This window comes from Brevundimonas diminuta (genome assembly GCF_022654015.1).
In the GTDB taxonomy this organism is placed as follows: domain Bacteria; phylum Pseudomonadota; class Alphaproteobacteria; order Caulobacterales; family Caulobacteraceae; genus Brevundimonas; species Brevundimonas diminuta_C.
This window is the reverse complement of the sequence record NZ_CP073063.1, coordinates 57672-166486: the sequence shown is the minus strand read 5'-3', so window position 1 is coordinate 166486 and position 108815 is coordinate 57672. Positions and strand designations below refer to the sequence as shown.

112 protein-coding genes and 1 other RNA gene (2 of these 113 cut by a window edge) are annotated in these 108815 nt (G+C 67.6%); 53 read left to right on the top strand and 60 right to left on the bottom strand.

What is annotated here, in order from left to right; all coding sequences use genetic code 11:
* Together KAK88_RS00810 and recQ are read left to right on the top strand one after the other, a co-directional pair.
* A protein-coding gene (locus KAK88_RS00810; protein WP_242077494.1) for a complex I NDUFA9 subunit family protein crosses the window boundary here: on the top strand, positions 1-496 show its 3' portion. 482 nt of this gene lie to the left of the window's left edge; 496 of the gene's 978 nt are visible here — the last part of the coding sequence; its start codon lies off the left edge, out of view; its stop codon occupies positions 494-496.
* 85 nt (positions 497-581) lie between these two features.
* Entirely contained in the window at positions 582-2459 is a 1878-nt protein-coding gene (gene recQ, locus KAK88_RS00805) for a DNA helicase RecQ (RefSeq protein ID WP_242077493.1), read from the top strand.
* Between the two features lie 6 nt (positions 2460-2465).
* On the opposite strand, the gene KAK88_RS00800 is transcribed toward recQ, so the two are convergent.
* Positions 2466-2906, bottom strand: coding sequence for a hypothetical protein (locus tag KAK88_RS00800; RefSeq protein ID WP_242077492.1), 441 nt, complete (start codon positions 2904-2906; stop codon positions 2466-2468).
* A gap of 135 nt (positions 2907-3041) precedes the next feature.
* Between KAK88_RS00800 and pgi the strand changes: the two genes are divergently transcribed.
* Positions 3042-4661, top strand: a complete 1620-nt coding sequence (pgi, locus tag KAK88_RS00795; protein ID WP_242077491.1) for a glucose-6-phosphate isomerase — start codon at positions 3042-3044, stop codon at positions 4659-4661.
* 58 nt (positions 4662-4719) lie between these two features.
* Here the strand turns inward: pgi and KAK88_RS00790 are convergent, their stop codons facing one another.
* Positions 4720-5142 carry a hypothetical protein gene (locus tag KAK88_RS00790; protein ID WP_165114280.1) on the bottom strand — a complete coding sequence of 141 codons (423 nt, stop codon included), beginning with the start codon at positions 5140-5142 and terminating at the stop codon, positions 4720-4722.
* 299 nt (positions 5143-5441) lie between these two features.
* Between KAK88_RS00790 and groES the strand changes: the two genes are divergently transcribed.
* A complete protein-coding gene (gene groES, locus KAK88_RS00785) occupies positions 5442-5729 on the top strand; it encodes a co-chaperone GroES (protein WP_017505470.1) in 288 nt (95 codons plus the stop codon).
* A 53-nt stretch (positions 5730-5782) separates the two neighbouring features.
* A complete protein-coding gene (gene groL, locus KAK88_RS00780; protein ID WP_017505471.1) occupies positions 5783-7429 on the top strand; it encodes a chaperonin GroEL in 1647 nt (548 codons plus the stop codon).
* A 271-nt stretch (positions 7430-7700) separates the two neighbouring features.
* On the opposite strand, the gene KAK88_RS00775 is transcribed toward groL, so the two are convergent.
* Complete coding sequence (locus KAK88_RS00775; RefSeq protein ID WP_039245802.1) at positions 7701-8429, bottom strand: glycosyltransferase family 2 protein; 729 nt, start codon at positions 8427-8429, stop codon at positions 7701-7703.
* 76 nt (positions 8430-8505) lie between these two features.
* Here KAK88_RS00775 and KAK88_RS00770 point away from each other — a divergent pair, with 76 nt between their 5' ends.
* From KAK88_RS00770 to KAK88_RS00760, 3 genes are all read left to right on the top strand, one after another.
* A complete protein-coding gene (locus KAK88_RS00770) occupies positions 8506-10206 on the top strand; it encodes an ArnT family glycosyltransferase (RefSeq protein ID WP_242077490.1) in 1701 nt (566 codons plus the stop codon).
* A complete protein-coding gene (locus KAK88_RS00765; protein WP_242077489.1) occupies positions 10206-11120 on the top strand; it encodes a hydroxymethylglutaryl-CoA lyase in 915 nt (304 codons plus the stop codon). The genes KAK88_RS00770 and KAK88_RS00765 overlap by 1 nt, the downstream gene beginning before the upstream one ends.
* Positions 11121-11203: 83 nt before the next feature.
* Complete coding sequence (locus KAK88_RS00760) at positions 11204-11629, top strand: hypothetical protein (protein WP_242077488.1); 426 nt, start codon at positions 11204-11206, stop codon at positions 11627-11629.
* 224 nt (positions 11630-11853) lie between these two features.
* On the opposite strand, the gene KAK88_RS00755 is transcribed toward KAK88_RS00760, so the two are convergent.
* From KAK88_RS00755 to trhA, 3 genes are all read right to left on the bottom strand, one after another.
* On the bottom strand, positions 11854-12207 hold the full coding sequence (locus KAK88_RS00755) for a hypothetical protein (RefSeq protein ID WP_039245805.1): 354 nt from the start codon (positions 12205-12207) through the stop codon (positions 11854-11856).
* Entirely contained in the window at positions 12204-12833 is a 630-nt protein-coding gene (gene phaR / locus KAK88_RS00750) for a polyhydroxyalkanoate synthesis repressor PhaR (protein WP_055754578.1), read from the bottom strand. The genes KAK88_RS00755 and phaR overlap by 4 nt, the downstream gene beginning before the upstream one ends.
* Before the next feature lie 103 nt (positions 12834-12936).
* The gene (gene trhA, locus KAK88_RS00745; protein ID WP_242077487.1) at positions 12937-13650 is read right to left on the bottom strand and encodes a PAQR family membrane homeostasis protein TrhA; all 714 of its coding nucleotides are present in this window, start codon (positions 13648-13650) and stop codon (positions 12937-12939) included.
* Positions 13651-13810: 160 nt separating this feature from the next.
* On the opposite strand from trhA, the gene KAK88_RS00740 reads away from it, so the two are divergent.
* Positions 13811-14986 carry an acetyl-CoA C-acetyltransferase gene (locus tag KAK88_RS00740; RefSeq protein ID WP_242077486.1) on the top strand — a complete coding sequence of 392 codons (1176 nt, stop codon included), beginning with the start codon at positions 13811-13813 and terminating at the stop codon, positions 14984-14986.
* A gap of 43 nt (positions 14987-15029) precedes the next feature.
* On the opposite strand, the gene KAK88_RS00735 is transcribed toward KAK88_RS00740, so the two are convergent.
* Together KAK88_RS00735 and htpX are read right to left on the bottom strand one after the other, a co-directional pair.
* Positions 15030-16637, bottom strand: coding sequence for a M20/M25/M40 family metallo-hydrolase (locus KAK88_RS00735; protein WP_242077485.1), 1608 nt, complete (start codon positions 16635-16637; stop codon positions 15030-15032).
* 96 nt (positions 16638-16733) lie between these two features.
* Positions 16734-17699 carry a zinc metalloprotease HtpX gene (gene htpX / locus KAK88_RS00730; protein WP_242077484.1) on the bottom strand — a complete coding sequence of 322 codons (966 nt, stop codon included), beginning with the start codon at positions 17697-17699 and terminating at the stop codon, positions 16734-16736.
* Between the two features lie 86 nt (positions 17700-17785).
* On the opposite strand from htpX, the gene KAK88_RS00725 reads away from it, so the two are divergent.
* A complete protein-coding gene (locus KAK88_RS00725; protein ID WP_242077483.1) occupies positions 17786-18043 on the top strand; it encodes a DUF1674 domain-containing protein in 258 nt (85 codons plus the stop codon).
* A gap of 98 nt (positions 18044-18141) precedes the next feature.
* Positions 18142-19302: a hypothetical protein gene (locus tag KAK88_RS00720; protein ID WP_242078624.1), complete on the top strand. Its 1161-nt coding sequence runs from the start codon at positions 18142-18144 to the stop codon at positions 19300-19302.
* Positions 19303-19350: 48 nt separating this feature from the next.
* Here KAK88_RS00720 and pyrF read toward each other — a convergent pair whose 3' ends face one another.
* Positions 19351-20079 carry an orotidine-5'-phosphate decarboxylase gene (gene pyrF, locus KAK88_RS00715; protein ID WP_242077482.1) on the bottom strand — a complete coding sequence of 243 codons (729 nt, stop codon included), beginning with the start codon at positions 20077-20079 and terminating at the stop codon, positions 19351-19353.
* 83 nt (positions 20080-20162) lie between these two features.
* Here pyrF and KAK88_RS00710 point away from each other — a divergent pair, with 83 nt between their 5' ends.
* On the top strand, positions 20163-20858 hold the full coding sequence (locus KAK88_RS00710) for a MarC family protein (RefSeq protein ID WP_017505485.1): 696 nt from the start codon (positions 20163-20165) through the stop codon (positions 20856-20858).
* A 4-nt stretch (positions 20859-20862) separates the two neighbouring features.
* Here KAK88_RS00710 and KAK88_RS00705 read toward each other — a convergent pair whose 3' ends face one another.
* Positions 20863-21261: a metallopeptidase family protein gene (locus tag KAK88_RS00705; RefSeq protein WP_242077481.1), complete on the bottom strand. Its 399-nt coding sequence runs from the start codon at positions 21259-21261 to the stop codon at positions 20863-20865.
* A 130-nt stretch (positions 21262-21391) separates the two neighbouring features.
* Here KAK88_RS00705 and KAK88_RS00700 point away from each other — a divergent pair, with 130 nt between their 5' ends.
* Complete coding sequence (locus KAK88_RS00700; RefSeq protein WP_242077480.1) at positions 21392-23713, top strand: sensor histidine kinase; 2322 nt, start codon at positions 21392-21394, stop codon at positions 23711-23713.
* Here KAK88_RS00700 and KAK88_RS00695 read toward each other — a convergent pair.
* Positions 23710-25356: a M28 family metallopeptidase gene (locus KAK88_RS00695; RefSeq protein WP_242077479.1), complete on the bottom strand. Its 1647-nt coding sequence runs from the start codon at positions 25354-25356 to the stop codon at positions 23710-23712. The genes KAK88_RS00700 and KAK88_RS00695 overlap by 4 nt on opposite strands.
* 37 nt (positions 25357-25393) lie before the next feature.
* Positions 25394-26608, bottom strand: coding sequence for a TIGR03862 family flavoprotein (locus KAK88_RS00690; protein WP_242077478.1), 1215 nt, complete (start codon positions 26606-26608; stop codon positions 25394-25396).
* Positions 26609-26672: 64 nt separating this feature from the next.
* On the opposite strand from KAK88_RS00690, the gene greA reads away from it, so the two are divergent.
* The gene (gene greA, locus KAK88_RS00685) at positions 26673-27152 is read left to right on the top strand and encodes a transcription elongation factor GreA (protein WP_242077477.1); all 480 of its coding nucleotides are present in this window, start codon (positions 26673-26675) and stop codon (positions 27150-27152) included.
* Positions 27153-27155: 3 nt separating this feature from the next.
* On the opposite strand, the gene KAK88_RS00680 is transcribed toward greA, so the two are convergent.
* From KAK88_RS00680 to KAK88_RS00635, 10 genes are read right to left on the bottom strand one after another with little or no spacing between them, the layout of a single operon-like run.
* Positions 27156-27563 (bottom strand): helix-turn-helix domain-containing protein, encoded by a 408-nt coding sequence (locus KAK88_RS00680; RefSeq protein ID WP_242077476.1) that lies wholly within the window; start codon positions 27561-27563, stop codon positions 27156-27158.
* 16 nt (positions 27564-27579) lie between these two features.
* Positions 27580-29217: an apolipoprotein N-acyltransferase gene (gene lnt, locus KAK88_RS00675; RefSeq protein WP_242077475.1), complete on the bottom strand. Its 1638-nt coding sequence runs from the start codon at positions 29215-29217 to the stop codon at positions 27580-27582.
* Between the two features lie 4 nt (positions 29218-29221).
* Positions 29222-29668, bottom strand: a complete 447-nt coding sequence (gene ybeY, locus KAK88_RS00670; protein ID WP_242077474.1) for an rRNA maturation RNase YbeY — start codon at positions 29666-29668, stop codon at positions 29222-29224.
* On the bottom strand, positions 29665-30651 hold the full coding sequence (locus KAK88_RS00665; protein ID WP_242077473.1) for a PhoH family protein: 987 nt from the start codon (positions 30649-30651) through the stop codon (positions 29665-29667). Before KAK88_RS00665 ends, ybeY begins: the two co-directional genes overlap by 4 nt.
* Complete coding sequence (gene miaB, locus KAK88_RS00660; protein ID WP_242077472.1) at positions 30651-32087, bottom strand: tRNA (N6-isopentenyl adenosine(37)-C2)-methylthiotransferase MiaB; 1437 nt, start codon at positions 32085-32087, stop codon at positions 30651-30653. The genes KAK88_RS00665 and miaB overlap by 1 nt, the downstream gene beginning before the upstream one ends.
* Positions 32088-32130: 43 nt before the next feature.
* Positions 32131-32616 (bottom strand): Fur family transcriptional regulator, encoded by a 486-nt coding sequence (locus tag KAK88_RS00655; protein WP_017505496.1) that lies wholly within the window; start codon positions 32614-32616, stop codon positions 32131-32133.
* Between the two features lie 27 nt (positions 32617-32643).
* Positions 32644-33087, bottom strand: coding sequence for a GNAT family N-acetyltransferase (locus tag KAK88_RS00650; protein WP_242077471.1), 444 nt, complete (start codon positions 33085-33087; stop codon positions 32644-32646).
* Positions 33084-33764: a tRNA (adenosine(37)-N6)-threonylcarbamoyltransferase complex dimerization subunit type 1 TsaB gene (gene tsaB, locus KAK88_RS00645; RefSeq protein ID WP_242077470.1), complete on the bottom strand. Its 681-nt coding sequence runs from the start codon at positions 33762-33764 to the stop codon at positions 33084-33086. Before tsaB ends, KAK88_RS00650 begins: the two co-directional genes overlap by 4 nt.
* A gap of 46 nt (positions 33765-33810) precedes the next feature.
* Positions 33811-34371: a NifU family protein gene (locus KAK88_RS00640; protein ID WP_242077469.1), complete on the bottom strand. Its 561-nt coding sequence runs from the start codon at positions 34369-34371 to the stop codon at positions 33811-33813.
* Between the two features lie 49 nt (positions 34372-34420).
* Positions 34421-35995, bottom strand: coding sequence for a helicase HerA-like domain-containing protein (locus tag KAK88_RS00635; RefSeq protein WP_242077468.1), 1575 nt, complete (start codon positions 35993-35995; stop codon positions 34421-34423).
* Between the two features lie 98 nt (positions 35996-36093).
* Here KAK88_RS00635 and KAK88_RS00630 point away from each other — a divergent pair, with 98 nt between their 5' ends.
* On the top strand, positions 36094-37227 hold the full coding sequence (locus KAK88_RS00630) for an AI-2E family transporter (RefSeq protein WP_242077467.1): 1134 nt from the start codon (positions 36094-36096) through the stop codon (positions 37225-37227).
* Here the strand turns inward: KAK88_RS00630 and obgE are convergent, their stop codons facing one another.
* The 6 genes from obgE to KAK88_RS00600 form a co-directional block, all read right to left on the bottom strand.
* The gene (gene obgE, locus KAK88_RS00625; RefSeq protein WP_055754561.1) at positions 37228-38274 is read right to left on the bottom strand and encodes a GTPase ObgE; all 1047 of its coding nucleotides are present in this window, start codon (positions 38272-38274) and stop codon (positions 37228-37230) included. It lies immediately after the preceding gene.
* Between the two features lie 52 nt (positions 38275-38326).
* The gene (locus KAK88_RS00620; protein ID WP_242077466.1) at positions 38327-39781 is read right to left on the bottom strand and encodes an NAD-dependent succinate-semialdehyde dehydrogenase; all 1455 of its coding nucleotides are present in this window, start codon (positions 39779-39781) and stop codon (positions 38327-38329) included.
* A gap of 92 nt (positions 39782-39873) precedes the next feature.
* On the bottom strand, positions 39874-40011 hold the full coding sequence (locus tag KAK88_RS00615; protein ID WP_017505506.1) for an entericidin A/B family lipoprotein: 138 nt from the start codon (positions 40009-40011) through the stop codon (positions 39874-39876).
* Between the two features lie 50 nt (positions 40012-40061).
* Positions 40062-41756, bottom strand: a complete 1695-nt coding sequence (locus tag KAK88_RS00610) for a sensor histidine kinase (protein WP_242077465.1) — start codon at positions 41754-41756, stop codon at positions 40062-40064.
* Positions 41757-41858: 102 nt separating this feature from the next.
* Positions 41859-42470: a sigma-70 family RNA polymerase sigma factor gene (locus KAK88_RS00605; RefSeq protein ID WP_055754558.1), complete on the bottom strand. Its 612-nt coding sequence runs from the start codon at positions 42468-42470 to the stop codon at positions 41859-41861.
* Positions 42467-42667, bottom strand: a complete 201-nt coding sequence (locus KAK88_RS00600) for a NepR family anti-sigma factor (RefSeq protein WP_112862830.1) — start codon at positions 42665-42667, stop codon at positions 42467-42469. Before KAK88_RS00600 ends, KAK88_RS00605 begins: the two co-directional genes overlap by 4 nt.
* A gap of 201 nt (positions 42668-42868) precedes the next feature.
* On the opposite strand from KAK88_RS00600, the gene KAK88_RS00595 reads away from it, so the two are divergent.
* The 3 genes from KAK88_RS00595 to KAK88_RS00585 all read left to right on the top strand — a co-directional run bounded on the left by KAK88_RS00595 (position 42869) and on the right by KAK88_RS00585 (position 45455).
* Positions 42869-43663, top strand: a complete 795-nt coding sequence (locus tag KAK88_RS00595; RefSeq protein ID WP_026108480.1) for a response regulator — start codon at positions 42869-42871, stop codon at positions 43661-43663.
* Positions 43664-44000: 337 nt separating this feature from the next.
* The gene (locus KAK88_RS00590; RefSeq protein WP_242077464.1) at positions 44001-45032 is read left to right on the top strand and encodes an NADP-dependent oxidoreductase; all 1032 of its coding nucleotides are present in this window, start codon (positions 44001-44003) and stop codon (positions 45030-45032) included.
* 15 nt (positions 45033-45047) lie between these two features.
* Entirely contained in the window at positions 45048-45455 is a 408-nt protein-coding gene (locus KAK88_RS00585; RefSeq protein ID WP_242077463.1) for an acyl dehydratase, read from the top strand.
* Positions 45456-45516: 61 nt separating this feature from the next.
* Here the strand turns inward: KAK88_RS00585 and KAK88_RS00580 are convergent, their stop codons facing one another.
* Positions 45517-46299, bottom strand: coding sequence for a SapC family protein (locus tag KAK88_RS00580; RefSeq protein WP_055754556.1), 783 nt, complete (start codon positions 46297-46299; stop codon positions 45517-45519).
* 117 nt (positions 46300-46416) lie between these two features.
* Between KAK88_RS00580 and KAK88_RS00575 the strand changes: the two genes are divergently transcribed.
* The 7 genes from KAK88_RS00575 (at position 46417) to KAK88_RS00545 (ending at position 52188) form a co-directional block, all read left to right on the top strand.
* Positions 46417-46905 carry a Fur family transcriptional regulator gene (locus KAK88_RS00575; protein WP_017505514.1) on the top strand — a complete coding sequence of 163 codons (489 nt, stop codon included), beginning with the start codon at positions 46417-46419 and terminating at the stop codon, positions 46903-46905.
* Positions 46906-46907: 2 nt separating this feature from the next.
* The gene (locus KAK88_RS00570; RefSeq protein WP_242078532.1) at positions 46908-47798 is read left to right on the top strand and encodes an alpha/beta fold hydrolase; all 891 of its coding nucleotides are present in this window, start codon (positions 46908-46910) and stop codon (positions 47796-47798) included.
* 22 nt (positions 47799-47820) lie between these two features.
* Entirely contained in the window at positions 47821-48543 is a 723-nt protein-coding gene (locus KAK88_RS00565; protein WP_242077462.1) for a nicotinate-nucleotide adenylyltransferase, read from the top strand.
* 144 nt (positions 48544-48687) lie between these two features.
* The gene (gene rsfS, locus KAK88_RS00560) at positions 48688-49122 is read left to right on the top strand and encodes a ribosome silencing factor (protein WP_242077461.1); all 435 of its coding nucleotides are present in this window, start codon (positions 48688-48690) and stop codon (positions 49120-49122) included.
* Positions 49123-49126: 4 nt separating this feature from the next.
* Positions 49127-49591 carry a 23S rRNA (pseudouridine(1915)-N(3))-methyltransferase RlmH gene (gene rlmH / locus KAK88_RS00555; RefSeq protein WP_242077460.1) on the top strand — a complete coding sequence of 155 codons (465 nt, stop codon included), beginning with the start codon at positions 49127-49129 and terminating at the stop codon, positions 49589-49591.
* 1 nt (position 49592) lies between these two features.
* Positions 49593-50672, top strand: coding sequence for a murein hydrolase activator EnvC family protein (locus KAK88_RS00550; RefSeq protein ID WP_242077459.1), 1080 nt, complete (start codon positions 49593-49595; stop codon positions 50670-50672).
* Positions 50673-50811: 139 nt separating this feature from the next.
* The gene (locus KAK88_RS00545; protein WP_242077458.1) at positions 50812-52188 is read left to right on the top strand and encodes a S41 family peptidase; all 1377 of its coding nucleotides are present in this window, start codon (positions 50812-50814) and stop codon (positions 52186-52188) included.
* 39 nt (positions 52189-52227) lie between these two features.
* Here the strand turns inward: KAK88_RS00545 and KAK88_RS00540 are convergent, their stop codons facing one another.
* Positions 52228-53400 (bottom strand): carboxynorspermidine decarboxylase, encoded by a 1173-nt coding sequence (locus KAK88_RS00540; protein WP_242077457.1) that lies wholly within the window; start codon positions 53398-53400, stop codon positions 52228-52230.
* Between the two features lie 13 nt (positions 53401-53413).
* Positions 53414-54619, bottom strand: coding sequence for a saccharopine dehydrogenase family protein (locus tag KAK88_RS00535; RefSeq protein WP_137720283.1), 1206 nt, complete (start codon positions 54617-54619; stop codon positions 53414-53416).
* Positions 54620-54937: 318 nt separating this feature from the next.
* Here KAK88_RS00535 and ffh point away from each other — a divergent pair, with 318 nt between their 5' ends.
* The 3 genes from ffh to rimM all read left to right on the top strand — a co-directional run bounded on the left by ffh (position 54938) and on the right by rimM (position 57646).
* A complete protein-coding gene (gene ffh / locus KAK88_RS00530; RefSeq protein WP_242077456.1) occupies positions 54938-56473 on the top strand; it encodes a signal recognition particle protein in 1536 nt (511 codons plus the stop codon).
* A gap of 24 nt (positions 56474-56497) precedes the next feature.
* The gene (rpsP, locus tag KAK88_RS00525; RefSeq protein ID WP_055754551.1) at positions 56498-57049 is read left to right on the top strand and encodes a 30S ribosomal protein S16; all 552 of its coding nucleotides are present in this window, start codon (positions 56498-56500) and stop codon (positions 57047-57049) included.
* A gap of 69 nt (positions 57050-57118) precedes the next feature.
* Positions 57119-57646 (top strand): ribosome maturation factor RimM, encoded by a 528-nt coding sequence (gene rimM, locus KAK88_RS00520; protein WP_242077455.1) that lies wholly within the window; start codon positions 57119-57121, stop codon positions 57644-57646.
* Positions 57647-57652: 6 nt separating this feature from the next.
* On the opposite strand, the gene KAK88_RS00515 is transcribed toward rimM, so the two are convergent.
* Entirely contained in the window at positions 57653-57826 is a 174-nt protein-coding gene (locus KAK88_RS00515; RefSeq protein WP_112862816.1) for a YegP family protein, read from the bottom strand.
* 159 nt (positions 57827-57985) lie between these two features.
* On the opposite strand from KAK88_RS00515, the gene KAK88_RS00510 reads away from it, so the two are divergent.
* Both KAK88_RS00510 and KAK88_RS00505 read left to right on the top strand, forming a co-directional pair.
* Entirely contained in the window at positions 57986-58702 is a 717-nt protein-coding gene (locus tag KAK88_RS00510) for a glutathione S-transferase N-terminal domain-containing protein (RefSeq protein WP_242077454.1), read from the top strand.
* Between the two features lie 56 nt (positions 58703-58758).
* Complete coding sequence (locus KAK88_RS00505) at positions 58759-59154, top strand: DUF3597 family protein (RefSeq protein ID WP_039245841.1); 396 nt, start codon at positions 58759-58761, stop codon at positions 59152-59154.
* 15 nt (positions 59155-59169) lie between these two features.
* Here the strand turns inward: KAK88_RS00505 and KAK88_RS00500 are convergent, their stop codons facing one another.
* From KAK88_RS00500 to KAK88_RS00465, 8 genes are all read right to left on the bottom strand, one after another.
* Complete coding sequence (locus tag KAK88_RS00500; protein WP_242077453.1) at positions 59170-60354, bottom strand: benzoate/H(+) symporter BenE family transporter; 1185 nt, start codon at positions 60352-60354, stop codon at positions 59170-59172.
* Positions 60355-60411: 57 nt separating this feature from the next.
* The gene (locus KAK88_RS00495; protein ID WP_169802112.1) at positions 60412-61209 is read right to left on the bottom strand and encodes an enoyl-ACP reductase FabI; all 798 of its coding nucleotides are present in this window, start codon (positions 61207-61209) and stop codon (positions 60412-60414) included.
* Positions 61210-61310: 101 nt separating this feature from the next.
* Entirely contained in the window at positions 61311-62189 is an 879-nt protein-coding gene (gene galU / locus KAK88_RS00490) for a UTP--glucose-1-phosphate uridylyltransferase GalU (protein ID WP_242077452.1), read from the bottom strand.
* Between the two features lie 120 nt (positions 62190-62309).
* Positions 62310-63377 (bottom strand): substrate-binding domain-containing protein, encoded by a 1068-nt coding sequence (locus tag KAK88_RS00485; RefSeq protein WP_242077451.1) that lies wholly within the window; start codon positions 63375-63377, stop codon positions 62310-62312.
* Positions 63378-63456: 79 nt separating this feature from the next.
* The gene (gene phnE, locus KAK88_RS00480) at positions 63457-64326 is read right to left on the bottom strand and encodes a phosphonate ABC transporter, permease protein PhnE (RefSeq protein WP_242077450.1); all 870 of its coding nucleotides are present in this window, start codon (positions 64324-64326) and stop codon (positions 63457-63459) included.
* A gap of 17 nt (positions 64327-64343) precedes the next feature.
* Positions 64344-65360 (bottom strand): phosphate/phosphite/phosphonate ABC transporter substrate-binding protein, encoded by a 1017-nt coding sequence (gene phnD, locus KAK88_RS00475; RefSeq protein ID WP_242077449.1) that lies wholly within the window; start codon positions 65358-65360, stop codon positions 64344-64346.
* On the bottom strand, positions 65357-66166 hold the full coding sequence (gene phnC / locus KAK88_RS00470) for a phosphonate ABC transporter ATP-binding protein (RefSeq protein WP_017506638.1): 810 nt from the start codon (positions 66164-66166) through the stop codon (positions 65357-65359). Before phnC ends, phnD begins: the two co-directional genes overlap by 4 nt.
* Before the next feature lie 106 nt (positions 66167-66272).
* The gene (locus tag KAK88_RS00465) at positions 66273-67502 is read right to left on the bottom strand and encodes a DUF2254 domain-containing protein (protein ID WP_242077448.1); all 1230 of its coding nucleotides are present in this window, start codon (positions 67500-67502) and stop codon (positions 66273-66275) included.
* A 229-nt stretch (positions 67503-67731) separates the two neighbouring features.
* Between KAK88_RS00465 and KAK88_RS00460 the strand changes: the two genes are divergently transcribed.
* Together KAK88_RS00460 and KAK88_RS00455 are read left to right on the top strand one after the other, a co-directional pair.
* Positions 67732-68997, top strand: a complete 1266-nt coding sequence (locus tag KAK88_RS00460; protein ID WP_242077447.1) for a type III PLP-dependent enzyme — start codon at positions 67732-67734, stop codon at positions 68995-68997.
* Positions 68998-69210: 213 nt separating this feature from the next.
* A complete protein-coding gene (locus tag KAK88_RS00455; RefSeq protein WP_242077446.1) occupies positions 69211-70266 on the top strand; it encodes a 1,9-bis(guanidino)-5-aza-nonane synthase in 1056 nt (351 codons plus the stop codon).
* Between the two features lie 61 nt (positions 70267-70327).
* Here KAK88_RS00455 and KAK88_RS00450 read toward each other — a convergent pair whose 3' ends face one another.
* Genes KAK88_RS00450 through KAK88_RS00440 form a run of 3 tightly spaced genes read right to left on the bottom strand, consistent with a single transcriptional unit; the run spans position 70328 to position 73827 of the window.
* A complete protein-coding gene (locus KAK88_RS00450) occupies positions 70328-71458 on the bottom strand; it encodes a CobW family GTP-binding protein (protein WP_242077445.1) in 1131 nt (376 codons plus the stop codon).
* A gap of 41 nt (positions 71459-71499) precedes the next feature.
* Entirely contained in the window at positions 71500-71724 is a 225-nt protein-coding gene (locus KAK88_RS00445; RefSeq protein ID WP_242077444.1) for an alkylphosphonate utilization protein, read from the bottom strand.
* 60 nt (positions 71725-71784) lie between these two features.
* Positions 71785-73827, bottom strand: a complete 2043-nt coding sequence (locus KAK88_RS00440) for an NAD(+) synthase (RefSeq protein ID WP_242078531.1) — start codon at positions 73825-73827, stop codon at positions 71785-71787.
* A gap of 599 nt (positions 73828-74426) precedes the next feature.
* On the opposite strand from KAK88_RS00440, the gene ftsY reads away from it, so the two are divergent.
* The 3 genes from ftsY (at position 74427) to KAK88_RS00425 (ending at position 76697) form a co-directional block, all read left to right on the top strand.
* Positions 74427-75362 carry a signal recognition particle-docking protein FtsY gene (ftsY, locus tag KAK88_RS00435; protein ID WP_242077443.1) on the top strand — a complete coding sequence of 312 codons (936 nt, stop codon included), beginning with the start codon at positions 74427-74429 and terminating at the stop codon, positions 75360-75362.
* Between the two features lies 1 nt (position 75363).
* Entirely contained in the window at positions 75364-75984 is a 621-nt protein-coding gene (locus tag KAK88_RS00430; protein ID WP_242077442.1) for an inner membrane-spanning protein YciB, read from the top strand.
* Between the two features lie 98 nt (positions 75985-76082).
* Positions 76083-76697, top strand: coding sequence for a MarR family winged helix-turn-helix transcriptional regulator (locus KAK88_RS00425; protein ID WP_242077441.1), 615 nt, complete (start codon positions 76083-76085; stop codon positions 76695-76697).
* Here KAK88_RS00425 and KAK88_RS00420 read toward each other — a convergent pair.
* From KAK88_RS00420 to KAK88_RS00400, 5 genes are all read right to left on the bottom strand, one after another.
* The gene (locus KAK88_RS00420; protein ID WP_242077440.1) at positions 76694-77068 is read right to left on the bottom strand and encodes a phasin family protein; all 375 of its coding nucleotides are present in this window, start codon (positions 77066-77068) and stop codon (positions 76694-76696) included. The two genes, KAK88_RS00425 and KAK88_RS00420, sit on opposite strands and share 4 nt — an antisense overlap.
* Positions 77069-77160: 92 nt before the next feature.
* The gene (locus tag KAK88_RS00415) at positions 77161-77979 is read right to left on the bottom strand and encodes a creatininase family protein (protein WP_242077439.1); all 819 of its coding nucleotides are present in this window, start codon (positions 77977-77979) and stop codon (positions 77161-77163) included.
* Between the two features lie 46 nt (positions 77980-78025).
* Entirely contained in the window at positions 78026-78643 is a 618-nt protein-coding gene (locus KAK88_RS00410; protein WP_242077438.1) for a TetR/AcrR family transcriptional regulator, read from the bottom strand.
* Entirely contained in the window at positions 78643-80253 is a 1611-nt protein-coding gene (locus tag KAK88_RS00405) for a DHA2 family efflux MFS transporter permease subunit (protein ID WP_431307198.1), read from the bottom strand. Before KAK88_RS00405 ends, KAK88_RS00410 begins: the two co-directional genes overlap by 1 nt.
* Positions 80250-81335: an HlyD family secretion protein gene (locus KAK88_RS00400; RefSeq protein WP_242077437.1), complete on the bottom strand. Its 1086-nt coding sequence runs from the start codon at positions 81333-81335 to the stop codon at positions 80250-80252. The genes KAK88_RS00405 and KAK88_RS00400 overlap by 4 nt, the downstream gene beginning before the upstream one ends.
* A 120-nt stretch (positions 81336-81455) precedes the next feature.
* Here KAK88_RS00400 and KAK88_RS00395 point away from each other — a divergent pair, with 120 nt between their 5' ends.
* Both KAK88_RS00395 and nth read left to right on the top strand, forming a co-directional pair.
* Positions 81456-82772 (top strand): flavin monoamine oxidase family protein, encoded by a 1317-nt coding sequence (locus tag KAK88_RS00395; protein ID WP_242077436.1) that lies wholly within the window; start codon positions 81456-81458, stop codon positions 82770-82772.
* A complete protein-coding gene (gene nth / locus KAK88_RS00390) occupies positions 82769-83515 on the top strand; it encodes an endonuclease III (RefSeq protein ID WP_242077435.1) in 747 nt (248 codons plus the stop codon). Before KAK88_RS00395 ends, nth begins: the two co-directional genes overlap by 4 nt.
* On the opposite strand, the gene KAK88_RS00385 is transcribed toward nth, so the two are convergent.
* Positions 83512-84000, bottom strand: a complete 489-nt coding sequence (locus tag KAK88_RS00385) for a MarR family winged helix-turn-helix transcriptional regulator (RefSeq protein WP_242077434.1) — start codon at positions 83998-84000, stop codon at positions 83512-83514. The two genes, nth and KAK88_RS00385, sit on opposite strands and share 4 nt — an antisense overlap.
* Positions 84001-84225: 225 nt before the next feature.
* Here KAK88_RS00385 and KAK88_RS00380 point away from each other — a divergent pair, with 225 nt between their 5' ends.
* A complete protein-coding gene (locus KAK88_RS00380; protein WP_242077433.1) occupies positions 84226-85689 on the top strand; it encodes a methyl-accepting chemotaxis protein in 1464 nt (487 codons plus the stop codon).
* Positions 85690-85729: 40 nt separating this feature from the next.
* On the opposite strand, the gene KAK88_RS00375 is transcribed toward KAK88_RS00380, so the two are convergent.
* Positions 85730-86602 carry an ATP-grasp domain-containing protein gene (locus tag KAK88_RS00375; RefSeq protein ID WP_242077432.1) on the bottom strand — a complete coding sequence of 291 codons (873 nt, stop codon included), beginning with the start codon at positions 86600-86602 and terminating at the stop codon, positions 85730-85732.
* Positions 86603-86694: 92 nt separating this feature from the next.
* Between KAK88_RS00375 and KAK88_RS00370 the strand changes: the two genes are divergently transcribed.
* The gene (locus KAK88_RS00370) at positions 86695-87711 is read left to right on the top strand and encodes an adenosine kinase (protein ID WP_242077431.1); all 1017 of its coding nucleotides are present in this window, start codon (positions 86695-86697) and stop codon (positions 87709-87711) included.
* A gap of 33 nt (positions 87712-87744) precedes the next feature.
* Here KAK88_RS00370 and KAK88_RS00365 read toward each other — a convergent pair whose 3' ends face one another.
* A complete protein-coding gene (locus tag KAK88_RS00365; protein ID WP_242077430.1) occupies positions 87745-88875 on the bottom strand; it encodes an aromatic ring-hydroxylating oxygenase subunit alpha in 1131 nt (376 codons plus the stop codon).
* 108 nt (positions 88876-88983) lie between these two features.
* Between KAK88_RS00365 and KAK88_RS00360 the strand changes: the two genes are divergently transcribed.
* The 3 genes from KAK88_RS00360 (at position 88984) to KAK88_RS00350 (ending at position 92796) form a co-directional block, all read left to right on the top strand.
* Positions 88984-89967 (top strand): alpha/beta fold hydrolase, encoded by a 984-nt coding sequence (locus KAK88_RS00360; protein ID WP_242077429.1) that lies wholly within the window; start codon positions 88984-88986, stop codon positions 89965-89967.
* A 5-nt stretch (positions 89968-89972) separates the two neighbouring features.
* Positions 89973-90596, top strand: a complete 624-nt coding sequence (locus KAK88_RS00355) for a class I SAM-dependent methyltransferase (RefSeq protein ID WP_242077428.1) — start codon at positions 89973-89975, stop codon at positions 90594-90596.
* 106 nt (positions 90597-90702) lie between these two features.
* The gene (locus tag KAK88_RS00350) at positions 90703-92796 is read left to right on the top strand and encodes a transglycosylase domain-containing protein (protein ID WP_242077427.1); all 2094 of its coding nucleotides are present in this window, start codon (positions 90703-90705) and stop codon (positions 92794-92796) included.
* Between the two features lie 69 nt (positions 92797-92865).
* Here the strand turns inward: KAK88_RS00350 and KAK88_RS00345 are convergent, their stop codons facing one another.
* The 4 genes from KAK88_RS00345 to KAK88_RS00330 all read right to left on the bottom strand — a co-directional run bounded on the left by KAK88_RS00345 (position 92866) and on the right by KAK88_RS00330 (position 95974).
* Complete coding sequence (locus KAK88_RS00345) at positions 92866-93243, bottom strand: lysozyme inhibitor LprI family protein (protein ID WP_242077426.1); 378 nt, start codon at positions 93241-93243, stop codon at positions 92866-92868.
* Between the two features lie 58 nt (positions 93244-93301).
* Complete coding sequence (locus KAK88_RS00340) at positions 93302-94024, bottom strand: M48 family metallopeptidase (protein WP_242077425.1); 723 nt, start codon at positions 94022-94024, stop codon at positions 93302-93304.
* A complete protein-coding gene (locus KAK88_RS00335; protein WP_242077424.1) occupies positions 93990-95270 on the bottom strand; it encodes a polyhydroxyalkanoate depolymerase in 1281 nt (426 codons plus the stop codon). The genes KAK88_RS00340 and KAK88_RS00335 overlap by 35 nt, the downstream gene beginning before the upstream one ends.
* A gap of 80 nt (positions 95271-95350) precedes the next feature.
* Positions 95351-95974, bottom strand: coding sequence for an SCO family protein (locus KAK88_RS00330; protein ID WP_088582654.1), 624 nt, complete (start codon positions 95972-95974; stop codon positions 95351-95353).
* A 44-nt stretch (positions 95975-96018) separates the two neighbouring features.
* Here KAK88_RS00330 and KAK88_RS00325 point away from each other — a divergent pair, with 44 nt between their 5' ends.
* Both KAK88_RS00325 and KAK88_RS00320 read left to right on the top strand, forming a co-directional pair.
* Positions 96019-97485, top strand: a complete 1467-nt coding sequence (locus KAK88_RS00325) for an ActS/PrrB/RegB family redox-sensitive histidine kinase (protein ID WP_242077423.1) — start codon at positions 96019-96021, stop codon at positions 97483-97485.
* Positions 97486-97574: 89 nt separating this feature from the next.
* The gene (locus KAK88_RS00320) at positions 97575-98129 is read left to right on the top strand and encodes an ActR/PrrA/RegA family redox response regulator transcription factor (RefSeq protein ID WP_242077422.1); all 555 of its coding nucleotides are present in this window, start codon (positions 97575-97577) and stop codon (positions 98127-98129) included.
* A 9-nt stretch (positions 98130-98138) separates the two neighbouring features.
* Here the strand turns inward: KAK88_RS00320 and KAK88_RS00315 are convergent, their stop codons facing one another.
* Positions 98139-99974: a DNA polymerase III subunit gamma/tau gene (locus KAK88_RS00315; protein WP_242077421.1), complete on the bottom strand. Its 1836-nt coding sequence runs from the start codon at positions 99972-99974 to the stop codon at positions 98139-98141.
* Between the two features lie 262 nt (positions 99975-100236).
* An RNA gene (ffs, locus tag KAK88_RS00310) (signal recognition particle sRNA small type) lies at positions 100237-100332 on the bottom strand.
* Between the two features lie 47 nt (positions 100333-100379).
* Between ffs and nudC the strand changes: the two genes are divergently transcribed.
* On the top strand, positions 100380-101300 hold the full coding sequence (nudC, locus tag KAK88_RS00305; RefSeq protein ID WP_242077420.1) for an NAD(+) diphosphatase: 921 nt from the start codon (positions 100380-100382) through the stop codon (positions 101298-101300).
* A gap of 291 nt (positions 101301-101591) precedes the next feature.
* On the opposite strand, the gene KAK88_RS00300 is transcribed toward nudC, so the two are convergent.
* On the bottom strand, positions 101592-102314 hold the full coding sequence (locus KAK88_RS00300; protein WP_242077419.1) for a 3-deoxy-manno-octulosonate cytidylyltransferase: 723 nt from the start codon (positions 102312-102314) through the stop codon (positions 101592-101594).
* Positions 102315-102456: 142 nt separating this feature from the next.
* Here KAK88_RS00300 and KAK88_RS00295 point away from each other — a divergent pair, with 142 nt between their 5' ends.
* Positions 102457-103191 (top strand): c-type cytochrome, encoded by a 735-nt coding sequence (locus KAK88_RS00295; RefSeq protein WP_242077418.1) that lies wholly within the window; start codon positions 102457-102459, stop codon positions 103189-103191.
* A 72-nt stretch (positions 103192-103263) separates the two neighbouring features.
* Here KAK88_RS00295 and KAK88_RS00290 read toward each other — a convergent pair whose 3' ends face one another.
* Positions 103264-103878, bottom strand: coding sequence for a malonic semialdehyde reductase (locus tag KAK88_RS00290; RefSeq protein ID WP_242077417.1), 615 nt, complete (start codon positions 103876-103878; stop codon positions 103264-103266).
* Positions 103879-104034: 156 nt separating this feature from the next.
* Between KAK88_RS00290 and KAK88_RS00285 the strand changes: the two genes are divergently transcribed.
* Positions 104035-104364, top strand: coding sequence for a YbaB/EbfC family nucleoid-associated protein (locus KAK88_RS00285; RefSeq protein ID WP_242077416.1), 330 nt, complete (start codon positions 104035-104037; stop codon positions 104362-104364).
* Positions 104364-104966 carry a recombination mediator RecR gene (gene recR, locus KAK88_RS00280; RefSeq protein ID WP_039244053.1) on the top strand — a complete coding sequence of 201 codons (603 nt, stop codon included), beginning with the start codon at positions 104364-104366 and terminating at the stop codon, positions 104964-104966. Before KAK88_RS00285 ends, recR begins: the two co-directional genes overlap by 1 nt.
* Before the next feature lie 5 nt (positions 104967-104971).
* Here recR and KAK88_RS00275 read toward each other — a convergent pair whose 3' ends face one another.
* Positions 104972-105334, bottom strand: coding sequence for a hypothetical protein (locus tag KAK88_RS00275; protein ID WP_242077415.1), 363 nt, complete (start codon positions 105332-105334; stop codon positions 104972-104974).
* Between the two features lie 120 nt (positions 105335-105454).
* Between KAK88_RS00275 and KAK88_RS00270 the strand changes: the two genes are divergently transcribed.
* The 5 genes from KAK88_RS00270 to KAK88_RS00250 all read left to right on the top strand — a co-directional run.
* Positions 105455-106672, top strand: coding sequence for a DNA recombination protein RmuC (locus KAK88_RS00270; protein WP_242077414.1), 1218 nt, complete (start codon positions 105455-105457; stop codon positions 106670-106672).
* 85 nt (positions 106673-106757) lie between these two features.
* Entirely contained in the window at positions 106758-107216 is a 459-nt protein-coding gene (locus tag KAK88_RS00265) for a hypothetical protein (protein ID WP_242077413.1), read from the top strand.
* Between the two features lie 3 nt (positions 107217-107219).
* Positions 107220-107426 (top strand): helix-turn-helix transcriptional regulator, encoded by a 207-nt coding sequence (locus KAK88_RS00260; protein ID WP_039244055.1) that lies wholly within the window; start codon positions 107220-107222, stop codon positions 107424-107426.
* On the top strand, positions 107423-108073 hold the full coding sequence (locus tag KAK88_RS00255; protein WP_242077412.1) for a hypothetical protein: 651 nt from the start codon (positions 107423-107425) through the stop codon (positions 108071-108073). Before KAK88_RS00260 ends, KAK88_RS00255 begins: the two co-directional genes overlap by 4 nt.
* Positions 108074-108117: 44 nt before the next feature.
* Positions 108118-108815 carry the 5' portion of a TraB/GumN family protein gene (locus tag KAK88_RS00250; RefSeq protein WP_242077411.1) on the top strand. 265 nt of this gene lie beyond the right edge of the window, so only the first 698 of its 963 coding nucleotides appear in the window; the start codon lies at positions 108118-108120; its stop codon lies beyond the right edge, outside the window.

The following is a 108815-nucleotide window of genomic DNA, read 5'->3' as shown; positions in this document are numbered from 1 at the left end:
CGCGGGCGACGGCTTCCTCAATCGCTTCGCCGCCATGGCGACGATGGCGCCGGCCCTGCCGCTGATCGGCGGCGGCGAAACCCGTTTCCAGCCGGTCTATGTCGGCGATGTCGCCGAGGCCATTGCGCGCGGCGTGACCCGCGCGGACGCCGCAGGCCGCACCTACGAACTGGGCGGGCCGAACCTGTACACCTTCCGTGAGGTGCTGGAGCTGGTGCGTCGTGAGACGGGCCGTGACCGGATGCTGGTTTCTGTGCCCTTTATCGTCGCCAAGCCCCTGGGTTCGCTGCTGCAACTGAGCCGGTTCGTCGGCCTCACCCCGCCGCTGACGCGCGACCAGGTGCTGATGCTGGAAAAGGACAATGTGGTCGCCGCCGATGCGCTCGGCCTCAGCGATCTGGGCATCGACCATCCGGCCGGCATGGCGGCGATCGCCCCGTCCTATCTGTGGCGCTACCGCGTCGGCGGCCAGTTCGCCGAAGCGCCCGCCCACTAAAACCCTTTCCCGATGACGCCGCCGCCGGTCGCCTTCGCGGCCGGCGGCGTAATCTGTTCGGGAACAAAGAGTGCACAGCTTAAGGATGCCGGCCACGCGCCCCCAGTTCTCCACCACCGATACGCCTGACCTGAACGACGCGCGGGCGTTGCTGGCGCGCGTCTGGGGGCACGCCGACTTTCGGGGGCTGCAGGGGCGAGTGGTCGAGCAGATCCTGTCGGGCGGCGATGTGCTGGCGGTCCTGCCGACCGGCGGCGGCAAGAGCGTCTGCTATCAGATCCCGGCCATCCTGCGCCCCGGACTGGGGCTGGTGGTGTCGCCGCTGATCGCCCTGATGACCGATCAGGTCGAAGCGTTGAAGCAGCAGGGCGTCGCGGCGGCGCGGCTGGATTCCGGCGTGTCGCTGGACGAGCGTTCGGCCATCTGGGCGGCGGCGCGGTCGGGGGAGCTGGACCTGCTGTACGTCTCGCCGGAAGGCCTGGCGGCGGGCGCCATGATGGACCGGCTGGCGGAACTGCCGCTCAGCCTGATCGCCATCGACGAGGCGCACTGCGTCTCGCAATGGGGCCACGACTTCCGCCCCGACTATCGCAACCTGGGTCTGCTGGCCGAGAGGTTCCCCGACGTGCCGCGCATCGCCGTCACCGCCACCGCCGACGCCCGCACCCGCGACGACATCCTGCGTTCGCTGCGGCTGGAAGAGGCGACGGTCTTCGTTGACAGTTTCGCGCGTCCGAACCTGCAACTGTCGGCCGAGCGCAAGGAGAGCGCGTCTCGGGCCAAGACCGACGCGCGGGTCATCGAACTGGTGCGCGAGCGGAGGGGCAAGTCGGGCGTCGTCTATTGCGGCAGCCGCGACGGTTGCGACCGTGTGGCCCAGGCGCTGCGCGACGCCGGGACCAACGCCATCGCCTATCACGCCGGCATGGACACGAAGGAGCGCGACCGCCGGCTGGAACGCTTCCTGGCCGAGGAGGGCGCCGTCATGGTCGCGACCATCGCCTTCGGCATGGGCGTCGACAAGGCCGATGTGCGCTTCGTCATCCACGCCGATCCGCCAGGCAGTCTGGAGGCCTACTGGCAGGAGATCGGCCGGGGCGGGCGCGACGGCGAGCCGGCCGAGGGCATCACCCTGTATGGGCCGTCCGACATCGCCTGGTCCCTGCGTCGGCTGGACAGCCGTCCGATGGCGGAGGACGTCAAACAGGTTCAGGTCAGGAAGACCCGTCAGCTCTTCGCCATGCTGGACGGGGCCGTCTGTCGGGCCCAGGCCGTGCGGCGATATTTCGGCGAGCATGACGCCCAGCCTTGCGGCGTCTGCGACATCTGCGGCGACCCGCCCCAGCTTTATGACGCGACGGTCCCGGCCCAGAAAGCGCTGGCGGCGGTGCAGCGCTTGGGCGGCCGGTTCGGGCGCAATCGCGTCGTCGATCACCTGACCGCCCGCACCAAGGACGTGCAGCCGTGGGAGCAGTCGCTGTCCACCTGGGGCATTGGGCGCGAGATTTCGCTGAACAGCTGGCGCGAGATCGTCGATCACCTGCTGTTCGAAGGCCTGCTGGCCGAGGATCCCAACGATGGCAAGCCACTGGTCGGGCTGGGCGATCCCGAGGCGGTGCGAGCCGTCTATCGCGGCGAGCGCCAGATCGAGGTGCGTCGCGCGCCGCTGAGGGCGGATACGGCGCCGCGTCGTCGTGACCGATCGGGCGAAGGGCGCAATGCGGCGCTGGAGACGATGGACGCGGACGTCCGCGCCCGGTTCGAGGCCTTGCGCGCCTGGCGCCGCGACCGCGCCTCGGAACAGCACGTCCCGCCCTATGTCATCTTCCAGGACCGGACGCTGCTGGAGATCGCCCACGCCGAGCCGGGCGACCTGAACAGTCTGGGCGCCATTTCCGGCGTCGGCCAGTCCAAGCTGGATCGCTACGGCAAGGGCGTGCTGGAGGCGCTGGCCGCCCTCTAGAAGCCGTCAGACCTCCGGCTTGGGCGGGGCGGTGATGACTTCGACGTTGTCGTTCAGCAGATAGGACAGTTCCGACAGGGCTGTGGCGCGTTCGGCCGGGTTGGCGGCGGCCTGAACGGCCTGAACCTTCTTGGGCATGTCCTCGGAAATCCCGCGCAGGATGCATTTCAGATCGCCGTCGGTGCCGCGTTCCTTCAGGATCAGGTGGCCCTGCATGTCCAGGGCGGCCAACTGTTCGGCCTGGGCCTTGAAGCCGGTGAAGGCCTGGCTGGTGAAGAAGGCGGCGTCGTCGGCGGCCTTGGCGGCGGCCCAACCGTCGACCACGGCCTTCAGGCTGGCCGAGCGCGAGATGATGTCGGCGAACAGCGGCTCACCCGCCACCGAGACCGGCGCGCCGGGCGCGGCAGCCGGCTGTTCGGCGGCGAGGGCCACCGAGGGATTGGACATCGCCAGGGCGATCGTGAGAGCAAGGCCGCAGGACATGGAGGTGACTTCCTGTTTCAGCGTCCGCTGGGACGTTGAACCTGAATACGCCCCAGCCGTAAACGAGTGTTTACCCTGTCATTCCCGATGGAGACGACCATGACACGCGACGCCGCCTGGACCGCCTTCGACCAAGCCGCCGCCGAGGCCGCCTCCGCCCGGATCGTGGATCAGTTCGCCGCCGATCCCGACCGGCTGGCGCGGATGTCGGTCGAGGCGGCGGGGCTCTATCTGGACCTGTCGAAACAGAGCTGGACCCGCGCGGCCTTTGACGCCTGTCTGGATCTGGCGCGCGCCAGCGACGTGGAGGGACGTCGCGCGGCCCTGTTCGCCGGCGAAGCTGTCAATCTGACCGAGGGACGGGCGGTGCTACACCCGGCCCTGCGCGCCGCGCCGGGCGCCGACTTCAAGGCCCTGGGCGAGCCGGTCTCGGCCGAGGTGGACGCCGTGCGGGCCGACATGAAGGCCTATGCCGACGCCGTGCGGTCGGGCGCCGAGGCGGGCGCGACGGGCAAGACGTTCGAGGCCATCGTCCATGTCGGCATCGGCGGGTCGGACCTGGGGCCGCGCGTGGTCTGGGACGCGCTGCGCCCGCTGGACCCGGCCATCGACCTGCGCTTCGTCGCCAACATCGATCCGCGCGACATGGCCGAGGCGCTGACCGGCCTCGATCCCGAAACCACCCTGGTGGTGGTCGTGTCCAAGACCTTCACGACCCAGGAAACCCTGGCCAACGCCGAGGCGGCGAAGGCCTGGCTGGCGGCGTCGCTGCCGGCCGAGGGGATGACGAAACACTTCATCGCGGTGACGGCGGCGCCGGACAAGGCGGCGGCCTTCGGCTGCGGCCGGACCTTCGCCTTCCGGGACTGGGTCGGCGGGCGGTATTCCCTGTGGTCGGCGGTCAGCCTGTCGTGCGGCATCGCCCTGGGCTGGGACGTGTTCGAACGGATGCTGGCGGGCGCCGCAGAAATGGACGCCCATTTCGTCTCGGCCCCGCTGGAACGAAACGCGCCGATCCTGCTGGCCCTGGCCCAGGTGTTCAACGTCGATGGTCTGGGCCGGCCTGCTCGCACCGTCGCGCCCTACGCCCACGCCCTGCGTCGCCTGCCGTCCTTCCTGCAACAGCTGGAGATGGAGTCGAACGGCAAGCGGGTGCATCGCGACGGCGCGCCGGTGACGCGCCAGACCTGCCCCGTCGTTTTCGGCGAGCCCGGCACCAACGGCCAGCACGCCTTCTTCCAGCAGATTCATCAAGGGCCGGAAGTCGTGCCGGCCGAGTTCGTCATCGTGGCCAAGACTCATGGGGACGCGCCGGAGTCGCCCCCAGAAGCGCCTTTGTGGTCCAACGCCCTGGCCCAGGGGCAGGCCCTGATGCTGGGCAAGACGACCGAGGCCGCCAAGGCCGAGGGCTTGGCTCAGGGGTTGTCGGAAGAGGAGGCTACGCGCCTGGCGTCCCACCGCACCTTCACCGGCAACCGGCCCTCGACCGCCATCGTCATGGAGCGGCTGACGCCCGAGACCCTGGGCGCGCTGCTGGCCCTCTATGAGCACAAGACCTTTGTCGAGGGCGTGATCTGGGACATCAACAGCTTCGACCAATGGGGCGTCGAACTGGGCAAGGTCCTCGCCAAAGCGATCCTGAAGGACGTGGACGCGGGCGGCCCCTCGGCGGACCTGGATCCGTCCACGTCGGCCCTGATGACGCGGTTGATCAGCTGACGCGAAAAGGGCCCGTCCCTGCCGGACGGGCCCTGCCGATCATCTAGACTGTCAACGCTCACCAGCGGCGATCGTAACGGTAGTCGCGATCGTTGCGGTAGTCGCGGCGGTCATAGCGCGAGTCGTAACGGCGGCCGTCGTAGCGGTAGTCGTAGCCGGAGCGGCTGCGGTCGATGCCGTGCTCGCGCTCCCAATGGCCCTGGTTACGGTAGCACTGGCCGCCGCGATAATATTCGCAGCCCGAGCCGCGGTTGGAGGCCACCGCGCCCAGCGCCGCGCCGGCAAGCGCGCCACCCGCGATATAGCTGCCGTCCCCGTTGCCATAGATGGCGCCGGCCAGACCGCCCACGGCGGCGCCGATCAGGGCGTTACGGCCGGTGTTGTCGCGATCGCGCGATTGGGCGGAAGCCGGAGCGGCCATCAGGCTCAGGGCCACGACAGGGGCGGCGGCGACCGCAGTGATCTTCAGCAGCTTGGACATCTTGGTCTCCTTGTTTCGTTGCCGAACTGCATTCCAAAAGCGGGGAAGGCATCCAGCGTTGAGGCTGTTCTATCGCTCCCAGTTTGAACGACCCCGGAGGTCGGCATTCATTTTCGGTTCATTTGTCACAGAGAATTCGCGCGGCGATCTATCGCCGCCGCTTGACGATGCCAGCGCCTCTGCCTAACTCCCGCCCGCGTTAGCACTCTCGCTGGTCGGCTGCCAAAACGGCGATCGCGAGAGCGCCGCACACCGTTTCAAAAACGCCCCGATCCGGGGGTTTTACAGGGAGAAGTCCGATGGCGTTCCGTCCGCTCGGCGACCGCGTGCTGGTCAAGCGCGTTGAAGAAGAATCCAAGACCAAGGGTGGTATCATCATCCCCGACACCGCCAAGGAAAAGCCGCAGGAAGGCGAAGTCGTCTCCGTCGGCCCTGGCGCCCGTGACGACCAAGGCAAGGTCAATGCTCTGGAGCTGAAGGCCGGCGACCGCATCCTGTTCGGCAAGTGGTCGGGCACGGAAGTGAAGATCGACGGCGAAGACCTGATCATCATGAAGGAATCCGACGTCCTGGGCGTGCTGTCCTAAGCATCCGACGTCCGACGTTCTTCAATCAATCCATATAGATAGGAGCTGCCCGCATGGCCGCTAAAATCGTACAGTTCAACACCGACGCGCGCGACAAGATGCTGCGCGGCGTCAACGTCCTCGCCAACGCCGTCAAGGTGACCTTGGGTCCCAAGGGCCGCAACGTCGTGATCCAGAAGTCCTTCGGCGCCCCGCGCTCGACCAAGGACGGCGTCTCGGTCGCCAAAGAGATCGAGCTGGAAGACGCCTTCGAGAACATGGGCGCCCAGATGATCCGCGAAGTCGCTTCGAAGACGAACGACAAGGCGGGCGACGGCACCACCACAGCAACCGTTCTGGCTCAAGCCATCGTGCAAGAGGGCCTGAAGGCCGTCGCCGCCGGCATGAACCCGATGGATCTGAAGCGCGGCATCGACAAGGCCGTCGGCCTGGTGCTGGAAGAAATCAAGACCAACTCCAAGCCGGTTTCTAACAACTCGGAAATCGCCCAGGTCGGCACCATCTCGGCCAATGGCGATAGCGAAATCGGTGAGCTGATCGCCCAGGCGATGGCCAAGGTCGGCAACGAAGGCGTCATCACCGTCGAGGAAGCCAAGACCGCCGACACCACCGTCGACGTCGTCGAGGGCATGCAGTTCGACCGCGGCTACCTGTCGCCCTACTTCATCACCAACGCCGACAAGATGGAGGCCCAACTCGAAGAGCCGCTCATCCTGCTGTTCGAGAAGAAGCTGACCTCGCTGCAAGCCATGCTGCCGATCCTGGAAGCCGTGGTGCAGTCGGGCCGTCCGCTGCTGATCATCGCCGAGGATATCGAAGGCGAAGCCCTGGCGACCCTGGTCGTCAACAAGCTGCGCGGCGGCCTGCGCGTCGCCGCCGTCAAGGCTCCGGGCTTCGGCGACCGCCGCAAGGCCATGCTGGAAGACATCGCCATCCTGACGGGCGGCCAGGTCATCTCGGAAGACCTGGGCATCAAGCTTGAGAGCGTCACGCTCGACATGCTCGGCAAGGCCAAGAAGGTCTCGATCACCAAGGACGACACCACCATCGTCGAAGGCGTCGGCGGTAAGGACGAGATCGAAGCCCGCGTGGCCCAGATCAAGCGCCAGATCGAAGACACGACCTCGGACTACGACAAGGAAAAGCTGCAGGAACGTTTGGCCAAGCTGGCCGGCGGCGTTGCAGTCCTGCGCGTCGGCGGTTCGACCGAAGTCGAAGTGAAGGAAAAGAAGGACCGCGTCGACGACGCCCTGAACGCCACGCGCGCCGCGGCTGACGAAGGCATCGTTCCGGGCGGCGGCATCGCCCTGCTGAAGGCCTCCAAGATCCTGGCCGACGTCAAGGGTGACAACGCCGACCAGAACGCCGGCATCGCCATCATCCGTCGCGCCCTGCAGGCTCCGATCCGTCAGATCTCGGAAAACGCAGGCGTCGAAGGTTCGATCGTCGTCGGCAAGGTGCTGGAAAACGACCAGTCCTCGTTCGGCTTCAACGCCCAGACCGAAGAGTACGGCGATCTGGTGCAGATGGGCGTCATCGACCCGGCCAAGGTCGTCCGCACGGCTCTGCAAGACGCCGCTTCGGTCGCCGGCATCCTGATCACGACGGAAGCCGCCGTCGCCGACGCCCCCAAGAAGTCGGGCGGCGCTGCGGCTCCCGACATGGGCGGCATGGGCGGCATGGGCGGAATGGACTTCTAAGCGGAAGGGCGGCCTTCGGGCCGCCCGGACGCCCCGGCGAAGGCCGGGGTCCAAGCCATCTCAGGCTGAAATGCAGAAGGGCGGGGTCGCAAGGTCGCGCCCTTTTTCTTGTATCCCTCTCCCGTTGGGAGAGGGCTTGAGCGCCCGAGAGCGCAGCGATCGGTCCATGCGCGAAAGGGTGAGGGGCGGTTGTGCGAACTGGCCCACCGGCCGACCCTCATCCGGCTCTTCGAGCCACCTTCTCCCAATGGGAGAAGGAAGCGTCAGTGTTTCAGAACTCCGAAATCGCGCCCGGCTTGCGGGACCGCGTCTTCAGCCACATCACGCCCAGCAGGTCAGAAACCGACGCCCGCAGGCGGCCCCAGTTGGTGTATTTCGAGCGGCCGACCTCGCGGTGGCGGTGGTCCACGTCGAGATACTGGTTCTTGAACCCCTCACGGATCATCAGGGCCGGCAAATAGCGGTGGATGTGATCGAAGTAGGGCAGGCGCAGAAAGACGTCGCGGCGGAAGGCCTTCAGCCCGCAGCCGGTGTCGTCGGCGTCGTCACCCAGCAGTTTGCGGCGGATGCGGTTGGCCCAGATCGAGGCCTGGCGCTTGGCCTCGGTGTCCTGGCGTTTGGCGCGACGGCCGCCGACCAGGCCCACGTCGCCGGGGGCGGCCAGAAGCGCATCGACCAGGCGAGGCGCATCGGCAGGCGGGTTCTGGCCGTCGCCGTCCATCGTCACCACGACCGGCGCGCGCGCGGCGAGGACGCCGGTGCGAACCGCCCGGCTCTGGCCCGCGTTAGTGCCGTGGGCCAGGACGCGCAGCGCCGGCAGTTCGGCCATGGCGGCCTTCAGCTCGGCCAAGGTCGCGTCCCTGGACGCATCGTCCACGAAGATCATCTCGTACGAACGGCCGGCGAAGGCGGCGGCGATCTCGCGCGCCAGGGGCACGGCGGCGCCCGCCTCGTCATGGACGGGAACGACGACAGAGATTTCGGGCGTTTCGGGGGTCATCGGCGCTCCATAGAGGATAACGAGAGCTTAGGGGAGACGGCTGACGCAGGCGTGGTCGCCGTGTAAGGAGTCTGGAATGAAGACTTTCGATCTGGATGGCCGCATCGCCGGCTGGCGCGGGCCGGTTCTCGCGGCCCTGCTGACGCTGATCGCCGGGCTGCCGGGCCTGCTGCTGCTGCCGCCGCTGGATCGAGACGAGAGCCGGTTCGCCCAGGCCACGTCCCAGATGCTGGAAAGCGGCGACTATGTCGATATCCGCTATCAGGACGAGCCGCGCTGGAAGAAGCCGGTCGGCATCTACTGGATGCAGGCGATCGCCGTGGGCCTGACCTCGGATGTCGAGGACCGCGAAATCGCGCCCTATCGCATCCCGTCCCTGCTGGGCGCCATGCTGGCGGCTTGGGCTGTGGCCTGGGCGGGCTCGGCCATGCTGGGCAGTCGGGTCGGCTTCTTCGGCGGGGCCATCATGGGGGCGACCTTCCTGCTGTCGACCGAGGCGGGGATCGCCAAGACTGACGCCATGCTGTGCGGGGCGACGACCCTGGCCATGGCGGCGCTGGCGCGCATCTATATGGCGACGAAGGCGGGCGAACGCCCGATACGGCCGCACAAGCTGCTGTTCTGGATCGGGATCGGTCTGTCGATCCTGATCAAGGGACCGATCGGGTTTTTGGTCGTGGCCCTGGCCATCATCGCCCTGTCGATCTGGGATCGAAACATCAAATGGCTGTATCGCCTCGGCTGGGGGTGGGGTCTGCCCTTGGTCGCCCTGATGGTCGGGCCGTGGGCCATCGCCATCACCATCGCCACCGACGGCGGCTTCTGGCGCGAGGCCATCGGCGGGGACCTGGCGCCCAAGATCGCCGGCGCGCACGAAAGCCATTCGGGCTTCCCCGGCATGTATCTGCTGCTGGCGCCCCTGCTGTTCTTCCCTTCGACCCTGCTGTTGCCCGCCGCCGTCTCGACGGGTTGGAGCCGACGCGCCGAGCCGGCGATCCGGTTCCTGGTCTGCTGGCTGGTCCCGGGCTGGCTGATGTTCGAACTGGCGCCGACCAAGCTGTGGCATTACACCCTGCCGACCTTCGGGGCGCTGGCCCTGCTGGCCGCCGCCGCCCTGGCCCAGCCCATCGGTAAGGTCTCGCGCATCACCGGCGCCGTGCTGGGCGCGTTCGCGGCCCTGCTGATCATCGGCATCACCGTCTATGGGTTGACCGTATACGGCACCTCGACGGCCCAGACCTGGGCGGCGCTGACGGTGGTCATGGCGCTGGCGGCGGGGGCGATGGGGGGCTTCCTGCTGCTGAACCGTGCGCCGGTCGCAGCGCTGGTCGCCTCGCTGGCGTTCGGGATCGTGGCGCACGCGGCCCTGTCGGGCACGATCCGCCAGCTGCGGCCCCTGGCCATCGCGCCCCAGCTGGAAAAGGCGCTGGAGGCGGCGGACCTGCATCCGCGCCAGGGTCGCACGCCGGGGCCGGTGGCGATCACCGGCTTCCATGAACCCAGCTTCGTCTTCCTGACCGGGCGCGACACCGACCTGACCGACGCCCAGGGCGCGGCAGAAGCCTTGGCCGAGGGGCGGCCCGCCATCGTCGAGGGACGTGACGCCGACGCCTTCCGTGCGGCCGCCGCGCGTCTGGGCGTGTCCGGTCGCGCGGTCGGAACGGTCAACGGCTACAACTATTCGGCCGGCGATCCGGTCAGCCTGACCGTCTATGCGCCGCCGCCCCGAAACGGGAATGGTAACGGGAATGGCGCCGCCGCTGCGGGAGCCGAGTGATGGGCCGCTTCATCCAGATCGTCGAAGTCGGGCCGCGCGATGGCCTGCAGAACGAAAAGGCGGTGCTTGAGCCCGCCGTCCGCGCCGATCTGGTGCGACGGCTCGAGCAGGCGGGCGCGAAACGGATCGAGGCCGTCTCCTTCGTCCATCCCAAATATGTGCCGCAGATGGCGGGCGCCGAAGAGGTCATGGCCGCCCTGCCGCACGAGGCGGGCCGCAGCCGCATCGGCCTGGTGTTGAACGGCAAGGGCTATGACCGGGCGCTGGCGACCGGAGTGGACGAGGTCAATGTCTCGGTTGCCGCCACCGACGGCTTCGGCCTGAAGAACCAGGGGCTGGCGGTAAAGGATCAACTGGCCATGCTGGGCGAGATCGTCGCCCGCCGCCACAACGCCGAGGCCAGCGAGGGCGCGCCGTCGCTGTCGGCCATGATCTCCTGCGTCTGGGGCTGTCCGTTCGACGGCGAGGTTTCCGTCGATCAGGTCGCGGACATGGTCGGGGCCATCGCCGAGATGGGCGTCGGCGAAATCGGTCTGGCCGACACCATCGGCGCGGGCGATCCCTGGGCGGTGACGAGAAAGGTCGAGGCGGCCAGGGCGGCCGCGCCCGACGCGACCCTGCGTCTACATTTCCACGACACCCGCAACACCGGCCTGGCCAACGCCTATGCCGGCGTCGAGGCCGGGATCGATGTGCTGGACGCCTCGGTCGGCGGGATCGGCGGCTGTCCGTTCGCGCCGGGCGCCACGGGAAACATCGCCACCGAGGACCTGGTCTATATGCTGGCGCGGGGCGGGTTCGAGACCGGCTATGACCTGGACGCCCTGATCGCGACGGCGCGCTGGATCGGCGAGGCCATCGGCCGGCCGGCGCCGTCGGCGCTCAGCCGGGCACGCGGATTTCCCAAGGCTTGAACCTTTGTGGCGGCGTTTCGCAAACGGCGCTAAATCAGGGTGAACAGGCGTAGCCGTTGGACCGGCTGCGAAGAGGACCGTCCATGCTGCTCGCCATTCCGCTGCTGCTGATCCCGGTGGTGCTCTATAATATCGTGGTGCTGTTCGGCGCGCCGAGCGGGGCGGGGATGGTGCAGGCGGACGTGCTGCTGCGCGATCCGCTGTTTTCGATCACCATGACCTCGGGCGCGCAGTGGACGATCGGGTCGGGCGATCTGATCCTGTTTCTCGGCCTGATCCTGCTGTTCTTCGAGCTGCTGAAGTCCACCTCCAGCCAGCGGATCGCCATCATCAATCATGCCCTGTCGATGATCCTGTTCATCGGCGTGCTGGTGGAGTTCCTGCTGCTGCCGGGGTTCGCGACCTCGACCTTCTTCCTGATCGTGATCATGATCCTGCTGGACGTCCTGGCCGGGTTCATCGTGACCATCATCGCGTCGCGCAAGGACTTCGATTTCGGCGGAGCGTAAGTCGAGCGGCCTCAAGTCGCGCAAAGCGCGGTAGGCCCTAAGAAGTACGGGCTCAAGCAGCGCGAAGCGCGGTAGCGCTTACGAAAATGCCGTGAAGATCAGGGCGACGACGGCAACGTCGAAAGCTTTGGCGGCGAGGGTGAAGACGGCGGGCATGGGCAGGTCCGGCTGAGAGCGTTCTGCCTTGACCCCAGCAAACCCCGTGCCGCCGGAGCGGCGTCAGCTCAGATGTCGGTCTTGGCGGTCTTGCCTGTTTTCGGACGACGCTCGGCCGCACCCGAATATTCGGCTCCGAGGTAGGCGGAGCGGGCCGCGTCCAGCACCGGCGGGCCGCCGCGCAGGCCGCGTTTCTGCCCGCTCTGGCCCATCTGCTGGGCGACGAAGGCGGCGGCGCCGGGCTCGGGCGTCGGCAGGACGGCAGCTCTTGCCGGGGCCGGTTGGGGCTCGACCATCTCCGGCGCATCGACGGGGACCAGGGCGCGCGAGGCGGATCGGGCGCGTCGCTCGCGCTCGCGGCGTTCGCCTTCGCGGCGATCCACCCGGTCCGGTCCGCCGACGGCCTGTATCCGGTCGGTCATTTGCTCTTGCCGCCCGCCAGTTTCTCGATCTGACGGCGCATCTCGTCCATCTGGCGACGCATCTCGTCCAAGGCGTCGGGCGCCTCGGGCGGCGGCGCGGGTTCAGCCTTGTCGTCAGACGCGGCCGGGGTCGGCTCGGCGCGGGGATAGGTGAAGGCCGGGAACATCTGCATGGCGCGCTCGAACATCGCCATATTGGCGCGCGCGGCGTCCTCCATCAGGGTCGCGCCGGCGCCGGTTCCGAAGGCGCGGCCCATCTGACTGGCGAACTGCTCCTGCTGGCGACCGAAGTTGGCCAACGACATCTCCAGATAGGAGGGCAGGACGCCCTGCATCTGGCCGCCATAGAAGCCGATCAGCTGGCGCAGGAACTGAACCGGCAGCAAGGCCTCGCCCCGGCTCTCTTCCTCGAAGATGATCTGGGTCAGGATCTGGCGGGTCAGGTCGTCGTTGGTCTTGGCGTCATAGACGACGAACTCCGTGCCCTCGCGCACCATGGTCGCCAGATCTTCCAGCGTCACATAGGCGCTGGTCCGCGTATTGTAGAGCCTGCGATTCGCATACTTCTTGATGACGACCTGAGCGCTGTCGCCGGTCTTTCCACCCTTGGTCTTTTCGTCAGCCACGCTTGTTCTCGCGATGTTGCAACGCGTCACTATCCTCCGTTGCGACGCGATGCGCCAGAGGGGGCGCCAGAGGGGGAGAAAACCGCGGGGAACGGACGGTCGATCAGTGGCTCATGGCCGGGGCCAGCACGACGCCGACCAGCACCGCCGTCCAATGCACGGTCGCTCCGGTGACGACGAATCCGTGCCAGATGGCGCGGCGGAACTTCACGCGCGGGCTGATGAAGACGAAAACTCCGGCGGTATAGATCAGGCCGCCGATGACCAGCAGGGCCAGGGCGATCGGATGCACCGTCTCGACCATCGGCTTCAGGGCCGCGACCGCCAGCCAGCCGAAGACGACATAGACGCCGCTCCAGAACTTGTCCGAGATGCGCGGCGCGAACAGCTTCACCCCGGCACCCAGGAAGGCCAGGGTCCAGATCAGGGTGGTGAAGCCGATGGCCCACAGACCCTCGAACCGTTGGGTGGTGAAGGGGGTATAGCTGCCGGCGATCATCAGGAAGATCGCCGCCTCGTCCAGGCGCCGCAGCACGGGCCGCGCGGCGCAGGGGTTTGTCCAGTTGTAGATGGTCGAGGCCGTCAGCATGCCGACGAGGCACAAAGCGTAGATGGCGGTCGCCATCACGCCGCCGATCCCCGCATAGACCCCGGCGAGACCCGCCAGGATGATGCCGCCCACCGCCGCCAGCATCAGGCCGACGACGTGGACCCACAGATCCGCCAGCTTTTCCGCGCGCGTCGGATAGTGCTCGATCATGTCCAGCTCGTCCGGCGTGCAGACGTGGGTGACAAACCGTTTCAGCGTGCGCAGCATGGACCTTCCAATCCGTCGATCGCCTCTATCGTTCCGCGACAATGCGCCGACAGGGTGACGATCGGCTGAATCGCGCCCTGTCGATGTCGTCGCAGGTGACGAACGCGCTGCAATGCGGCAAAACGATCACGCCGAGTTATTCTCCAAAGAGTGAAATCCCATGACCGACGTCGTCATCGTTTCCGCCGCGCGCACCCCGGTCGGCTCCTTCCTGGGCGCCCTGTCGTCGCTTCCGGCATCCAAGCTCGGCGAGATCGCCATCAAGGCGGCGCTGGAGCGGGCCGGCGTCTCCGGCGACGAGGTCGATGAGGTGATCCTGGGTCATGTGTTGCAGGCCGCGGCGGGTCAGGGCCCTGCGCGTCAAGCCGCCGTCGGCGCGGGCGTTCGAAAGGAGGCCGCCGCCTGGAGCCTGAACCAGATCTGCGGCTCGGGCCTTCGCGCCGTCGCCATCGCCGCCCAGCAGATCGCTCTGGGCGACGCCAAGATCGTCGTCGCCGGCGGTCAGGAGAGCATGAGCCAGGCGCCGCACGCCCAACAGCTGCGCAACGGGCACAAGATGGGCGACGTCGCCCTGGTCGACACCATGGTCAAGGACGGCCTGTGGGACGCCTTCAACGGCTATCACATGGGTCAGACGGCCGAGAACATCGCCGAAAAATGGTCCATCAGCCGCGAGGCGCAGGACGAATTCGGTCTGGCCAGCCAGCACAAGGCCGAGGCGGCCCAGAACGCCGGCAAGTTCGATGAGGAGATCACGCCGGTCGTCATCCCCGGCCGCAAGGGCGATGTGACGGTCGACAAGGACGAATACATCCGCCACGGCGCGACGCTGGAGCTGATGCAGAAGCTGAAACCCGCCTTTACCAAGGACGGCAGCGTCACCGCCGCCAATGCGTCCGGGCTGAACGACGGCGCTGCTGCTTTGGTGCTGATGAGCGCCGACGAGGCCAAGGCCCGCGGGCTGGAGCCGCTGGCCCGCATCGCCTCCTACGCCACCGCCGGCGTCGATCCGTCGATCATGGGGACCGGCCCGATCCCGGCGTCGAAGAAGGCGCTCGAAAAGGCGGGCTGGAGCGTCGCCGATCTGGATCTGGTCGAGTCCAACGAGGCCTTCGCCGCCCAGAGCCTGTGCGTGGTCAAGGAGCTGGGTCTCGACCCGGCCAAGGTCAACGTCAACGGCGGCGCCATCGCCATCGGCCACCCCATCGGCGCCTCGGGCGCGCGCATCCTGACGACGCTTCTGTTCGAGATGAAAAGGTCGGGCGCGAAGAAGGGTCTGGCGACCCTGTGCATCGGCGGCGGCATGGGCGTGGCCCTGTGCGTGGAGCGCGCGTGATCCGATAAGAAGAAGGGGCGAGGTATCCCTCGCCCCTGAACTCTTAGTCCGCCGCCGGATATTCGAACGGATCGCTCGGCGTGGGCTGGGTCGGCAGCGGCATGCGCGGCAGGGGTTCGTCGCGGTTGGCGGCGTTCAGCAGGAAGCTGGCCAGGATGACGGCCGCCTGGCGCAGGTCCTCGGCCTTCAAGTGGTCATAGCTGTCGATACTGGTGTGGTGCAGGCGGCTGGAATAGTCGAGCGGGTCCTGAATGAACTGATACCCCGGCACGCCGACGGTCTGCATATAGACGTGGTCGGTGCCGCCCGAATTGCGCAGCGAGACGGTCGTTGCGCCCATGCTGGCGAACGGCGCCAGCCATTCCTGGAAGATCGGGGCGGCGGCGACATTGCCCTCGGCGTTGATGCCGCGGATCTTGCCCGAGCCGTTGTCCAGATTGAAATAGGCGACCAGATCGCGATAGCCGGCGCGCGGCTCGATCGGCCAGCGGCTGCGCCAGGTGCGGTTGTCCGGCAGGCCCGCCAGCGCGGGATCGCTTGACGGCGCGCGCGTCGCCAGATGCCGGTCGACATAGGCGAGAGAGCCCAGGATGCCCTGCTCCTCGCCGTTCCATAGGGCGAAACGGATGGTGCGCTTGGGCTTGACGTTCAGGGCCTTCAGTATGCGCGCGGCCTCCATGACCACCGCGCTGCCGGCGGCGTTGTCGACCGCGCCATCCGAGGCGACCCAGCTGTCCAGATGGGCGCCGGCCATGACGTATTCGGTTCCGCGCGCCGTGCCGGGGATGTCGGCCAGGATGTTGTAGGCGTTGACGTCCTCGTCGTGGAAGCGGACCTCGCTCATCAGCTCCAGCGTCGGCGGCGCGTCGGTCAGGGCCAAGCGCGCCAGACGGCGATAGTCCTCGGCCGCCAGCTCCATCCCCGCCAGCTTGGGCGTGGCCCCGACCTGATAGGTGTAGCCCGTGCCGTGCAGCAGGCCGCCGTCGCGCTGGGAAATCCGCACCCAGGCCAGGGCGCCCTGTTCGGCCAGGAAGGCGTCCAGCTGATTGGCGAAGTTGACGGTCTTCAGCGAGCGTTCGATGGCGGCCGGCGAATGCTGGGGCTGATTATAGGTGTTGCGCTCGGCCAGTTCGGCGCTGGTCCAGCGGCGGAAGGCCGGCTCGGTCGGCTCGGATCCCGTGCCCGGCTGGGACAGCATGACGATCTTGCCCGACAGCTTGCCGCGCCATTTGTCAAAATCCTCGATCTTGGAGATCGGGGCCACGATCACGCCGCCGCTGATCATGCCAGTGGTCGAGGGCGTCCAGGCGACCGGGATGGCGCGCAGATCCAGCGGGCGCGGCGCGGTCATGCGGGCGCTGGATCGGACGATGGACCAGCCCCGGCCGAACTCGAACCCTTCGGCGCGCACGTCGGACAGGCCGTAGTCGCGGAACTGCTGCTGCGCCCAGCGTTCGGCCTCGCGCATCTGGGGCGAGTTGGTCATCCGCCCGCCGATCCGGTCGGTCAGATAGGCGGCGGTCTGCATCACCTGGCTGTGGTTCAGCCCCTGGTCGATGATGCCGTTGACGGCGACGCGGTCCACCGACTGGGCGGCGACCGGCGTGGCGAGAAGAGCGGCGGCGGAGACGAAGGCGAGCAGACGCGACATGGATTTCCCCAAGAAAGCCCGATGGCTGAACAGGGGCGCATCTGATGTGATCCGGTCGCGGAGTGCAAACCGCAAACGGCGTCCAGGCCGCGCCGATCAGCCCCAGGGACCGCGCGGCTCCGGCGGGGTGGTCGGGACGCCGGTGGTCGTGAAACCGGCGGCCGGGCGCGGCTGGGTCAGGTCCGGCGTTCGGGCGCGGGACTGCATTCCCATCTTCGCGCCAAGCTCCATCAAGGCCCGGACGCGGTTTCCCGTCGCCGGATGGGTCGAGAACAGATTGTCCGCGCCGCGTCCCGCCAGCGGATTGATGATGAACATCTGACCCGAGGCCGGATTGCGCTCGGCCGTCTGATTGGTGATCCGCCGGGCGTAGGCGTCGATCTTCTGCAGGGCCGAAGCCAAGGCCTGGGGATCGCCGGCGATCTCGGCGCCGACGCGGTCGGCCTCATATTCGCGGCCCCGGCTGATGGCCATCTGCACCAGACCGGCGGCCATCGGCGCCAGCAGCATCAGGGCGATCGTGCCGATGATGCCGCCCGGCCGCTCGCGGTCGTTGCCGCCGAAGAACAGGGCGAAGTTGGCGAGCGCGGCGATGGCGCCGGCGATAGTCGCCGTCACCGTCATGATCAGGGTGTCGCGGTTCTTCACATGGGCCAGCTCGTGCGCCATGACCCCGCGCACCTCCTCGCGCGTCAGCATGTCCAGCAGGCCTGTGGTGGCGCAGACGGCGGCGTTCTCGGGGTTTCGGCCGGTGGCGAAGGCGTTGGGCTGATCATTGGGAATGATGGCGACCTGCGGCTGGGGCAGGCCGGCGTCGCGGGCCATCTGACGCACGTCGGCGACATAGTTCCTGACCACGGCATTGGGGTGCTGCTCGTCGACCGGCTGGGCCCGGTACATCTTCAGCACGATCTTGTCGGCGTTCCAGTAGCTGAACAGGTTCATCCCGCCCGCGAACAGCAGGGCGATCGCCATGCCGGTCGCGCCGCCGATCAGATAGCCGACCCCGGCGAACAGGGCCGTCATCGCCGCCAACAGAATGAAGGTCTTCAGATGGTTCATCGCGGTTCCATTCCCGATCCGTCTGGCGTCACGGGCTTGAACCTCTATTTGAGAGAAGGCGCATCAAGCCTCAAGGGAGCCGCCCTGTGACCGAACATCCCACCCTCGCGCCGAATGACGCGGACGAAACGCCGGCTACGACGCCCGTTTTCAACGCCGACGTGCCCCACGCCACGCCGGAACGGCCGCTCACCGAGGTGGCGCGGCGCGCGCTTCAGGAAGCGGCGGATCGTCGCGCGGCGGAAACGACGGTTCAGGCGGACACGGAATACGGCGGTCCGACCGGTCCCGAACCGACGCGCTTCGGCGACTGGGAGAAGAAGGGTCTGGCGGTCGATTTCTGACCCGCCGAGCCTGCTGCAACGCGCGCAAAGGTTAACCATGCCTTAAGAAACAGGCGCCGGACTTGCCAGTCACGGGACAACTCAGAGGAGTCTGTCCCGTGACGATACAGTCGATACTTACCGCCGCGTCGGCGGCTCTGCTGCTCTCCGCAGCGCCCGCTCTGGCCGGTGGTCCCGGTCACGGGGGTTATGGCGGGGGCCACCCCGGCGGCGGCTGCGGCGGGGGATGCGGCGGCGGCGGTCACTACGGCGGCGGCAACTACAACGCCAACCACAACGTCAATGTGAACGTGAACGGCGGCGCCTACGCCAATGCCAACGCCAACGCCTATGCGAGCGCCTCCAGCTATTCGGCGAGCAGCGCCCGGTCCTATTCCAGCTCGTCCCGCTTCCAGCGCGGCTATGTCGGCGGCGGCACGACCTACGTCGGAAGCGGCGGCTATTCGGACGGCTATTACGGCGGCGGCTATGTCGGCGGCGTCAGCGCGACCTCGGTCCTGGTGGGTCGTCCTCCGGTCAGCGCGCCGGTCGGCTATCCGGTCTATGGGTTCGGCCGTGACTATATCGGCTGGCGTCCGTATCCGGGCCGTCCGGTCGACTGCAACTGCCGCCCGCCCGTTCGCCCGCCGGTTCGCTACGAACACCGCTATGAGCAGCGTTACGAGCAAAGCTACGTCGATCAGCCGCCGGTCTATGTCCAGGCGCCGCCCGTCCAGATCGCGCCGCAGCGCATCTATGTCGCCCCGTCGCAGGTCAGCATGGCCCCGCCCCAGATCGAGATGGGACCGCCCACCTATATCGAACAGCCGCCCATCTATGTGCAGGCGCCGCCGGTGAACATCGGCCCGCAACGCGTTCAGGTGGCTCCGTCGCAGGTGAACCTGGCTCCGGCCCAGGTCGATGTCGGCCCGCCCGTCTATGTCGATCAGGCCCCGGTCTATGTGCAGTCGGCGCCCGTCAACATCGGCCCGCAGCACATCCAGGTCGCCCCGGCCCAGGTCAATGTCGCGCCCGCCCAGGTCGAGGTCGGCGGCCCGGTCTATGTCGATCAGTCGCCGGTCTATGTGCAATCCGCGCCGGTCAATGTGGCCCCGGCCCAGGTCTATGTCGCGCCGCCGGAAGTGAACACGGCCCCTCCGCCGCCTCCGCCCCCGCCGCCGCCGTCGGGCTACTACGGCGACCTGCCGCCGCCCGAGGCGCCTGCGCCCCACGCCCCGCCGCGTCACGGCTATGCCCAGGAGCCGGGCGAGCGCGGCTGATCGCCTCGCGCTGGGATAACTGAAGACGAACGGTCGCCCTGGTCTGTCTCAGATTAGGGCGATCTGCTGTGCGATCTCTTGCGCCGCCGCGCGCGGATCGCTCGAAGCCGTGATCGGCCGACCGATGACCAGATGGGTCGCGCCGGCCTGAAGGGCCGCCTGTGGCGTCGCCGCCCGCGCCTGGTCGTCCAGCGCGGCGCCGACGGGTCGCACGCCGGGTGTGACGATCAAGAAGTCGGGCCGCCCCGCCTCGATCGCCAGAGCCCGGGCACGCGCCGCCTCATGTGGGCTGGAGACGACGCCGTCGATTCCGGCCTCCAGCGCCTGACGCACGCGCCGCTCGACCAGATCGGCCGGCGACAGGCTGTGGTCGTCGGCGGCCAAATCGTCGGCTGTCAGGCTGGTCAGGACCGTAACCCCGAGAACCTTCATCTTCGAGCCCGCCGCGCCGCGCGCCGCCGCCGCCATGACCTGGGGCCGCGCATGCACCGTCAGCAGGTCGCAATCCGCGCCCGCCAGATTGGCCGTCGCCTTCTCCACGGTCGCGCCGATGTCGTGCAGCTTCCAGTCCAGGAAGATCTTTCGCCCCTGCGCCTTCAGCTCACGCGCCAGCGCCATGCCGTCGACCGCGAACAGCTGCAGTCCGACCTTGTAGAAGCCGACCGCGTCGCCGATCCGCTCGGCCAGGGCGGCGGCCTCGGCCGTGGTAGGCACGTCCAGGGCGCAGATGATCCGCTCGTCGGGCGCACGATCGGAGGAGGTTTGGGGATCGGTCATCGACGGACTCGCGCTGAGCGGCTATGCCGGACACGAGGGCGCGTCGGCAGGGCGGCGTGATGGATTGAGGGCGAGGGCAGGCGATGAACGCAGTCGATTTGGGTGTCAACCTGTTCGTGACCCTGTTCGCCTTGCTGGACCCGATCGGCAATCTGCCGATCTTCGCCGCCGCGACGGCGGGGGCGACCCTGCGTCAGCGGATTTCGGTCTCGGCCCTGATCTGCGCCTTCGCCGCCGTCTTCCTGGCCTTCTTCCTGTTCACGGGCCTGGGCCTGTTGCAGTTCTTCGGCATTTCGCTGGCGGCGTTCCGCATCGCGGGCGGCATATTGCTGCTGTTCCTGGGTCTGGACATGGCGCGCGGCGACTTCCTGGCCATGTTCGCCGACAAGGATGCGCTGGCGGATTCCAAGGATGTGCGCGGCTATGCCCGCAGGCGTTTTCAGCGTCTGGTCGTGCCCTTCGCCATTCCGCTGATGATCGGGCCTGGCGCCATTTCGGCCGTGATCATTCAGGCGGGCGAGGCGGCCAAGCTGGGCTATGCCGGGACCATGGGGTCGCTGGTGGCGATCGCGGCGGCCTGCGCCGTCTCCTTCGTCTGTTTCGCCCTGACCGGGTCGCTCAGCCGCCTGCTGGGCGAGGTCGGCATGGCGATCATCGTCAAGGTGCTGGGCCTGATCCTGTGCGCCCTGGCGATCCAGTTCATACTGCTGGGCCTGGGCGAGGCCATCCCCGGCATGATCTCCGGCGCGGTGACGACGCCCTATCCGGCGACCAAATAAGCCGTCAGTCCGCCTCGTCCTCGATGACGTGGATGTCGTCATCCGTCAGGCCCAGGTGGTGGCCGATCTCGTGGATCAGGACGTGGGCGATCAGTTCGCCGATCCCCACGTCGCCGCGCTCGCACCATTCGTCCAGGATGGGGCGGCGATAGAGGAAGACCCGCGACGGCTCGGCCGCCGGGCCCAGGCTGTCGCGCCGGCCGATGTCCACGCCATGATACAGGCCCGTCAGCTCGAACGGATCCTCGATCTCCATCTCGGCCAAGGTCGCTTCGTCGGCGAAGTCGTCGATGCGGATGACCACCTCGCCCGCCGCATCTTTGAACGGTCCGGGCAGGGCGTCGAACGCCTCCTGCGCCAGGCGGGCGAAGTCGTCGAGGGAGGGGGCGATCGGGTCGGTCATGTCCGCGATATCGCCGTCCCGACGCCCTGCCGCAACGGGGCGCGATGACGCGATTACGAGACTGCCGCTTTTTCGCGCGCTTGGAGTATGGTTAGCGAATCGGGGCTGAGACTCTTCTCCAGGGACACGAATGGCCGAGGCCGACATCGCCTATGTCGCCACAGCGGGCGCAGCCGGACTGGCCATGGCCGTCAGCGCCTGGGCCTTGCTGCTGCGTGGGCGACTGCATGAAACCGCCGTCGCCGCCGAGCGCGAGCGGGTCGAGGCCCTGGCCGACCTCAGCCGCCATGACGCCATGCTGCGCGCCTTCGACGACGTCAGCGTGGCCCTGACGCCCGACGGGCAGGCGGCCGGTCTGCCGATCGGTTCGGCCGAACTGATCGCGCGGCTGGCGGGTGAGGACGTCGAGGCCGGGGCCGCCGTCCTGAACAAGCTCCGGATCACTCACGGCGCGCTGATCGACGCCCTGGTTCACGAAGGTCAGGCGTTCGAAGGTCTGGTCGCGCTTGACGATGTGGAGCCTTGGCGGATCGAGGGCCGGGTGGCGGGCGGTTCGGCCTGGCTGCGGCTATCGCCCGCCTCGCGCTTCACCCTGACCGGGGCGGATGCGACCGAAAGCGGCCTGGCCTTGCTGGGCGACGCCTCGCCGACCCCGACCTGGGTCGTTGACGGGACCGGAAAACTGGCCTGGGCCAATCGCGCCTGGCTGAATGAGACGAATGCCGAGAGCATCGACGACGCCGTCGAAAAGGGCGTGTCCTTCGACCGCGGCGCCGACGCCCTGGTCGCCGAGGCCGCGCGGCTGGGCGTGCGCCAGGAGGGCTTCCGCTGGACGACCGGCGGCGGCGCGCGGCGCGCCTGGCGCATCATCGCCGAGCCGGCGGGCGGCGGCGCCGTGACCGCCTTCGCCATCGAGGTGACCGAGGCGGAAGAGACGCGCGACACCCTGCGCCGCCACGTCGACGCCCATGACGAGACGCTGAACCACCTGGCCGACGCCGTCGCCATCTTCGGCCCGCAAAAGCGGCTGGCCTTCCACAACACCGCCTTCCAGACCCTGTTCGACATCGACGCGGCCTGGCTGGACGAACGTCCGACCCATGCCGAACTGCTGGACCGTCTGCGCCAGCGTCGCAGCCTGCCCGAGGTCGTCGACTACGCCGGCTGGAAGGCGCGTGAGCTGGAGTTCTACGGCGCGTCGGAGGCTTCGCCGGACGACAGCTGGTCCCTGCCGGACGGGCGCACCCTGCGCGTCGTGCGCCAGCCGCACCCGCTGGGCGGCATTCTGCTGATCTTCTCGGACATCACCGACGAGCTGAAGCTGCGCAGCCGCTTCAACGCCCAGATCCAGGTTCAGCGCGCGACGCTGGACAAGCTGAACGATGCGGTCGCGGTGTTCGGCTCCGACGGCCGACTGCGCCTGCACAATGAGGCGTTCGAGACCTTCTGGAACCTGTCGGCGGACAAGATCGCCACGGCCTCGGATTTCGACGCCCTGGCCGAACTGTGCAAGGCCGTGCTGCCCGATCCCGCCCTGTGGCTGGGGCTGAAGGCGCGCGTCGCCGATCCCGATCCCGAAAGCCGTGTCGCCATCTCCGGCGAGGGCCGGACCGTGGACGGTCGCGTCGCTGCCTGGCAGACCCGACCTCTGCCGGACGGCGCGACCCTGGTCGCCTTCTCGGACGTGACGGCCCGTCGCGGGCTGGAGCAGGCGCTGGTGCAGCGCGAACAGGCCCTGGCCGAAAGCCAGGCGCTGAAGCGCGAGTTCGTGGGCAGCGTCTCCTATGAGCTGCGCACGCCGCTGACGACCATCGTCGGTTATTCCGAACTGCTGGAGACGATGGGCGATCTGCCCGAGCGCAGCCGCCAGCACGCGGGCGCCATCCGCATCGCCGCCAGCCAGCTGGCCCGCTCCATCGACGACGTGCTGGACATGGCTCAGATCGACGCGGGAGAGATGGAGCTGTCGCTGGGGGACCTGCGCGTCTGCGACCTGTTGAGCCAGGCGGCCGAAAAGGTCCAGGCGCGGGTCGAGGGGCGCGGCGCCACCCTGACCGTGTCCTGTCCCGCCGATCTCAAACCCATCCGCGCCGACGAGCACCGCATCGGCCAGGCCCTGGATCATCTGCTGGAGAACGCGGCGCGCGCCGTGTCCGAAGGCGGGGCGGTCGAGCTGAAAGCCGAGACCGGCCCGTCCGAAATCCGCCTGACGGTGTCCGACACGGGGCGCGGCATTCCCTATCACCTGCAGGCCCACGTCTTCGACCGCTTTGTCCGGCGCGAGCGCGGCGGCCCCGGCGTGGGTCTGGCCCTGGTCAAGGCCCTGGTCGAACTGCACGGCGGCTGGGCCGAGGTCGAAAGCGAGCCGGGCAAGGGCGCCGCCTTCATCCTGCATCTGCCGCTGGGCGCCGCGACCACCGCCGCCGCACCCGAGCTTCAGCTGGAACTCTAGCGTCGCGACGCTTTCGAGGCGTCCCGCGCCGGGCCGAACTCGGCGCCCGCGTTCCACTCTGGCCATTGGTCGCCGTCCGCCAGCTCGCGACCGACGGTGTAGATCAGGGCGACATCGGCGGCGGCGGCGTCCATCGTCCAGGTCGAGTCCCATTCGTCCGTGGGCTGATGATAGCGGTTCTGGACATAGTCGCGGCTGGCCGCGCTGGCGCCGGTGAAGCCCGCCGCCGGGAACAGGGCCGGCACGCCCTTCAACGCCAGGGGGAAATGGTCCGAACGATAGAAGGCCCCAGCCTGGGGCGCCGGATCGGCGATTAGGGTGCGGCCCGTCTCGGTCGCATGGCGCGCCAGAATGTCGTCTAACTGGTTCTTGCCTTTGCCGATGACGACCACGTTCGGGTCGATCTCGGTCCCCGGCAACAGGCTGTCGACGTTGATGTTGGCGACCGTGGTCTCCAGCGGCCAGACCGGATTGGCGGCGTAATAGGTTGAGCCCAGGAGGCCTGCCTCCTCGCCCGACCAAGCGGCGAAGACGACCGATCGTTTGGGGCGCGGACCTTCGGCGAAGGCGTGGGCCAGTTCCAGCAGTGCGGCGACGCCGGTCGCATTGTCCACCGCCGCATTATAGATCTTGTCGCCTTGGGCGTTCGGCGTGCCGACGCCGTAGCCGTCCCAGTGGGCGCCGTACATGACGGTCTCGTCCGGGCGTTCGGAGCCGGGAATGCGGGCGATGACGTTCTTGGTCTCCACCTTGTCGGCGATCTGGCCGAAATCGACGCTCATCGTCAGGCCGGGCAGGACGATGGGCTTGAAATCGGCGCTGCGCGCGCTGTCCTTCAGGGCGGCGAAATCCAGCCCGGCGGCGGTGAACAGCTCTTCCGCCTTGGCGCGTTGGATCCAGCCCTGGAACGCCGCGCGTTCGGCGTCGGGGTTGGCGCGCACGATGTCGAACTTGGGCGCGGCCGATGAGTTCTGCAGCGTCGACCAGGGATAGCCCGCGCCGGCCGTCTCATGCACCACCAGCACGCCCGCCGCGCCGCGACGACCCGCCTCCTGGAACTTGTAGGTCCAGCGGCCATAGAAGGTCATGGCGTTTCCGTCGAACTTGCCCGCGACCGGATCGCCGTCGGGCGCCTGGAAGTCGGGGTCGTTGACCAGGACGACGATGACCTTGCCGCGCACGTCCACATCCTTGAAATCGTCCCACTGGCGCTCGGGCGCCGTGGCGCCGTAGCCCACGAAGACCACGGGCGCATCAGTCACCATGATGTGGTTGGTCGGCCGATCGCTTGACACCAGGACATCGGGACCGCGCTCCAGGCTGATGGTCTTGCCGCCGACGGTCGCGGCGACGGTCGCCGGACCGTCCTGGCGCGTGCGCGACAGATGGGCGACCTGGACGAAGGCGCCGTCCGGCCCGCCGCCCTCGGCCCCTGCGGCTTTGAACTGTTCGACCAGCCAGGCGACGGTCTTTTCCTCGCCGGCCGAGGCGGGGGCGCGGCCTTCGAACTCGTCCGACGCCAGAACCCGAACCGACTCATTCATCCGCGCGGCGTCGATGTTCGGCATCGTCTCCTGCGCCAGGGCCGGCGAGCAGGCCATCATCAGGGCCAGGATGGAAACAGCGGGGAAGGTATGGCGCATCGGATACTCCTGATCGAACCGCGCGACCCTGCCTTTCTCAGTCCCGGCTGTCGAGCCAGTCGATGACGCCCTCGGCCGCGACCACGGCGGAGGCGAAGCTGGCCTGAAGCAGATAGCCGCCGGTCGGCGCCTCCCAATCCAGCATCTCACCGGCGACGAAGACGCCCGGTCGCGCCGCCAGCATCAGCCGTTCGTCCACGCCGTCCAGTTTGACGCCGCCCGCCGAGGAGATCGCCCGCTCCAGTCCCTGGACGCCGGTCAGGGTCAGCGGCATGGCCTTGATCCGTTCGGCCAAGGCCCGAGGCGAGGCGGGCAAGGGGCCGGCCTCATACAGCAGGGCGACGGCGGCCGATTCCAGTCCGATCGCCTTGCGCAGATGGTTTGACAGGCTGGCCTTGCCGCGCGGCTTGGACAGACGGTCGGTCAGTTTTCCGATCGCTACATCGGGCTTCAGATCGATCTGGATCTCGGCGCGCCCTTCGGTCTCGACCGCCGTCCTCAGCGCCGCGGACAGCGCATAGATGACCCCGCCCTCGATCCCGTAGCGGGCGATCATCGCCTCGCCCCGCGCGGTCCGCTCGCCATGGGTGACAGCGACGCCTTTCAGCGGCTGGCCCGCGAACCGATCACGGAACAGCGCCGACCAGGCCACGTCGAAGCCGACATTGGCCGGTCGGAACGGCGACACGGCGGCGCCCTGCGCTTTCAGCCACGGCGCCCAGGCCCCGTCCGAACCCAGACGCGGCCAACTGGCGCCGCCCAGAGCCAGGACCACGGCGTCGGGCCGTTCCAGCCGCTCGCCGTCCAACGTCTCGAATGTCAGCGCGCCGTCGCGCCAGCCGGTCCAGCGCGAGCGGGTGCGGATCTCGACACCCTGCGTCTCCAGCCGCGCCAGCCAGGCCCGCACCAGCGGCGACGCCTTCATGGCCTTGGGAAACACCCGCCCGCTGGAGCCGACGAAGGTTTCCTGCCCTAGGGCCTCGACCCAGGCGGTCAGGTCGGCAGGCGTGAACCGGTCGATCCAAGCGGTGGCCGTCGGCTGGGCGGGACCATAGCGCGTCATGAACCGGTCCAGCGGTTCCGAATGGGTCAGGTTCAGCCCGCCGCGCCCGGCCATCAGCAGCTTGCGGGCCACGGATGGCATCCGGTCGTGGACCACGACCGTCGCCCCCGACTGCGCCAGCCGTTCGGCCGTCATCAATCCGGCGGGACCGGCGCCGATCACGTGAACCTGACGGGGCGATTTCATCATCGGCCCGCTTTGCCCGGTTGCTGTCGCGCTGGCTATAGGCGCCGTCATCGCTATGTTCCCGACCATGAGCGTTGCCTTCACCCGCGAAGAAGATCTGGAAGCCACCGCCGCCGACCTGGCGGACCGCCCGATCTCGCCCCATCCCAATCTGGTCACGCCCGAGGGCCTGGCCGCGATCGAGGCCGAACTGGCTTCGGCCCGCGCCGCCTATACCGCCGCTCAGGTGCAAGGCTCGATCGAGAGCGACCGCACCGCCATGGCCCGCGCGACGCGGGACCTGCGCTACTGGTCCGCCCGGCGCGCCTCGGCGCAGTTGGTCGAGCCCGCCGAGGACGATGGGGCCGTGCGGTTTGGGGGTTCGGTCTCCATTGAGCGCGAGGACGGGCGCGCCCAGACCTGGCGCATCGTCGGCGAGGACGAGGCCGATCCGGCCGCAGGCTCGGTCAGCCATGTCTCGCCCTTGGCCCGCGCCGTCATGGGCAAAAGGGTCGGCGACGAGGTGACGGTGGCCGGTCAGTCGGCCGAGATCGTCGCGGTCGGCTAGACCTCAGTCCTGGGCGTCGTCGTCGCCCAGCATATCCCGCATCATGTCCAGGATCAGCTTCTGCTTGCGCGCCGGCAGGCGCGGGGCCAGGCGGGTGATCTCGACGCTGGTCTTGGTCGGGCGATGCTCGTGGTCGAAGGCGGGCGCCTCTTCGGCGACCCCGACCGTCGCGCTGCTGCAGCCGTCGAAGAAGAAGGGAATGCCGACCTTCATGAACTCGGCCATCTCGAACAGTTTCGAGGCCGAGACGCGGTTCGTGCCCTTTTCGTACTTCTGCACCTGTTGGAAGCTGACGCCGACGGCCTTGGCCAGAGCGGTCTGGGTCAGGCCAAGGTCAAGACGCTTTTCCTGAACGCGACGGCCGACATGGCGATCGACGGGATGCGGATCCTCGTCCTTTTCACGCGCCATCGCCGTCACCCTTCACCTAGATCGCTACTCGATTTCCCTGGACCCTAGATCGCCGGATCGACGGCCACAAGGACAGGATGAACGCTGTTAGCATTGAGAAAAAGAACAGGAAATCGCCAAATCGACCATAGGGCGTCACGCCCGTCGGACGGGGCAGGGGGGCGTCGATGACGCCCATGACGCCGGGCTCCAGCCGCTGACCTTCGACGATCCGGCCCCACGGGTCGATCATGGCCGAAATGCCGGTCGGGGTGGCCCGCGCGATGGGCAGGCCGGTCTCGATCGCGCGATAGCTGGCCAGGTTCAGATGTTGGCGCGGACCCGAGGTCGCGCCGAACCAGGCGTCGTTCGACGCATTGACGATCCACTCCGGCCGTCCAGCCGCGCCGGGCGTGAAACCGGGATAGAGGCTCTCGTAACAGATCAGCACCTGGGCCGGGGGAGCGCCTGGAATCGAAATCGGGGCCGGCGTCGGTCCGGCGGAAAAGTCGCTGGGCATATGCACCAGGCTGCGCAGGCCGATGGAGGTCATGATCGACCCCAAGGGCAGATACTCGCCGAACGGCACCAGCCGGTGCTTGTCATAGACGGCGGCGACCCTCAGGCCCGCTCCGCCTTCGTCAGCCAGGGCGAACAGGCTGTTGTAATAGCGCGCGCCCTCCGGCGCGGTCAGGTCCGGCTCGCCGCGCGCCAGACCCATAAGCAGGGTCTGTCCGGGACGCAGGGCGCTCGCGATGGCCTGGGCGTCGGCCGAGGCGAAAACGTCGTTGGCCGAGGCGGGCAGGGCGCCTTCAGGCCAGACCACGACATTGGGCGTCCGCGCCGCGCTCTGACCCGTCAGGGCGACATAGCGATCGACGATGGAGCGATAGGCCTCGGGCGACCATTTGGTCTCCTGCTTAACATCGGCCTGAACCAGGCGGACGACCGTGTCGGTGAACTGAAGATTCGACTGCGCCAGCCTGACGGCGCCGAACCCGCCGACGGCGATCAGGGCCAAGGCGCCCAAGCCTGCGGAGATCAGGCGGCTGCGCTTGTCGCCCGGCCCGATCAAGGGCGCGAAGGCCGCTGTGGCCGCCACAGTCACAAGGCTCAGCCCATAGACGCCGACGACCGAGGCGAACTGGGACATGCCGCCGCCCGCGCGCCAGGTCGCGCCGGCCGGGTTCCACGGGAAGCCCGTCAGCACATGACCCCGCAACCATTCGGCGGCGCAGAACAGGGCGGCGAACAACAGCACCCGCACGGCCCCCAGCGGCGCGAACCGACGATAGAGGGCGCAGGCCGTCCCCCAGAACAGACCAAGGCCAGCCGGCAGCAGGCTGGCCGCAAACGGCGCCATCCACGCCTGTTCAGGATTGACGAAAAACGCCTCGGCCACCCACCAGCAGCCGACGAAGAAATAGGCGAACCCCGCCAGCCACCCCATCCAGAAGGCGCCGCGCGTCGTGTCGGACCGCTCCGACAGGATCATCAGCAGCGGATAGCCCAACAGCCCGATCAGCATCCCGAACGGCGGATGGGCGAAGGCCGTCCCGGCGCCGGCCAGCAGCGCCAGACCAATACGAATCAGCCGCCACGTCAGGGCGCGCTTCCTGTCGGGCAGGGCGCGGATCGGGGCCGCGAAACGGTCCAGCAGGGCGTCGGGGAACATCGGGTCAGTCCTGCTCGGCGATATAGGGGTCGGCGACGCCGATCTGGGCCAGGATTTCTCGCTCCTCGGCCTCCATCTCCTCGGCCTCGGCGTCATCTTCGTGGTCGCGGCCCAAGAGGTGCAGCACGCCGTGGACGACCAGATGGCTCAGATGATCGGCCAGGGTTTTGCCCTGCGCCTCGGCCTCGGTCGCGCAGACGCCGTAGGCCAGGACGATGTCGCCCAGATGCGGAAAGGCGTTCTCCGGCGCGGGGAAGGACAGGACATTGGTCGGCTTGTCCTTGTCGCGAAACCGACCGTTCAGTTCGCGCACGGCCGCGTCGTCGGTCAGCAGGACGACGATGTCGCCCTCCGCCGTGCCAAGCGCGGCCTGCGCCGCGCGTTCGACGACGACCTCGACGTCCGGCAGAGCGCCGGTCCAGGCCTCGGCCTCGACTTCAATCTCGATCATGCGGGGTCTTCGAGGTCCGGTGCCGGACGACCTTTCGCGGCGTCGGCGTCGTAGGCGCGCACGATCCGCTCCACCATGGCGTGACGCACCACGTCGGACGCCTCGAACTTCAAGATGCCGACGCCCTGAACTCCGTCCAGAATCCGCAGGGCGTGGGCCAGGCCGGAGTCGCGCGGGTTCAGCAGGTCGATCTGGGACGGGTCGCCGGTCACCACCATCCGCGCACCCTCGCCCAGGCGCGTCAGCACCATCTTCATCTGCAGGCGGCTGGTGTTCTGGGCCTCGTCGACGATGACGAAGGCATGGCTGAGCGTGCGGCCGCGCATGAAGGCGATCGGGGCGGCTTCGATCTCGCCCTTGTCGCGGCGACGCTGCACGTCCTCGGCGCCCAGAATGTCGTTCAGCGCCTCCCAGATCGGCGCCAGATAGGGATCGACCTTTTCGTTCAGGTCGCCGGGCAGGAAGCCCAGCTTCTCGCCCGCCTCGACCGCCGGACGGGTGATGACCAGTCGGTCCACCTGCCCCCGCCGCAGCAGGGAGGCCCCATAGGCGGCGGCCAGGAAGGTCTTGCCGGTGCCCGCCGGGCCGACGCCGAAGCTCAGTTCGCACCGGCCCAGCATGTCCAGATAGGCGGCCTGCGCCTTGGTCTTGGGCACGATGGCGCCGCGCTTGCCGCCTGGCAGCGACACGCCCGCCGCCGCCATGCCCGGCGTGCCGCGACCGCCGCGCGCCTGTCCCAGAGAGGCGCGGACGTCGGCCTCGGTGACTTCGGCGCCCAGGGCCGCGCGCTTGGCCAGATCCTCGATCACCTGGCGGGCGTCCGTGCGGTCGCGGGCGCCGCCGTTGACGGAGACACCGCCGCCCGGGGCCTCGACCAGCACCTTGAAGGCGTCTTCGATCAGGGCGACGTGGCGACTGTTCGGCCCGATGACCGCCCGCAGTTCGGCATCGTTCAAGGGGACGAATTCAGACTCACGCGCCATCAAGCGGCCTTTTCTGTTTGGGCTATCGCCGAGCCCGCCGGACCCGGCTGCTTGAGCCCGTCTGCTATGAGCCGGCCCGACAGACTGTTCTGCTGGCCGGCGATGATCTCGACCGGAACGATCTGCCCGATCAGATGATCCGCGTCATCGACGTGGACCGATTGAAGATATGGGGATCGACCGATCGCTTGGCGACGGTGGCCGTGCCGTCCCGGCTTGTCGAACAGCACGTTCAGCGTCCGGCCCGCCTGGGCGACGTTGAAGGCGGTCTGCTGTTCTGTCAGCAGGGCGATCAGGCGATGCAGTCGGTCCTTGACGATTTCCGGCTCGACCTGTTTGCCCATGCCCGCCGCCGGCGTGCCCGGTCGCGGCGAATAGGCGAAGGCGAAGGCCCCGGCGTAGTTCACGCGACGCACCAGATCCAGCGTGTCCTCGAACTCCCGATCCGTCTCACCCGGGAAGCCGACGATGAAATCGCCGGCGATGGCGATATCGGGCCGTGCGCCGCGGATCCGGTCGATCAGGTCGAAATATTTCTGACGCCCGTGCTTGCGGTTCATCGCTCGCAGGATCCGATCCGACCCTGCCTGAACCGGAAGGTGCAGGTAGGGCATCAGGGCGTCCAGATCGCCATGCGCGGCGATCAACTCATCGGCCATGTCGTTGGGATGGCTGGTCGTATAGCGGATGCGGTCCAGGCCGGGGATCTCGGCCAGGGCATAGGCCAGTTCGGCCAGGGTCGCCTTTCGCCCGTCCGGCCGCTCGCCGTCATAGGCGTTGACGTTCTGGCCCAGCAGGGTGACCTCGCGCACGCCCCGATCCGCCAGCTGACGCGCCTCTTCCAGCACCGCCGCCATCGGTCGCGACCACTCTGCGCCTCGCGTATAGGGCACGACGCAGAAGGTGCAGAACTTGTCGCAACCCTCCTGCACCGTCAGGAAGGCGGTCGGCCCCTCGGTGAAGCGGGCCGCGGGCAGGGCGTCGAACTTGTCGTCAGGAGCGAAGTCGGCGCCGATCCGCTCGCCCCGCGCCCGCGCCGTGCGGGTCAGAAGCTCGGGCAGTTGGTGGTAGGCCTGGGGGCCGACGACGATATCGACCGCCGGCTGACGCCGCATGATTTCTTCGCCCTCGGCCTGGGCGACGCAGCCGGCGACGGCGATGGTCAGGTCCCCGCCGGTCTCGCGCCGGATGTCGCGCATCTCGCGCAGCTTGCCGAGCTCGGAGTAGATCTTCTCGGCTGCCTTCTCGCGGATGTGGCAGGTGTTCAGGATGACGAAGTCGGCGGCCTTCACGTCGTCGGTGACGCCATAACCCAGCGGGCGCAGCACATCGGCCATGCGCTCGGAGTCATAGACGTTCATCTGACAGCCGTAGGTCTTGATGAACAGACGCTTTTCGGGCGCCGTCTCGACTTGAGGAACCAGGGTCTCGGTCATTGTGGGCTTATGATCGCCCGCAAGCGTCGCGACAAGCCGAGCGTCAGCCCGCATCCACATCGGCGGGATCGACCCGCGCCGCATGGCGGGTGAAGATCAGGCCTTCGCGCTTGGACGGCTCGGCGCCCTCGATCGCAACGCCATAAAGCTCCAGCTTGTGGCCGATCAGCTGGAAGCCCAGCCGTTCCGCGATCTCGTTCTTCAGCCGCTCGATCTCGGCGTCGAAGAATTCGATCACCTCGCCCGACTTGGTGTCGATCAGGTGATCGTGGTGATCGTCGCCGGCCTCTTCATAGCGGCTGCGGCCGTCGCCGAAATCATGCTTCTCGACCACGCCCGCCTCTTCGAACAGGCGCACGGTGCGATAGACGGTGGCGATGGAGATGTGCGGATCGATGGCCGAAGCGCGGCGATACAGCTCTTCCACATCCGGGTGGTCCGCGGCGTTGGACAGCACCCGGGCGATCACCCGGCGCTGTTCGGTCATACGCATGCCGCGCTCGGCGCAGAGTTTTTCGATCCGGTCCATGCGCCTAGAATAGGGGCTTGGATCGCATCAGGGAAGCGTCAGGTTGGCGTCAGGCGCACACAGGTCGCGGCTCATCACCACGGCATCGGTCCGCGATCCGTCAGCGCCCGCATAATAGGCTTTGCGGCGACCGATCGGGTCGAACCCGGCACGCTCATACAGGCCGCGCGCGGCGATATTGTCGTCGGCGACCTCCAGGAACAGCCGGGTCGCGCCAGCCTCGACCGCAGCGACGGCCGCCGCCTCGACCAAACGTCGCCCCTGTCCGTGGCGGCGCGCGGACGGGACCACGGCCAGGGTCAGGATTTCCGCCTCGTCGACGACGGTTCGGATCAGGATGAAGCCGTCGGGCTCGCTGACCGCCAGCACGCCCGGCTGCGACAACAGATCGGCGAAGGTGTCGGCGCCCCACGGCGCGGCAAAGGCCTGGGCGTGCAGGGCGGCGAGAGAGGCGGGGTCCGCCGCCGTCATGACGCAGGCTGGCGCGGCTGGCCCGGCAGGCGGCTGGGCGGCGTGGCGTCGGGCGCGCGCAGATAGAGCGGACGGGGCGGCCGGGTCGCCGGATCGGCGGCGGCGGCCAGGCGCGCCAGCGCCTCCGGCGACGGCGCGACCCGGTCGTCCCTATGCGCGAAAGGCAGATCAGGGAAGGCTTGGGTCACGACCGCCGCGCCATTGCCGACCATGGCGACGCCCGATCCGATGTCGGCGATCCGCCGCCCGGCCTCTTCCAGCGATAAGGCTTCATCGGGGCCAAGCGGCCCACCGTCGGCGAAGAGGCGCGCATAGACCTGACCGCGCCGCGCATCGATCAGGGCCGCGATGGGGCGGTCTTGGTGGGCGAGCGAGGCGGCCAGCGCATCCAGCGCCGACAGACCGACGACCGGCCGATCCAGCGCCGCGCCCAGACCCTGGGCAAAGGCCAGACCGACGCGCAGACCAGTGAACGAGCCCGGTCCGACCGTGACGCCGATCCGGTCCAGGCTGTCGAAACCGCCGCCCGCCTCGGCCATGACGTCGCGCACCAGGCCGCCGATCCGTTCCTGATGTCCCTTGGTCATCGGCGCGAAGCGCACGGCGAGCGCGCGATCGCCCTCGAACACCGCCGCCGTGCAGGCGCCGAGCGCCGTATCGATCACCAGAAGTCTCATGGGCGTCTTCTAGGCGGCGCGTCGCAGAACCGCCACCGCGTCCGGATCAGAGGGTCTGCTCGACCCGCGTCACCTCGGGCACATAGTGGCGCATCATCTGCTCGACCCCGGCCTTCAAGGTCGCCGACGACGACGGGCAGCCGGCGCAGGCGCCGCGCATCCGCAGATTCAGAACGCCGGTCGCCTCGTCGAAGGAATCGAACAGGATGTCGCCGCCGTCCTGGGCCACGGCGGGGCGAATGCGGCTGTCCAGCAGGGCCTTGATCTCGGCGACGATCTCGCTGTCGTCCTCGGCATGGTCGTCGGTTTCGCCGCCGGCGCCGCGCGTGAGCGCCTGACCCGAGACAAAGTGATCCATGACGACGCCTAGGATCGGCGCCTTCATCTCGGACCATTCCGGACCCTGCGGCTGGCGGGTCACCGAAACATAGTCCGCGCCGAAGAAGACGCCGTCGACGCCTTCCAGCTCGAACAAGGCCTCCGCCAGCGGAGAGGCCGTCGCCTCGTCGATGGTGCGATATTCCAGCGCGGCGGTCGGCGACACTTCGCGGCCGGGCAGGAACTTCAGCACGTTCGGGTTGGGCGTGGGTTCGGTCTGGATGAACATGGGCGGGAGATGCGCTCGCCACCGCCCCGTTGCAAGACCCGAGCGGAACCTAGCGCCGCTTCAACCCGCCCAGCAGGCCGCGCATCAGCTCGCGGGTCAGGGTCGATCCGGCGGTGCGCAGGACCGACTTGGTCAGCGCCTCGACCGGCGTTTCGCGGGTGGACCGACGCGCAGGCTTCGCCGCCTCGCGCGCCGCCCGCGCCTCGGCCTGAGCTTGAGCCTTGGCCCGGGCTTCGGCGGCCTTCTGATCGGCCTTGGCCTGAGCGGCGGCGGCCTTGTCGGCCTCGGCCTGCGCCTTGGCCTGAATTTGGGCCTGAATTTGAGCCTGATCGGCGGCGCTGTGGCGGTTGGCCAGGATTTCCGCGGCGGATTCGCGGTTCAGCACCTGCTCGTAAAGGCCCCGCACCGGACTGGCGGCCATGACGGCGGCGCGCTCAGCGTCGGTCGCCGGCCCCAGGCGCGAGGCCGGCGGGCGGATCCTGGTGCGGGCCACGATGGTCGGCGCGCCCTTTTCGTCCAGCACGGACACCAGGGCCTCGCCCACGCCCAGAGCCTGAATGGCCTCGGCCGTGTCGAAGGCGGCGTTGGCGCGGAAGCTCTGCGAGGCGGCCTTCAGCCCCTTCTGTTCGGACGGCGTATAGGCGCGCAGCGCATGCTGAATGCGGTTGCCCAGCTGGGCCAGGACGCTGTCGGGAATATCGGCCGGGTTTTGCGTCACGAAATAGATGCCGACCCCCTTGGATCGGATCAGGCGCACGACCTGTTCGACCTTTTCCAACAGGGCGCGGGGCGCGTCGTTGAACAGCAGGTGGGCCTCGTCGAAGAAGAAGACCAGGCGCGGCTTTTCCGGATCGCCCACCTCGGGCAGCTGTTCGAACAGCTCCGACAGCAGCCACAGCAGGAAGGCCGCATACAGGCGCGGACTGTTCATCAGCCGGGTCGAGTCCAGCACATTGACCTGGCCCCGGCCGTCCAGCCCGACGCGGATCATGTCTTCCAGCTTCAGCGCCGGCTCGCCGAAGAAGGCGTCGCCGCCCTGCTGCTCGACCTGCAACAGCGCGCGCTGGATGGCGGCGATGGAGGCGGGGGCGACGTTGCCGACCTCGCGCCCGATCCGCTCGGCGTTCTCGCCGACATAGACGAGCAGGCTTCTCAGATCGTCCAGGTCCAGCAGCAGCAGACCTTCCTTGTCCGCGACGTGGAAGACGACGGTCAGCACGCCCTCCTGCACCTCGTTCAGGTTCAGCATCCGCGCCATCAGCACCGGGCCGATCTCTGACACCGTGGTGCGGATCGGATGCCCTTTCTGGCCATACAGGTCCCAGAAGACGGTCGGAGCGGCGCGCGGCGTCAGGGTCACGCCCATCTCGGCTGCGCGGGCGATCAGCTTCTCATTCGGCGCGCCGACCTGAGAGATGCCCGACAGGTCGCCCTTCACATCGGCGCAGAAGACCGGCACCCCGGCGTCGGAAAAGCCCTGGGCCATGATCTGCAGCGTGACCGTCTTGCCGGTGCCCGTCGCGCCGGCGACGACGCCGTGGCGGTTGGCGCGGTTGAACAGCAGGTTTTCCGGCTGGGCGGCGTCGGACTGGCCGAGGAACAGGCCGGGCAGGGCGTCGGGCATTAGGGTCTCCGATGGCGTCTCCGGCAAAGGTCTAGCGCGTTCCCTGCGCGCTCGGAACAGCGATTGACGGCGAGGGCGGGCGGTTCGACAACACGATCATGAAAAACCCCATCGCCACGCCGTCTTTGGTCGCTGCTCGCAATGCCCTCGGCGTCATCGCCACGGTCGCGGCCGGGGCGGCGATCTACTGGCTGCGGGATATCCTGACGCCGCTGGCGATGGCCATCTTCCTCTTGATCATGATCGACGGGGTGAAGCGATCGGTCGAGGCGCGCACGCCGTTGAACAGCCGCATGGCCGGGATCGCAGCCCTGACGCTGGTGGTGCTGGCCTTCTTCGCCTCCATCGCCATCATCGTGAATGGGGCGGCGGGCTTCTTCGGCGAGGCGTCCGGCGTGTCCCAGAACATCGGCCCGCGCATCGATCAGATCATTCGCGACGCCTATGGGCTGGTGCGTCTGGCCAATCCGCCCACGGCGCAGGATCTGATCAACGGCGTCGATGTGCGCGGCTGGCTGACCTCCATGGCGTTCCAGGTGCAGGGCATCGCCTCGGGCGCCTTCTTCGTCCTGATCTATCTGGGCTTTCTGCTGGCCTCGCAGGTCGGCTTCCGGCGCAAGATCGTCGCCATGTTCCCGTCCGAGGTCCAGCGCGACGAGGCGGTCGCGGTGTTCCAGCGCGTGCGCGGCGGGGTCGAGGGCTATATCTGGGTGCAGTCAGTGACCGGCGCGATGATCTGCGTCGTCGCCTGGATCCTGATGCGGGCGGTCGGGCTTCAGAACGCCGAGTTCTGGACCTTCGTCATCTTCATCGTCGGCTTCATCCCCGTGCTGGGCGGGGCGGTTGCGGGCCTTGCACCGCCGCTGTTCGCCCTGGTCCAGTTCGAAAGCTATTGGCCCGCCGCCATCCTGCTGGTCGGGTTGCAGGTGATCCTGTTCGTCGTCGGCAACTTCATCCAGCCGCGCATGCAGGGCGACAACCAGAACATCGACCCGGTCGTGGTGCTGCTGGCGCTGGCCTTCTGGGGCAAGCTGTGGGGCGTCGTCGGCATGTTCCTTTCAACGCCGCTGGCGGTCATGGCCATGGCGATCCTGGCCGAGTTCAAGGGTTCGCGCTGGATGGCGATCCTGCTGTCGGGCGACGGCGAGCCCTATGCTAACGAGGGCAAGACGACCGACAAGCCGAAATCGACCCGCCGCAAACCCAAACCGGAACCCGCAGCGGAGGGCTGATCAGGGCTGCCAGCCGCTGATCTGGTCCGCGTCGCTGTCGCCGGCCAGGGCGCCGCGCGTCTTCTTCACCTCGGCCCAGGCCGCGCGCAGAAGGGCGGGCACGCCCTCGCCCGACACGCCGGACACCAGCATGGGGCGGCGACCGGCGACGGCCTCCAGTTCGGCGGCCTTCTCCTCGCGCGCTTCGGGCGTCAGGGCGTCGATCTTGTTCAGGGCCAGGATCTCGGCCTTGTCCGCCAGACCCTCGCCATAGGCTTCAAGCTCGCCCCGAATGATGCGGTACGCCTCGACCACATCGTCCTGGGTGCCGTCGATCAGATGGATCAAGCTGGCCGAGCGTTCGACGTGGCCCAGGAACCGCGTGCCCAGTCCCGCGCCCTCGCTGGCGCCCTCGATCAGGCCGGGAATGTCGGCGATGACGAACCGCTCTGACGGCGACAGGTCCACCATCCCCAGGTTCGGGGCCAGGGTGGTGAACGGATAGTCGGCGATCTTGGGCTTGGCGGCGCTGGCGGCCGACAGGAAGGTCGATTTGCCCGCGTTGGGCAGGCCCGCCAGACCGATGTCGGCGATCAGCTTCAGCCGCAGCCAGATCCAGCGCTCCTGCCCGTCCTGGCCGGGGTTGGCGTAGGTCGGCGCCTGATTGGTCGGCCCCTTGAAGCGCACATTGCCCCAGCCGCCGTTGCCGCCCTTCAGCAACAGCTCCATCTTGCCGGGCGTGTCCATGTCCAGCAGGACCGTTTCCTTGTCCTCGTCCAGCACCTGAGTGCCGACGGGCACCTTCAGATGCACGTCCTCGCCCTTGCCGCCATGCATCTGGCGCCCTTGGCCGTGGTGGCCGGTCTGGGCCTTGAAATGCTGCTGATAGCGATAGTCGATCAGGGTGTTCAGACCCTCGACCGCCTCGATCCAGACATCCCCGCCCTTGCCGCCGTCGCCGCCGTCGGGACCGCCGTTCGGGATGAATTTCTCGCGTCGAAACGACACGGAGCCCGCGCCGCCGTTGCCGGAGCGGATATAGATCTTGGCCTGGTCGAGGAACTTCATCGCGGGCTTATGCCGCAGAAGCGCGGCGAATTACAGGCCCGGCGACCCGGCGCTATTTCAGCGCCAGCGTCACCGTCTTGACGTCCACATATTCGTCAATGCCGTGGATCGAGCCTTCGCGGCCATAGCCCGACTGCTTGACCCCGCCGAACGGCGCGACGGCGGTGGAGATCAGGCCGGTGTTGACCCCGCACATGCCCGCCTCGATCCGCCGGCTGAACCGCATGGCGCGGTCCAGGTCGCGGGTGAACAGATAGGAGGCCAGGCCGTAGTCGCTGGCGTTGGCCTTCTCCAGCGCCTCGTCCTCGGTGTCGAAGGCGAAGACGGGGATCATAGGGCCGAACGTCTCTTCCTCGCGGAACAGGGCGTCGTCGCCGCCCAGGGTCACGGTCGGCTGGAAGAAGCGGCCGCCCAGATCGTGGCGCGACCCGCCGGTCAGGACCCGGCCGCCGTCGGCCTTGATCGCCGCGACGTGCTTTTCGACCTTGTCGATGGCCTTGTCCTCGATCAGCGGCCCGACCTTCACGCCGTCGTCGAAGGCGGGACCGACCACGATCTTGGCCACCTCGGCGGCCAGTTTCTCGGCATAGGTCTCCGCGACCGATCGCTCGACATAGACGCGGTTCGGACAGACGCAGGTCTGGCCCGAGTTCCTGAACTTGCCCTTGATCGTTTCGGCGACAGCCAGATCCAGATCGGCGTCGGCGAAGACGATCAGCGGCGCCGCGCCGCCCAGCTCCATCGACACCCGCTTCAGCGTTCCGGCGCATTGCTCGGCCAGCTTTCGACCCACGCCGGTCGAGCCAGTGAAGGACAGTTTGCGAATGTCCGGGCTGTCGGTCAGCGCCTTGCCGATGGTGGCGGCGTCGCCGGTGACGATCGACAGGGCGGCTTTCGGCAGGCCGGCTTCATAGGCGAGTTCGGCCAGGGCGATGGCGGTGAAGGGCGTCTGACTGGCCGGCTTGACCACGGCGGTGCAGCCCGCCGCGAACGCCGGCCCCAGCTTTCGCGTCAGCATGGCGGCGGGGAAGTTCCAGGGCGTGATCAGGGCGCAGGGCCCGACCGCCTCGCGATAGGTTAGGATCAGATGGCCCAGCGGACTGTCCTGGGTCTCGCCGATCAGCCGCTCGGCCTGGCCCGCGAACCATTTCAGGAAACCGTTGGCGTAGGTGACCTCGCCCTCGGCCTCCTCGAATGGCTTGCCGTTCTCCAGCGCCATCAGGGCGCCCAGACCCTCAAGATTGTCGTCGATCAGCGCCGCCCATTTGCGCAGAAAGGCCGCACGCGCGTGCGGATCGGATCGCGACCAAATCTTGAACGTCTCGCTCGCCGCCGCGATGGCCTGTTCGGTCTCGGCGGCGCCCAGATCGGGGACATGGCCGATCACATCGCCGGTCGCCGGATCATCGACGGCGATGCCGCCGCCGTTGGCCGGAACGGCCTTGCCGGCGATCAGGGCGTGCTGGCGCAAGAGTTTGAGGCCGGCGTCGCGGGCGGTCTGGTTCACGGATGGCTCCTGTCGCGGTCCTGAAACGAACAAGGCCCCGACGGTGCGGGGCCTTGCCGGTCGAATGCAGCAGCCTGGGCTGCGGCCGTCGATTAGTTCTTGGCGTCTTGGGCGGCGCCGGTCACGGCCTGGCCGGCGGCCTGGGTGTCGCGGCCCACGCCTTCGACGGTGTTGCAGGCGGCGGTGGTCAGGGCGGCGGCGGCGGCGACCAGAACGAAAATCTTGCGCATAGGGGAAGCTCCAGGGTTGGCCGGGGTGAAACTCCGCCGGTCTCGTCTCATCAACGCGATGCCAGCGCTGCGGTTCCGGGCGTCTTGTCCGCCGGATCGACGGGCGCGAGGGCTTCGGGGGTGGCGAAGATCATGCGGGCGATGGTGCCGCCGCCGGCAGGAGTGTCGAACTCGGTCTCGCCGCGCAGCTGTTTGGCGAAGGCGCTCATCAGGGTGCGGCCCACCCCGACCTCGGCGCCGGCCTGGGCGCCCGGGCCATTGTCCTCGACTTCCAGAACCGATGTCTCGCCCTGGACGCGGAAGCGGACCTTCAGCTCGCCGCCGCTGTGGGCGAAGGCGTGTTTCTGCGCATTGCTGACCGCCTCGACCAGCCACAGCGCCAGGGGCGCCAGCTTGTCCGGATCGACGTGCAGGGAATCGGCGTCCACCGAGCTGATGACCACCGGTCCGCGCCCGGCTTCGCTGGCGATCAGTTGGCCCACCAGTTCGTTCAGAAACTCGCGCGCATCGGCGTGGCGGATGTCGTTGCTCTGATAGAGGGTGCGATAGATCAGGGCCAAGGCCGAGATGCGCTGGCGCGTATCGCCCAGAGCCGCCTTGGCCGGCGCATCGGTCAGGGCGCGCTGCTGCATCGACAGCAGGGAGGAGATGATCTGAAGGTTGTTCTTCACCCGGTGATGGATCTCGCGCATCAGCGCGTCCTTTTCCACCAAGGCGTCCGTCAGCTCGCGGTCGCGCAGGGTGATGGCCTCGGCCATCTCGTCCAGGGTGCGCGCCATGGTGCGGATTTCCGACGGGGCGTTCATAGCCTGCAGCGGACGCACCGAGAACCGGCCCTTGGCGTAGATGGCTGCGACCCGCTCCAGATAATCCAGCCAGCGAATGAAGATGCGTTCGGACAGCAGCATCACCGCCGCGAACGCCGTCAACCAGGCGCCCAGCGGCAGCAACAGGGTGCCGATCGGATTGAGCCGCGCCCATGACAGCCAGCCGGGCGCCGGGGCCGACAACAGGGCGTAAAGATCGCCGCCGGCCAAGGCCGCGCCCGCATAGTCGCGGCGCTGATTCTGCGCATCCTTGGCCTCGAACACCGCAGAGCCCTGATCGCGCGCCCGGCCGACCCAGCCCGCGATGTCGTCGCCAGCCGACAGTTTGAAGACGTCGGGATCACTGGCCGTCAGAATGCGGCCGGCGCCGTCGGTCAATGCCGCCTCCGCGTCAGAGGGCAGGGCGGGGTCGGCCACATCGGGTTGCAGGGCGGAGAAGGGAATCACGGCGACCATGGCGCCGTCGAACCGGCCCATCGGCCGCTCGGCGCGGGTGGCCACGATCAGCGCGCCTTCATAGCCGGCGCCATCGGGCGCGCGCATAACGACCAGTTCTTCGCCATTGCGCAGCCGCTGGAACCAGGTCGCCCGGGCGGCCGGCGCCACGCCGGATCTCACGCCGTCCGCCCGGCCTGAGGCGCAGACCGCCTCGCCCGTCGGGCTGATGCGATAGAGACCCTCGTAACCTTCCAGTCGTCCGACGAGCGCCGTCAGGCGCGGTGCGCAATAGGGGCCGACCGCATCGGGGCTGAGCGCGCGCAGCAGCACCTGGGCGCTGTCCAGCTTGGCCTTGGCGCTGGAGGCGCTGCGTTCGGCGGCCAGTTGCAGATCGACCTGTCGATCGTCCGCCTGTCTTTGGAAGTCCGCCTGGGTCTGGATCAGGCTGAGCACGAAGATCGGCAGCAGGGCCATGGCCATGGCCGCGCCCAGTCTAAACCGGATGCCCTGAAAGCGATCCGATTTCCAAGTGCGACCGAGCCGCGACCTTGAGGCCTCCCTGGTCGTCTCATTCACCGCAGATCAGCTCCGGGCGCCGGCCAGCCTGTCGGCCTCGCCCAGAATCGAGCGCATGGCGTCGCCTGCCGCCTTGCCGTCGCGGCCATAGCCGCCCCGTTCCAGGGTGGCTTGCAAGGCCCGGCGTGCGCGGCTGACGCGGCTCTTTACCGTGCCGACCGCACAGCCGCAGATTTCGGCCGCTTCTTCATAGGCGAAGCCGCCGGCGCCGACCAGAATCAAGGCCTCGCGCTGCTCTTCGGGCAGGGTCTTCAAAGCTTGACGCAGTTCGTCCAAGGCGACGGGCGCCTCGGGATCGTCCACGGCGACCAGGGTCCGTTCGGCGGCTTCCTGATCCAGCTGCGACTGACGCCACGAGCGGCGTTTTTCGGAATAGAACTGGTTGCGCAGGATCATGAAGGTCCAGGCCTTCATGTTCGTGCCCATCTGATAGCTGGCGCGCGCGTCCCAGGCCTTCATCATGGCGTCCTGCGCCAGATCGTCGGCGGCGGTGGGGTCGCCAGTCAGGGTGCGGGCGAAAGCGCGCAGATGCGGGATCAGCAGCACCAGTTCGCGCTTGAAGCCCTCGTCGTCGGCCGACGCGGGTTTTGGGGCGGCCCCCAGGCGTGAGGTGCTCATGCGGCGCTGTCCGAAGACTTGGCGTCGGCGCGTTTCAAAATATCGAGAAACTCATCAGGCACGGGTTCGTTGACGACCTCGTCGAACATATGCCGCAGCTTGACGCCGATGGCCTGTTGGCGAAGACGAGCTTCTTCAAGCCCTGCCTCCCCCTTCTGTTCGCCTTTGGGACGAGAGGAGTCCGGAGAATCGATCATAGACAGAGCCAAGCCCACCCAACTGTCATCGCTAAGAGATGTCGGTCTCAAACGTCATCAGACCGGCCGGGTTCCTACATGACCGGTTTTTAATGCTAAAGCTTGTCAGCCACGGCGGAACCGTGATGCGAATGTGACGTTTAGGGCTGATGTAGCGCCCCGCCTTGCCGGCCGGGCTGTGATTTGTCGGGGACTATCTGAATGAGCCTTCTGGCCAGACTCGCGCCGCACCTTCCTTATGTGCGCCGTTACGCACGCGCCCTGACCGGCGATCAATCCACGGGCGACAACTATGTCCGTGTCGCTTTGGAGGCCCTGGCCGCCGGCGAACAGCAACTGTCGGCTGATATGACGCCGCGGGTCGCTCTTTATCACGTCTTCCACGCCATCTGGTCCTCGACCGGCGCGCAACTGGAAACCGGCACGCTGGAAACCACGGGCAGCGACGCCTCGCAGCGTCTGCTGCGCATCGCGCCGCGCTCGCGTCAGGCCTTCCTGCTGACCGCCCTTGAGGGCTTCACCCCTTCTGAAGCCGCACAAATCCTGTCCGCCGATCCGCGTGACGTTGAGCGTCTGATCGCGGACGCCCAGGCCGACATCGACGCCGAACTGGCCACCGACGTTTTGGTCATCGAGGACGAGGCCATTATTTCGGCCGACATCCAGAGCCTGGTGACCGAACTGGGTCACCGCGTCACCGGCACCGCCACGACGCACGACGAGGCGATCGACGCCGTCGCCCGCCACAAGCCGGGTCTGGTGCTGGCCGACATCCAGCTGGCCGACGGTTCGTCGGGCATTGATGCGGTCAAGGATATTTTGAAGACCATGGACGTGCCGGTGATCTTCATCACCGCCTTCCCGGAGCGTCTGCTGACCGGCGAGCGTCCCGAACCGACCTTCCTGATCACCAAGCCCTTCCAGCCGGAGACGGTGAAGGCGGCGATCAGCCAGGCGCTGTTCTTCCACCCGTCGCGCCAGAAGGAAGCCGCTTAAAACGCGATCTTTCGTTGACGACAAGATCGGCCTCGGTCCCTCGGGATCGAGGCCTTTTCTTTGGTTTGCGCCGGCATTGATGGGACAAGGTACGAAAGCGCAAAAAAAGCGATCGAGGACGGGAACCGGCTTCGGGCGCCGCCGTTATCGGTCCGTGGAGGCGGCGACGCCCCCCGACTTGATCTGCGAAAGCTGATCATGCCGCCTCCGCGCCTCATTCTCGATGATGCCACTTCAAAGCGATCCGAAAGGGTCGCTTTTTTCTTGGCGCACACCTCGACCGAAGCCGCCGTCGCGGCCAAGATGGTGGTCAAAGAAAACGCACGGAGAGACGCCAATGGCTTCGACAAGCGGCAAGACGAACCGTCAATGGGTGCTGCGCCAGCGCCCCAAGGGCCTGATCCAGCCCGGCGATCTGGAACTGATCGAGACGGCCATCCCTGATCTGCAGGAAAACGAGGTGCTGGTCCGCACGGTCTATCTGTCGCTGGACCCGACCAATCGCACCTGGATGAACGATTCCGAGGGCTATCTGCCGCCGGTCGGACTGGGGGAGGTCATGCGCGGCCTGACGCTGGGCGTGGTCGAAGCCTCGCGATCCAGCCGCTTCAAAACAGGCGATGTCGTCATGCCGACCTCGGGCGGCTGGGCCGACTATGCGGTCGTGCCGGAAGGCGGTCTTCGCCCGGTCCACCGTGCGCCCGGCCTGCCGCTGACCGCCAATATGTCCGTGCTCGGCATGACCGGCCTGACCGCCTATTTCGGCGTCACCGATGTGTTGAAGGCCAGGGAAGGCGAGACGATCGTCATCTCGGCGGCGGCCGGCGCGGTCGGTTCCATCGCGGGGCAGATCGCCAAACAGCGCGGCTGCCGCGTCATCGGCATCGCGGGCGGTCCGCAGAAGTGCGCCTGGCTGACCGACGAACTCGGCTTCGACGCGGCCATCGATTACAAGAACGAGGATGTCGGCGAGGCGCTGGACCGCCTGGCCCCGGACGGCGTCGATCTGAACTTCGAGAATGTCGGCGGCGACATCATGATCGCGGTCTTCAACCGTCTAAAGGTCCACGGGCGGATGGCGGTCTGCGGCCTGGTGTCCTCCTACAATGCAACCAAGGCGCCGCCGTCGCCGAACTTCGCGCGCATCATCACCCATCGCCTGCACGTCCAGGGCTTCCTGGTCCTGGATTACGCCCCGCGCGCTCGCGAGATGGTGGCGGAGATGGGCCCATGGCTGGCGGACGGCCGTGTGAAGTGGAAGGTTCACGTCGACGACGGGCTGGAAGGCGCGGTGGGGTCGTTGAATCGCTTGTTCACCGGCGATCACGACGGCAAGCTGCTGGTTCGCGTTTCCGAAGAACCCGCCTGAACCCAAGGTCTGCGCATGAGCGATCCGCTGCACGTCCATTTCGAAGACCTGGAGGTGGGGCAGGTCGTGCCGCTGGGCGCCTGTGCGGTCGATCAAGCCGCGCTGGACGTCTTCATCGAGCGGTTCTCGCCGGGCTGGGACGTGGCCTACGGCGCGCCGGACGCCATGGTCTATGTGCTGTGGAGCCGACTGGCGGCCGACAAGTCTGGCGGCTGGGCCCAGACCAAGGTCCTGGCCGTCGATGGGCTGCGTTACATGCGCAATCCCCCAGCCGGCGAACTCTTGCGGGGTCGCATGACGGTGATGGGCAAGGATCCGGTCGGCGACGACAAGGGCATCGTCATCGCCTCGCATGACCTGCTGGACGAGGCCGGGCGTCTGGTCTTTTCCTGCCTGACCCGGGCGCTGTTCTCACGTCGCTGAAACGAAAAACACCCCGCTGGCGAACCGGCGGGGCGTTGATCGATCTTCGACAGACCGGGTCTTAGTTGACCGAGGTCGGAGCCTGCGCCTGACGCATCACGGCCATGGCGATCAGGCGATCCCAACCGACCAGCGACACCAGGTGGGCGTAGATCTGGCCCAGCGCGCCGTTGTCGCGCAGTTCGACCAGCTTCTCGGCGGGCAGGGCGCGCAGCTTGTCTTCCGACACCGCATAATATTCGGCTAGCTTCTGCGGCTGACCCGGCGTGCCGTCGGGATTGCGCGGCGTGAAGTGGGCTTCGCGGATGTCCAGCAGGTCCAGATCCTTGACCAGGGCGACGAAGCCCTCGGTGCGCTGGCGCTCCTGTTCGAAGTTGTTGCAGAACTCCATCGCCATGTTCGTGTAATCGCTGGGCTGGCCGTCGACGAACAGCGGGTTCTGGCCGCCTTCGGCGACGATCGAGGCGCCGCGGTCGATGCACAGGATCAGGCGCTGGTTCTGCTTGTCGTCGGCGAAGACGAACGGATAACGGCGCACATAGGCCGGTACATAGGCGTCGGCGCGGAACTCGCCGTCGGGCGCGACGAACAGGTTCTCGTTGGAGCTCAGGCCCATCACGGCGACCGGCTGGCGGTTATCGCCGGTGAAGATGATCGGATAGGAGAGGGCGGCGGCCGAGAATTCGGTGACCGTCAGCGGCACGATATTGGTCTGGGCCACGAAGGCGTAGGGCTTGTCGCTCGGGTTCACGCCCAGGCCGCCGTGGACGCTCTGATCCAGCGGTTCAGGGTTGGTATAGAAGAGGACGTTGCCTTCAAGCGGCGAATTGTTCGTGTCGGTCATGAAGCGAGGACGCTCTGGTTAAAGATCGGAGGCGCGCCTTCTAGCCCAACGCCGCGCAACCGGCAAACCCGCGATGCGTCGGTTGCAGTGGGGGTCGCCAGCCATTAGCTGTGGCGTATGGGTTCCGCCTGCGATCATGACCATGACCACTCCGGCCTGAACGGCGGGGCGCTGGACCGCGCCCTGGCGGCGGCCGAGGCGCGCGCGGTTCAGCAGGGCGAGCGGATGACCGCCCAGCGCCGTCGCGTCCTGGCCCTGCTGCTGGAAAGCGGCGAGCCGGTGAAGGCCTACGATCTGATCGCCCGCTTCGGCGAAGACGGCCAGGCCGCCAAGCCGCCCACCGTCTATCGCGCGCTGGAGTTCCTGGAACGCCTGGGCATGGTCCACCGCATCGCCTCCATCAGCGCCTATGTCGCCTGCACCGACGACGGCGAAGCCGCCCACGCGGCCGCCTTTCTGATCTGCGACTGCTGCGGCGCGACGCGCGAGGTCAGCGGCCCGGATCAGAGCGCCATGAACGCCGCCGCCTCGGCCGCCGGTTACGCCATCGCCCGCACGACGATCGAGGCGCACGGTCGCTGCGCCGCCTGTCGCGACGTCGCATGACCATGGATGCGGCGTTGATGTCCCCACCGCGTCGCCTGTCCGTGCCGATCGACAATCGCTGGGGCGCCGGCGAGATGGCCGTGCTGGATTTCGGCGATCCGAACCGGCCGGTCGATCTGATCTTCTCTCACGCCAACGGCTTCAACGCCGCCACCTATCGCAGCCTGTTGTCGCCGCTGTCGGCGTCCTTGCGGATCTGGGCGCCGGATCTGCGCGGCCATGGTCGGTCTGCGCTGCCGACCTTCGCGCGGCCCAAGACCAGCTGGCTGGACCATCGTGACGACCTGCTGGCGCTGCTGGAGGCCATCGACGGCCCGCCGGTGGTCTTGGCCGGCCATTCGATGGGCGGCACGGCCTCGCTTCTGGCGGCCGCCGTCCGGCCGGATCGGGTGTCCAGCCTGGTGCTGTTCGATCCGGTGATCTGGAAACGTTCGGCTGTCTTCGCCTTCAACCTGCCCTTCGCCCACAAGCTGATGAAGGCGATCCCAATCGCCAAGGCCACCCTGCGCCGTCGCAGCCAGTTCGACAGCCGCGAACAGGCCATGGCCGCCTATCGTGGGCGCGGCGCCTTCAAGGGTTGGCCCGACATGGTACTGGCCGACTATCTTTCCGAAGGCCTGAACGAAGGCGACGGCGGGTTCAGCCTGACCGCGGCGCCGGCTTGGGAGGCGGCCAACTATGCGGCCCAGGCGCACGATCCGTGGCGGGCCATGAAACGCTATCCCGGACCGGTTCGCATCCTCAAAGCCGAACACGGCGCCCTGACTCATGTGCCGGTCCGGCCCCGTGGCCTGCCCAATGTCTCGGTCGAGGTCGTGGCCGGCGGCGGGCACCTGTTCCCCATGACCCATGCCGACGTGGCGCGCGACGCCCTGTTCGACGCCGCCGTCTGAGAACGAATTCTGTAGGCGGAGCATGGGCGCGCGCTATAAGGGCGCCGCTGAGCATAACGCCCGCCGCCCGAGACGCCGCTTGTCCTTCTTCCACGCCGGTCCCGCGCCCAAAGGCGCCGGCCCCCGCTCCGGGGCGCTGCGCGACGGTTTGATCCTCGCTCCAGGCATGAAGGTCGGCCTGTTCGGCGGCTCCTTCAATCCCGCCCACGACGGTCACGCCCATGTCGCCGAGACCGCCATGCGCCGTCTGGATCTCGACCGCGTCGTCTGGCTGGTGTCGCCACAGAACCCTTTGAAGGACGCTCGCCACAGCGCGCCGCTTGCGGACCGCATGGCTTCGGCGCGCCAGCATGCACGCGGTCCGTCGATGATCGTCTCGGACTTCGAGAGCCGGGCCGGCGTCGCCTGGACCGTGGACACCCTGCGCCTTCTGGTCGCGCGGCATCCCGGCGTGCATTTCGTCTGGCTGATGGGGTCGGACAATCTGGCCAGCTTCCACCGCTGGAGAGGCTGGACCGACATCATGCGGCTGATGCCTGTGGCGGTCATCGCCCGGCCGGGGTCGCTGCTGGACAGCCGCACGGCGCCGGCCGCCGCCCGCTTCGCCGGTTTCCGCATTCCCGCCCAGCAGGCGGGGCTTCTGCCGACGCTTCAGGCGCCCGCCTGGACCTATCTGACGGCGCCGCTCAACCCCCTGTCGTCCACGGCGATCAGGACGGGCAAAGGCGTGCGCGCGACCTCGTGATCGCCCGATGATTCGGGCGGCGGTTCACGTTGCGGCCCATCCGTGCTAGAGGGCTTCTTTAGTCAACGCTCCCGGAGCCCTCCGCTGACCCCCTCGCCCGCGTATGATACGCAAGACGCCGCCGTTTCGAATACGGCGCACGAGATGGACCCTATCGAACCTCTCCATTCCGAAGACGGCTTTGAATCCGACGCCTCCCCGCGCGGCTTCGACGATTCCGCTCCCCGCCCGGTCGGCTCCACGCCGCTGGAAGAAGCCCTGCTGAGCCGCCTCGACGATGACAAGGCCCAGGACATGGTCCTGATCGACCTGAAGGGCAAAAGCGCCATGGCCGACACCATGATCGTGGCGTCCGGTCGTTCGCACCGTCACGTCGGCGCCATCGCCGACCACCTGCTGCGCACGCTCAAGGAACAGGGCCTCGGCAAGGCCAAGGTCGAGGGCCTGCCGCACTGCGACTGGGTTCTGATCGACGCCGGCGATGTGATCGTGCACCTGTTCCGCCCGGAAGTGCGCACCTTCTACAACATCGAAAAGATATGGGCGGTCGATTCCGCCCACCGCATGGTCCGCGACTGACACCATGAAGCTGAGCATCGTCGCCATCGGCCGACCGGGCCGGGGGCCTGAAGCGACGCTCGCCGACGACTACGCCAAGCGCGCCACCCTGTCAGGACGCGCGCTTGGCCTTGGTCCCCTCGAACTGATCGATCTGGAAGCCCGCAGACCCGGCAAGGCGCCGGAGGCCGAGCTGATCCTCGCGGCCGCGGAAGGATCGCACCTGATCGCCTGCGACGAGCGCGGCAAAACCTATTCCTCGCGCGCCTTCGCCGACCACATCGCCAAACTGAGGGATCAGGGCGAGCGCCGCCTGGTCTTCGCCATCGGCGGGGCGGACGGGCTGGACGTCAGCGTGCGCCAGGCCGCGTCTTCGACCCTGGCCTTCGGTCCCCAGACCTGGCCCCACGCCCTGGCGCGCGCCATGCTGGCCGAACAGCTGTATCGGGCCGTGACCATTCTGGCCGGATCGCCCTATCATCGCGACTGACATGCGTCGCGCCATACCCTTATCGCTGGCCCTGCTGACGGGTTTCGTCTGCGCCGCCCCGGCGATGAGCAGGCAGGCGCCCGAGAGCGAACTGTCGCGCATCCAGGCCGAATACCGCGACGAGACGGTGCGCGCCCGTCGTCTGCGCGCCGACGCCGACGCCGCCAAGACCGAACTGGCCCAGTTGGAGCGCCGCCTGGCCTCGCTGCGGGCCGACGAACAGACCGGCGACCGTCAGATCGACGATCAGCGCGCCCGTCTCCAGCAACTGACCGAGCGCGAGGCCGAACTGGTCACGGACCTGGCGCGGGAACGCGGCGCCCAGGGCCGTCTGCTCAGCGCGCTGCAGATGATGAGCCGCCGGCCGCCGCCGCCCTTGCTGGTGCCCGCCGACAAGGCCATCGACACGGTGCGCGCCTCCATCCTGCTCAAGGCCATGACGCCGGATCTGGAAAGCCGCGCCAAGGTGCTGGCCGCCCACCAGGCCGAGATCATGCGCATCCGCCGCCTCGCCGTCCTGTCCTCGGAGCGACTGCTGACGACCGAGAGCGAGCAGGGCGACCGGCGCGGCGAGATCGAGGGGCTGACGGCGCGCAAGACCGCCCTGACCGCCGTCCTGAACGCGGAGGCCCGCGCCGCCGAACGCGCCGCCGCCGTGCTGGAGCGTCGCATCCGCGAACTGGGCGGCGCGGTCCCGACGACCCAGGCCGAAGAGACGCCGACCGCCCGTCTTCCGGCCGGACGCGGCCGTCTCAGTTCGCCCGTCGCCGGCGCGCCCAGCCAGACCTGGGGCGCCGGAACTTCCGGCTGGCGCTGGCGGGCCGACCGCGCGGCCGTCACCGCGCCCGCCGACGCCAAGGTCGCCTACGCCGGGCCGCTGACGGGGTGGGGCAATGTGGTGGTGCTGGACCTCGGGCCCGGCTGGCGCGCCGTCATCGCCGGCCTGGAAAGCGTCGATGTCGGCCCGGACGCCCGGGTCTCGGACGGCCAGACCCTGGGGCGCAGCGGCCCGGACGGCGACGTCTATTTCGAACTGCGTCGCGACGAACGGCCGATCGATCCGGGACCGTGGTTGCGGTGAACCCGCAATAGTCCTTTGCATTCTCGTCTGACGCTGATTTTATCGGCGAGACGCCGCGTCGCCACGATTTGGTCGTGAGGACGGGGCCTTAACCTTCCCACGGGCGCCCACAGTGATCGGCCCGACCGAAAGAGACCGAATGCGTAAACTGCTCCTCGTCGGCTGCGCCGCTCTGGTGCTCGGCGGATCCGCCGCTGCTGTCAGCAGCCAGACCCCGCGAAACGAAACCTTCCGCATGCTGGAGCTGTTCGGCGACGTGGTCGGCATCGTCGAGCAGGCCTACGTCGTCCCGGTCGACAACAAGAAGCTGATCGAGGCCGCGCTGGCCGGCATGATGACGGCGCTGGACCCGCACTCCAACTATCTGCCGCCGTCCAACTACGACGACCTGCGCGAGCGTACCGAGGGCCAGTATTCGGGCGTCGGCTTGACCATCAGCGCCGACGGCGGCATGGTGAAGGTCATCTCGCCGATGGACGACAGTCCCGCCGCCAAGGCCGGGGTGCAGGCGGGTGACGTGATCTCCTCCATCGAGGGCCAGAACGCGGCGGGCCTGACGGTCAGCCAGGTGTCCGAGAAGCTGCGCGGCGCCGTGGGCACCAGCGTCAAGGTGACCTTCCTGCGCGACGGTTCAGACCCGCTGGAAGTGACCCTGACCCGCGAGGTCATCAAGGTTCAGTCGGTCACCGGCCGGGTCGAGGGTGACTTCGGCTATCTGCGCGTCTCGACCTTCAACGAAAACACCGGCCGCGAGCTGAACGAGGCCATCGCCAAGATCAAGACCGAGAAGCCGGGCGTGAAGGGCTATGTCCTGGACCTGCGCAACAACGGCGGCGGCCTGCTGAACGCCGCCATCGACGTCTCCGACGCCTTCCTGGAACGCGGCGAGATCGTCAGCCAGCGGGGCCGCAAGCCCGAGCAGATCCAGCGCTATTCCGCCAAGCCCGGCGACGTCACCGGCGGCCTGCCGCTGGTCGTCCTGGTCAACTACGGCTCGGCCTCGGCGTCGGAAATCGTCGCCGGCGCCCTGAAGGATCACCAGCGCGCGACCATCGTGGGCCTGACCAGCTTCGGCAAGGGTTCGGTCCAGACCGTGATCCCGCTGCGTCAAGGTCAGGACGGCGCCCTGTCGATCACGACCGCGCGCTACTACACCCCCTCGGGCGCCTCGATCCAGAAGATCGGCATCGAGCCGGATCTGGAAGTCGCCCGCAACGAGGCCGAGGCCCGGATCGTCTCGCGCTCCAGCTTCATCTATTCCGAGGCCGCCTACGCCACCGCCCTGGACGCCTCCATCGGCGCCGAGCGCAAGGGTCCGCACACCCCGCGCGAAGCCCCGGGCGAAAAGTTCGACAAGGAAAAGGACTATCAGCTTCAGCGCGCGCTGGACGTCCTGCGCGCCGGCGGCGACCTGTCGAAACTGTCGGCCCCGCCCGAAGGCATCGTCGTCACCGAGCCGGGCTCGACGCCCAAGCCCGACGCCGAACCGACAGCGGACGAACCGAAAGACGAATAGATCAGGGAAGGGCGGCGCGAGCCGCCCTTTTTCTTGCGGCTACGACAGTCGGTCGCGGAAGGCTGAATAATCGAACGCACGCACCGTCGTCAGCGCATCTGTCTGGGAGTTCCACAGCACGATGGACGGCAGAGGCACGCCGTTGAAGGTGTTGGTCTTCACCATCGAATAGTGGGCCTGGTCCAGAAACGCGATGCGCGTCCCCGGCGTCGGCCGTTCGGCGAAGACGTAGTCGCCGATGATGTCGCCGGCCAGGCACGACGGCCCGCCCAGCCGCACCGTCACCCCATGTTCGGGCTCTTTCAGCAGCGCGGGGCGATAGGGCGCCTCAATCACATCGGGCATATGGCAGGTCGCCGAGATGTCGGTGATGCCGATGGGCATGCCGTTGTCGAACACGTCCAGCACCTCGCCGATCAGGATGCCGGCGTCCAGCGCCACGGCCTCGCCGGGCTCCAGATAGACCTGAACCCCGTGCCGGGCCTGCAGATCGCGTACGAAGGCGATCAGATCGTCGGTCTGATAGTCGGCGCGGGTGATGTGGTGCCCCCCGCCTAGGTTCAGCCATTTGATCCCGCCCAGCAGCGGCGCCAGCTTCGGCTCCACCGCCGCCCAGATGCGCGACAGCGGCTGGAAATCCTGCTCGCACAGCGCATGGATGTGCAGACCATCCACGCCGATCAGATGGTCGGCCGTCAGTTGCGACACCGGAAAGCCCAGGCGCGAGCAAGGCTGGGCCGGGTCGTATTTGGCGACCTCGCCTTCGGAATGTTCTGGGTTCAGCCGCAGGCCGATCTCGAACACCTGCCCGTCAGCCCGCGCCTTGGCGATCAGATCGGCAAAACGGGCGATCTGGGCCGGGTTGTTGAAGATGACGTGGTCCGACAGACGCAGGATCTCAGGCAGGTCCTGCGCCGTATAGGCCGGCGAATAGGTGGTCAGCTCGCCCTTGTAGAACTCGCGCGCCAGCCGCGCCTCCCACAGGCCCGACGCGCAGACCCCGTCGAGGTATTCGCCGACCACATCGGCCAGCGACCACATCGAAAACGCCTTCAGCGCCAGAAGCACGCGCGCCTCCGCTCCGTCGCGCACGCCTTTCAGCACGGACAGATTGCGACGGATGGCCGCCTCGTCCACCACGAAGGCGGGCGAGGCGACGCGGTTCAGGTCGAAATGCGCAAAGGCGCCCGGATCGCCGGCCTGGGTCTGCATTCAGTCGGTCCGATCAGAAGTCCAGAGGGGCGTCCAGGTCCTGAACCTTCCACGGCAGGCCGTGCTTGTTCAGCATGTCCATGAAGGGATCGGGGTCCAGCTGCTCCATGTTGAACACGCCGTCGCCCTTCCACTGGCCGGTCACCATCAGGGCCGCGCCGATCATGGCCGGCACGCCGGTGGTGTAGCTGACCGCTTGGTTGCCGGTCTCGGCATAGGCCTCTTCATGGTCGCAGATGTTGTTGACGTAGACCGTCTTCTTGACCCCGTCCTTCAGGCCGGTGGCGATGACGCCGATGTTGGTCTTGCCCTTGGTGATCGGACCCAGCGAGGCCGGCTCGGGCAGCAGGGCCTTCAGGAACTCGATCGGAATGATCTCGCGGCCCTGGAATTGCATCGGCTCGATCGAGGTCATGCCGATGTTTTCCAGCACTTCGAGGTGCTTCAGATAGCTGTCGCCGAAGGTCATCCAGAAGCGGATGCGCTTGATCTCGGGATAGAACTTCGCCAGCGATTCCAGCTCCTCATGGTACATGAGGTACATGTTCTTGGGACCCACGCCCTCGAAGTCGAAGGTCTGTTTGTGGCTCAGCGCCGGGCCTTCGACCCACTGGCCATTCTCCCAGTGACGCGAGTTCGCCGTCACTTCGCGCAGGTTGATCTCGGGGTTGAAGTTAGTCGCGAAGGGCAGACCGGTGTCGCCGCCGTTGCAGTCCAGGATGTCCAGCGTCTCGATGGAATCCAGCAGGTGCTTCTTGATGTAGGTGGTGAAGACCGAGGTCACGCCGGGGTCGAAGCCCGAACCCAGCAGCGCCATCAGACCGGCGTCCTTGAAACGGTCCTGATAGGCCCACTGCCACTTGTATTCGAACTTGGCCTCGTCGCGCGGCTCGTAGTTGGCGGTGTCCAGGTAGTCGACGCCGGCGGCCAGGCAGGCGTCCATGATCGACAGGTCCTGATAGGGCAGGGCCAGGTTCACGACCAGTTCGGGCTGCACCTTCTGGATCAGCGCCGTGGTCGCCGCCACGTCGTCGGCGTCGATGGCGGCCGTGTCGATATCGACGCCGAAGCGCGACTTCACGGACTGGGCGATCGCATCGCACTTGGACTTGGTGCGGCTCGCCAGGGTGATATGCGAGAAGATGTCCGCGTTCATCGCCATCTTATGGACGGCCACCGAACTGACGCCGCCTGCGCCGATAACCAGCACCTTGCTCATCTGTGCTTCTCCCGAAGTCTGAAACCCTGGCGACAACGCCGCCCCTATAAAGGGCGCGGCTCTTAGCACGATGATGACAATCCGCTAAATCCCTGCGCCGATATTGGCTCTTATAGCGTGACCGGATCGCTCCGGTTGCCTTTGTGCGGTTTTTCCGCCATAAGCCGCCGCTTCCGACGCAAGTGAACCTCGCGTCTCCACCCACACGACAGCTCTCCGAGGAGAGAACGAGGTGGGCGAGAACCCTCCGCCGACGTGATCGTCGCCGGGGGCCGTTGTCGTATGGAGCCGTTTAACCTGCGCCACACGAGGTAGTGAATGTTCGAGGCTCTGAACGAGCGGCTGACAGGCGTCTTCGACCGGATCACCGGGCGCGGCGCCCTGTCCGAAAAGGATGTCGCCGACGCGATGCGCGAAGTGCGCGTGGCCCTGCTCGAGGCCGACGTCGCCCTGCCGGTCGTCAAGGAATTCATCGCCTTCGCCACCGAGCGCGCGACCGGCGAAGAGGTCATCCGTTCGGTCAAGCCGGCCGATCAGGTGGTCAAGATCGTCTATGACGGCCTGATCGAGATGCTGGGCGGCGAAGAGCCGGTCCCGCTGAACACCAACGCCAACCCGCCCGCCGTGGTGCTGATGGCCGGCCTTCAGGGCTCGGGCAAGACCACGACCTCGGCCAAGCTGGCGCTGCGCCTGACCAAGTTCGATCGCAAGAAGGTCATGATGGCCTCGCTGGACACGCGTCGTCCGGCCGCAATGGAACAGCTGGCGACGCTCGGCAAGCAGATCGAGGTCGCCACCCTGCCGATCGTGGCGGGCGAGAGCGCGGTCCAGATCACGCGCCGGGCGCTGCAATCGGCCAAGCTTCAGGGCTTCGACGTCCTGATCCTCGACACCGCCGGCCGCATCACCCTGGACGAAGGGCTGATGAACGAGGTGGCCGAGGTCGCCGACATCGCCAAGCCCGTCGAGACCCTGTTGGTCGCCGACAGCCTGACCGGCCAGGACGCGGTGCGCACCGCCAAGGCCTTCCACGAGCGCCTGCCCCTGACCGGCCTCGTCTTGACCCGCGCCGACGGCGACGGTCGCGGCGGCGCCATGCTGTCGATGCGGGCCGTCACCGGCCTGCCGATCAAATATCTGGGCGCCGGCGAAAAGGTCGATGCGCTGGATGTGTTCGACGCCCGTCGCGTCGCCGGCCGTATCCTGGGTCAGGGCGATATCGTCGCCCTGGTCGAAAAGGCCAGCCAGGATCTGGACCAGGCCAAGGCCGAGAAGATGGCCCGCAAACTGGCCAAGGGTCAGTTCGATCTGGACGACCTGGCCGGTCAGCTTCAGCAGATGAAGCGGATGGGCGGGCTTCAGGGCATCATGGGCATGCTGCCCGGCGTGGCCAAGATGAAGGGTCAGATGGCCGAGAGCGGCATCGACGACCGCATGATCCTGCGTCAGGAAGCGATCATCTCCTCGATGACCAAGGCCGAGCGCAAGAAACCCGACCTGCTGAACGCCTCGCGCAAGAAGCGCATCGCCGCCGGCGCCGGCGTCGATGTGCAGGACGTGAACCGGGTTCTGAAACAGCACCGCCAGATGGCCGATGTGGTCAAGTCGATGGCGCGCGGCGGACCCAAGAAGATGCAGCAGATGGCCGCCATGCTGGGCGGCCTCGGCGGCGGCGGCATGCCCGGCATGGGCGGCGGCCCCGACATGGCCCGCCTCAAGGCGCTGGGCGGCGGCAAGATGGCCGAACCCTCCGCCGACGATCTGAAAGCCATCCAGGACCGGCTCGCCGGACTGGGCGGCGGACAACTTCCGGGAGGCCTTCCGGGCTTACCGGGCTTCCCTCCCAAGAAATAACGACTTCCTAGAAAGAGACCTGAAATGCTGAAGATTCGTCTGGCCCGCGGCGGCGCCAAGAAGCGCCCCTACTACCACATCGTCATCGCCGACTCGCACTCGCCGCGCGACGGCAAGTTCATCGAGAAGGTCGGCAGCTACAACCCGATGCTGCCCAAGGACGGCGCCACTCCGCGTGTCGCCCTGAAGGTCGAGCGCATCGCCGAATGGCTCGGCAAGGGCGCCCAGCCGACCGACCGCGTCGCCCGCTTCCTGTCGCAGGACGAGACCCTGGGCCAGAAGGTCAAGTGGACCCAGTCGAACAACCCGAACAAGGGCGCTCCGGGCAAGAAGGCTCAGGAACGCGCCGCCGAGCGCGCCCAGCGCGAAGCCGACCGCCTGGAAGCCGAAGCTGCCGCCAAGGTCGAGGCCGCTGAAGCCGCCGCCCGCGCCAAGGAAGAGGCCGCCGCCGCCGCCGAAGCCGCCAAGAACGCTCCCGCTGCTGAAGAAGCACCTGCCGAAGAGGCCCCGGCCGCTGACGCCGCCGCTGAAGAGGCTCCGGCTGCTGAAGCGACCGAAGAAAAGGCCGAAGGCTAAGCCTTTCGGTTTGACGATGATCAGGGCGGCGTCTTTCGACGCCGCCTTTTTCATGGGTTAAGAACACGCATGACCACGGACAGCAGATTGATCCTCGTCGGCCAGGTCGGCGGCGGCTTCGGCGTGCGGGGCGAGGTGCGGGTGACCGCCTTTACCGCCGACCCCCTGGCCCTGACCGCCTACGGCCCTTTGCTGCGCGCCGACGGGACCGTGGCCTTGACCCTGACCTCGACGCGGCCCGACAAGAACGGCGTCGTCGGCCGGGCCAAGGAGATCACGACCAAGGAACAGGCCGACTCCCTGCGCGGCCTGAAGCTGCACGTCCCCCGCGACCGGTTCCCCGAGCCGGACGAGGACGAATTCTACCTCGCCGATCTGCTGGGCGTTCAGGTTCGCGACACGGCGGGCACCATCATGGGCACGGTGAAATCGGTCCAGAACTTCGGCGCCGACGACATGCTGGAGATCGCGCCCGCCGCCGGCGGCCCGACCTGGTATCTGCCCTTCACCAAGGAAGCGACGCCGGAACTGCATTTGGCCGACGGCTGGCTATTGGCCGTGCCGCCGACCGAGGTGGGCGAGCGCGAACCGGACTAGACGAGTTTATGCGTCTTCGACCGGGGCGTCGCCGACGTGCTTTTTGATCGACTCGATCGCCCGCTTGGCGCCCGACTTGTCGGCGTAGCCTTCGGTCGAGAAGATGACCTCGGAATTGTATTTGAAGCGGACGCGGTATTCGCCGGCCTTGTCCTGATAGACTTCGAACTTGTGCGCCATCGGGCGTTCCCCTGACTGCGACCGTCGATCGGTCACGGCCAAGCTGGCATCGCCAGCCGTACGGTTCCAGACACAAGCCCGCGATCAAATGGCGCCGGTGACTGTTGCGAAGCCTGCGGACCGCGCCAACATAAGGGCGGCAACCCGCAGAGGCCCGCCATGACCGACCTGTCCGCCTTCCCGATCACGCAACGCTGGCCGGCCCAGCATCCCGATCGCATCCAGCTGTATTCCCTACCGACGCCCAATGGGGTGAAGGTCTCGATCATGCTGGAAGAGGTCGGCCTGGCCTATGAGCCGCACCTGATCGACATCACCAAGAACGAGACCTGGGGGCCGGAGTTTCTGTCGCTGAACCCCAACGGCAAGATCCCCGCCATCCTCGATCCGAACGGCCCGAACGGACAGCCGCTGGCCCTGTTCGAATCCGGCGCCATCCTGATCTATCTGGCGGAAAAGACCGGCAAACTGCTCTCGGCCGACCCGGCGACCCGCTATGAGACGATCCAGTGGGTCATGTTCCAGATGGGCGCGATCGGCCCGATGTTCGGCCAGCTGGGCTTCTTCCACCGCTTCGCCGGCAAGGACTACGAGGACAAGCGCCCGCGTGACCGCTACGTCGCCGAAAGCCGCCGCCTGCTGGGCGTGCTGGAGACGCGGCTGGCCAACGACGGGGGAGAGCCCCGCGAGTGGCTTGTCGGCGACTATTCCATCGCCGATGTCGCCACCCTGGGCTGGGTCCGCAACCTGATCGGCTTCTACGAAGCGGGCGAGATCGTTGGTTTCGCCGACTTCCCGCGCGTCGCCGCCTGGCTGGAGCGCGGCCTGGCCCGCCCCGCCGTCCAGCGCGGCCTCAACATTCCGGCGCGCGACTGATCTGAACCTCGCCCCGTCGGTCGCGTTGTCTGCTCACACCAACAGGAGCGCGACCGATGGGCATCTTCTCTTCGATCTGGAACAAGATCACGGGCCACAAGCCGAAGGCGGCTCCCGTTCCGCCGCCGGCCTCGACGGCAGGAATTCCGGCGCCTAACGCAGCGCCGGCCCCGACCGCCGCGCCGGCCTTGCCGCCCGTCGATGTCGAGGCGGTGCTCAGCGATCTTGCGGCGTCCAAGGGCGGCGGCGGCAACTGGCGCACCTCGATCGTCGATCTTCTGAAGCTGCTGGACCTGGATTCCAGCCTGGCCGCCCGCAAGGAACTGGCCGAGGAATTGAACGTCCACGCTGGCGAGCATGGCTCGGCCGAACAGAACATCGCCCTGTCCAAGGCCGTCTGGAAGAAGCTGGCCGAAAACGGCGGTCAGGTCCCGGCCTCGCTGCGGGATTAATCGCCTCTCGCTGGATCAGGCCGGCGGTCTGATCCAGCGCAAGGCGGCCAACGCCGCAAACCCCACGACCAGACCCCAGAAGGCCGATCCGACGCCGAACAGGGTCAGGCCCGAAGCCGTCGCCGCAAACGTCAGCACGGCCGCCTCGCGCGATCCGACCTCCGTCATCATGGTCTGCTGCGCGGCGGTTAGCGGCGCGATCAGCGCCAGACCCGTCACCGCCGCCAGCACGGCCGGCGGCATGGCGATGAACAGCCCGGCCAGCGGCGCGGCGAACAGAGCCACGACCAGATAAAGACCGCCATAGATCACGCCCACGATCCAGCGCCTGGTGGGATCGGAATGGGCGTCCGGCCCCGTGCAGATCGCCGCCGTGATCGCCGCCAGATTGACCCCATGCCCGCCGAACGGCGCGATCAGCAGGCTGGCGACGCCGGTGGACAGGATCAGTCGGTTGGCGGGCGGCGGATAGCCGGCGCTCTGCAGCACCACCAGCCCGGGCAAGTTCTGGGCCGCCAGCGTCACCAAAAACAACGGAAAGCCCAGGCTGACCGCCGCCTTCCAGTCGAACACGGGCGCGACCGGCTCAAGTTGGCCGAACAGGCCGGTCCCGGCCGGCAGGGCCAACTGCCCCCGCATCGCCAGCAACGCAAAGGCCGCCGTCAGCACGGCGGGCAAGGCCCAGGTCGGCCATAGCCGTCTGAAGATCAGGAACACCGCGATCAGCCCGACGACCAAGGCCGTCTCGTCCGGCGCCACCTTGAACAGTCTCAGCACGAAGGGCAGCAGCACCCCCGCCAGCATGGCCGAGGCGATGGCCGCCGGTATCCGCGCCGCCAGCCGCCCCAGCACCGGGATCAGGCCGGTCAGGATCATCAGCAGGGCGGCGAAGACGAAGGCGCCGATGGCCGTCGGCCAGGCCAGGCCCAGGGTCGAGGCCGCCAGCAGGGCCGCCCCCGGCGGGGACCAGGCCAGCACGACGGGGATCCTCAGCCGCCAGCTCAGCACCGCACCGGGCGCCCCGATGCCCAGGCACAGGGCCGTCACCATCGACCCGATCTGGCCCGCGTCCGCCCCCAGGGCCTGGCCGGCCTGAACCACCAGGGCGACCGTCCCGCCGAATCCGATCACCGTCGCCACCGCGGCGGACGAAAAGGCCGAGGCGGGCAGGGCGCGCATGGAAAAGGCCGGAGCAGTCATGCCCGGCCTTAAACCGTCGTCTCGGATGGCGGAAGGCTGGGATCCAGCCCTCCTTGATCAGCCTTCGATGTCTTCCGGCAGGCCCACGGCGTGGAAGCCCGCATCGACGTGGACGACCTCGCCCGTGGTCGAACGGCCCAGGTCCGAGCACAGCCACAGGGCCGCGCCGGCGACGCCCTCCATCGAGGTCTCTTCCTTGATCAGAGAGAACTGGGCCGACTTGGAGTGCAGACCGCGCCCGCCCGAGATGCCGGCCAGCGACAAGGTGCGCATGGCGCCGGCCGAGATGGCGTTGACGCGGATGTTCTTGGGACCCAGGTCGCGCGCGATATAGCGGGTCGCGGCTTCCAGCGCAGCCTTGGCCACGCCCATGGTGTTGTAGTTCGGAATGACCCGCTCGGACCCCAGATAGGTCAGGGTGATCAGGCTGCCGCCGTTCGGCATCAGCTTGGCGGCGCGCTTGGACACGTCCACGAAGCTGAAGGCCGAGATGTTCATGGCCAGAAGGAAACTGTCGCGCGTGGTGTTGTCCACGAAGCTGCCCTTCAACTCATCCTTGTTGGCGAACGCCACCGAATGGACGACGAAGTCGATCGTGCCGAAGGTCTTTTCCAGCTCGGCGAAGGCCGCATCCATCGAGGCGTCGTCGGTGACGTCGGCCGGGATCAGCAGCTTGGCGCCGACGCTTTCCGCCAGCGGACGCACGCGGCGCTCCAGGCTTTCGCCCAGATAGGTGAAGGCCAGCTCGGCGCCCTGGGCGGCCAGCTGCGAGGCGATACCCCAGGCGATGGAGCTGGAGTTGGCCACGCCCATGATCAGGCCCTTCTTGCCCTTCATGAGGTCGCCGGTCGGCATGTCCCAGCCTTCGGAAGTCGCCATGGTTCGTCTCCTGATGATTTGCGCGGAGGGTTAGCAGGGGCGGGCGTAAACCGGAACCCCCGCCGCCTTCCCTGGCGTCAGAGCAGGCCCGCGATCGCCTCGCGCGCTGCGTCGCCCAGATCCGGGCGTTTCAGGGCCAGGGCGACGTTGGCGCGCAGCAGGCCGATCTTGTCGCCGCAGTCGTGGGTCACGCCGGCATATTCCACGGCCGTGAAGCTCTGGTCCGCCATCAGTCGCGCCATGGCGTCGGTCAGCTGGATCTCGCCGCACGCGCCCTTTTCCTGCGTCGCCAGCAGGTCGAAGATTTCCGGTTGCAGGATGTAACGGCCCGAGATCGACAGGTTGGACGGCGCGGTTCCGGCGGCGGGCTTTTCGACCATGCCCTTCATGACGATGCGCGAACCGTCGCGGCTGACCGGATCGACGATGCCGTATTTGTGGGTCTGATCCTCGGGGACGGATTCCACGCCGATGATGTTGCCGCCGGTCTCGGCATAGACCTGGGCCAACTGCTTCAGGGCGCCGGGCTGAGAATCCACGATGACGTCGGGCAGGATGACGGCAAACGGCTCGTGGCCGATGATGTCGCGCGCGCACCAGACGGCGTGGCCCAGACCCTTGGGCTGCATCTGACGGGTGAAGCTCATCTCCCCGGCCGAGGCCAGTTCGGCGTTCATCATTTCCAGGATGTCGGTCTTGCCCTTCGCCTGAAGCTGGGCTTCCAGTTCGATCTGGTGATCGAAATAGTCCTCGATGGCGCCCTTGGAGCGGCCGGTGACGAAGACGATGTGCTCGATCCCGGCCTCGCGCGCTTCTTCGACGATATAGGACAGGATCGGCCGGTCGACGACGTTCAGCAGTTCCTTGGGGGTCGTCTTGGTTCCGGGCAGGACCCGGGTGCCGAGGCCCGCGACGGGCAGTACGGCCTTGCGCAGGCGCGCGGGCGTGGTGGTCATCAAATCATCCTGACAGCTATCCCGCCCCTTCTACGGCCTCGTGCGCTTCAGTTGAAGCGCTTCGCGCTTCAACGGGGCGAACCGGTGAAAGAAGGGGCGGAACGGCGGTCGGGTTCCGCCTTATTTGGCGGGGCGGGCCATCGGGGTCATGGCGGCGATGGTCGCGCGCTGGGCCAGCAGTTGGTCTTCCGGCAGCGGGATCAGGCCGCGGTCGGCCAGATAGCCGCCCTTGCCGGCGGCGCCTTCCGACAGGAACTCCTGCACGAACTGCTGCAGGCCCGGAATGACGCCGATGTGGGCCTTTTTCACATAGATGTAGAGGCTGCGCGACAGCGGATAGGCGCCGCTGGCGATGGTGTCGGCGGTCGGGGCGACGCCGTCGATGGTCTCGGCCTTCACCGTATCCAGGTTCTGCTCCAGGAACGAATAGCCGAACACGCCCAGCGAACCCGGCGTGCGGGTCAGGGTCTGGACGATGGCGTTGTCGTTCTCGCCGGAATCGATCCAGGCGCCGTCCTCGCGCAGGGTGTGGGCGATCGCTTCGAACCGGTCCTTGTCGCCTTCGATCGCCTTGACCGCCGGCACCAGTTTGGCGCCCGGCGTCATGCCCAGCTCCAGGAAGGCGTCGCGCGTGCCCGAGGTGGGCGGCGGGCCATAGACCTGGATGCGCTGGTTCGGCAGGCCGGCGTTGACCTGGTTCCAAGTCTTGGCCGGATTGGCGACGAACTGACCGTTGGCGCCCGGCACTTCCTTGGCCAGGCCTTCGTACAGGTCGTTCAGTTCGAAGTTGAAGCCGTTGCCGTTACGGGCCGTGGCGATGACGATGCCGTCGAAGCCGATCTTGATCTCGACGATGTCGGTGACGCCGTTCTTGGCGCACAGGTCGAACTCGGACTGCTTCATCTGACGCGAGGCGTTGGCGATGTCCGGGGTGGTCGGGCCGACGCCCTGGCAGAAGGCCTGGATGCCGCCGCCGGTGCCCAGCGATTCGACGCGCGGCGCCGCGCCGCCTGAACCGCGCGCGAAGGTCTCGGCGACCCGCGTGGCGAAGGGGAAGACGGTCGACGAACCGGCCGCCCAGATGCCGGAGCGCGCGCCGGAGGCGGAGCCGCCCCCGCCGTTGTCGCCACAGGCCGCCAGGGCCAGAAGGGCGGCGGCCGAAGCCGCCAGTTTCAGTGTGCGGATCATCCAAGGCTCTCCCTGAGCATCGATTTCGCGATGCTTAGAGCAGAGGATTATGACAGTCCCGCGAAGGGGACCGCCGCCGCTACAGCAGGCGCTTGCGCATGATTTGCGACAGGGTGTCGATCAGGGTCACGGCGACGACGATCACGATGGCGATGGCGGCGACGCGGCTGTAGTCGAAGGCTTGGATGCTTTCGAACAGGGTCTGGCCGATGCCGCCGGCGCCGATCAGGCCCAGAACGGTGGCCGCCCGGCTGTTGGATTCGAAGCGATATAGGGCGAACGACGTCCACAGCGGCGCAACCTGCGGGAAGACGCCCCAGACGATCTCATGCAGTTGGCCGGCGCCGGTGGCGCGCACGCCCTCAACCGGACCCTTGTCGATAGACTCGACCGCTTCGGAGAACAGCTTGGCCAGCACGCCGCCCGTATTCAAGGCTAACGCCAAAACACCCGCCAACGGTCCCAGACCAACGGCGACGATGAACAGCGTGGCGATGACCAGATCGGGCACGGAGCGCAGCAGGTCCATGATCCGGCGGACGATGAAGACCAGCCAACCCGGCGCGATATTGCGCGACGCCATCAGGCTCAGCGGCAGCGCCAAGAAGACAGCCAAGAAGGTGCCCCAAAGCGCGACCTGCACCGTCAGCCACATCTGACCGATCAGGCTGGCGTTCGGTTGGGTGAAGATGGATTTCAGCGCGGTCCAGAAGTCGCCGTCAGGAAAGATCGCGCCCCAATCCGGCCTCAGAAGCTCAGCGCCATAGGTCTGAATGTTCTGCGAGCCGGAGAACAGACGGCCGAAGTTCTGCATATCGACCTTGCCGAAGCTGGCGATCAGCAGAAGCGCAAGGCCGCCCCACAGCAGGATGTCGAATACCAATGCGGACGCCGAACGCTTGGGCGGGTTCGGGATCGCACTGGTCGGCAAGCCGCCTTTCGCGGCCATGTCTACTGTCGCGTCGGTCAAGGCTGGACCTCGCGCTTGGCGCGCAGAGCGGCCAGTTCACGTTCTGCAGCGGCCGCGCCTGCCTGATCGTTCTTGGCCTTCGCGTCGGCCAACTTCTGATCGGCGACCATCTCGCGCACCGGGTCCAGATAGGAATCGTCGGCGGCGCGGAACATCGAATAGTTCAGGCCGGCCAGAACCTTGCGCTGGCGGTCAGCCTCGGCGCCCTGGCCCTGACCATAGGTCAGGAAGAAGCTGCGCAGTTTTTCTTTCAACGCAGGGTCCAGGTCTTCACGGATGACGATGCCGGATTCGGGGATCGGCGGCGATTGCCAGATATCCTCGATCTGCGCGGCCAACTGCGGGTTCTCGCGGCGCATGAAGATCGTGTTGACGCTGTTGGAGGTCGCAACATCCACCACGCCTGCGGCCACCGACATGGCGTTCGCCTGATGGTTGGCGGATCGAACCGTCGAGAAGCACTGCGCCGGGACGATTCCCTTGGGATTGAAGAAGTAGGTCATGGGCGCCAGCGTGCCCGACGTCGATTGCGCGTCGCCGATGCCGAAGCTGTATTTTTTGCCGCAGGCCTCGACGTCCTGCAGCGTGATGCCGGACCCTTTGCGGACGATCAGCGTCGAAGTGTAGCTGTCGCGGCCTTCAGGGTCGACGATGCGGGCGATGACCTCGCCTTGGGCGCGATCGACGGCTTCGAGAGCAGGCTTTGCCGAGAACCATGCAACCTGGGTCTGGTTGAACCGCATGGCTTCGATCAGCACATTGTAGTTGCCCGCGAAAAAGGGCTTCACCGGCACGCCTATGGCCTTGGACATGTCGTCCAGCAGCGGCTGCCACAGCGGCCCGGACGAGGCCTGGCCTTCGGCGGACAGGATCGAGAAGGTGATCTCGCTGGGCGCGCCGCCCGCAGCCTTCTTGTCCTCGCCGCCGCCGCAGGCCGCCAGGCCCAGGATCATGACGGCGGCGCCGGCCGCAGCAAGCAGGCGGCGAGTAGGGGAAATGCGCGACAGGCTCATGCCTTGGTCTCCCAGAACGCGTCCTCGAACTCGGGACCGTAGATTTCGATCAGGCGCTTTTGGTCCAGCGCCGTGGACGGGCCGTCATAGACGATCTTGCCGCCTTGCAGGGCGATGACGCGGTCGCAGTAGCGGATGGCGTAGTCGACCTGGTGCAGGGTGACGATCACCCCCATGCCGTCGCGCTTGTTCAGCTCGACCAGCAGTTCCATCACCTTGCGCGCGGACACCGGGTCCAGCGAGGCGACAGGTTCGTCGGCCAGAATGGCCTTGGCGCCCTGCACGATGGCGCGGGCGATGGCGCCGCGCTGCTGCTGGCCGCCCGACAGGGTGTTGGCGCGCTGGGCGGCGTAGTCGCTGACGCCGACGCGGTGCAGGGCCGCCATGGCCTTGTCCTTGTCCGCCTGCGGCCACAGGCCCAGCAGGCCCTTCCATCCGGGCAGACGCCCCAGCGCCCCCAGCATGACGTTGGAGAACAGGCTCAGGCGACCGACCAGATTGAACTGCTGGAAGATCATGCCCAGCTTGCTGCGCGCCTTGCGCACGGCGCCGGTGACCCGGCCGTCCTTCTGCACGGTCTCGCCGAACACCTGGATCGTGCCGGCGCCCGCGTCGATCGACTGCAGGCCGGTGATGGAGCGGAGCAGGGTGGACTTGCCCGAACCGGACGGACCGATCAGGGCGACCATTTCGCCGGAGGCCACGGAAATCGAGACGCCGTCCAGCGCCTTTCGCGATCCGAAGGTCTTCGACACGTCACGCGCCAGGACTAGCCCAGGGGCGGCGGCGGCTGCGGATGAACTCATGAACTCGCTAGGAGGCTATGGCGAAGGGGCGCCGCAATAAGCTGAAATCACGCTCGGGCAAGCCCTAATCGCACGTCGGGCGCAATCTCGTCCAGACCCGAGCCGTTCAGGAGCCTTCTGCCGCACCCTTCACCCGGGCGTAGTCCGCCGGAATCGGCAGGGCGGCGCGCGATCGCTCCAGCGCCTGATCGGCCATCGTCTGGACCGGCGCGGCCAGACAAGGGATCGAGGCCAGCGCCCTCAGCCCCTTTTGCAGTCTTATGGCGACCGCAACGTCGCCGGCCCCGTAGCGGGCGATCGGGCCGAACAGATCGTCGAGCAGGTCATCGTCGGAAACGCCCGGCATTATCAGGCGATCACGCAGGGTCCGCTTCTCGTCTTCCCCGCGCTCGCGGGCCCAGATGTCCATCAACCTGACGCCGGTCGCCACCACCTGAATGGCCGTTCCGGGATCGTTGATACCAGGCGACAGGGCCTTGGCGGCGATCTCGCCCAGAACGATCAGGCCGAAACGCGGGTCTTGATCATAGGAGCGCGAGTCTCCGATCGCGAAGGCGGAGCAGAAGGCGTCCTGGGCCTCTTTGTCGCAGGCCGGCAGGCTGATCCGGGCGAGGACCTCCCCGCGTCGCACGAAGGCGCCGGGCGCGGCGACCACCTCGACCTGGCAGTCTCGTTTCTCGGCCATGGCCTGCAGGCGATCGGGATCGACGTTCTGGACATAGCCGGTTTCCGGCGCCGTCACGTCCGCGCCATTTTGCAAATGCCCCTCTCGCCCGCCCATAAACGGATGGTCGCGCCGCTGTTCCAGCGCCTCGCGCGCCCGGGCCTCGACCAGATCGATCATGTGACCGACGCGCGCCAGGCTGGACAGGCGGTTGATCCAGGCCAGCAGGCGAAACGCCACCAGACCCACCATGACGAGGCTGACCAGGAACAGGATCGCGCGGCCGTTCTGGCCGTAATAATGGGCGTTGATCGCGGTGACGGCGACGATGGCGTAGAGGAAGGCGCCGACGAAGGTCGCCAGCGACTTCTGGGTTTCGTCATCGCTGGTGACCAGGGCCGCCACGCGCGGACTGGCCGCCGACGATACCGACGTATAGGCCGTGACCATGGCGCCGACCGAAAAGGTCGCCACGCCCAACAGGCTGGACGCCAGAATCGTCAGGATCGATTCCACAGATTCGCCGCCCAGGCGCTCGGCCATCTCCCGCGGCACCCAGGGCGCCAGGGCGGCGGCCAGCAAGGCTGCGGCGACGCCCGCGACCGCATAGGCCGTGGCGCGCACCCACAGCTGACGTCGGATCTTGCGCCAAAAGAACAGCCAACGGTTCATCAAACCCTCCGACCATCGCAACGGCGCAGAACGGTCAAGGTTGCCGTTAGATCGTGTCGTGGAGGGCGCAGAGCGGATTTGTGACAGCCAAACCTAGGCCCCGCCACGAAAAAACCTCTTTACATGACAGTCGCGCGTCCCCATATCGCGCTCTCCGGCGGACCCCGTAGGTCCTGTCTGCGCCGCTAACGCCGGTCTGGGTTTAACAATTAGCAGGGGGTTACGTGAATTGCGCACGTATCAGCTTCCCCTGGACCTGGTCCGTGAGCGGTCCCCTGAACGTCCCGTCGCCCTCGTGCGGCCGCGTTCGGTTTCCGTAGCGGCGCGCTGGTTCCAGGATAATCTAAAGGCCGATGTCTTCTACGCTGTGAAGGCCAACCCTTCGCGCTGGGTCGTCGAAACCCTGATCGAGGCCGGCGTTCGCGGCTTCGACGTGGCGTCCATCGCCGAGATCGAGCTGGTTCGCTCGGTCAGCCATGACGTGCGCCTGGCCTTCATGCACCCGGTCAAGAGCCGCTCTGCGATCACCAAGGCCTATTTCGATCACGGCGTGCGCACCTTCTCGCTCGACTGCATCGACGAGCTAAACAAGATCCTCGACGCCACCGGCGGGGCGGACGACCTGAACCTGATCGTGCGCATGGCCGTCTCGGCCGACGGCGCCGCCTATACGCTGTCGGGCAAGTTCGGCGTGTCGTCGGATCAGGCGCCGGCCCTGCTGATGGCGACGCGCCAGGCGGTCAAGGACGGCCTGATGGGCGTTTCCTTCCACGTCGGCAGCCAGTGCATGCGCCCGACCGCCTATCAGGCCGCCATGGCCCAGGTCGGCCGGTCGATCAGCCGTGCGGGCGTGATCGTCGATATCGTCGATGTCGGCGGCGGCTTCCCGTCCGTCTATCCGGGCATGGTTCCGCCGGACATGAGCGAATACGCCGACGCCATCCATCGCGGCTTCAACGAGATGCCGGTGTCGGAAACGACCGAGCTGTGGTGCGAGCCCGGCCGGGCGCTGGTCGCCGAATCCTCGTCGATCCTGGCCCGTGTGGACCTGCGCAAGGGCGACGCCCTTTATCTGAACGACGGCTCCTACGGCTCGCTGTTCGACGCGACCCATTCGCGCTGGCCCTTCCCGACCAAGCTGGTGCGGGACGGCGAGGCGTCCGGCGAGCTGAAGGCGTTCCAGTTCTACGGCCCGACCTGCGATTCCATCGACCATATGCCGGGACCCTTCTGGCTTCCGGCCGATGTGCGCGAAGGCGACTTCATCGAGATCGGCATGCTGGGCGCCTATGGCGTCGCCATGTCGACGGGCTTCAACGGCTATGGCGAACACGACATCGCCGCAGTCGAGGACGCCCCGATGGCCTCGCTGTACGGTCTGGCCCCGCGTTCCATCCCCACCGTGCGCACCACGGCGGAAGAGAACGCCCGCAAGGTCGTGCGCCTGTCACGCCCCAAGGGTAAGGCCGGTCAGCGCAAGTCGCGCCGGAAGTAGGACGCCTGCACCTGTAACCGTCATCCTCGGGCTCGACCCGAGGATCGGCCGCTCTGCGTCTTCCTTGCGAGGAACGCGCGGCGGAACGTCCGACCCTCGGATCAAGTCCGAGGGTGACGGCCGATGGTTGGGCGTCTATCGGTCCTGTCGGTCGCTCCGTCCCGGCACGTCTGCTTGTTCGACGGGCGCTCAAATCACAGGGAAACCGCCGAAATGAACGCTCCCGTTCAATCGAACACCAAGGCCCAGCTGCTGCAGAATGTCGTCGAGCACGTCGACATCACCAGCTTCGACGCGCGCCCAATCATCGACTCGATGCGCAAGATGTCCTTCTCGTCGCGCGACACCGCCCGCGCTGCCGACATCTTCTCGATGGCCATCGAGGACAAGGACTGCTCGCCCTGGCTGATCCTGGCCGGTTCGACCTCGGCCGGCGGCTGCATGCACGTGTACCGCGACATGGTGAAGTTCGGCATGGTCGACGCCGTGGTCGCCACCGGCGCCTCGATCGTCGACATGGATTTCTTCGAGGCCCTGGGCTTCAAACACTATCAGGCGGCCGGCGAGGTGGACGACAACGTCCTGCGCGACAACTACATCGACCGGATCTACGACACCTATATCGACGAGGAAGAACTCCAGGCCTGCGACCACACCATCCTGGAGATCGCCAACCGTCTGGAGCCGCGCGGCTATTCCAGCCGCGAGTTCATCTGGGAGATGGGCAAGTGGCTGAGCGAGGGCAATGCGAAAAAGCCCGGCTCGCTGATCCAGACCGCCTATGAAGAGGGCGTGCCGATCTTCTGCCCGGCCTTCGTCGACTCATCGGCCGGCTTCGGTCTGGTGAAACACCAGAAGGAACGCGCCGCCGCCGGCCAGCCCTATCTGATGCTGGACGCCATCGCCGACTTCCGCGAACTGACCGACATCAAGATCGCCGCCGGCGTCACCGGCCTGTTCATGGTCGGCGGCGGCGTGCCCAAGAACTTCGCTCAGGACACCGTCGTCTGCGCCGAAATCCTCGGCGTCGAGGCTGAGATGCATCGCTATGCAGTTCAGATCACCGTCGCCGACGTCCGCGACGGCGCCTGTTCGTCCTCGACGCTGAAAGAGGCGGCCTCATGGGGCAAGGTCCAGACCACCCACGAACAGATGGTCTTCGCCGAGGCCACTACGGTCATCCCCCTGATCGGCTCCGACGCCTACCACCGCGGCGCCTGGAAGGCCCGCGACAAGCGCCGCTGGAACAAGTTGTTCGAGAAGGGCTGAACAAAGAAAAAGGCCGGTGGATTGCTCCGCCGGCCTTTTGTCTGTCAGTCCACCTTTGAGATTAGGCCGCGCAAGCTTCGAAGCCGGCCTTCAGCGCGGCTTCGTCCAGATCGCGGCCGATGAAGACCGCGCGGCTCCAGCGGCGTTCGGCGGCGCCCCATTCGCGTTGCAGGTCGCCTTCCAGGATCATGTGCACGGCCTGGAAGACCAGGCGGCGGTTCTCGCCCTTCACGTCGATGATGCCCTTGGCGCGCAGGATGTTCTGACCCTGCTCGCCCAGCAGCCGGTCCAGCCATGCAGTGAATTTCGCTCCGTCCAGCGGCCGGTCCAGCGACAGGGAGATGCCCTTGATGTCGTCCTGGTGGGCGTGACCCCTGACGCCGTGAGAATGGGCGCCATGCGAATGGTCGTGGTGATGATGATCGTGCCCATGGTCGTGGTCGTGATGGTCGTGGCCGCAGTGTTCGTCGTGGACATGGCCGTCCGCGCCGTGCGGCGGGTTCACGAAGTCCGGCTTGACCTCGAGAATGCGCTCCAGATCAAAGGCGCCCAGACCCAGCACCTGATCCAGCGGCACGTTCGACCGCTCGGCCCGCACGATGGGCGCCAGCGGGTTCAGCGCCCGCAGACGCGCCTCGACCACGTTCAGTTCGTCGGCGGTCGCCAGATCGACCTTGTTCAGGATGATCCGGTCGGCGAAGGCCACCTGCTCGCGCGCCTCCTTGGAGTCGTCCAGGCGCGCCATCACATGTTTGGCGTCCACCAGGGTGGTGACGCTGTCCAGCTGCGTCTTGGCCTTGACGTCCTCGTCCACGAAGAAGGTCTGGGCCACCGGGCCTGGGTCGGCCAGGCCCGTCGTCTCCACGATGATGGCGTCGAAGGCGGGCTTTCCGGGACGCTGGCGCTTCATCAGGCCGGCGACCACGCGGATCAGGTCGCCGCGCACCGTGCAGCAGACGCAGCCGTTGTTCATTTCGAACACGTCCTCGTCGGCGCCGACCACCAGGTCGTTGTCGATGCCGATCTCGCCGAACTCGTTGACGATGACGGCGTAGCGCTTGCCGTGATCCTCGGTCAGGATCCGGTTCAGCAGCGTCGTCTTGCCCGCGCCGAGATAGCCGGTCAGGACGGTGACGGGGATCTTGCCATTCGTGGCGGCGGTCGAGGTCGGGGCGGCGAGGGTGTCGGTCATAGGCCGCTAGATGGCGGCTGCATCGCGCGAAGGGAAGAGGGTCAGGCCTTCTTCACGAACTCGGTCCGCAGGACCAGGCCGCGCACCTTCTCCACATTGGCCTCGATCTCGTCCGCATCGCCGGTCAGGCGGATGTTCTTGACCAGCGTCCCGCGCTTCAGCGTCACCCCGCCCGATCCCTTGACCTTCAGATCCTTGATCAGGGTCACGCTGTCGCCGTCGGCCAGGATGTTGCCGTTAGAGTCTTTGGTCACGTCGTCGGCCATGGCCAAGCTTCTAACGGCCACCGCCGCGAATATCCATACGGCAAGTAAGGGATTTCGCTTTCAGGCGTCCGGCACGTTTGCGTCCAGCTCGTCCAGCCACACCCGCGCATTGCCGTCCGACGGCGCGCGCCAGTCGCCGCGCGGCGACAGCGATCCGCCGGTGACCACCTTTGGTCCGTTCGGCAGGGCCGAGCGCTTGAACTGGGCGGTCTGGAAGAAGCGGATCAGGAACTTCCGCAGCCAGCCCTTGATCGTCGCCAGATCGTATTCGACCTTTTCGTCGTCCGGCGTATTCGCCGGCCAATGCCCTGCGCCCGCATCGCCCCAGGCCTGATGCGCCAGGAAGGCGACCTTGGACGGGGTCATCCCGAACCGGCTGATGTAGAACAGGAAGAAGTCGTTCAGCGCATAGGGGCCGACGGTCCCTTCCGTCGACTGGATCACCCCGTCTTTGGCCGGCACCAGTTCAGGCGATATCTCCGTGTCCAGAATGGCGTGCAGCGTGTCGCGCGCGCCCGCGCCGATCAGATCGCCCGCCGCCACCCAGCGGATCAGATGCCGGATCAACGTCTTCGCCACCCCGCCGTTGACGTTGTAATGGCTCATATGGTCGCCGACGCCGTATGTGGCCCAGCCCAGCGCCAGTTCCGACAGGTCCCCGGTCCCCAGCACGAAGGCCCTGTGCTGGTTCGCCAGCCGGAACAGATAGTCGGTCCTCAGGCCCGCCTGCACGTTCTCGAAGGTGATGTCGTGCACCGGCTGACCCTCGGCATAGGGGTGGCCGATGTCCTTGAACATCTGTTCGGCGGCGGGGCGGATGTCGATCTCTGCGCCTGTGACGCCCAGCGCGGTCATCAGCGCCCAGGCATTCGATTTCGTCCCGTCGGAGGTCGCGAACCCCGGCATGGTGAAGCCTAGGATATTGGTCCGCGGCAGATCCAGCCGGTCGAAGGCGCGGCACGCGACCAGCAGGGCCTGGGTCGAATCCAGCCCGCCGGACACGCCGATCACCAGCGACTTGGCGCCGGTCGCCGTCATGCGGCGCATCAGCCCCTGCACCTGGATATTGAACGCCTCATAGCAGTCCTGATCCAGCCGCCCGGCGTCGTCCGGCACGAAGGGGAACCGGTCCAGCGGCCGGATCAGCTCGCTGGCCTCATGATCCTCGCGCGTCATGAAGGGCACGACGGTCGCCGCCTCGCCTTCGTTTCTCGCGCATTCGGCGAAGGTGCCGTTGCGCAACCGGTCCAGCCCGATCCGGTCCACGTCCACGTCGGCGATCGTCAGGTGGCTCTCCAGGGCGAACCGCTCGCCCTCGGCCAGTTTCGACCCCAGTTCATGGATCGTCGCCTGTCCGTCCCAGGCCAGGTCGGTGGTGCTCTCGCCCCAGCCCGAGGCGGCGAAGACATAGGCCGACAGGGTGCGTGCCGAATGGCTGGCGCTCAGCATCGCCCGCTCGTCCGCCTTGCCGATGACGATGTTGGACGCCGACAGGTTCAGCAGGATCCGCGCACCCGCCAATGCGGCCCGCGTCGAGGGCGGCAGCGGCGCCCAATAGTCCTCGCAAATCTCGACCGAGAAGACGAAGCCCGGCCGGTTCACCGCCTCGAACAGCAGGCCCGGCGCGAAGTCCACCGTCTCGCCGTTCAGCGCGATGACGTCCTCGGCGCGCGCCGTTGCCGGCGCGAACCAGCGTTTCTCATAGTATTCGCGGTAGTTGGGCAGATAGGTCTTGGGCACGACGCCCAGAACCTCGCCGGCCCCGATCACCACGGCGCAGTTATACAGGGCGTCGCCGTTGCGGATCGGCGCCCCGACCACCGCCACGACGTCCGCCTCGGCCGTCGCCTCCGCGACCACGGCGATCTGCCGCTCGACCTCGTCCAGCAGCGCCCCCTGCATATGCAGATCGTCGATCGCATAGGCCGACAGCGACAGCTCGGGGAAGACCATCAGGTTCACGCCCTGCTCGCCCGCCTGACGGATCAGCGCGACGTGCTCTTGCCCGTTCGCCCTGGGGTCGCCCACATGACTGACCGGTGTCGCCGCCGCCACGCGCACGAAGCCGTGGGTCTTGGGAGAATGGAACAGAGCATCAGCCATCGGATCGTCCGCATCACCCGGCCCGCGCCGGTCGTCGGCCTTCATATAGGCGCGAATGATGAAGGGACGGAAACTCTGCGCGAACCGCTCATGCGCTTTCGTCATCCTCCGGCGCGAAGCGACCGGGGGACCCAGCGGCGCCGAAGGCGACGGGTCCGACGCACGTTGACCCAAGACTGGGCTCAATCGACATTCGAGAAGAATAAGCCCCTCAGTTCGTCGTTCCGGGGCGGAGCGCAGCGAAGAACCCGGAACCCAGGGCCACATGCGCGTTGCTCGCCCCCATCCAACGCCCGATGCGCTTCCCCTGGGTTCCGGGTTCGTCCTTCGGACGCCCCGGAATGACGACAGCCATCTCAATGACGCTGATCAGTTCGTAACGATTTCAACGTCCTGCCGATTTCTCGACGCTTTCCGCCGTCGTCCGTTTCACCCGCATCTATAATCCCCGCCCTTCGCACTCACGCTGACAGGGAGGCCCCGATTTCAGACCAATTAGACGAATTAGACGGTGTTTTTGTCGCCGATCGTCTGAAACGTCGCGGGCGACCTTCGCGAATGCGGATGACGTTGGCCTTCGCCCCCGCTAAAGCCATTGCATGAACGACACGCCGAAAAAGGGCTGGTTCCAGCGCCTGTCCGCTGGGCTCTCGCGCTCCTCCAGACAGATGACCGATCAGGTCGTCGCCACCTTCGTCAAGGAGCCTCTGTCCGAGGCGTCCCTCGAACAGCTGGAGGAGCATCTGCTGGAAAGCGATCTGGGGCCCGCCGCCTCGGCCCGGATCGTCGAGCGGTTCCGCACCCTGAAGTTCGGCAAGGACGCGCCCGAACGCGAAGTCAAGGAAGCCCTGGCCGAGGCGGTCGCCGCCGAACTGTCGCCCCGCCAGGCGACCTTCGACCCGCTGAACGGCCCCAAACCCTATGTCGTCCTGTTCGTCGGCGTGAACGGCTCGGGCAAGACCACGACGCTCGGCAAGATCGCCGCCGATCTGACGGGCAAGGGCGCCAAGGTGATGATCGTCGCCGGCGACACCTTCCGCGCCGCCGCGCGCGAACAGCTGAAGGTCTGGGCCGAGCGCTCGGGCGCCGACTTCGAAAGCCGTCGCGACGGCGCCGATGCCGCGGGCCTGGCCTTCGACGCCTATACCAAGGCGCGGGCCGAAGGCTATGACGTGGTCCTGATCGACACCGCCGGCCGGCTTCAGAACAAGTCCGCCCTGATGGACGAACTGCTCAAGATCGTCCGCGTGCTGAAGAAGGTCGATCCCGAGGCGCCGCACGACACCCTGCTGGTGCTGGACGCCACCGTCGGCCGCAACGCCCTGGCCCAGGAACAGATCTTCGGCCGCACCGCCTTCGTGACCGGCGTGGTTATGACCAAGCTGGACGGCACGGCGCGCGGCGGCGTGCTGGTGCCGGTGGCCCAGGCGTCCGACGCCCCCCTGATGCTGATCGGCGTCGGCGAAGGGGTCGAGGACCTGCAACCGTTCGACGCCCGCGCCTTCTCCCGCTCGCTGGTGGGACTGGAAGACTGACATGACCGAGACGCCGAAAAAGGCTTCCAACATCCGCCAAGCCGTAGATTTCGGCGCCCTCGTGGCCTTCATGGCCGCCTATGCGATCAACCGGTTCGCGCGCGGTCTGGACGGGCAGGAAGCCCTGGTTCAGGCGACCTGGGTCCTGGTCGGCGCCTCGCTGATCGCCCTGATCGTCGGCTATGTGGTCGAGCGTCGGCTGGCGCCCCTGCCGCTGCTGACCGGCGGCTTCGCCCTGATCTTCGGCGTGCTGACCATCGTCTTCCACGATCCGAACCTGTTGAAGATCAAGCTGTCGATCCAGAACGGCCTGCTGGCGGTCGTGCTGTTGGGATCGCTGCCGCTGAACCGCTATCCGTTCAAATATCTGCTGGGCGAGGCGATCCGCATCACCGACGCGGGCTGGCGCGGGCTGACCCTGCGTTACGGCCTGTATTTCGCGGGCGTCTGCATCGTCAACGAGATCGTCTGGCGCACCCAGTCCGATGATACTTGGGTCGCCTTCCGCGGCGGCCTGTGGATCGCCTCGGCCGTGTTCGGCGTCTCGCAGGTCTTCTTCATCATGAAACACCTGATCAAGGACGACGAGCCGGCCCCCGTCTCGCCCGACACCGGGCTCTAGGGACCAAGCGGAACTGTCACGGAACCGACGCGCTTTCCCCGTCAAATCGTAAAGCAGAGCTGATACGTGTTCGGACGAAACTTCAGGGGAGCGGCGCGATGGTGAAGGCGGGGAAAGCGGCAAGGAAGGTCGGCCCCCTGGCCACCTCGCCCAGCCACCTGATGCACCGCGCCCTGCAGCTGGCGCTCGACATCTATGCCGAGGAGACCGGCGCTGACGGCCTGACCCAGCGCCAGTTCGCGGTGCTGGAGGCGGTGTCGATCAAGGCCGGTCTGACCCAGACCGAACTGGTGCGGATGACCGGCATCGACCGCTCGACCCTGGCCGATCTGGTCACGCGCATGACCAGCAAGGGCCTGCTGGAGCGGGAACGCTCGACCCTGGACGCCCGCGCCAAGGCGGTGCGTCTGTCGGCTGAGGGCGCCGACCGTCTGGAGGCCGCGCGGCCGCTGGTCGAGGCCGCCGACAGGCGGATCATGGCCCTGCTGCCGAAGGGCCAGCGCGACACCTTCCTCAATCAGCTGGCCGATCTGGCCGCCGCCGCCGACGCCGCTCCCGACGCCGCCAAGGCCGAGGCCAAGGCCGCCAAGAAGGCGCTGAAGGCGGCCGAGAAGGAAGCGCGCAAGGCCGAGAAGGCGGCCAAAAAGGCCGAGCGTCCGGCCAAGCCTGCGAAGGTCAAGAAGCCCAAGCTGAAGCTGGTGGAGCCGGCCTAGCGCGTCTTGCGCAATCGCTTCGCGTTGGCCGTCGCCGTCTTGTGGATCGGGGCCAGCGCCTCGGCCTGGGCCTTCAGCAGTTCGCCGTTCAGGGTCATGGCCTGGGTCGCCGCCCGGCTCCACCAGCCCATCGCGTAGCTGAACTGGGCCTCGGCCGCCTGGCTCGGGGTGCGGGCCTGGGTCAAAGCCGCCGCCGCGCGCAGGGCATGAGCGCTCTCGTCCAGCGCCGCGCGCCCCAGCCGCTGGCCGATGGCTCCGGCGCTGGCGGCCATGGCGTCCGCGGAGGCGGACATCGCCTCGGTCTTCTCGGAACTCATCAGCGACAGCTCCTTGAAGTCCTGCCCCTTGGCGCTGGTCAGGCCCTCAGCCATCAGGCCGGTGCGGGCCGCGATGACCTCGGCCGAGGCGGCCAGGATCTCGGCGCCGACGACGGCGGCGCTGGCGGCTGTGGGCGTCCTGCGGGTCAGAGCGACGCTCCCGGCTGGGTCTCGGCGGCGAAGGCCGCGATGTCACTCAACAGGGCGGGGACCGCCGCGTCGATGATCTGCTGGCCCTTCTCAGGGCTGGCCTGAGCCGGGTCCGAGCCGATTCGGCCGTCCGGGAAGCGGGCGCGATAGTCCAGGGCGTCGCGGATCGGCCCGTTCGGCGCGATCTGGGGGCTGTAGTCGGCGGTCTTGATCCGCTCGGGATAGGCGGCCTGCGTGACCGCGATCTCGGACGGGGTGGCGTGCATGCCGTGGCCGGTCGGGAACAGGCGGTTGCACAGGCCATTGACGCCGGGCAGGTCCCACCAGTTCTTCAGCTTCAGGATGAAGGGCGGCTGAGCATATTCGCTCCCTATCGGGCGACGCGCGGCGTCGCCCTGCTTGAGGGCGCCGAAGCTCCACCCGGCGTAGATTTCCGAGATCGTCGCCTCGATGGTGGCGACATTGCCGCCGTGACCGTTCAGGAAGTAAATCCGCTCGAACCCGTGACGGTTCAGGGACGACACCCAGTCCGTGATTGCGGCCATGAAGGTCGAGGGGCGCAGGCTGATGGTGCCGGCGAAGGCCAGGTGATGCTGGGCCATGCCGATGTTGAACGTCGGGGCTACCATCAGGTTCGCATCGGTCTTTTCGGCCGCATGGGCGATGATCTCGGGGCACAGCCAGTCGGTGCCCAGAAGCCCCGTCGGCCCGTGCTGCTCGTTGGAGCCGATGGGCACGACCACCGTCTTTGACAGCGGGCCGCCGTCGTTCAGTCGCGCGTCGATTTCGGGCCAGGAGGACAGGTGGATCAGCATGAAGGCGGTCTCAAGCGACAGGGTGGGCGACTGTAGCGCGCCGGGCTCAGGAAGTCTTGGCGGCCGTGGCGGGCGGATGGGCGGCCATGAAGATGCGCGCAGCCTCTCTGGCGCGGCCTTGGCGTTTCTCGGCCTCCAGCTGCGGCACGTCCAGCATGGCGCGCAGATGGCCGTGGCCGAGCACAAGGCCGGCGAACATCTCGGCCGCCTCTTCCGGGTCGGCGACGCTCATCCGGCCCAGCCGCGTCTGTTCCGCCAGCCAGGCGGCCAGTTCGCGCAGGCTGCGACGCGGGCCGGCCTCATAGATGGCGTGGGCGATGTCAGGCGCCTCGACCGAGACCAGGGCGACCCCGCGCATCGAGCCGACCTTGTCGCCGCTGCACACCCGGTTCAGCAGCGTCAGGGCCAGGGCCTCCAGCACCGTCTGCGGATCGCCGGCGCCGCGCAGGGGGGCGACGATGTCTTCGACCCGCTTTGACGCCAGGGCCTGGGCGATCTCCAGCTTGGAGGCGAAGCGGTTGTAGACCGTCTGCTTGGAGACGCCGGCCAGTTTGGCGATCTCGTCCATTTTGGCCTGCAGCCCCTTGTCGGCGAACAGGGTCGCGGCGGCGTCCAGGATCGCCTCGCTCTTGCGTTCATCGACCTGTCCGAGACGGCGCGCCATCAGTGGACGTCCGAGGGCGGGGCGCCGGCCTGGCCCTTCACCGGCTGGGCGGCCAGGGTGACGAAGGCCGCGCCTGCGCACAGGATGGCCAGCAGGGCGAAGGCGTCGCCGAACGCCATCGTCGTCGCCTGTTTCTGCAACATTCCATAGATGGCCTTCATCGCCGAGGCGGCCGGGTCGATGGAGCCGGAGAACCGATGCGCCATGCCGGCCATCATGTTGCGCATCGCCTGGTCGCCCTGACCGATGGCGCTGGTCAGTTCGCTCATGTGCAGGGCGGTGTTGGACGTCAGGCTGGTGTTCAGGATCGCCAGGCCGAAGGCGCCGCCGACGTTGCGCGACAGGTTCACCAGCCCCGAGGCGTTCTTGACCATGTGCGGCGGCAGGGTCGCCATCGTCACCTGCTGGGACGCGATCATGGCCAGCATCACGCCGACGCCGCGGAAGGCCTGGACCGAGGCGAAGTTCCAGAAGCCCCAGTCGTCGGTGACGACGCGCGCCTCCCACATGCCCCAGGCGCACAGCATGAAGCCGCCGAACATCAGCACCCGCGCATCCAGCTTGCGCACCAGTCGACCGGCGAAGGGGCCGGTGGCGAACATGGCCAGGCCCGACACGACCATGGTGGTGCCGACCTCCGACGACGAATAGCCGAGCACGCGGCCCAGGAAGAGCGGCAGTAGGAAGGTGCCGCCGAACAGGGCGAACCCGACGATGAAGGTCATGATGAAACCGACCAGGAAGTTGCGATTGCCGAATGCGCGCAACTCCACGATCGGCTGGCGATAGGTCAGGGACCGCCAGATGAAGATCGGTCCGGCGACCGCCGCCACGACGGTCAGCAAAAGGATGTGGGTGTCGTCGAACCAGTCGTTCTTGGCGCCCTCTTCCAGCACGAACTGCATCGACATCAGAAAGGCCGCCATCAGGCCCAGGCCCCACCAGTCGAAGCCCTTTGCCAGCGACGGATCGCCCTTGTCGAAGTTGCCGTAGCGCCCGACTAGAAACAGCACCAGCAGGCCCGGCCCGACGTTGATGAAGAACAGCCATCGCCAGCTCAGCCACTCTGTCAGGTGCCCGCCCAGCGTTGGCCCGACGGTCGGCGCCAGGGTGACGATCAGGCCCATGACCACGCTGGCGGTGACGCGCTTGTCGGGCGGAAAGGCGGTGAAGGCGACGGCGAAGACGGTCGGGATCATGGCCCCGCCCACGAAGCCCTGGACGGCTCGGAACAGGATCATCATGTCGATCGACGACGACAGGCCCGTGGCGACGCTCATCAGCACGAAACCGGCACAGGAGACTAGGAACAGCCGCTGCGTCCCCCACAGCCGGGACAGGAAGCCCGATAGCGGGATCATCACCACTTCGGGGATCAGATAGGCGGTCTGGATCCAGCTGATCTCGTCGGCCGAGGCGCCGACCCCCGCCTGGATCTGGGGCAGGGAGGCGGCGACGATCTGGATGTCCAGAATGGCCATGAACTGGCCCACCACCATGCCGGCGAAGCCCAGCAGCAGCATGGTCCAGTTGATTTCGGGATGGCCGGCGACGGGACCCTTTTGCGCGACAGGGGCCCCGCCATCTGCGGCGGGGTTGGCGGCGGTCACTGGCCTGCGGCTCCGGTCGTCGTGGCGGCTTCGGCGAAGCTCTGGCCGCCCTGGCTCTTCAGGTCGATCTTGACGTCCACCGACAGGCCGGGACGCAGGGCCAGGCTGCGGTCTGCGCCGCTGACGACGATGCGGACCGGCACGCGCTGGGTGATCTTGGTGAAGTTGCCCGTGGCGTTCTCGACCGGGATCAGGGCGAACTCGGACCCGGTGGCGGGGGCGAAGCTGTCCACGCGGCCCTCGATCTTGCGGCCGGGGAAGGCGTCGGCCGAAATCTCGACCGTCTGGCCCAGGCGCACCTTGTCCAGCTGCGTCTCCTTGAAGTTGGCGACGATGTAGGTGTTGGTCAGGGGCACGACCGACAGCAGTTGCGTGCCGGCGTTGACATATTGGCCGGGCCGCACGCTGCGGGCGCCGACGACGCCGGCGACCGGGGCGCGGATGACGGTGCGCTCCAGCGCGATGCGGGCCTGTTCAACGACGGCGCGGGCCTGTTCGACGGCGGCGACGCTCTGCTGACGGGTCGAGCCCAGCACGCCGGCGGTGCGTTGTTCGGCGACCAGAGCGGCCTGGGCCTGCTGGACGCTGGCGGCGGCGGTGGCGGCCGAGGCGCGCTCGGTCTGGATGCGCTGCTGCGAGACCCAGCCCTGTTCGGCCAGCTTGCCGTAACGATTGACCTCGGCGCGGGCCAGGCCGGCCTGGGCGTTGGCCTGGGCGACGGAGGCGGCGCGGGCGGCGATGGTGGCCTGTTCCTGCTCGGCCTGGGCGTCGACATGGCCGACGGCGGCGATGGCGGCGGCCAGATTGGCCTCGGCCTGAGCGAGTTGAGCCTTCTGGTCGGAATCGTCCAGCTTGACCAGGATCTGGCCTGCTGCGACCCGCTGGTTGTCGCCCACCAGAACCTCGGTGACCCGACCGGACAGTTGCGGGCTGACCAGGGTGGTGTCGGCCTGGACGAAGGCGTTGTCGGTGCTTTCCCAACGCTGGCCGTTCACCCACCAGACGATGCCGCCCACGATCAGGGCCAGGCCGACGAGGGCGGCCGCAAACAGCGGCAGGCGTTTCTTGAGTTCAGGCGACATGGAATATCCGGGGGAGGTGCGGCGTTTTGAAGCGGCGCTAAAATGGACCGCGCCGTCCAAAAATCAATAGGCGACCGGACGGCGCCGATCACGACCTGTTTTCGTGTATGTCCTGACGCCATGAACGCCCGCATCTCAGCCTCCCAGCCGCTGCCGTCTCAGGTCGATGTCGTGGTGATCGGCGCAGGCTCAGCCGGCATCGCCGCCGCGCGTCGTCTGCTGCGGCCCGGCCTGTCGGTTCTGGTGCTCGAGGCTCGCGACCGGATCGGGGGGCGCGCCTGGACGGTTCGGGCCGAGGGCGAAGGCCTGGACATGGGGTGCGGCTGGCTGCATTCGGCGGACGACAATGTGCTGGCCGGACGGGTCGAGGCCGAGGGGCTGACGCTGGACCAGACCCCGCCGCCCTGGCGCACCCAGGCCTTCGACCACGAAATGACCCGGGCGGATCAGGCCGCGTTCGGCGAGGCCTTCGCCGCCTTCGACCAGCGGGTGAGCGAGGCGGCGTCGCTCGTCCGCGCGGGTGTGGGTGAGGATCGCCCGGCGTCGGACTTCTTCGATCCCGACTGCCGCTGGAACCCGCGCATGGACGCCATCTCGGGCGCCCTGAACGGCGCGCGGTTCGCCGAGGTGTCCAGCCTGGATTACGACGCCTATGGCGACACCGACGTGAACTGGCGGGTGCGGGAAGGCTATGGCCGGCTGATCGCCCGGCTGGGGCAGGCTGTTTCGTCCATCACGGTCACGGACTGCGCCGTCAGCTGCATCGACCGTTCCGGACCGGTGCTGCGGCTGGAGACCAATCGCGGTGAACTGACGGCGCGGATCGTCATCCTGACGGTGCCCAACAGCCTGATCGCCACTGAGGCGATCCGCATCGATCCGCCGGTTCCGGCCCTGCTCGAGGCGACGGCGGGCGTGCCGCTGGGCCTGGCGTCCAAGGTGCATATGACGGTGCGCGGCGCCGGCGATTTCCAGCCCGACACCCAGTTGTGGACCCGCACCGATACGGCCGAGACCGGCGGCTATCACCTGCGGCCTTTCGGACGGCCGATGATCGAGGCCTATTTCGGCGCCGACCTCGCCTGGGGGCTGGAGGCGCAGGGGCCGGCCGCCCTGTTCGACTTCGCCGTGTCCGAACTGGTCGCGGCCCTGGGATCGGAGATGCGCCGGCGCTTGGAGGCGGTCGCGATCAGCGGGTGGGGCGTCGATCCCTGGTCGCGCGGGGCCTATTCCCACGCCTTGCCGGGCCATGCGGCGGATCGGGCGAAGCTGCGCACGTCGGTCGAGGACCGCATTTTCCTGGCCGGCGAGGCGACCGCGCCAGTCTATTACGGCACGGCCCACGGCGCGTGGATGGAGGGCGAGCGCGCCGCCGACGTCGCCTTGACTCACCTGGGTCTTGACCCGCGTCGCCCCGAGGACGACAGCGAGGCATGAAGCCCGCCAAGGCCAAAAAGCCCGCCGCCAAGCCTGCCAAACGCCCGGCCGTGATGACCGGGGCGGCCATCCCCGTGCTGCGCTGGCCGCCCGACGAAGACCGCGTCGAGGCGATCTTCGAACGCCTGTCCGGCGTCATGCCGGAGCCCAAGACCGAGCTGGATTTCTCCAATCCCTTCACCCTGGTCGTCGCCGTCGCCCTGTCGGCCCAGGCGACGGACGTGTCGGTCAACAAGGCGACCGAGCGGCTGTTCAAGGTCGCCGACACGCCGCAAAAGATGCTCGCCTTGGGCGAGGAGGGGCTGATGCCCTACATCGCCTCCATCGGCCTTTATCGCGGCAAGGCAAGGAACGTCATCGCGCTAAGCCGCATCGTGCTGGACCAGCATGGGGGCGAGGTCCCGCTGAACCGCGCCGATCTTCAGGCCCTGCCCGGCGTGGGGCGAAAGACGGCCTCGGTGGTGCTGAACGAACTGGGAATCGAGGCGGCCATCGCCGTGGACACCCACGTCTTTCGCGTCTCGCACCGGCTAGGGCTGGCCAGTGCCGGAACGCCGGACAAGGTCGAGGCCCAGCTGTTCAAGGTCGTGCCGGAGGACTGGCTGCCCAAGGCGCACCACTGGCTGATCCTGCACGGCCGCTACACCTGCACGGCGCGCAAACCCAAATGCCTGTCCTGCATCATCGCCGACCTGTGCCCGTCGCGGGCAGGCCTGATGGCGCTGGGCGAGGCGGCGGGCTAGATCCCCGGAGCGGCGTCGGGGCCGTGGGTCAGCTTCTCGGCCAGGGCCTTCAGCACGCGAAGTGCGGCAGCCATATCCTCGTCCGAAACGCCTTCAAACATTCGTTCGCGCATGGCCGCGGCATGGATCTCGAACGCCTCGATTTCGGCGCGCCCGGCCGGCTCTATCTGGATCAGCCATGACCGGCCGTCTCCAATCATCCGACGCCGGCTGACCATGCCGTCCTTCTCGAGTCTTTGCACCAGACGGGTCAGCGACGCGCCGGACAGCTCCATCCTGTTCGCCAACTCCGAAAGCGTCAGGCCCTTGGGCTCGTCCGCCAGGAAATAAAGCACCACGGTCGGCGCGCCCGTGTGTCCGGACTCTCGGAACAGATCAGCGACACGTAACTTCCATCGCTTGGCCGTCACCATCAGCGTCATGGCGACGTCGAGCTGAAGGGCGCTGCGTTGATCTGACGACAGCAGGTGGGGGCGTTGCGACAAATATGACCTCATGGAACCAGCGGGCGGCGTAACGGCTTTAAGGCGGCTAAAGCTAGACCGCAGAGGAATATTCTCCCCCAGGTTGAGCCTTTAGCGCGCTAACCATGCCGACACCTGATTTAAAGTGTTGATGTGGCATTAACGTTCATCTCAGCACGAAAGATTTTTGCATTGCGCCTTTTCGCCAAAAACAGAGATGACAAGACGCTCAACGAGCTGCGCAACATGATGGCTGCCGTCAGTCGCTCTCAAGCAGTCATCCAGTTCGATCTGGATGGCGTCATTCTGGAGGCGAATCAGAACTTCCTATCAGTGGTGGGATACGAAATGTCCGAAATCGTCGGACGTCACCACAAGATCTTCGTCGATCCGGCCGAGGCGCAGACGCCGGCCTATGCCGAGTTGTGGCGAAAGCTGAACGCCGGCGAGTTCGTGGCGGACAAGTTTGTGCGCTACGGCAAGAGCGGCCAGCGGGTGGTGATCGAGGCCAGCTACAACCCGATCCTGGACAGCGACGGCCGCCCCTACAAGGTGGTCAAGTTCGCCACTGACGTCACCGCCGTCGAGGAAGAGCGCGAGCGCCGCGCCGAGGCCGATCGTCAGGCCGCCCAGGTCCAGGCCGCCGTCGTTGAAGGCACGGCCAGGGGCTTGTCGGCCATGGCCGCCGGCGATCTGTCCTATCGCATCCAGGACGACTTCCCGGGCGACTACGCCGTCCTTCGCGACAACTTCAACCAAGCCATGGCGACGCTGGATCAGGCGCTGGGCGTAATCGGCGTCAACGCCGGGTCGATGCAGTCGGGCGCCCATGAGATCGGCAGCGCCGCCGAAGATCTGTCGCGTCGCACCGAACAACAGGCCGCCAGTCTGGAAGAGACGGCCGCCGCGCTGGACCAGATCACCGCCACCGTGCGCAAGACGGCTGAGAACGCCCAGGCTGCCGACACTGTTGTGACTCAAAGCCGGACCCAGGCCGAGACCGGCGGCGCGGTGGTCCAGAAGGCCGTCGCGGCCATGGGCGAGATCGAACGGTCCTCGAACGAGATCAGCCAGATCATTGGCGTGATCGACGAGATCGCCTTCCAGACCAATCTCCTGGCGCTGAACGCCGGTGTCGAGGCCGCCCGTGCGGGCGAGGCCGGCCGTGGCTTCGCTGTCGTCGCCTCCGAAGTGCGCGCCCTGGCCCAGCGGTCGGCGGAATCGGCCAAGGAGATCAAGACGCTGATCTCGGCCAGCTCCACCCAGGTCAAGGACGGGGTGCTTCTGGTGCGTCAGTCGGGCGAGGCCCTGACCGGCATCGCCGGCCGCATCGAGGAGATCACGACCTTGATGGGCGAAATCCGGGCCTCGACCCAGGAGCAGGCGGTGGGTCTGGCCGAGGTCAATACCGCCGTGAACCAGATGGATCAGGTCACCCAGCAGAACGCGGCCATGGTCGAGCAATCGACCGCCGCCAGCCTGAGCCTGAGCCGTGAGGCCGCCGAACTGGCCGATCTGGTCGGCCGCTTCGAGACCAGCCAGGTCGCCGCAGCCCCGACGCCGATCCACGCGTCTCCCGTCCAGCAGATGAAGGCGCGGGTCGAAAGCTTCGCTCGGGCCCACGCCGCGCCTGCTCGCGCCCGCATGGCGGCCTGCGGGGGCGGGCGGGCCGCTGCGGCCGCCGTTCAGTCGGACTGGGAAGAGTTCTGAGCTCCAGGGCCGGTTCGGGCGCGGTTCAGCACGAGGCGGCCTAGGTCTCCAGCCGCGCTTTCACGGCCTCGGCGAAGCCGGCGCCGTTCGCGGGGTCGTGGTCCAGATAGAAGTCCGGCTCAATCAGTTCGGCCTCCATCAGCACCCATTGTCCGGCGTCATCGCGCGCCATGTCGATGCGGGCGTAGAGCAACGGTTCGTCGATGGCGGCCAGCACCTGCTCAGCCAAGACCATCGCCGCCGCGTCCGGCGTCACCGCCTTATAGAGGCCGCCGAACTGGACCTGGATGCGGAAGTCGCCGGCCACCGGGCGCTTGTTGACCGCATGGCTGAACCGGCCGCCGAAGAACAGCAGCGAGGTCTCGCCCTCGGTCTCGATCGACTTCAGATAGGGCTGGATCATCGCCACGCCCTCGGGCGCATCGCTCAACACCTCGCCTGGCGTCAGCCGCAGGGTGCGAAACGCCCCGGCCGACACCGTCGGTTTGACGATCAGCACCGGCGCGCCGGTCTCGGCGAAGGCGGCGTCCACCTGATCCTGGGTCACGCGGTCGGTCCAGCGCGTCGGCGGGATCGGTACGCCCTTGGCCGCCAGCCGCGCCAGATAGGCCTTGTCCGAGTTCCAGCGCAGCACCTCGGGGGGATTGGCGACCGCCAGATCGGCCTCGCGCCACGTCGCGCAGGCCTTCAGCCAGCGCCCATGATCGCGGTGATAGCCCCAGGCGATGACCGGCAGGATCAGGTCATAGGCCTTGAGGCCCGACGCGTCCCCGACATGATCGGTCCAAGGCGTGTCCGTGACCGTCGCGCCCGTGCTCTCCAGCGTCGCCTTCAACCGTTCCAGCACCTCGGGCCAGCGGCCGACATAGGTCTTGTCGGCGGGATCGGGGGTCAGGACGGCGATCTGGGTCATGCAGTCCTCATAGCGAAGCGACGCAAAGCATATAAGGGCTTCCTTATGTGATTTCGGGTGACGTGCGGGCATTGACCGGCTAAGGCGCGACCATGACCCAGAACACCGCCCAATATGATGTCTGCGCCGTCGGCAACGCCATCGTCGATGTCCTCAGCCCCTGCGACGCCGCCTTCCTGACGGCCCAGGACCTGGCGCCCAACTCCATGCAGTTGGTCGACGCCGAACGCAGCGCCGCCCTGTATGACGCCATGGCGCCGGGCGTGGAGGCCTCGGGCGGATCGGCCGGCAACACCGTGGCGGGCGTCGGCTCGTTCGGCGGCCGCGCGGCCTATATCGGCAAGGTCGCGGACGATACCCTGGGCCAGGTCTTCACCCACGACATCCGCGCCGCCGGCGTCCACTTCGACACGCCTGTCCAGACGGGCGGGGCGGACCAGGGCTTCGGCACCGGTCGCTGCCTGATCAACGTCCTGTCTGACGGGGCGCGCACCATGGCGACCTTCCTGGGGGCCGCGAACCAGTTGTATGCCGACGACATCGACGAGGCCCTGATCGGCGCCAGCGAGATCGTCTATCTGGAAGGCTATCTGTTCGATCCGGCGCCCGCCCGCGCCGCCTTCGAACGCGCCGCCGCCGCCGCGCACAAGGCGGGCCGCAAGGTGGCCATCACCCTGTCGGACACCTTCGTGGTCGCCCGCTGGCGCGCCGAACTGCTGGACTTCATCACCCAGTCCGCCGACATCGTCCTGGCCAACGAAGCCGAACTGGGCGCCCTGTTCGAGACCGAAGATTTCGACGTCGCCGCCGCGAAACTGGCCGCCATCGTCGAGATCGCCGCCGTCACGCGCGGCGAGCACGGCTCGGTCGTGATCCGTGGCGAAGAGCGCGTGGTGGTCGCCGCCTATCCGGTCGCCAAGGTCATCGACACCACCGGCGCCGGCGACCAATACGCCGCCGGCTTCCTGCTGGGCCTCGCGCGCGGCCTGACGCTGGAAGAGGCCGGCAAACTGGGCTCCCTGGCCGCCTCCGAAGTCATCGCCCACTGGGGCCCGCGCCCGATGGTGAAGCTGGTCGATCTGGCTTCCGAGCACGGGCTGAAGATCTGAACCCGTCTCCCCGAGGGGAGAAGAACGCCGTCTTCAGCTTTTCCACCTCAGCGTCGTGGGCTGGATCGGATTGACGAACGGCCGATCCTCGGCGCGGCTCCTGGCCCATTCGCGCTTTAGCTGCTGATACCATTTGGCCTGTTTGTCGGCGTCGTCGATCCAGATCAGGGCGGGGTCGTAGCGCAGGCCCTCGTTCTGCAGGTTCACCATGCCGCCGTCCTGCTTCAGGAAGGCGACGACCCCCATCCGCAGGAAGGGTTTGGCCAGGCCGAACACCCAGTGGTCGGACCAGAAGATCTGGGTGATGCGCGTCTTGGTGTCGGTGATCGGCGTCAGGCAGGTCAGGGCCAGGACCTGTTTTTCGCCCACCTGAATGTGCTCCCAGCGGAAGCCGGGCAGGCGGAAGGTGATCTCGGTCGCGGGGGCGCCGCCCAGGATCTTGTAGAGGCGGCTGTTGGACGAGGGCGCATGGCGCACCATGGCCCAGCCAAATTCGGTCGGGGCGAAGGCCTTGGATTTCTCGTGCATCGAATGTTCGGACCGCCACCACCATTGCTGGTGGACGTAGGGACCGTGGGCGGGGTCCATCAGGCCGACGACCGCGTGGTCGATATGGCTGTCGAAATCCATCGCCTCGACCAGCTTGGCATCGCCGCCGACCACGCCGGGGAAGACGGGCGGCTCATGGTCCGGCTCCAACGGATTGCGGGCGTCCGACGCCATCCAGACGAAGACGATGCCCTGGCTTTCGCGCACCGGATAGGACCGCACGCGGATGCGGTTCGCCTCGAACGCCTGATCCTCGACCAGCGAAGGAATGGCGGCGCAGACGCCGTCGGGACGGAAGCGCCAGCCGTGATAGGGACATTCGACTGTCTCGCCCTCGCCGGGCTTTTCGACCAGCTTGCCGGCCGACAGGGGCGCGGCGCGGTGGGGACAGATGTCGCGCATCGCATAGACCTGGCCGGCGCGGGTGCGGCCGATCAGCACCGGCTCGCCCATGATTTCGTAGCGTTTCAGGCTGGCCGCAGCGACGTCGCGGCCCAGGGCGACGAAATACCAGGCGTCGGTGACGAACCCCTTGCCGAACGGCTGCGCGCCGGCTTTTGAAGGGGCGGGTTCGACCTGGGGGGACTGGACGGGAGCGGCGTCGGCGGGCTTCATGCCGACTGTCTATCAGAGCCGCGCGGCGCCTGTCTCATGTCACCTGACAGAGAACTTTACATATCAAAGTCTGCGCGGCATAAGCGGGCGTCAAAGGGGAGTTTGATCATGACCATCGCATCCATTCTGAACCGCACCGTCGGCGCCGCAGCGGCCGCCGCCCTGCTGTGTGTCGCACCGGCCGCCCTGGCGCAGGACGGGCATGGCGTCCACGCGGAGGCGGGTCACGCCCACGGCCACCAGCATGCCGATTTCCAGTCCGACCGCATCCACGTTCGCGTCGATGGCGACATGGACGGGCGTGACATCATCCTGATCCCCGGCCTCAGCTCGTCGCCCGAGGTCTGGCAGGGGACGGTGGATCATCTGACGGCGCAGGACGGCGTGGGTTGGCGTGTGCACCGCATTCATGTGCAGGGCTTCGCCGGTGCGCCGGCCGAGGGCAATGCGCAGGGCGCGACCCCTTCGCCCGTCGCTGCGCCCGTCGCCGAAGAGATCGCCCGCTACATCCGCGAAAAGGGCCTGACCAAGCCCGTCGTCGTCGGCCATTCGATGGGCGGGACCATCGGCATGATGCTGGCCGCGCGCCATCCCGATGCGGTCGGCAAACTGATGGTCGTGGACATGATTCCCTTCATGGGCGCGATGTTCGCCACGCCGGGCGCCTCGGCCGAAAGCGTGACCCCGGTTGCGGACCAGATCTGGGCTGCCCAGGCCAACAGCCCGCGCGAGGCCTACGTCGCCCAGGCGACCGCCAGCATCAACGGCATGATCAACACCGAAAGCCGTCGCGCCGAGGCGTTGGAAGACATGCGCGAAAGCGACCAGAAGGTCTCGGCCGCCGCCTTCCGCGAACTGATCACGACGGACCTGCGTCCCGAACTGTCCAGGATCACCGCCCCGACCGAGGTGGTGTACGCCAAGTTCAACGATCCGCGCATGACGCCCCAGATCACCGACAGCATCTATCAGATGTCCTATGCCGGCCTGCCGGGCGTGACGCTGAAACGGATCGACGACAGCGCCCACTTCATCATGTTCGACCAGCCCCAGGCCTTCTACGCCGACCTGGACGCCTTCGTGGCGAAATAGGCGCCATGACCCACCCGTCCGCGAAGCGGATCGTGGGCCTTTATCGGGACAAGGCCGACGACTGGGTCCGGGATCGGGGCGCGACCCTTTATTCCGGCGACGGCGGGGTGGACGAAGCGATATGGCTAGACCGCTTCGTTGCGGACTTGCCTGCAGGCGCATCTATTCTGGACGTCGGCTGCGGTTCGGGCTGGCCGATCGGGGCCGCCCTGCTGGAGCGGGGACATCAGGTGACGGGCATGGATGCGTCGCCGGGCCTGATCGCCCATGCTCAGGCGACGCTGCCGACAGGGGTGTGGTCGGTCGCGGATATGCGCGATGCGTTTCCGCCGGGTCCGTTCGACGGCGTTCTGGCTTGGCACAGTCTGTTTCATCTTAGCCCCGACGATCAGAGCAAGGTGCTGCCGAAGCTGGCCGCGAGCGTCGCCGAGGGCGGGCGGCTGATGTTCACCTCTGGCCAGGCGCACGGCGAGATCATCGGCGACTGGCGGGGCCAGCCGCTCTATCACGCCAGTCTGGACCCGGAGGCCTATCGCGCCCTGCTGGCCGACGCCGGATTGCGCGTCGAATACGATGGGGCGGAAACCGGCGTGTGGCTGGCCCGGCGCGCCTTTCTTTCGGCGAAATAGCCGCTCACGATCCCGTGAAGTCGGCGGGACCGTTTCGGCGGGCGTTCATACGCGATACACAGCCGATGAACGAGAACTCGCCCAGCGCGGCATCTGAAGGACGGACATGGCGGGACCGGTGAATGCGGGCGGACCACAGGCGCAGGGCAAGCCCCGCCGGTCGGCCCTGGGACGGTTGTTTTACTGGAGCGCCGTGCTGGCGGTCTGGGGGCTGATCTTCCTGGTCGTCTTCTTCGCCGTCTTCGCGCGCGGCCTGCCGGACACCTCCAGCCTGTATCAGGTCGATCGCCAGCCCTCGATCACCTATCTGGATCGCAATGGGGCGCTGATCGCGACGCGAGGCACCCAGATGGCGCCGCCCGCCGATCTGGACGCGCTGCCGGACTATGTGCCGGCCGCCTTTATCGCGATCGAGGACCGGCGCTTCTACCACCACCCCGGCTTCGACCCCATCGGCATGATGCGGGCGATGGCGACCAACGTCCGCGCCGGGCGGGTGGTGCAGGGCGGCTCGACCCTGACGCAGCAACTGGCCAAGAACCTGTTCCTGACGCCCGACCAGAACATGCGCCGCAAGGTGCAGGAGTTGATGCTGGCCGTCTGGCTGGAGATGAAATTCTCCAAGAAGGAGATCCTGGCCCTGTATCTGAACCGGGTCTATTTCGGTGCCGGCGCCTATGGGATCGAGGCGGCGTCGCAACGCTATTTCGACAAGTCGGCCAAGAACCTGACGGTCGGAGAGGCCGCGCTGCTGGCGGGCCTGCTGAAGGCGCCCTCGCGCTATTCGCCGGTGTCCGAGAGCGAGCGCGCCGCCGCCCGCGCCACCGTCGTGCTGAACGAGATGGAAGAGGCCGGCGTCATCACCGCCGCCCAGCGCGAACAGGCCGTGACCCACCCGGTCATCGTCTCGCGCACTCTGGCGACCCAGCACGCCCAGTATTTCATCGACTGGCTGGACAAGTCGATCCGCAGCCTGGTCGGCGAACCGACCGAGGACATGGTGGTCGAGACCACGCTGGACCTGACGCTGCAGACGGCGGCCGAGCGGTCGGTGCGCCGCATCCTGGATCGCGACGCCGGCAAGGGCGTGCAGCAGGCGGCCCTGGTTGCGCTGGACGGCGACGGCCGGGTGCGCGCCATGATCGGCGGCTCCTCCTATGCCGACAGCCAGTTCAACCGCGCCGTCGACGCCAAGCGCCAGGCGGGTTCGGCCTTCAAACCCTTTGTCTACCTGGCGGCGGTCGAGGCCGGCTATACGCCCCAGACCCCGGTGGTCGATCAGCCGATCACCATCGGCAACTGGTCGCCCCGCAACTATTCCGGCACCTTCAGCGGCAACATGACCCTGGCCCAGGCCGTAGCCCAGTCGACCAATACGGTGGCGGCCTATGTCGCCGATCAGGTCGGGCGCGACAGCGTGGCCCGCGCCGCGCGGCGTCTGGGCATCGAAAGCCGCATCGGTCTGGAGCCGGCGATGGCGCTGGGCGCGGTCGAGGTCTCGCCGATCGAGATGGCCACCGCCTACGACGCCTTCGCCAACGGCGGCCGCCGCGTCGACGCCTATGGCATCAGCCGTATCCGCACGCCCCAGGGCCGCGTCATCTATCAGCGCCAGTCGGGCCAGAGCGGCCAGGCGATCAACAATCCGTCGCTGTACTACATGAACCAGATGCTGCGCGGCGTGGTGACCAGCGGCTCGGGCCGGTCGGCGGCGATCTCGGGCCGCGACCTCGCGGGCAAGACCGGCACGACCTCGGATTACAAGGACGCCTGGTTCGTCGGCTATACCGGCGGCTTCGTCACCGCCGTCTGGGTGGGCAAGGACGACAACACCGCCATGCGCGGTGTGACCGGCGGGTCGTCGCCCGCCGCCATCTGGAAGGGCTTCATGGAGGCGGCCCTGCCGCGCCTGGACGCCCCCGCCATCCCCAATGGTCCGCCCATGCCCGAAGGCTGGGTCGCGCCCGATCCGGTCGGCGATCTGATGAGCGGGCTGGACCAGAACGGCCTGCCCATCGAACCTGTCGATCCCTTGGCTGGCGAACCCTATGTCCCGGACGACCAGGCGCCGATGCAGCCGCCGTCGCCGCAGCCGTCCAGCCCGGCGTCACCCAAGGGCGGCTATCGCGATGCGCCGAACCCGCAGCAGCCCGAAGGCCGTCCAGCGCCGGAGCGAAAGGGCGACGCCCTGTTCTTCTGATCGCGACGCCAACGGCGCAAAAAAGGGAGGCGACCCGGCGGTCGCCTCCCTCTGCATTTCAGGCGTGGGTCAGCGGGGGCAGGACAGGTCGCCTTCCTGACATTGGCTGAGGGTCCGCAACTGGCGTGTCCGCTCCGTCGTCAGACGCGCAAGGCAGGTCGAATGCACCATCGGATAGGCGGAACCGCCCTGAACGCCGGACGCCTCGAACCGGCATTGCTGATCGCGGAAGCTGATCCAGGTGCGTTGGGCGGTGCGCAGCAGGGTGCGGCTGGCGGGCGACATTCGTCCCATCGTCGTCGTGTACTGGCTGTTCAGCGCCCGATCGGCGCGCTGAAGTTCCTGGGCGGCGTTGGCGTTCATCGTGGCCTGCGACTGGGCGCTGGCAGATGAGGCGGCGGCAGCGGCGAGGCCGAGCGCGATCGATAGGGTGATCATCGTTTTCATGGGGCGTTCCTGAGTGGACGGGTCATGCTGAAACGTGCCCGGCCGCTGGGGTTTCCGCCTATCGCCCCACGGCGTGCAGCGCGGCGCCGTAGTCTTTCAGCCATTTCCGCCAAGGCTTGTGATCCCCGACCAGCCGTTCGACCACGGACCAGTAGGCCGGGCTGTGGTCGGCGTGGACCAGGTGGGCGACCTCGTGGGCGGCGAGGTAGTCGATGACCGGGGGCGGGGCCATGATGACGCGCCAGGAATAGCGGATGGTACGGTTGTGCGGGCTGCACGAGCCCCAGCGCGACCGGGTGTCGGCGATGCCCATCTTGACCGGGCCCTGGCCAAGCGCGCGCAGATGGTGGTCGGTGCGTTCCAGAAGCGTCTCGCGCGCCTCGCGCTTCAGCAGGTTCTCGACGCGGCGGGCGTAGGCCTCGCCGTCGCCGCCCGAGCGGATGATCGTTCCGTCCTCAACCAGGCGTGCGGCGCCCGCGCCGGGCACGGCCTCCAGCCGCACGGGCCTGCCGCGCAGGGAGATGACCTGGCCCGGTTCCAGCGGGCGGCTCTTGGGGCGGACGGCCAGGCGTTCGCTGATCCAGACGGCCTTGGATCGGGCGAAGGCGACGGCTTGGCTCAGGCCGCGCTCGGTCGGGGCGATGACCACGGCCTCGCCGGCGCGCGCGTCGATCCGCACCGACAGACGCCGGGCGCGCGGATTGACCGAAAGTCTTAGAACGGGACCAGCGCCGGCCCCGCTTTCGTCAAGCGGCAGCCGCTGACCGTTGCGGTACGCCACCGGCGGCCTCGTTCTGGGCGATGAAATCGCGCACGCGGGGATAGATCTCGTCACGGAAGCGACGGCCGTTGAACACGCCGTAATGGCCCACGCCCGGCTGGACGTAGAGGACGCGGCGATCCTCGGGGATATTGGGGCACAGGCCGTGCGCGGCCTGGGTCTGGCCGACGCCGGAGATGTCGTCCTTCTCGCCCTCCACTGTCATCAGGCCGATGTCGGTGATCATGGACAGATCGACCTTGCGCCCGCGATGTTCCAAAAGGCCCCGCGCCAGCAGATGCTGCTGGAAGACGATGTCGATGGTCTGGAGGTAGAACTCTTCGGTCAGGTCCAGCACCGACAGATATTCGTCGTAGAATTCCTCGTGCTTTTCGACCTCGTCGCCGTCGCCGGCGATCAGGCTGGTGAAATAGTTCCAGTGGGCGTCGCGGTGGCGATCCTCGTTCATCGACATGAAGCTGTAGAGCTGGACGAAGCCCGGATAGACGCGCCGTCCGAAGCCCGCATAGGGCAGGGGCACGGTGTGGATCATGTTCGACTTGAACCAGGTGAAGGGCTTTTCCTCGGCCAGCTGGTTGGTCACGGTCGGCGACAGGCGCGCGTCGATGGGCGACCCCATGAAGGTCATCGACAGCGGACGGTTTTCGTCCTCGTCCTCGGCCATGACCGCGCCGGCGGCCAGAACGGGCGGGCCGGGCTGGCACACGCCGACGACGTGCGCACGGCCGCCGATCTCGGCCAGCATCAGCCGGACGTGGTCGATGTAGTCGAAGAAGTCGAACCGCCCCTCAAGCATCGGCACTTGGCGGGCGTTGACCCAATCAGTGACATAGACGTCGTGGTCCTGAAGGAAGGCCTCGACCGTGCCGCGCAGCAAGGTGGCGTAGTGGCCCGACAGCGGGGCCACGATCAGGACGGCCGGGCCAGAGGCGGGCTTTTTCGCGCGCTTCAGATCGCCGATGTTGCGGGCGAAGCGAACCAGGCGGCACCATGGGCTCTGCCAGATCACCTGTTCGGTGGTGCGCACCGGCTTGCCGCCGATGTCGATGGTTTCCAGCTTCCAGGCCGGCTTGCCGTAGCGCCGCGTCACGCTCTCGAATAGTTCGGCCGAGGCGTAGGCCGTGCGGCCGATGGCGGTGTCGGCCGCCGGGTTGAACGGCGAGGTCCAGAAGCTGCGGGCCAGTTGCGCGCCTACCCGGAACGGCAGGGCCGACTGGTAGGCGAGTTCATGAAAGGCGTAGAGCATGACGATCCGATACGGCCGAGCGCCGTTTGTGCAGGGCAACATATAATGCATCACCCTGCAAAAGGATTATGGGATCGCCGCTAACCCCGCGCCATCGCCTGTTCGATGATCCTCGTCGTCTTGTCCGGCCCCATTCCATAGGCGACGGCGGTGCGGAACTTTCCGTCAGGGCCCATCAGATAGACGGTCAGGGAATGGTTCATCGTATAGCCCTCGCCCTCGCCGACCTTCTGATAGAAGGCGCGGTAGGCCTTGGCGGCCGTCGCCACCTGTTCGGGCGTGCCCGTCAGGCCGATGGTCCCCTTGGGAAAGCCGTCGGACGACAGATAGTCCTTCAGCGCCTGGGGCGTGTCGCGTTCAGGGTCAATGCTGACGAAGACGATCTGCAGATTGTCCGCCTTGTCGCCCAGCCGCTGCTGCACCGCGCCCAGCTCGGCCAGGGTGGTCGGGCAGAACTCGGGGCAGTAGGTGAAACCGAAGAAAACCAGGCTCCATTTGCCGTTCAGCATCGTCTGATCGACGGGCCGCCCATCCTGATTGACCAGTTTGAAGTCGCCGCCGACCAGGGGTTGGCCGGTCGACGTCACCTCGGCGCCGTCTGACGTGGACGTCCTGCCGCTGACCACCACGACGGTGATGATGGCGAGCGCCACGGCGATGGCGATGCAGGCGCCCGCGAACAGCAGGATGGAACGACGCGGCATGACGGCCTCTCACGAAACGGATGTGATCGGTCTATAGAAGGCGTGTGACCTCGACAGAAGCCCGCATGGCGCCGCATGGCGTATCCTCTTCGGAGCCGTTGAACGGCTGGAGCGATGCGCCGCGTCGCGGTCGGGGGTTTTCGCTGCGGACCCTGATCGTTCTGCGCTGGCTGACGATCATCGGCCAGAGCGCGGCGATCCTGACGGCGCATCAGGGGCTGCATTTTCCCCTGCCGCTCTGGCCCTGCCTGATCGTCATCGCCATCAGCGCGGCGGTGAATGTGGGGGCCATGGCGCGGGTGCGCCGGCTGGAGGCCAGCCTGCCGGACGGGCGCACGACGGCGATCCATCTGGGCTTCGACATCTTCCAGCTGGGCGTGCTGCTGGGTCTGACCGGCGGGCTGGAGAACCCGTTCTGCCTGCTGCTGGTCGCGCCCGTCACCATCGCTGCGGCGGCCCTGCCGGCGCGTCAGGCCCTGATGCTGGGCGTGCTGGCCCTGATTGCGGTCGGGGTGCTGTTCTTCTGGTCCGAGCCCCTGCCGTGGCGGCCGCACGAGAACTTCCACCTGCCGACGCTTTATCGTCTCGGCATGGCCATGGCCCTGGTGACCGGCGTGGTCTTCACCGCCGGCTACGCCTGGCGGGTGGCGGCCGATGCGGAGAAGCTGGAGCTGGCCCTGGCGACCACCCAGGACGTGCTACAGCGCGAACAGAGGCTGGCGGCGCTGGGCGGGCTGGCGGCGGCGGCGGCGCATGAGCTGGGCACGCCGCTGGCGACCATTCAGGTGGTGGCCAAGGAGCTTCAGCGCGCCTCAGCCCCCGACAGCGACGCAGCCGAGGATGCGGCCCTGATCCTGCAACAGGCCGAACGGTGCCGGGGCATCCTGACCCAGCTGTCGCAGCAGCCCGAAGGCGATGACGCCCTCTATGCCGACGTCTCGCTGAAGGCCCTGCTGGAAGAGGTGGTGGAGCCGCATCGGGGCTTCGACCTGGCCTTCGATGTTCTGGTCAAGACGCCGCCGGGTCAGCCTGCGCCGCGCGTGCGCCGGATGCCCGAGGTGATCCACGGCCTGTCCACCCTGGTCGAGAACGCCGCCGATTTCGCCAAGACCACGGTGCGGGTCCAGGCGGTGGTGGACGCCGGCTGGATCGAGATCGAGATTCTGGACGACGGGCCGGGCTTCGCGGGCGACATCCTGCCCCGGCTGGGCGAGCCCTATGTGACCAGTCGGCCCCAAGGCAAGGCGCGCCAGGCCCTGGCCGCCCAGATCGCCGCCGCCGCCCGACCCTCCAAGCCTCGCGCCCCCGTATCTGGAGTGATCGAGCCGCCCATCGCCCCCAGCCAGGGCGGCATGGGCCTAGGCTTCTTTATCGCCCGTACCCTTCTGGAACGGACCGGCGGCTCGGTCAGCGTGGGCCAGGGCCTGCCGCAATTGGACGCCAAGGGTGCACTGCGTGGCGCGCGCGTGGCGGTGCGCTGGGCGCGGCCGGCGCTGGAGGTCGCGGCATGAGCGGATTGGGTCGAAGCGTCGCAGGCGGAACCTTGGCCTTGACCCGCGCGCTACCCGTCCCGACTTGAAGCGGCAGGAGAGAGAAACGCATGTCAGAACTCGAAGCCCGCATCGCCGCCCTGGCCGACAAGTCCCTGCTGCTGCTGGATGACGACCAGGCCCTGCGCACCCGGATGGGGCGGGCGTTGGAGGCGCGCGGCTTTCAGGTGACGACCGCCGAATCCGTCGCCGAGGCGATGCAGCTGCTGCGCGACAAGGCCCCGGCCTTCGCCGTGCTGGACATGCGGCTTGAGGACGGCAACGGCTTGAAGATCGTCGAGTCGGTGCGCGAAAAGCGCGAGGACGCCCGCATCGTCATGGTGACCGGCTACGGCGCCATCGCCACGGCGGTCGCGGCGGTCAAGGCTGGCGCCGTCGACTATCTGTCCAAGCCCGCCGATGCGGACGACGTGGTCAAGGCCCTGCTCGCCACCGGCGATTCGCCCGAACCGCCCGAAAACCCCATGAGCGCCGACCGCGTCCGCTGGGAGCATATCCAGCGCGTCTATGAGCTGTGCGACCACAATGTCTCGGAGACGGCGCGCCGTCTGGGCATGCACCGCCGCACCCTGCAACGCATCCTGGCCAAACGCGCCCCGCGATAGAGCAGCGCTTCAGTCCTCGTCGTCGTCCTCGACCACGTCGGGGATTTCCGGGGTGACGACGGTCGGGGCGATGGTCTTGATCTCGCCCAGCTTGGCGCCGGGGAAGGCCTGAAGCACCGCCTGGACGAAGGGATTGGCCTCGACCTCGGCGCGTTCGGCGGCACGGGCCTTTTTCTGGATCTCGATGACCGTCTCGGCCCCGCCCTGGCCGTTGGCGGCGATCAGCCAGGTGCGGCCGGTCCATTCGCGCAGGCGGGCCGACAGCTTTCGCGCTAGTTCGATCGGCGCGCCCTGGACGCTTTCATAGACGATGGCGCCGGGCTTGAACGAGACCGGCTTCACATACCGCTCCACGTCCATCTGAAGCCCAACCTCGCGCTTCTCGCCGATCAGGGCGACGACCTGTTCGAAGGTCTGCGGATCGGGCAGGGCAGGCGCCATCACCGGCCGCGTCGCCAGCTGCGCCGAGGTGCCGCCGCCGCCTCCGCCGCCTCCACGCGGGGCCGAGCCGCCGCCGATGGGTTCGCCGGACTGCAGCCGCTTCAGCGCTTCTTCCGGTCCGGGCAGGTCGGCGGCGTAGGCCAGGCGCACGATCGCCATTTCCACCGCATCAGCCGGATTGGGCGCGCGCCGCACCTCGTCCAGCGCCTTCAGCAGCATCTGCCAGGTGCGCGACAGGGTCGCCGCCGGAATGGCCGCACCCAGGGCGGCCAGCTTCTGCGCCTGATCGTTGGGCAGGCGCGTCGCGTTCGGCCCCAGCATCTTGGCGACCGAGGCGGCGTGGCAGTGCTCCAGCAGGTCGTTCGTCACCTGCACCGGATCGGCGCCGAAGCCATACAGGGTGCGGAAACTCTCCAGCGCCTCGGGCGTGCGGCCGGCCATGACGCTTTCGAACAGGGCGATGGTCTGGGTCCGGTCGGCCAGGCCCAGCATGTCGCGCACCGTTTCGGTCTTGACCGTCTCGCCCCGCTCGGCCTGGACCAGGGCCTGGTCCAGCAGCGACAGGCCGTCGCGCACCGACCCCTCGGCCGCGCGCGAGATCAGGGCCAGGGCGTCGGTCTCGATCTTCATGCCTTCGCGGTCGGCGATCCGGCCCAGGTGTTCGACCAGGATTTCCGGCTCGACCCGGCGCAGGTCGAAGCGCTGGCACCGGCTCAGGATCGTCACCGGCACCTTGCGGATTTCGGTGGTGGCGAAGATGAATTTGGCGTGGGGCGGCGGCTCTTCCAGCGTCTTCAGCAGGGCGTTGAACGCCTGCGTCGACAGCATGTGGACCTCGTCCAGCACATAGACCTTGTAGCGCGCCTCGACGGGCGCATAGCGGACGCTTTCCAGAATGTCGCGGATGTCGTTGACGCCGGTATGCGACGCCGCGTCCATCTCCATCACGTCCATATGCTGGCCGGCCATGATGGCGGCGTCGTGCCGGCCGTGGGCGGTCAGGGTCAGCGACGGCTTGTCGATGACGTCGGTTTCGTTGTTCAGGGCGCGGGCCAGAAGGCGAGCGGTGGTCGTCTTGCCGACGCCGCGTACGCCGGTCAGCATGAAGGCGTGGGCGATGCGGCCCGTGGCGAAGGCGTTGGTCAGGGTGCGCACCATCGCCTCCTGACCGATCAGATCCTCGAAGGTGCGCGGCCGATATTTGCGCGCCAGCACCTGATAGGCGGCACCGTCATCGACGTGGGCTGCCACTTCAGCCGGGGCCGGCTTGACGACAGGCGCGGCGACCCGCTCAGGCGCCGCTGCGGCCGGCGCGCCGAACATGTCGTCGGTGTTCTCGTCGCGCGGGGCGACGTCGTCCTCTTCCCAGGGCGGGCCGTCGAGATTCGTATCGCTGTCCGTCATGGGAGGAAGTCTTACAGCGGGTGACGGGCGGGAAGAAGCGATTCTCGGCCCTCGTCTCCTCCCTGCTTTGCGGGGAGGTGGCGCGGCGCGTCTTCGCGCCGTGACGGAGGGGCTCTTGCCGCATCACCGCTGTCTGTGGGACGTCAAGAGCCCCTCCACCGCTTCGCGGTCCCCCTCCCCGCTGCGCAGGGAGGAGACAGACGCACCAATGCGCTCAAGCAGCGAGTGACCGCGTCGCGAGGGATAGCGCACTAAAGATGTGAGAAAGTAGAGACCGCGACCCGAAGGGGAATTCGTTGTGGCTGCTGCCTTCCGGCCCTGACCAGATTGGCGAAGCCTTCGCCCGCGATCTCCAAGCGGAGATATGACGGGTGCGAACGCCGGAATCAAGAGCTACAAACCCGCATGGCCCATCAGAACACCTTCGCCGGCAATCCGCTCGATCGGGCCGGCGACCTGAGGAATGATCCCGACTGGCTGGCCGAGCAGGCCGCCAAACCCTACGCCCAGGCCCTGGCGCTCTGGGAAGGACGGCCGCTGATCGAGGAGACGGGCGAGGGGCCGAGGCTGGCATGGCTGCAGATGCGCCATGCGCGCACCCTCGTGCGGGATCGCGAGGCGTTTCTGGGCCTGTGGAACGACGAACCCGTCTTCGCCATCGAGTTCGAAGGCTCCATCGATCCGACCGAAGGGCCGCTGGCCGGGCTGGGCGCCTTTCAAGAGATGCGTGCGGCGGCGGCGATCCTGCCGGCGGCGGATGCGGCCATGGCCGGCGGGGCCAAGAGCCTGTTCGACTGGCGACGCAAGCATGGCTTTTGCGCCAACTGCGGCACGCTGAGCGAGACGGCGTCGGGCGGCTGGAAGCGGGTCTGCCCGGCCTGCGGGACCGAACATTTCCCGCGCGTCGATCCGGTCACCATCATGCTGCCGGTCTATAAGGGCGGGGCGGAGCCCATCTGCCTGCTGGGCCGCCAGGCGGCCTGGCCTGCCGGACGGATGTCGGCCCTGGCCGGGTTCCTGGAACCGGGCGAATCCATCGAGGAGGCCTGCGCCCGGGAGGTGAAGGAGGAGGCCGGACTGACCGTGATTTCCGCGGCCTATCACTCCAGCCAGCCCTGGCCCTTTCCGTCGCAACTGATGATCGGCCTGATCGCGGAGGTGTCGGACGATCAGGCGCAACCGGACCAGACCGAGTTGGAAGCCGTCGCCTGGCTGACGCGGGCCGAGGCGCGCGCCGTGCTGGCGGGCGAGCATCCGAGCATCCAGGCCCCGCCGCCCTTCGCCATCGCCCACAGCCTGATCCAGGCCTGGGTCGAGGAGGCCTGACGACTGCCTCACCCTCCCGCAACGGGGAGGGAGGCATTCAATGACTTTCCATCCTAACCCAGAGAACGAATCGGCGTCGTTTCAGGGGTTTACGGCTTCGCATCGACCGTCTGCCATACAGGGCCCCGGCCCGGCCTATGATGCCGACGGGTCTTTGACATCGTCGCGCGACCAGCATCGCAAACGGAATTGCACCGGTGCAATTCGGCGCAAACCATTCCTTAGTAAAAACAGTCCTATCCGCCGAAATTGCACGCCATTGCACCATTTTCGCCGGATGCAGTTCCGGCGTCAGGCCAGCGCCCGCGCCGCCTCCAGGTCCGCCGGATTGTCGACGGACAGGGGGGCTTCGTCGATGACGGCGGCCCAGATCTGCATGCCCATTTCCAGGGCGCGCAGCTGCTCCAGCTTCTCGCGCTTCTCCAGCGGCGACGGCGGCGCGGCGCAAAAACGGTTCAGCGCCTCTCGGCGATAGCCATAGACGCCGATGTGGCGCCAGACGGGCGCGTCGCCATACAGGGTCGAGCGCGTGAAATAGAGGGCGCGCGCCTGGCGTTCGCCTTCGCCCAGGGCCAGCACCGTCTTGACGACGTCCGGATTGGTCCGGTCCGACGCCTCGGCCTCGGCGGCGACCAGGGTGGCGATGTCGCAGGTCGGCTCGCCGTGCAGAATGGCGGCGCAGGCGACGGCCAGACCCGGGCTGGCGAAGGGCATGTCGCCCTGAACGTTGATGACGGCGTCGAAATCGCCCTCGGGGTCGATGGCGTCCACGGCGGCGCGGATGCGGTCCGAGCCCGACGGCAGGGCCGGGTCGGTCAGGACGGCGCGGCCGCCTGCGGCTTCCACCGCCTCGACGATCTCGGGATCCCCGGCGGCGACCACGACCGGCAGGCCCGAGGCCTCGGCCTGGCGATAGGCGCGCACGATCATGGGCGTGTCGCCGATCAGGGCCAGCGGCTTGTTCGGCAGGCGGGTGGCGGCCATGCGAGCCGGTATCATTATCAACGGATTCATCGACTTCCCTGACGCCTGTCTGGCCCGTCGCGCGTTGGGCCGGTTGCGAAGGCGGCGCTACCGTGCCAGAGACGCCAAAGCAAGATTATGTCCGGGGCGTGTTTTCGAGGGGCCCGGCCGGCAGAGGGAAACGACCAGGCGTATGAGCGGCGATCTTAAGTGGAACAAGATTTTCGGCGCGGCTCTGGGGACGGCGTTCGTCATCCTGGTCGTCCAGCAGGCCTCGGGCCTCGTCTATCATTCGGAAGCGCCCGAAAAGATGGGCTATTTCGTTGATGCGCCGGAAGAGGCCGCCGGCGGTGAAGCCGCCGAACTGGCGCCCGACTGGGGCACGGTGCTGCCGACCGCCGATCTGGCCGCCGGCGAGGCCGCCTTCGCGCGTTGCCAAGCCTGCCATGACGCGCATCAGGGCGGCGCCGACAAGATCGGTCCGAACCTGTGGGGCGTGGTCGGCGGTCCGGTCATGCACCGTCCGGGCTTCGCCTATTCCGACGCCATGGCCAAGCATAAGGCGGAGGCGCCGACATGGGGCTATGACCAGATCAACAGCTTCATCACGGCCCCGGCCAAATATGTGCCCGGCACCAAGATGTCCTTCGCCGGCATCCGCGACACCCAGACGCGCATCAATCTGATCGCCTGGCTGCGCACGCAGGGCTCGGGCGGCTTCGCCATCCCGGCGCCGGATCCCACCCGTCAGCCTGGCGCGGCCGCGCCGGCCGCCGGCGCGCCTGCGACGGGCGAGGCCCCGGTGACCGAAGGCGCTTCGGCGACCGAAGCGACCGGCACGACCCCGGCCGCCGGCGCCCCCGCCGCGTCTCAGGCGACCCCGGCGGCCCCGCCCGCCGCGACGGCGTCTGCCCCCCCCAACACCTGATCGTTCCGGCGATGAACGACAAAAGGGCGGCCCGACGGGCCGCCCTTCTTCGTTTCGGGCCGACAGTTCGGCTCAGAGAATCTGCGCGGCCTCGTCGAACGACAGGCGCGGCGAGCGTGGAAACAGGTTCTCGTCCGAGCCATAGCCGAGGTTGAGGATATAGTTCGGCTCGACATGGCTGTCGGGGAAGAACTCGGCCTTCACGCCGGCGGCGTCGAAGCCGGACATCGGGCCGACATCCAGGCCCAGGGCGCGGGCGGCGATGGTCAGATAGCCGCCCTGCAGCGAGGCGTTGCGGAAGGCGGTCTCGCGCCGGCCGGCCTCGTCTGCGAACCAGGCCTTGGCGCCCGGCGCATGGGGGAACAGAGCGTCGAGATGATCGTGGAAATCCATGTCCTGACCGACGATCACCGTCACCGGGGCCTGCTGCGTCTTGTCGCGATTGCCCTCGCTCATCAGCGGGATCAAGCGGGCTTTGGCCTCGGGCGAGGTGATGAAGACGAAGCGGGCGGGCGACCCGTTGACCGCCGTGGGCCCGAACTTGGTCAGGTCATACAGCTTGTGCAGCAGTTCCGGCGCGACGGGGCGGTCGGTCCAGCCGTTGCGCGTACGCGCCTCGGTGAACAGTTGCGACAGCGCGGCGTCCGACAGCGGGACGTCGCGTTGGTGAGTAGCGTCATAGGCCATGGGATGCGTTCCAGACTTAAATAGCAACGATTACGGGTGCTAATTAGGGTGTTTTGCAACAGCCGCAAGCGCCAATCCCGAAAGGCTGGGTTTCGATATCGCGCACCGCGCACAACCCCTCTGTCGCCCAGGCTTGGTTCGCCCTATCTAGAGGGCATGAAAGATCTGACCCAACTGATGCAGCAGGCCCAGGCGATGCAGCAAAAGCTGCAGGACGCCCAGGCCAAGATGGCGGAAACGATCGCCGAGGGTTCGTCCGGCGGCGGCCTCGTCTCGGTGGCCCTCAAGGGCCCTGGCGAGATTACAGCCATCAAGATCGACGACAGTCTGCTGAGCCCGGGCGAGGGCGAGATTCTGGCCGATCTGATCGTCGCCGCCCATGCCGACGCCAAGCGCAAGCTGGATGAGCAGAACAACGCTTTGATGCGCGAGGCCGCAGGCCCCATGGCCGGGATGAACATTCCCGGAATGCCGAAACTGTTCTGATGGCCGCCTCCGCCGGGCCGGAGATCGAACGGCTGATCTCCCTTCTCGCCAAACTGCCGGGCCTGGGTCCGCGCTCGGCGCGGCGTGCGGCGCTGGCGCTGTTGAAGCGGCGCGAGCAGTTGCTGGTCCCGCTGGCGGCGTCGCTAGCCGAGACGGCGGAAAAGGTCGTGTCGTGCTCGGTTTGCGGCGCGCCGGATACGCGCGATCCCTGCGCCATCTGCTCGGACGGATCGCGCGACAATGGTCTGATCTGCGTGGTCGAGGAAGCCGGCGCCCTGTGGGCGATGGAGCGATCCGGCGCCTTTCGGGGCAAATATCATGTGCTGGGCGGACTGCTGTCCGCTCTCGACGGTGTCGGGCCCGAGCATCTGCGGATTACCGAACTGGTCGGGCGCGTGAGGGGCGGGGGCGTGCGCGAGGTCGTGCTTGCCCTGCCGGCCACGGTCGATGGCCAAACGACCGCCCACTATGTCGCCGAGCGGATCGCCGGTCCGGATGTGGAGATTACGTCTCTGGCGCGCGGGGTGCCGGTCGGCGGCGAACTGGATTGGCTGGACGACGGCACCATCGTCCAGGCCCTTCGCGCCCGCCGCCCGGCCTGATCTAGTTAGTTCGACGGCACGGTCGGGGCGTTGACGTTCGGCGCTTCGCCTGTCGGGGTCGGCACGGCGCGCCCCGTTTCATCCGTCGGCGCATCGGCGGCCGGCGGCGTCTGGCTGTCGCCCGCAAAGGCCTGGGTTTCTGCTGCGGCCGCCTCCGGCCCGGTCTCAGCGTTCTTGGAATCGAACGCGCCGTTGGTCACGAACCACAGGCCCAGCAGCAGAATGGCCGCCGCCAGCGTCGAGATCGCCAGGATGACGACGATGCGCGGGTTCTTGCGGCCGCTGCGCACCAGTTCGGCATCGACCGGCCGGCCGTCGTGCACCGCATCGGCGGCGGTGTCGTGGCGGTGGGGCTTTTCCGGGGTCATGGGCGGGTCCTTCGTGCAAATGGCTGAGACACCAACGTCATCGCAACGGCGACGTTCCGGACAAGCGGCGCCGGAGGGGCCCCGCTTCTCATTGAAGGCGACTCCCGCTAGGAACGGAGCATGAACATGCTCGTGCCGATCCTCGCTGTCCTGGCCGCCGCCTTCGCGGGCGGTTTTCTGTGGGCCTATATGGGCTGGCAGAAGACGAGCGGCGCGCTGGCGGCGGCCGAGGCCCGCATCGATCTGGTCGAGGAAAGTCGTGTGACCATGGGCGAACTGCTCAAGGCCCAGGCCGCGCAGTCGGCCCAGGTCGTGGCGGATCAGATGGTCAGCCGCGCGACCGAGACCTTCCGCGCCCAGGACCAGCTGGCACGCGAGCGGATGGCCGCCCAGCTGAAACCCGTCGCCGACACCCTGACCAAGTTCCAGGAGCATGTCGCCGCGCTGGAGAAGACGCGGTCCGAAGAGACCGGGGGGCTGCGCGAGCAACTGGCTCAGCTGATGACGGCCTCGTCCGCCACGCGCGACGAGGCGCGCAAGCTGACCGAGGCCCTGCGCGGCAATACAGGGCGCCGCGGCCGCTGGGGCGAGCAGACCTGCCGCAACGTTCTGGAGGCCGCCGGCATGGCCGGGCGGTTCGACTTCACCGAACAGACCTCCAGCGCCGACGACGAGGGTCGCCAGAACCGGCCCGACTTCATCGTCCGCCTGCCCGGCGGCGGCATGTTCGTGATCGACGCCAAGGTCCCGCTGGCCTTCGACGACGGGGAGGGCGACGAGGAGGCGCGCGCTCGCTCGGTCGGCCTGCGCACCGCCGCCAGCTTGAAGACCCACGTGCGCCAGCTGTCGTCCAAGGCCTATCAGGACCAGTTCAAGCCCAGCCCCGATTTCGTCGTCCTGTTCGTGCCCGGCGATGCGTTCCTGGCCACGGCTCTGGACCATGAGCCGGACCTGATGACCCAGGCCATGGCCTCGCGCGTCGTCATCGTCACGCCCTCAACCCTGTTCGCCCTGTGCAAGGCCGTGGCCTATGGCTGGCGGGCGGAAGAGCAGACGGCCAATGCCGACAAGGTCGCCGCCTTGGGGCGCGAGCTCTACAAGCGGCTGTCGGTCATGGGCGGTCATGCCTCAGCCGTCGGACGAGCGCTGGATACCGCCGTCGGCAAATACAATCAGTTCGTCGGCTCGCTCGAGAGCCAGGTCATGGTGTCCGCCCGCCGGTTCGAGGATCTGCAGGTCGATCACGAGGGCAAGGCCTTGCCGGATCTGACGCCGGTCGAAACCGCGCCCCGCGCCATCGCCCGTCCCGAACTGATCGCCGCCGCCAAGGTCGAGTAGGGCACCTTTCCGTGGAAAGGGCGCTTGACAGCGCCAACGCCGTGATGTCAATGTAGCTTGTCAATAGGACAAGGGGTGTTGACTGATGCGCAAGTGGCGGCCGGTAATCAAGGCGATTGCAATCACCTTCGGCGGCGGACTGGTGTTCGCCTTGGTCGGCGGGATCGCGATGGGATACGCCGCCCGCGCCGGCTGGATCGGTTCGGAGATGGGGGAGATGATCTTCACCGCCGTTTTCGCCGCCACCATTATGGCCGGCTCGCTGTGGGTCGGCGCCGAATGGATGCGGGTGATCGACGAAGCCGCGCGCGAGGCGCACAAGGCCGCCTGGTATTGGGGCGGAACGGCGGGCATGTGCGTCAGCGGCGTCGGCCTGATCCTGTCCTCGGCCGGGCCGTGGCGCGAGGTCATCGCGCGCGAGATCGGATCGGGCGGCTCGCCCATCGACTATGTGTCCGCCGGCGCCGCCTTGATGATCGCTCCCATGCTGATCGGCTACACCGTCGTCTGGGTGTGGTGGTGGCTGGCGCGGATGCGGGGCTGAGCCATGAACAATCGTCTCAAGGTCCTGCGCGCCGAGCGCGACTGGAGCCAGGCGCAGCTGGCCGAACATCTGGGCGTGTCGCGCCAGACCGTGAACGCGCTGGAGACCGGCCGTTACGACCCCTCCCTGCCGCTGGCCTTCAAGATCGCCCGCGTCTTCGGCCAGCCCATCGAATCCATCTTCTCGGACGATCAGGAGCCGACGAAATGAAGCCCTCCACCCTGTCTCCCGCATCCTGGCCGCGCTGGGTTCGCGCCTTTGTTTTCGGCGCCGTCTTCGGGATGATCGGTTACGGCGTCGGTGCCTGGCTGGCCAGGATCGCGCCCGGCGGCTTCGGGCCGACCAACGTGGATTTGCGCTGGTCGGATGGCCTGGCGATGCTGGTCGGTCTGGCCTTGGTCGCGGGATCGCTGTGGGCGCTGTACGTCAGCCTGAACGCCGACCGCCTCGGCCGGATGTATAATCTGGACGGTCCCGCCTCGCCGGATGAGACGGCTCTGGCCCGGTTTCAGGCGCTGGTCATGGGCTTTTCCGGCGTCATCCTGACCCTGCCGGTCGTCTTCAGCCTGGCAAGCGTCAATCCCTTGCTTGGCCTCAGCGCCGTCGGTCTTCTGCTGGTGCTCCACACGGTGATGAATGTGCGCGTCTATCGCCAGGCCGACGAGCTCTTGAGGCGGGCGGTGATCGAGGCGGCGGCCGTCACCTTCTTTGCGGGCCAACTGGTCCTGTTCTTCTGGGCCGCCGCCGAGCGTCTGGGCGCCGCACCCGCTATCACGGCCTGGGACATCTACGCCGTTCTGATGGCGCTCTATCTGGGCTGCTCGGTGTGGATCAGCGTGCGTCGCGGCCTGGCCTGACCGGTCCTTCTTCTCCTTCTCTTTGGATAACAACGAGACCTCTCATGACCTTCACTGATCGCCTTCTGTCGTCCGTTTCCAGCCTGGCGCGCGGCGCCGTGGGCGTCGCCGGCGGCTTGGCGCTATTCGTCGCCATCGCCGGCGTCCCCGCCGACGCCCTGGCCCAGACCGCCGCGCCCGCCGCGCCAGCGCCGATCCAGGGCGAAGGCCCCGCCCTGTGGGTGGTCAAGGATGCGGATTCGACCCTGTATCTGTTCGGCTCTGTCCATGTGCTTCGCCCGACGACCGGCTGGTCCAGCCCCCGCGTCGAGGCCGCCTTCGACAGCGCCTCGGACATCTGGTTCGAGATCAGCAACCCCGACGACCAGGCCGCCATCATGCCGCTGATCCAGCAGCACGGCCTGTCGCCCGAGACGCCCCTGTCCAGTCGCCTGACGCCGCAAGAAAACGCCGAACTGGACGCGGCCGCCCAGGCCATGGGCGCCTCGGCCGCCCAGCTTCAGCCGATGAAGCCTTGGCTGGCGGCGCTCAGCCTGTCGGTCGCGCCGCTAATCAAGGCCGGCTATGATCCCAAGTCCGGCGTCGAGCTGGTGCTGAAGGCGCGGGCCGAGGCGGCGGGCAAGCCGATCCACGGCTTTGAGACCATCGACAAACAGATCGGCATCCTGGCCGGCCTGCCCGATGACGTGCAGCTGGCCTTCCTGCGCGAGACGCTGAAGGACTACGAGAACGCCGCCACCAA

What these genes read in the sequence shown, in the direction of transcription:
- recQ (WP_242077493.1), top strand. Translation starts at nt 582, where the DNA reads ATGCCGGCCACGCGCCCCCAGTTCTCCACCACCGATACGCCTGACCTG.
- KAK88_RS00800 (WP_242077492.1), bottom strand. Translation starts at nt 2,906, where the DNA reads ATGTCCAATCCCTCGGTGGCCCTCGCCGCCGAACAGCCGGCTGCCGCG.
- pgi (WP_242077491.1), top strand. Translation starts at nt 3,042, where the DNA reads ATGACACGCGACGCCGCCTGGACCGCCTTCGACCAAGCCGCCGCCGAG.
- KAK88_RS00790 (WP_165114280.1), bottom strand. Translation starts at nt 5,142, where the DNA reads ATGTCCAAGCTGCTGAAGATCACTGCGGTCGCCGCCGCCCCTGTCGTG.
- groES (WP_017505470.1), top strand. Translation starts at nt 5,442, where the DNA reads ATGGCGTTCCGTCCGCTCGGCGACCGCGTGCTGGTCAAGCGCGTTGAA.
- groL (WP_017505471.1), top strand. Translation starts at nt 5,783, where the DNA reads ATGGCCGCTAAAATCGTACAGTTCAACACCGACGCGCGCGACAAGATG.
- KAK88_RS00775 (WP_039245802.1), bottom strand. Translation starts at nt 8,429, where the DNA reads ATGACCCCCGAAACGCCCGAAATCTCTGTCGTCGTTCCCGTCCATGAC.
- KAK88_RS00770 (WP_242077490.1), top strand. Translation starts at nt 8,506, where the DNA reads ATGAAGACTTTCGATCTGGATGGCCGCATCGCCGGCTGGCGCGGGCCG.
- KAK88_RS00765 (WP_242077489.1), top strand. Translation starts at nt 10,206, where the DNA reads ATGGGCCGCTTCATCCAGATCGTCGAAGTCGGGCCGCGCGATGGCCTG.
- KAK88_RS00760 (WP_242077488.1), top strand. Translation starts at nt 11,204, where the DNA reads ATGCTGCTCGCCATTCCGCTGCTGCTGATCCCGGTGGTGCTCTATAAT.
- KAK88_RS00755 (WP_039245805.1), bottom strand. Translation starts at nt 12,207, where the DNA reads ATGACCGACCGGATACAGGCCGTCGGCGGACCGGACCGGGTGGATCGC.
- trhA (WP_242077487.1), bottom strand. Translation starts at nt 13,650, where the DNA reads ATGCTGCGCACGCTGAAACGGTTTGTCACCCACGTCTGCACGCCGGAC.
- KAK88_RS00740 (WP_242077486.1), top strand. Translation starts at nt 13,811, where the DNA reads ATGACCGACGTCGTCATCGTTTCCGCCGCGCGCACCCCGGTCGGCTCC.
- KAK88_RS00735 (WP_242077485.1), bottom strand. Translation starts at nt 16,637, where the DNA reads ATGTCGCGTCTGCTCGCCTTCGTCTCCGCCGCCGCTCTTCTCGCCACG.
- htpX (WP_242077484.1), bottom strand. Translation starts at nt 17,699, where the DNA reads ATGAACCATCTGAAGACCTTCATTCTGTTGGCGGCGATGACGGCCCTG.
- pyrF (WP_242077482.1), bottom strand. Translation starts at nt 20,079, where the DNA reads ATGACCGATCCCCAAACCTCCTCCGATCGTGCGCCCGACGAGCGGATC.
- KAK88_RS00710 (WP_017505485.1), top strand. Translation starts at nt 20,163, where the DNA reads ATGAACGCAGTCGATTTGGGTGTCAACCTGTTCGTGACCCTGTTCGCC.
- KAK88_RS00705 (WP_242077481.1), bottom strand. Translation starts at nt 21,261, where the DNA reads ATGACCGACCCGATCGCCCCCTCCCTCGACGACTTCGCCCGCCTGGCG.
- KAK88_RS00700 (WP_242077480.1), top strand. Translation starts at nt 21,392, where the DNA reads ATGGCCGAGGCCGACATCGCCTATGTCGCCACAGCGGGCGCAGCCGGA.
- KAK88_RS00695 (WP_242077479.1), bottom strand. Translation starts at nt 25,356, where the DNA reads ATGCGCCATACCTTCCCCGCTGTTTCCATCCTGGCCCTGATGATGGCC.
- KAK88_RS00690 (WP_242077478.1), bottom strand. Translation starts at nt 26,608, where the DNA reads ATGATGAAATCGCCCCGTCAGGTTCACGTGATCGGCGCCGGTCCCGCC.
- greA (WP_242077477.1), top strand. Translation starts at nt 26,673, where the DNA reads ATGAGCGTTGCCTTCACCCGCGAAGAAGATCTGGAAGCCACCGCCGCC.
- KAK88_RS00680 (WP_242077476.1), bottom strand. Translation starts at nt 27,563, where the DNA reads ATGGCGCGTGAAAAGGACGAGGATCCGCATCCCGTCGATCGCCATGTC.
- lnt (WP_242077475.1), bottom strand. Translation starts at nt 29,217, where the DNA reads ATGTTCCCCGACGCCCTGCTGGACCGTTTCGCGGCCCCGATCCGCGCC.
- ybeY (WP_242077474.1), bottom strand. Translation starts at nt 29,668, where the DNA reads ATGATCGAGATTGAAGTCGAGGCCGAGGCCTGGACCGGCGCTCTGCCG.
- KAK88_RS00665 (WP_242077473.1), bottom strand. Translation starts at nt 30,651, where the DNA reads ATGGCGCGTGAGTCTGAATTCGTCCCCTTGAACGATGCCGAACTGCGG.
- miaB (WP_242077472.1), bottom strand. Translation starts at nt 32,087, where the DNA reads ATGACCGAGACCCTGGTTCCTCAAGTCGAGACGGCGCCCGAAAAGCGT.
- KAK88_RS00655 (WP_017505496.1), bottom strand. Translation starts at nt 32,616, where the DNA reads ATGGACCGGATCGAAAAACTCTGCGCCGAGCGCGGCATGCGTATGACC.
- KAK88_RS00650 (WP_242077471.1), bottom strand. Translation starts at nt 33,087, where the DNA reads ATGACGGCGGCGGACCCCGCCTCTCTCGCCGCCCTGCACGCCCAGGCC.
- tsaB (WP_242077470.1), bottom strand. Translation starts at nt 33,764, where the DNA reads ATGAGACTTCTGGTGATCGATACGGCGCTCGGCGCCTGCACGGCGGCG.
- KAK88_RS00640 (WP_242077469.1), bottom strand. Translation starts at nt 34,371, where the DNA reads ATGTTCATCCAGACCGAACCCACGCCCAACCCGAACGTGCTGAAGTTC.
- KAK88_RS00635 (WP_242077468.1), bottom strand. Translation starts at nt 35,995, where the DNA reads ATGCCCGACGCCCTGCCCGGCCTGTTCCTCGGCCAGTCCGACGCCGCC.
- KAK88_RS00630 (WP_242077467.1), top strand. Translation starts at nt 36,094, where the DNA reads ATGAAAAACCCCATCGCCACGCCGTCTTTGGTCGCTGCTCGCAATGCC.
- obgE (WP_055754561.1), bottom strand. Translation starts at nt 38,274, where the DNA reads ATGAAGTTCCTCGACCAGGCCAAGATCTATATCCGCTCCGGCAACGGC.
- KAK88_RS00615 (WP_017505506.1), bottom strand. Translation starts at nt 40,011, where the DNA reads ATGCGCAAGATTTTCGTTCTGGTCGCCGCCGCCGCCGCCCTGACCACC.
- KAK88_RS00610 (WP_242077465.1), bottom strand. Translation starts at nt 41,756, where the DNA reads ATGGCCATGGCCCTGCTGCCGATCTTCGTGCTCAGCCTGATCCAGACC.
- KAK88_RS00605 (WP_055754558.1), bottom strand. Translation starts at nt 42,470, where the DNA reads ATGAGCACCTCACGCCTGGGGGCCGCCCCAAAACCCGCGTCGGCCGAC.
- KAK88_RS00600 (WP_112862830.1), bottom strand. Translation starts at nt 42,667, where the DNA reads ATGATCGATTCTCCGGACTCCTCTCGTCCCAAAGGCGAACAGAAGGGG.
- KAK88_RS00595 (WP_026108480.1), top strand. Translation starts at nt 42,869, where the DNA reads ATGAGCCTTCTGGCCAGACTCGCGCCGCACCTTCCTTATGTGCGCCGT.
- KAK88_RS00590 (WP_242077464.1), top strand. Translation starts at nt 44,001, where the DNA reads ATGGCTTCGACAAGCGGCAAGACGAACCGTCAATGGGTGCTGCGCCAG.
- KAK88_RS00585 (WP_242077463.1), top strand. Translation starts at nt 45,048, where the DNA reads ATGAGCGATCCGCTGCACGTCCATTTCGAAGACCTGGAGGTGGGGCAG.
- KAK88_RS00580 (WP_055754556.1), bottom strand. Translation starts at nt 46,299, where the DNA reads ATGACCGACACGAACAATTCGCCGCTTGAAGGCAACGTCCTCTTCTAT.
- KAK88_RS00575 (WP_017505514.1), top strand. Translation starts at nt 46,417, where the DNA reads ATGGGTTCCGCCTGCGATCATGACCATGACCACTCCGGCCTGAACGGC.
- KAK88_RS00570 (WP_242078532.1), top strand. Translation starts at nt 46,908, where the DNA reads ATGGATGCGGCGTTGATGTCCCCACCGCGTCGCCTGTCCGTGCCGATC.
- KAK88_RS00565 (WP_242077462.1), top strand. Translation starts at nt 47,821, where the DNA reads ATGGGCGCGCGCTATAAGGGCGCCGCTGAGCATAACGCCCGCCGCCCG.
- rsfS (WP_242077461.1), top strand. Translation starts at nt 48,688, where the DNA reads ATGGACCCTATCGAACCTCTCCATTCCGAAGACGGCTTTGAATCCGAC.
- rlmH (WP_242077460.1), top strand. Translation starts at nt 49,127, where the DNA reads ATGAAGCTGAGCATCGTCGCCATCGGCCGACCGGGCCGGGGGCCTGAA.
- KAK88_RS00550 (WP_242077459.1), top strand. Translation starts at nt 49,593, where the DNA reads ATGCGTCGCGCCATACCCTTATCGCTGGCCCTGCTGACGGGTTTCGTC.
- KAK88_RS00545 (WP_242077458.1), top strand. Translation starts at nt 50,812, where the DNA reads ATGCGTAAACTGCTCCTCGTCGGCTGCGCCGCTCTGGTGCTCGGCGGA.
- KAK88_RS00540 (WP_242077457.1), bottom strand. Translation starts at nt 53,400, where the DNA reads ATGCAGACCCAGGCCGGCGATCCGGGCGCCTTTGCGCATTTCGACCTG.
- KAK88_RS00535 (WP_137720283.1), bottom strand. Translation starts at nt 54,619, where the DNA reads ATGAGCAAGGTGCTGGTTATCGGCGCAGGCGGCGTCAGTTCGGTGGCC.
- ffh (WP_242077456.1), top strand. Translation starts at nt 54,938, where the DNA reads ATGTTCGAGGCTCTGAACGAGCGGCTGACAGGCGTCTTCGACCGGATC.
- rpsP (WP_055754551.1), top strand. Translation starts at nt 56,498, where the DNA reads ATGCTGAAGATTCGTCTGGCCCGCGGCGGCGCCAAGAAGCGCCCCTAC.
- rimM (WP_242077455.1), top strand. Translation starts at nt 57,119, where the DNA reads ATGACCACGGACAGCAGATTGATCCTCGTCGGCCAGGTCGGCGGCGGC.
- KAK88_RS00515 (WP_112862816.1), bottom strand. Translation starts at nt 57,826, where the DNA reads ATGGCGCACAAGTTCGAAGTCTATCAGGACAAGGCCGGCGAATACCGC.
- KAK88_RS00510 (WP_242077454.1), top strand. Translation starts at nt 57,986, where the DNA reads ATGACCGACCTGTCCGCCTTCCCGATCACGCAACGCTGGCCGGCCCAG.
- KAK88_RS00505 (WP_039245841.1), top strand. Translation starts at nt 58,759, where the DNA reads ATGGGCATCTTCTCTTCGATCTGGAACAAGATCACGGGCCACAAGCCG.
- KAK88_RS00500 (WP_242077453.1), bottom strand. Translation starts at nt 60,354, where the DNA reads ATGACTGCTCCGGCCTTTTCCATGCGCGCCCTGCCCGCCTCGGCCTTT.
- KAK88_RS00495 (WP_169802112.1), bottom strand. Translation starts at nt 61,209, where the DNA reads ATGCCGACCGGCGACCTCATGAAGGGCAAGAAGGGCCTGATCATGGGC.
- galU (WP_242077452.1), bottom strand. Translation starts at nt 62,189, where the DNA reads ATGACCACCACGCCCGCGCGCCTGCGCAAGGCCGTACTGCCCGTCGCG.
- KAK88_RS00485 (WP_242077451.1), bottom strand. Translation starts at nt 63,377, where the DNA reads ATGATCCGCACACTGAAACTGGCGGCTTCGGCCGCCGCCCTTCTGGCC.
- phnE (WP_242077450.1), bottom strand. Translation starts at nt 64,326, where the DNA reads ATGGCCGCGAAAGGCGGCTTGCCGACCAGTGCGATCCCGAACCCGCCC.
- phnD (WP_242077449.1), bottom strand. Translation starts at nt 65,360, where the DNA reads ATGAGCCTGTCGCGCATTTCCCCTACTCGCCGCCTGCTTGCTGCGGCC.
- phnC (WP_017506638.1), bottom strand. Translation starts at nt 66,166, where the DNA reads ATGAGTTCATCCGCAGCCGCCGCCGCCCCTGGGCTAGTCCTGGCGCGT.
- KAK88_RS00465 (WP_242077448.1), bottom strand. Translation starts at nt 67,502, where the DNA reads ATGAACCGTTGGCTGTTCTTTTGGCGCAAGATCCGACGTCAGCTGTGG.
- KAK88_RS00455 (WP_242077446.1), top strand. Translation starts at nt 69,211, where the DNA reads ATGAACGCTCCCGTTCAATCGAACACCAAGGCCCAGCTGCTGCAGAAT.
- KAK88_RS00450 (WP_242077445.1), bottom strand. Translation starts at nt 71,458, where the DNA reads ATGACCGACACCCTCGCCGCCCCGACCTCGACCGCCGCCACGAATGGC.
- KAK88_RS00445 (WP_242077444.1), bottom strand. Translation starts at nt 71,724, where the DNA reads ATGGCCGACGACGTGACCAAAGACTCTAACGGCAACATCCTGGCCGAC.
- KAK88_RS00440 (WP_242078531.1), bottom strand. Translation starts at nt 73,827, where the DNA reads ATGGCTGATGCTCTGTTCCATTCTCCCAAGACCCACGGCTTCGTGCGC.
- ftsY (WP_242077443.1), top strand. Translation starts at nt 74,427, where the DNA reads ATGAACGACACGCCGAAAAAGGGCTGGTTCCAGCGCCTGTCCGCTGGG.
- KAK88_RS00430 (WP_242077442.1), top strand. Translation starts at nt 75,364, where the DNA reads ATGACCGAGACGCCGAAAAAGGCTTCCAACATCCGCCAAGCCGTAGAT.
- KAK88_RS00425 (WP_242077441.1), top strand. Translation starts at nt 76,083, where the DNA reads ATGGTGAAGGCGGGGAAAGCGGCAAGGAAGGTCGGCCCCCTGGCCACC.
- KAK88_RS00420 (WP_242077440.1), bottom strand. Translation starts at nt 77,068, where the DNA reads ATGGCTGAGGGCCTGACCAGCGCCAAGGGGCAGGACTTCAAGGAGCTG.
- KAK88_RS00415 (WP_242077439.1), bottom strand. Translation starts at nt 77,979, where the DNA reads ATGCTGATCCACCTGTCCTCCTGGCCCGAAATCGACGCGCGACTGAAC.
- KAK88_RS00410 (WP_242077438.1), bottom strand. Translation starts at nt 78,643, where the DNA reads ATGGCGCGCCGTCTCGGACAGGTCGATGAACGCAAGAGCGAGGCGATC.
- KAK88_RS00400 (WP_242077437.1), bottom strand. Translation starts at nt 81,335, where the DNA reads ATGTCGCCTGAACTCAAGAAACGCCTGCCGCTGTTTGCGGCCGCCCTC.
- KAK88_RS00395 (WP_242077436.1), top strand. Translation starts at nt 81,456, where the DNA reads ATGAACGCCCGCATCTCAGCCTCCCAGCCGCTGCCGTCTCAGGTCGAT.
- nth (WP_242077435.1), top strand. Translation starts at nt 82,769, where the DNA reads ATGAAGCCCGCCAAGGCCAAAAAGCCCGCCGCCAAGCCTGCCAAACGC.
- KAK88_RS00380 (WP_242077433.1), top strand. Translation starts at nt 84,226, where the DNA reads ATGATGGCTGCCGTCAGTCGCTCTCAAGCAGTCATCCAGTTCGATCTG.
- KAK88_RS00375 (WP_242077432.1), bottom strand. Translation starts at nt 86,602, where the DNA reads ATGACCCAGATCGCCGTCCTGACCCCCGATCCCGCCGACAAGACCTAT.
- KAK88_RS00370 (WP_242077431.1), top strand. Translation starts at nt 86,695, where the DNA reads ATGACCCAGAACACCGCCCAATATGATGTCTGCGCCGTCGGCAACGCC.
- KAK88_RS00365 (WP_242077430.1), bottom strand. Translation starts at nt 88,875, where the DNA reads ATGAAGCCCGCCGACGCCGCTCCCGTCCAGTCCCCCCAGGTCGAACCC.
- KAK88_RS00360 (WP_242077429.1), top strand. Translation starts at nt 88,984, where the DNA reads ATGACCATCGCATCCATTCTGAACCGCACCGTCGGCGCCGCAGCGGCC.
- KAK88_RS00355 (WP_242077428.1), top strand. Translation starts at nt 89,973, where the DNA reads ATGACCCACCCGTCCGCGAAGCGGATCGTGGGCCTTTATCGGGACAAG.
- KAK88_RS00350 (WP_242077427.1), top strand. Translation starts at nt 90,703, where the DNA reads ATGGCGGGACCGGTGAATGCGGGCGGACCACAGGCGCAGGGCAAGCCC.
- KAK88_RS00345 (WP_242077426.1), bottom strand. Translation starts at nt 93,243, where the DNA reads ATGAAAACGATGATCACCCTATCGATCGCGCTCGGCCTCGCCGCTGCC.
- KAK88_RS00335 (WP_242077424.1), bottom strand. Translation starts at nt 95,270, where the DNA reads ATGCTCTACGCCTTTCATGAACTCGCCTACCAGTCGGCCCTGCCGTTC.
- KAK88_RS00330 (WP_088582654.1), bottom strand. Translation starts at nt 95,974, where the DNA reads ATGCCGCGTCGTTCCATCCTGCTGTTCGCGGGCGCCTGCATCGCCATC.
- KAK88_RS00320 (WP_242077422.1), top strand. Translation starts at nt 97,575, where the DNA reads ATGTCAGAACTCGAAGCCCGCATCGCCGCCCTGGCCGACAAGTCCCTG.
- KAK88_RS00315 (WP_242077421.1), bottom strand. Translation starts at nt 99,974, where the DNA reads ATGACGGACAGCGATACGAATCTCGACGGCCCGCCCTGGGAAGAGGAC.
- nudC (WP_242077420.1), top strand. Translation starts at nt 100,380, where the DNA reads ATGGCCCATCAGAACACCTTCGCCGGCAATCCGCTCGATCGGGCCGGC.
- KAK88_RS00300 (WP_242077419.1), bottom strand. Translation starts at nt 102,314, where the DNA reads ATGAATCCGTTGATAATGATACCGGCTCGCATGGCCGCCACCCGCCTG.
- KAK88_RS00295 (WP_242077418.1), top strand. Translation starts at nt 102,457, where the DNA reads ATGAGCGGCGATCTTAAGTGGAACAAGATTTTCGGCGCGGCTCTGGGG.
- KAK88_RS00290 (WP_242077417.1), bottom strand. Translation starts at nt 103,878, where the DNA reads ATGGCCTATGACGCTACTCACCAACGCGACGTCCCGCTGTCGGACGCC.
- KAK88_RS00285 (WP_242077416.1), top strand. Translation starts at nt 104,035, where the DNA reads ATGAAAGATCTGACCCAACTGATGCAGCAGGCCCAGGCGATGCAGCAA.
- recR (WP_039244053.1), top strand. Translation starts at nt 104,364, where the DNA reads ATGGCCGCCTCCGCCGGGCCGGAGATCGAACGGCTGATCTCCCTTCTC.
- KAK88_RS00275 (WP_242077415.1), bottom strand. Translation starts at nt 105,334, where the DNA reads ATGACCCCGGAAAAGCCCCACCGCCACGACACCGCCGCCGATGCGGTG.
- KAK88_RS00270 (WP_242077414.1), top strand. Translation starts at nt 105,455, where the DNA reads ATGAACATGCTCGTGCCGATCCTCGCTGTCCTGGCCGCCGCCTTCGCG.
- KAK88_RS00265 (WP_242077413.1), top strand. Translation starts at nt 106,758, where the DNA reads ATGCGCAAGTGGCGGCCGGTAATCAAGGCGATTGCAATCACCTTCGGC.
- KAK88_RS00260 (WP_039244055.1), top strand. Translation starts at nt 107,220, where the DNA reads ATGAACAATCGTCTCAAGGTCCTGCGCGCCGAGCGCGACTGGAGCCAG.
- KAK88_RS00255 (WP_242077412.1), top strand. Translation starts at nt 107,423, where the DNA reads ATGAAGCCCTCCACCCTGTCTCCCGCATCCTGGCCGCGCTGGGTTCGC.